Source organism: Vibrio sp. 1-Bac 57 (assembly GCF_037546855.1).
Lineage (GTDB): Bacteria > Pseudomonadota > Gammaproteobacteria > Enterobacterales > Psychromonadaceae > Psychromonas.
The window spans coordinates 1-115,343 of sequence record NZ_JALAAC010000007.1 but is presented as its reverse complement, the minus strand read 5'-3'; the positions used below and the strand labels follow the sequence as shown (position 1 = coordinate 115,343).

Annotated in this window: 99 protein-coding genes and 1 pseudogene (1 of these 100 running past the window's edge); 45 read left to right on the top strand and 55 right to left on the bottom strand. The window is 37.5% G+C overall.

The features are described 5' to 3' along the window. The 3 genes in view from trpB to MT391_RS06635 are tightly spaced (at most 39 nt apart) and all read left to right on the top strand, a layout consistent with a single transcriptional unit that may run on beyond the window. A protein-coding gene (gene trpB / locus MT391_RS06645) for a tryptophan synthase subunit beta (RefSeq protein WP_499441350.1) crosses the window boundary here: on the top strand, nt 1-747 show its 3' portion. The gene continues 441 nt to the left of window position 1, outside the view; only the last 747 of its 1,188 coding nucleotides appear in the window; its start codon lies off the left edge, out of view; its stop codon occupies nt 745-747. Beyond that, nucleotides 747-1,571 carry a tryptophan synthase subunit alpha gene (gene trpA, locus MT391_RS06640; protein WP_499441351.1) on the top strand — a complete coding sequence of 275 codons (825 nt, stop codon included), beginning with the start codon at nt 747-749 and terminating at the stop codon, nt 1,569-1,571. The genes trpB and trpA overlap by 1 nt, the downstream gene beginning before the upstream one ends. Nucleotides 1,572-1,610: 39 nt before the next feature. Next, on the top strand, nt 1,611-2,180 hold the full coding sequence (locus MT391_RS06635) for a septation protein A (protein WP_166372761.1): 570 nt from the start codon (nt 1,611-1,613) through the stop codon (nt 2,178-2,180). A 107-nt stretch (nt 2,181-2,287) separates the two neighbouring features. Here MT391_RS06635 and MT391_RS06630 read toward each other — a convergent pair whose 3' ends face one another. The 5 genes from MT391_RS06630 to djlA form a co-directional block, all read right to left on the bottom strand. Continuing rightward, entirely contained in the window at nt 2,288-2,956 is a 669-nt protein-coding gene (locus MT391_RS06630) for a hypothetical protein (RefSeq protein ID WP_499441352.1), read from the bottom strand. A 24-nt stretch (nt 2,957-2,980) separates the two neighbouring features. Then, the gene (locus tag MT391_RS06625; RefSeq protein WP_499497280.1) at nt 2,981-4,756 is read right to left on the bottom strand and encodes a substrate-binding domain-containing protein; all 1,776 of its coding nucleotides are present in this window, start codon (nt 4,754-4,756) and stop codon (nt 2,981-2,983) included. A gap of 283 nt (nt 4,757-5,039) precedes the next feature. Then, nucleotides 5,040-6,068, bottom strand: coding sequence for a 2,3,4,5-tetrahydropyridine-2,6-dicarboxylate N-succinyltransferase (gene dapD / locus MT391_RS06620; RefSeq protein ID WP_166372049.1), 1,029 nt, complete (start codon nt 6,066-6,068; stop codon nt 5,040-5,042). 308 nt (nt 6,069-6,376) lie between these two features. Further along, nucleotides 6,377-6,928 carry a DUF2937 family protein gene (locus MT391_RS06615; protein ID WP_499497279.1) on the bottom strand — a complete coding sequence of 184 codons (552 nt, stop codon included), beginning with the start codon at nt 6,926-6,928 and terminating at the stop codon, nt 6,377-6,379. A gap of 1 nt (nt 6,929) precedes the next feature. Then, nucleotides 6,930-7,745 carry a co-chaperone DjlA gene (djlA, locus tag MT391_RS06610; protein ID WP_166372047.1) on the bottom strand — a complete coding sequence of 272 codons (816 nt, stop codon included), beginning with the start codon at nt 7,743-7,745 and terminating at the stop codon, nt 6,930-6,932. Between the two features lie 222 nt (nt 7,746-7,967). Between djlA and lptD the strand changes: the two genes are divergently transcribed. The 5 genes from lptD to MT391_RS06585 are packed head-to-tail and all read left to right on the top strand — an operon-like array spanning nt 7,968 to nt 14,360. Next, on the top strand, nt 7,968-10,370 hold the full coding sequence (lptD, locus tag MT391_RS06605) for an LPS assembly protein LptD (RefSeq protein WP_499497278.1): 2,403 nt from the start codon (nt 7,968-7,970) through the stop codon (nt 10,368-10,370). A 10-nt stretch (nt 10,371-10,380) separates the two neighbouring features. Beyond that, nucleotides 10,381-11,697: a peptidylprolyl isomerase SurA gene (surA, locus tag MT391_RS06600; RefSeq protein ID WP_499497277.1), complete on the top strand. Its 1,317-nt coding sequence runs from the start codon at nt 10,381-10,383 to the stop codon at nt 11,695-11,697. After that, nucleotides 11,697-12,695 carry a 4-hydroxythreonine-4-phosphate dehydrogenase PdxA gene (gene pdxA, locus MT391_RS06595; protein WP_499497276.1) on the top strand — a complete coding sequence of 333 codons (999 nt, stop codon included), beginning with the start codon at nt 11,697-11,699 and terminating at the stop codon, nt 12,693-12,695. The genes surA and pdxA overlap by 1 nt, the downstream gene beginning before the upstream one ends. Further along, nucleotides 12,688-13,512 carry a 16S rRNA (adenine(1518)-N(6)/adenine(1519)-N(6))-dimethyltransferase RsmA gene (rsmA, locus tag MT391_RS06590; RefSeq protein WP_499441360.1) on the top strand — a complete coding sequence of 275 codons (825 nt, stop codon included), beginning with the start codon at nt 12,688-12,690 and terminating at the stop codon, nt 13,510-13,512. Before pdxA ends, rsmA begins: the two co-directional genes overlap by 8 nt. Before the next feature lie 35 nt (nt 13,513-13,547). After that, entirely contained in the window at nt 13,548-14,360 is an 813-nt protein-coding gene (locus MT391_RS06585) for a symmetrical bis(5'-nucleosyl)-tetraphosphatase (RefSeq protein WP_499497275.1), read from the top strand. Between the two features lie 7 nt (nt 14,361-14,367). Here the strand turns inward: MT391_RS06585 and folA are convergent, their stop codons facing one another. Then, a complete protein-coding gene (gene folA, locus MT391_RS06580; RefSeq protein ID WP_166372041.1) occupies nt 14,368-14,859 on the bottom strand; it encodes a type 3 dihydrofolate reductase in 492 nt (163 codons plus the stop codon). Between the two features lie 406 nt (nt 14,860-15,265). On the opposite strand from folA, the gene MT391_RS06575 reads away from it, so the two are divergent. After that, on the top strand, nt 15,266-16,255 hold the full coding sequence (locus MT391_RS06575) for a DUF2333 family protein (RefSeq protein ID WP_166372040.1): 990 nt from the start codon (nt 15,266-15,268) through the stop codon (nt 16,253-16,255). Nucleotides 16,256-16,416: 161 nt separating this feature from the next. Here the strand turns inward: MT391_RS06575 and MT391_RS06570 are convergent, their stop codons facing one another. The 4 genes from MT391_RS06570 to MT391_RS06555 all read right to left on the bottom strand — a co-directional run bounded on the left by MT391_RS06570 (nt 16,417) and on the right by MT391_RS06555 (nt 19,153). Further along, nucleotides 16,417-16,752, bottom strand: coding sequence for a PBPRA1643 family SWIM/SEC-C metal-binding motif protein (locus MT391_RS06570; RefSeq protein WP_166372039.1), 336 nt, complete (start codon nt 16,750-16,752; stop codon nt 16,417-16,419). 179 nt (nt 16,753-16,931) lie between these two features. Next, nucleotides 16,932-17,405, bottom strand: coding sequence for a threonine/serine exporter family protein (locus MT391_RS06565; RefSeq protein ID WP_166372059.1), 474 nt, complete (start codon nt 17,403-17,405; stop codon nt 16,932-16,934). A gap of 2 nt (nt 17,406-17,407) precedes the next feature. Beyond that, the gene (locus MT391_RS06560) at nt 17,408-18,184 is read right to left on the bottom strand and encodes a threonine/serine exporter family protein (protein WP_205963058.1); all 777 of its coding nucleotides are present in this window, start codon (nt 18,182-18,184) and stop codon (nt 17,408-17,410) included. 12 nt (nt 18,185-18,196) lie between these two features. Then, nucleotides 18,197-19,153 (bottom strand): methylenetetrahydrofolate reductase, encoded by a 957-nt coding sequence (locus MT391_RS06555; protein ID WP_499497274.1) that lies wholly within the window; start codon nt 19,151-19,153, stop codon nt 18,197-18,199. A 253-nt stretch (nt 19,154-19,406) separates the two neighbouring features. Between MT391_RS06555 and rsmE the strand changes: the two genes are divergently transcribed. The 10 genes from rsmE to MT391_RS06505 all read left to right on the top strand — a co-directional run bounded on the left by rsmE (nt 19,407) and on the right by MT391_RS06505 (nt 27,703). After that, nucleotides 19,407-20,135 (top strand): 16S rRNA (uracil(1498)-N(3))-methyltransferase, encoded by a 729-nt coding sequence (gene rsmE, locus MT391_RS06550; RefSeq protein ID WP_499497273.1) that lies wholly within the window; start codon nt 19,407-19,409, stop codon nt 20,133-20,135. 36 nt (nt 20,136-20,171) lie between these two features. Beyond that, nucleotides 20,172-21,125, top strand: coding sequence for a glutathione synthase (gene gshB, locus MT391_RS06545; RefSeq protein ID WP_166372036.1), 954 nt, complete (start codon nt 20,172-20,174; stop codon nt 21,123-21,125). A gap of 256 nt (nt 21,126-21,381) precedes the next feature. Beyond that, complete coding sequence (locus MT391_RS06540; RefSeq protein WP_277344381.1) at nt 21,382-22,056, top strand: YqgE/AlgH family protein; 675 nt, start codon at nt 21,382-21,384, stop codon at nt 22,054-22,056. Beyond that, the gene (ruvX, locus tag MT391_RS06535; RefSeq protein ID WP_499497272.1) at nt 22,056-22,532 is read left to right on the top strand and encodes a Holliday junction resolvase RuvX; all 477 of its coding nucleotides are present in this window, start codon (nt 22,056-22,058) and stop codon (nt 22,530-22,532) included. The genes MT391_RS06540 and ruvX overlap by 1 nt, the downstream gene beginning before the upstream one ends. Nucleotides 22,533-22,836: 304 nt before the next feature. Then, on the top strand, nt 22,837-23,343 hold the full coding sequence (locus MT391_RS06530; protein ID WP_166372034.1) for a DUF3087 domain-containing protein: 507 nt from the start codon (nt 22,837-22,839) through the stop codon (nt 23,341-23,343). Then, a complete protein-coding gene (locus tag MT391_RS06525; RefSeq protein ID WP_166372033.1) occupies nt 23,343-23,972 on the top strand; it encodes a LysE family translocator in 630 nt (209 codons plus the stop codon). The genes MT391_RS06530 and MT391_RS06525 overlap by 1 nt, the downstream gene beginning before the upstream one ends. 428 nt (nt 23,973-24,400) lie before the next feature. After that, entirely contained in the window at nt 24,401-25,429 is a 1,029-nt protein-coding gene (locus tag MT391_RS06520) for a hypothetical protein (protein WP_499497271.1), read from the top strand. A gap of 271 nt (nt 25,430-25,700) precedes the next feature. Beyond that, the gene (locus MT391_RS06515) at nt 25,701-26,579 is read left to right on the top strand and encodes a DMT family transporter (protein ID WP_166372031.1); all 879 of its coding nucleotides are present in this window, start codon (nt 25,701-25,703) and stop codon (nt 26,577-26,579) included. Between the two features lie 54 nt (nt 26,580-26,633). Further along, nucleotides 26,634-26,957: a N(4)-acetylcytidine aminohydrolase gene (gene yqfB / locus MT391_RS06510; RefSeq protein ID WP_499441367.1), complete on the top strand. Its 324-nt coding sequence runs from the start codon at nt 26,634-26,636 to the stop codon at nt 26,955-26,957. A 98-nt stretch (nt 26,958-27,055) separates the two neighbouring features. Beyond that, nucleotides 27,056-27,703, top strand: coding sequence for a peroxiredoxin-like family protein (locus tag MT391_RS06505; RefSeq protein WP_499497270.1), 648 nt, complete (start codon nt 27,056-27,058; stop codon nt 27,701-27,703). Nucleotides 27,704-27,938: 235 nt separating this feature from the next. On the opposite strand, the gene MT391_RS06500 is transcribed toward MT391_RS06505, so the two are convergent. From MT391_RS06500 to ung, 4 genes are all read right to left on the bottom strand, one after another. Beyond that, nucleotides 27,939-29,012: a Preprotein translocase subunit SecY gene (locus tag MT391_RS06500; RefSeq protein ID WP_499497269.1), complete on the bottom strand. Its 1,074-nt coding sequence runs from the start codon at nt 29,010-29,012 to the stop codon at nt 27,939-27,941. A gap of 469 nt (nt 29,013-29,481) precedes the next feature. Next, entirely contained in the window at nt 29,482-30,156 is a 675-nt protein-coding gene (locus tag MT391_RS06495) for a 2OG-Fe(II) oxygenase (RefSeq protein WP_205963057.1), read from the bottom strand. Between the two features lie 408 nt (nt 30,157-30,564). After that, nucleotides 30,565-31,104 carry a hemerythrin domain-containing protein gene (locus MT391_RS06490; protein ID WP_499497268.1) on the bottom strand — a complete coding sequence of 180 codons (540 nt, stop codon included), beginning with the start codon at nt 31,102-31,104 and terminating at the stop codon, nt 30,565-30,567. Between the two features lie 137 nt (nt 31,105-31,241). Beyond that, a complete protein-coding gene (ung, locus tag MT391_RS06485; RefSeq protein ID WP_166372027.1) occupies nt 31,242-31,901 on the bottom strand; it encodes a uracil-DNA glycosylase in 660 nt (219 codons plus the stop codon). A gap of 374 nt (nt 31,902-32,275) precedes the next feature. Between ung and grcA the strand changes: the two genes are divergently transcribed. Next, nucleotides 32,276-32,656, top strand: coding sequence for an autonomous glycyl radical cofactor GrcA (gene grcA, locus MT391_RS06480; RefSeq protein ID WP_166372026.1), 381 nt, complete (start codon nt 32,276-32,278; stop codon nt 32,654-32,656). Between the two features lie 270 nt (nt 32,657-32,926). On the opposite strand, the gene MT391_RS06475 is transcribed toward grcA, so the two are convergent. Beyond that, complete coding sequence (locus MT391_RS06475) at nt 32,927-33,838, bottom strand: ZIP family metal transporter (RefSeq protein ID WP_166372025.1); 912 nt, start codon at nt 33,836-33,838, stop codon at nt 32,927-32,929. A gap of 454 nt (nt 33,839-34,292) precedes the next feature. Here MT391_RS06475 and MT391_RS06470 point away from each other — a divergent pair, with 454 nt between their 5' ends. Continuing rightward, a complete protein-coding gene (locus tag MT391_RS06470; RefSeq protein WP_499497267.1) occupies nt 34,293-36,026 on the top strand; it encodes a hypothetical protein in 1,734 nt (577 codons plus the stop codon). A 270-nt stretch (nt 36,027-36,296) separates the two neighbouring features. Here MT391_RS06470 and leuE read toward each other — a convergent pair whose 3' ends face one another. Continuing rightward, complete coding sequence (leuE, locus tag MT391_RS06465; protein WP_299661172.1) at nt 36,297-36,968, bottom strand: leucine efflux protein LeuE; 672 nt, start codon at nt 36,966-36,968, stop codon at nt 36,297-36,299. Between the two features lie 432 nt (nt 36,969-37,400). On the opposite strand from leuE, the gene MT391_RS06460 reads away from it, so the two are divergent. After that, nucleotides 37,401-38,693: an alpha/beta fold hydrolase gene (locus MT391_RS06460; RefSeq protein WP_499497266.1), complete on the top strand. Its 1,293-nt coding sequence runs from the start codon at nt 37,401-37,403 to the stop codon at nt 38,691-38,693. Between the two features lie 355 nt (nt 38,694-39,048). On the opposite strand, the gene MT391_RS06455 is transcribed toward MT391_RS06460, so the two are convergent. The 9 genes from MT391_RS06455 to gltB form a co-directional block, all read right to left on the bottom strand. Further along, nucleotides 39,049-42,027: a DUF748 domain-containing protein gene (locus tag MT391_RS06455; RefSeq protein WP_499497265.1), complete on the bottom strand. Its 2,979-nt coding sequence runs from the start codon at nt 42,025-42,027 to the stop codon at nt 39,049-39,051. A gap of 1,070 nt (nt 42,028-43,097) precedes the next feature. Next, on the bottom strand, nt 43,098-43,985 hold the full coding sequence (locus tag MT391_RS06450) for a DMT family transporter (protein WP_499497264.1): 888 nt from the start codon (nt 43,983-43,985) through the stop codon (nt 43,098-43,100). Nucleotides 43,986-44,447: 462 nt separating this feature from the next. Continuing rightward, nucleotides 44,448-44,666, bottom strand: coding sequence for a hypothetical protein (locus MT391_RS06445; RefSeq protein WP_499497263.1), 219 nt, complete (start codon nt 44,664-44,666; stop codon nt 44,448-44,450). A gap of 15 nt (nt 44,667-44,681) precedes the next feature. After that, on the bottom strand, nt 44,682-44,957 hold the full coding sequence (locus tag MT391_RS06440) for an excalibur calcium-binding domain-containing protein (RefSeq protein ID WP_499497314.1): 276 nt from the start codon (nt 44,955-44,957) through the stop codon (nt 44,682-44,684). Between the two features lie 137 nt (nt 44,958-45,094). Then, a complete protein-coding gene (locus MT391_RS06435) occupies nt 45,095-45,415 on the bottom strand; it encodes a tetratricopeptide repeat protein (RefSeq protein WP_499497262.1) in 321 nt (106 codons plus the stop codon). Between the two features lie 586 nt (nt 45,416-46,001). Further along, nucleotides 46,002-49,889, bottom strand: coding sequence for an ATP-dependent RNA helicase HrpA (gene hrpA / locus MT391_RS06430; RefSeq protein ID WP_499497261.1), 3,888 nt, complete (start codon nt 49,887-49,889; stop codon nt 46,002-46,004). Between the two features lie 333 nt (nt 49,890-50,222). Continuing rightward, nucleotides 50,223-51,809 carry a Na+/H+ antiporter NhaC family protein gene (locus MT391_RS06425; protein WP_499497260.1) on the bottom strand — a complete coding sequence of 529 codons (1,587 nt, stop codon included), beginning with the start codon at nt 51,807-51,809 and terminating at the stop codon, nt 50,223-50,225. Nucleotides 51,810-52,040: 231 nt separating this feature from the next. Beyond that, nucleotides 52,041-53,510 carry a glutamate synthase subunit beta gene (locus tag MT391_RS06420; RefSeq protein WP_166372013.1) on the bottom strand — a complete coding sequence of 490 codons (1,470 nt, stop codon included), beginning with the start codon at nt 53,508-53,510 and terminating at the stop codon, nt 52,041-52,043. After that, nucleotides 53,510-58,030 carry a glutamate synthase large subunit gene (gltB, locus tag MT391_RS06415; protein WP_499497259.1) on the bottom strand — a complete coding sequence of 1,507 codons (4,521 nt, stop codon included), beginning with the start codon at nt 58,028-58,030 and terminating at the stop codon, nt 53,510-53,512. Before gltB ends, MT391_RS06420 begins: the two co-directional genes overlap by 1 nt. 686 nt (nt 58,031-58,716) lie before the next feature. On the opposite strand from gltB, the gene MT391_RS06410 reads away from it, so the two are divergent. Together MT391_RS06410 and MT391_RS06405 are read left to right on the top strand one after the other, a co-directional pair. Beyond that, nucleotides 58,717-59,898, top strand: a complete 1,182-nt coding sequence (locus MT391_RS06410) for an MFS transporter (RefSeq protein ID WP_499497258.1) — start codon at nt 58,717-58,719, stop codon at nt 59,896-59,898. Nucleotides 59,899-59,901: 3 nt separating this feature from the next. Then, on the top strand, nt 59,902-60,201 hold the full coding sequence (locus tag MT391_RS06405) for an MGMT family protein (RefSeq protein ID WP_499497257.1): 300 nt from the start codon (nt 59,902-59,904) through the stop codon (nt 60,199-60,201). A gap of 558 nt (nt 60,202-60,759) precedes the next feature. On the opposite strand, the gene aroC is transcribed toward MT391_RS06405, so the two are convergent. Both aroC and prmB read right to left on the bottom strand, forming a co-directional pair. After that, complete coding sequence (aroC, locus tag MT391_RS06400; RefSeq protein WP_499497256.1) at nt 60,760-61,848, bottom strand: chorismate synthase; 1,089 nt, start codon at nt 61,846-61,848, stop codon at nt 60,760-60,762. A 221-nt stretch (nt 61,849-62,069) separates the two neighbouring features. After that, the gene (prmB, locus tag MT391_RS06395) at nt 62,070-62,981 is read right to left on the bottom strand and encodes a 50S ribosomal protein L3 N(5)-glutamine methyltransferase (protein WP_299661376.1); all 912 of its coding nucleotides are present in this window, start codon (nt 62,979-62,981) and stop codon (nt 62,070-62,072) included. Between the two features lie 57 nt (nt 62,982-63,038). Between prmB and smrB the strand changes: the two genes are divergently transcribed. Further along, nucleotides 63,039-63,584, top strand: a complete 546-nt coding sequence (gene smrB, locus MT391_RS06390) for an endonuclease SmrB (RefSeq protein WP_166372008.1) — start codon at nt 63,039-63,041, stop codon at nt 63,582-63,584. 10 nt (nt 63,585-63,594) lie between these two features. Here smrB and MT391_RS06385 read toward each other — a convergent pair whose 3' ends face one another. Further along, a complete protein-coding gene (locus MT391_RS06385) occupies nt 63,595-64,500 on the bottom strand; it encodes a LysR family transcriptional regulator (protein ID WP_499497255.1) in 906 nt (301 codons plus the stop codon). 172 nt (nt 64,501-64,672) lie between these two features. Between MT391_RS06385 and MT391_RS06380 the strand changes: the two genes are divergently transcribed. Next, the gene (locus MT391_RS06380) at nt 64,673-65,098 is read left to right on the top strand and encodes a PACE efflux transporter (protein WP_499497254.1); all 426 of its coding nucleotides are present in this window, start codon (nt 64,673-64,675) and stop codon (nt 65,096-65,098) included. A gap of 235 nt (nt 65,099-65,333) precedes the next feature. Here the strand turns inward: MT391_RS06380 and MT391_RS06375 are convergent, their stop codons facing one another. Then, nucleotides 65,334-67,232 (bottom strand): putative bifunctional diguanylate cyclase/phosphodiesterase, encoded by a 1,899-nt coding sequence (locus MT391_RS06375; RefSeq protein WP_499497253.1) that lies wholly within the window; start codon nt 67,230-67,232, stop codon nt 65,334-65,336. A 706-nt stretch (nt 67,233-67,938) separates the two neighbouring features. On the opposite strand from MT391_RS06375, the gene MT391_RS06370 reads away from it, so the two are divergent. The 3 genes and pseudogenes from MT391_RS06370 (at nt 67,939) to MT391_RS06360 (ending at nt 70,534) form a co-directional block, all read left to right on the top strand. Further along, nucleotides 67,939-68,955, top strand: a complete 1,017-nt coding sequence (locus MT391_RS06370; RefSeq protein ID WP_499442800.1) for an ABC transporter substrate-binding protein — start codon at nt 67,939-67,941, stop codon at nt 68,953-68,955. 13 nt (nt 68,956-68,968) lie between these two features. Then, nucleotides 68,969-69,738: pseudogene (locus MT391_RS06365) on the top strand (ABC transporter ATP-binding protein). Further along, complete coding sequence (locus MT391_RS06360) at nt 69,728-70,534, top strand: ABC transporter permease (protein WP_499497252.1); 807 nt, start codon at nt 69,728-69,730, stop codon at nt 70,532-70,534. Before MT391_RS06365 ends, MT391_RS06360 begins: the two are co-directional and overlap by 11 nt. Nucleotides 70,535-70,785: 251 nt before the next feature. Here the strand turns inward: MT391_RS06360 and MT391_RS06355 are convergent, their stop codons facing one another. Next, the gene (locus MT391_RS06355; RefSeq protein WP_499497251.1) at nt 70,786-71,775 is read right to left on the bottom strand and encodes an LLM class flavin-dependent oxidoreductase; all 990 of its coding nucleotides are present in this window, start codon (nt 71,773-71,775) and stop codon (nt 70,786-70,788) included. 191 nt (nt 71,776-71,966) lie between these two features. After that, nucleotides 71,967-72,902 (bottom strand): EamA family transporter, encoded by a 936-nt coding sequence (locus tag MT391_RS06350; RefSeq protein ID WP_166372000.1) that lies wholly within the window; start codon nt 72,900-72,902, stop codon nt 71,967-71,969. Nucleotides 72,903-73,028: 126 nt separating this feature from the next. Between MT391_RS06350 and MT391_RS06345 the strand changes: the two genes are divergently transcribed. Further along, on the top strand, nt 73,029-73,490 hold the full coding sequence (locus MT391_RS06345; protein ID WP_499497250.1) for an Lrp/AsnC family transcriptional regulator: 462 nt from the start codon (nt 73,029-73,031) through the stop codon (nt 73,488-73,490). Nucleotides 73,491-73,666: 176 nt separating this feature from the next. Here the strand turns inward: MT391_RS06345 and MT391_RS06340 are convergent, their stop codons facing one another. The 5 genes from MT391_RS06340 to MT391_RS06320 form a co-directional block, all read right to left on the bottom strand. Continuing rightward, entirely contained in the window at nt 73,667-74,215 is a 549-nt protein-coding gene (locus MT391_RS06340; protein WP_499497249.1) for a hypothetical protein, read from the bottom strand. A gap of 273 nt (nt 74,216-74,488) precedes the next feature. Beyond that, nucleotides 74,489-75,517: a LacI family DNA-binding transcriptional regulator gene (locus tag MT391_RS06335; protein WP_166371998.1), complete on the bottom strand. Its 1,029-nt coding sequence runs from the start codon at nt 75,515-75,517 to the stop codon at nt 74,489-74,491. Nucleotides 75,518-75,526: 9 nt separating this feature from the next. Beyond that, a complete protein-coding gene (locus MT391_RS06330; protein ID WP_499497248.1) occupies nt 75,527-76,969 on the bottom strand; it encodes a glycoside hydrolase family 32 protein in 1,443 nt (480 codons plus the stop codon). Nucleotide 76,970: 1 nt separating this feature from the next. Continuing rightward, the gene (locus MT391_RS06325) at nt 76,971-77,909 is read right to left on the bottom strand and encodes a carbohydrate kinase family protein (protein WP_499497247.1); all 939 of its coding nucleotides are present in this window, start codon (nt 77,907-77,909) and stop codon (nt 76,971-76,973) included. A gap of 92 nt (nt 77,910-78,001) precedes the next feature. Next, nucleotides 78,002-79,351: a PTS transporter subunit EIIC gene (locus tag MT391_RS06320; protein WP_166371995.1), complete on the bottom strand. Its 1,350-nt coding sequence runs from the start codon at nt 79,349-79,351 to the stop codon at nt 78,002-78,004. A gap of 517 nt (nt 79,352-79,868) precedes the next feature. Here MT391_RS06320 and MT391_RS06315 point away from each other — a divergent pair. The 3 genes from MT391_RS06315 to MT391_RS06305 all read left to right on the top strand — a co-directional run bounded on the left by MT391_RS06315 (nt 79,869) and on the right by MT391_RS06305 (nt 82,594). Continuing rightward, nucleotides 79,869-80,912 (top strand): GMP reductase, encoded by a 1,044-nt coding sequence (locus tag MT391_RS06315; RefSeq protein ID WP_299661280.1) that lies wholly within the window; start codon nt 79,869-79,871, stop codon nt 80,910-80,912. Nucleotides 80,913-81,296: 384 nt separating this feature from the next. Continuing rightward, nucleotides 81,297-82,121, top strand: coding sequence for a DUF2914 domain-containing protein (locus tag MT391_RS06310; protein ID WP_499497246.1), 825 nt, complete (start codon nt 81,297-81,299; stop codon nt 82,119-82,121). 89 nt (nt 82,122-82,210) lie between these two features. Then, the gene (locus MT391_RS06305; RefSeq protein WP_499497245.1) at nt 82,211-82,594 is read left to right on the top strand and encodes a 3D domain-containing protein; all 384 of its coding nucleotides are present in this window, start codon (nt 82,211-82,213) and stop codon (nt 82,592-82,594) included. A gap of 1,663 nt (nt 82,595-84,257) precedes the next feature. On the opposite strand, the gene MT391_RS06300 is transcribed toward MT391_RS06305, so the two are convergent. The 6 genes from MT391_RS06300 to MT391_RS06275 form a co-directional block, all read right to left on the bottom strand. Next, complete coding sequence (locus MT391_RS06300; protein WP_499497244.1) at nt 84,258-85,133, bottom strand: hypothetical protein; 876 nt, start codon at nt 85,131-85,133, stop codon at nt 84,258-84,260. A 428-nt stretch (nt 85,134-85,561) separates the two neighbouring features. After that, a complete protein-coding gene (gene arsJ, locus MT391_RS06295) occupies nt 85,562-86,785 on the bottom strand; it encodes an organoarsenical effux MFS transporter ArsJ (protein ID WP_499497243.1) in 1,224 nt (407 codons plus the stop codon). A 45-nt stretch (nt 86,786-86,830) separates the two neighbouring features. Then, complete coding sequence (locus tag MT391_RS06290; RefSeq protein ID WP_499497242.1) at nt 86,831-87,832, bottom strand: ArsJ-associated glyceraldehyde-3-phosphate dehydrogenase; 1,002 nt, start codon at nt 87,830-87,832, stop codon at nt 86,831-86,833. 178 nt (nt 87,833-88,010) lie between these two features. Beyond that, entirely contained in the window at nt 88,011-88,349 is a 339-nt protein-coding gene (locus tag MT391_RS06285) for a metalloregulator ArsR/SmtB family transcription factor (protein WP_028867049.1), read from the bottom strand. Between the two features lie 223 nt (nt 88,350-88,572). After that, a complete protein-coding gene (locus MT391_RS06280; RefSeq protein ID WP_499497241.1) occupies nt 88,573-89,490 on the bottom strand; it encodes a hypothetical protein in 918 nt (305 codons plus the stop codon). Nucleotides 89,491-89,530: 40 nt separating this feature from the next. Then, complete coding sequence (locus tag MT391_RS06275; protein ID WP_499497240.1) at nt 89,531-89,986, bottom strand: VOC family protein; 456 nt, start codon at nt 89,984-89,986, stop codon at nt 89,531-89,533. Between the two features lie 138 nt (nt 89,987-90,124). On the opposite strand from MT391_RS06275, the gene MT391_RS06270 reads away from it, so the two are divergent. After that, nucleotides 90,125-90,730, top strand: coding sequence for a TetR family transcriptional regulator (locus MT391_RS06270; RefSeq protein ID WP_499497239.1), 606 nt, complete (start codon nt 90,125-90,127; stop codon nt 90,728-90,730). A gap of 154 nt (nt 90,731-90,884) precedes the next feature. On the opposite strand, the gene sixA is transcribed toward MT391_RS06270, so the two are convergent. Continuing rightward, nucleotides 90,885-91,361 carry a phosphohistidine phosphatase SixA gene (gene sixA / locus MT391_RS06265; protein ID WP_028867052.1) on the bottom strand — a complete coding sequence of 159 codons (477 nt, stop codon included), beginning with the start codon at nt 91,359-91,361 and terminating at the stop codon, nt 90,885-90,887. Nucleotides 91,362-91,466: 105 nt separating this feature from the next. After that, a complete protein-coding gene (locus MT391_RS06260; RefSeq protein WP_084296167.1) occupies nt 91,467-91,607 on the bottom strand; it encodes a TIGR02808 family protein in 141 nt (46 codons plus the stop codon). A 226-nt stretch (nt 91,608-91,833) separates the two neighbouring features. Here MT391_RS06260 and MT391_RS06255 point away from each other — a divergent pair, with 226 nt between their 5' ends. From MT391_RS06255 to MT391_RS06210, 10 genes are all read left to right on the top strand, one after another. After that, the gene (locus MT391_RS06255) at nt 91,834-92,793 is read left to right on the top strand and encodes an AAA family ATPase (RefSeq protein WP_166371983.1); all 960 of its coding nucleotides are present in this window, start codon (nt 91,834-91,836) and stop codon (nt 92,791-92,793) included. Beyond that, nucleotides 92,793-93,734, top strand: a complete 942-nt coding sequence (locus MT391_RS06250; RefSeq protein ID WP_028867054.1) for a DUF58 domain-containing protein — start codon at nt 92,793-92,795, stop codon at nt 93,732-93,734. The genes MT391_RS06255 and MT391_RS06250 overlap by 1 nt, the downstream gene beginning before the upstream one ends. Beyond that, nucleotides 93,718-94,233 carry a DUF4381 domain-containing protein gene (locus MT391_RS06245; protein ID WP_499497238.1) on the top strand — a complete coding sequence of 172 codons (516 nt, stop codon included), beginning with the start codon at nt 93,718-93,720 and terminating at the stop codon, nt 94,231-94,233. Before MT391_RS06250 ends, MT391_RS06245 begins: the two co-directional genes overlap by 17 nt. Next, nucleotides 94,226-95,209, top strand: coding sequence for a VWA domain-containing protein (locus MT391_RS06240; protein ID WP_499442310.1), 984 nt, complete (start codon nt 94,226-94,228; stop codon nt 95,207-95,209). The genes MT391_RS06245 and MT391_RS06240 overlap by 8 nt, the downstream gene beginning before the upstream one ends. Then, a complete protein-coding gene (locus tag MT391_RS06235) occupies nt 95,199-97,133 on the top strand; it encodes a vWA domain-containing protein (RefSeq protein WP_499497237.1) in 1,935 nt (644 codons plus the stop codon). Before MT391_RS06240 ends, MT391_RS06235 begins: the two co-directional genes overlap by 11 nt. Next, on the top strand, nt 97,133-98,890 hold the full coding sequence (locus MT391_RS06230) for a BatD family protein (protein WP_499497236.1): 1,758 nt from the start codon (nt 97,133-97,135) through the stop codon (nt 98,888-98,890). The genes MT391_RS06235 and MT391_RS06230 overlap by 1 nt, the downstream gene beginning before the upstream one ends. 329 nt (nt 98,891-99,219) lie before the next feature. Then, the gene (locus MT391_RS06225; RefSeq protein ID WP_028867058.1) at nt 99,220-100,233 is read left to right on the top strand and encodes an amino acid ABC transporter substrate-binding protein; all 1,014 of its coding nucleotides are present in this window, start codon (nt 99,220-99,222) and stop codon (nt 100,231-100,233) included. A 64-nt stretch (nt 100,234-100,297) separates the two neighbouring features. Then, the gene (locus MT391_RS06220) at nt 100,298-101,482 is read left to right on the top strand and encodes an amino acid ABC transporter permease (RefSeq protein ID WP_499442316.1); all 1,185 of its coding nucleotides are present in this window, start codon (nt 100,298-100,300) and stop codon (nt 101,480-101,482) included. A 1-nt stretch (nt 101,483) separates the two neighbouring features. Further along, nucleotides 101,484-102,563 carry an amino acid ABC transporter permease gene (locus MT391_RS06215; RefSeq protein ID WP_166371978.1) on the top strand — a complete coding sequence of 360 codons (1,080 nt, stop codon included), beginning with the start codon at nt 101,484-101,486 and terminating at the stop codon, nt 102,561-102,563. 29 nt (nt 102,564-102,592) lie between these two features. After that, the gene (locus MT391_RS06210; protein WP_182690702.1) at nt 102,593-103,321 is read left to right on the top strand and encodes an amino acid ABC transporter ATP-binding protein; all 729 of its coding nucleotides are present in this window, start codon (nt 102,593-102,595) and stop codon (nt 103,319-103,321) included. 160 nt (nt 103,322-103,481) lie between these two features. Here MT391_RS06210 and add read toward each other — a convergent pair whose 3' ends face one another. From add to MT391_RS06170, 8 genes are all read right to left on the bottom strand, one after another. Next, complete coding sequence (gene add / locus MT391_RS06205; protein WP_499442320.1) at nt 103,482-104,483, bottom strand: adenosine deaminase; 1,002 nt, start codon at nt 104,481-104,483, stop codon at nt 103,482-103,484. 626 nt (nt 104,484-105,109) lie between these two features. Continuing rightward, nucleotides 105,110-105,856, bottom strand: coding sequence for a nucleoside-specific channel-forming Tsx family protein (locus tag MT391_RS06200; RefSeq protein WP_499497235.1), 747 nt, complete (start codon nt 105,854-105,856; stop codon nt 105,110-105,112). A 211-nt stretch (nt 105,857-106,067) separates the two neighbouring features. Beyond that, on the bottom strand, nt 106,068-106,778 hold the full coding sequence (gene deoD, locus MT391_RS06195) for a purine-nucleoside phosphorylase (protein WP_028867064.1): 711 nt from the start codon (nt 106,776-106,778) through the stop codon (nt 106,068-106,070). Between the two features lie 16 nt (nt 106,779-106,794). Then, nucleotides 106,795-108,042: a phosphopentomutase gene (locus tag MT391_RS06190; protein WP_499497234.1), complete on the bottom strand. Its 1,248-nt coding sequence runs from the start codon at nt 108,040-108,042 to the stop codon at nt 106,795-106,797. Then, nucleotides 108,042-108,815 (bottom strand): deoxyribose-phosphate aldolase, encoded by a 774-nt coding sequence (gene deoC, locus MT391_RS06185; RefSeq protein ID WP_499497233.1) that lies wholly within the window; start codon nt 108,813-108,815, stop codon nt 108,042-108,044. The genes MT391_RS06190 and deoC overlap by 1 nt, the downstream gene beginning before the upstream one ends. A 122-nt stretch (nt 108,816-108,937) precedes the next feature. Continuing rightward, a complete protein-coding gene (locus MT391_RS06180; protein WP_499497232.1) occupies nt 108,938-110,194 on the bottom strand; it encodes a NupC/NupG family nucleoside CNT transporter in 1,257 nt (418 codons plus the stop codon). 157 nt (nt 110,195-110,351) lie between these two features. Then, on the bottom strand, nt 110,352-111,302 hold the full coding sequence (tal, locus tag MT391_RS06175; RefSeq protein WP_028867068.1) for a transaldolase: 951 nt from the start codon (nt 111,300-111,302) through the stop codon (nt 110,352-110,354). Between the two features lie 83 nt (nt 111,303-111,385). Further along, entirely contained in the window at nt 111,386-111,556 is a 171-nt protein-coding gene (locus tag MT391_RS06170; protein ID WP_166371972.1) for a XapX domain-containing protein, read from the bottom strand. 157 nt (nt 111,557-111,713) lie between these two features. Between MT391_RS06170 and MT391_RS06165 the strand changes: the two genes are divergently transcribed. After that, nucleotides 111,714-113,084 (top strand): hypothetical protein, encoded by a 1,371-nt coding sequence (locus MT391_RS06165; protein WP_499497231.1) that lies wholly within the window; start codon nt 111,714-111,716, stop codon nt 113,082-113,084. 154 nt (nt 113,085-113,238) lie between these two features. Here the strand turns inward: MT391_RS06165 and cdd are convergent, their stop codons facing one another. The 3 genes from cdd to MT391_RS06150 all read right to left on the bottom strand — a co-directional run. Further along, complete coding sequence (cdd, locus tag MT391_RS06160; RefSeq protein ID WP_028867070.1) at nt 113,239-113,646, bottom strand: cytidine deaminase; 408 nt, start codon at nt 113,644-113,646, stop codon at nt 113,239-113,241. A 381-nt stretch (nt 113,647-114,027) separates the two neighbouring features. Then, the gene (gene udp, locus MT391_RS06155; protein WP_166371970.1) at nt 114,028-114,786 is read right to left on the bottom strand and encodes a uridine phosphorylase; all 759 of its coding nucleotides are present in this window, start codon (nt 114,784-114,786) and stop codon (nt 114,028-114,030) included. Between the two features lie 145 nt (nt 114,787-114,931). Then, the coding region (locus MT391_RS06150; RefSeq protein ID WP_499497230.1) for a transketolase-like TK C-terminal-containing protein at nt 114,932-115,343 on the bottom strand (412 nt) is incomplete at its 5' end.

Genomic DNA, 115,343 nt, shown 5'->3' with positions numbered 1-115,343 from the left:
ATGCGTTTAATGGGGGCAGAAGTCATTCCAGTAACCTCAGGCTCGGCTACCTTAAAAGATGCCTGTAACGAAGCATTACGAGACTGGGCTGGTAGCTATGAAAATTCACATTATTTACTGGGTACAGCTGCTGGACCGCATCCATTCCCAACAATTGTACGTGAGTACCAAAAAATAATTGGCGAAGAAGCGAAACAACAATGTTTACGTAAAGAAGGTATTCTACCGAATAAAGTCATCGCTTGTGTGGGTGGAGGCTCTAATGCCATTGGTATTTTTGCTGACTTTATTGACGATCAGAACGTCGAATTAATTGGTGTTGAGCCAGGCGGACATGGTATCGAAACCGGTGAACATGGTTGTCCTATTGCCTGTGGTACTAAGGGCATATTCTTTGGTATGAAGTCGTTAATGATGCAGGATGATAATGGACAAATTGAAGAGTCTTACTCTATATCAGCCGGATTAGATTTCCCATCTGTAGGACCACAACATGCACATTTGGCCAAAACAGGCCGAGCACAGTATGTGAATGCAACCGATGATGAAGCACTAATGGCGTTTAAAGCATTAGCAGAACAGGAAGGTATCATCCCCGCATTAGAATCTGCTCACGCACTTGCACATGCATTAAAAATTATTGAACACGATGATAAAGAGCAAATCATTATTGTTAACTTGTCAGGCCGTGGTGATAAAGATATCTTTACCGTTGCCGATATTTTTGAAAAAAGAGGGATGATCTAATGACGCACGATTTAATGACGCAAAGATACGCACAATTATTTGATCGCCTAGCAGATGCAAATCAAGGTGCATTTGTTCCCTTCGTCACTGTCGGTGATCCAAACCGTGAGCAATCATTAAGTATTATTAATACACTAATAGAAGCTGGCGCAGATGCACTAGAATTAGGCATTCCATTTTCAGATCCCGTTGCTGATGGTATCGTCATTCAAGATGCTTCAATTCGAGCGTTAGAGGCAGGCACCACACCACAGGTTTGTTTTGAAATAATTAAAGAGATCCGCACTCAACATCCACAAATACCTATTGGTTTATTATTGTATGTGAACTTAGTTTATTGCAATGGCATAGAGAATTTCTATCAGCGCTGCAAAGAAGCCGGTGTAGATTCGATCTTAATTGCAGACGTGCCATTACATGAAAGTGCCCCATACCGTGCGGCAGCAGAGAAATTTGGTTTACAGCAAATATTTATTGCCCCACCTAATGGTGATAAAGCAACGTTACAACAAGTAGCAGAATATGGCCAAGGTTACACTTACCTATTAAGTCGTGCCGGTGTAACAGGTGCGGATGCAAAAGCAGGCATGCCCGTTGAACATATGCTTGAAACATTAGGCCAGTATAATGCACCACCATCATTATTAGGGTTTGGTATTTCACAACCTGAACAGGTCGCTAACGCGATTAAATCAGGAGCGGCAGGTGCAATTTCTGGCTCAGCGGTGGTGAAAATAATCCAACGTAACCTTGATGATCCCGCTACAATGAAAACAGAAATGTTTGAATTTATTAGTGCAATGAAGGCAGCAACCTTCAAATAACGGACTATCATTATTTAATTTTTTAAAGAAGAGAGTGTCATGAAACAATTTTTTGAGTTTATTCCTTTAATTATCTTTTTTGCCGTGTATAAAATGGTCGACATTTATGCCGCAACGGGATCATTAATTGTAACAACGGGCTTATTGTTAGCTTACAATTACTTTAAGCACGGCAAAGCTGAAAAAATGCATATCATCACTTTCTTAATGGTGTTGGTGTTTGGAACATTGACGCTAATTTTGCATGATGATGTATTCATTAAATGGAAAGTCACCGTGGTGTATGTGTTATTTACCATTGCATTATTAGCTAGCCAATTTATCTTTAAAAAACCAATTCTTAAACAGATGCTAGGTAAAGAAATTACTTTACCGGAAAAAGTATGGTCAACGTTAAACATCGCTTGGGCAGTCTTTTTCTTGGCCTTAGGGTTACTCAATATCTATGTTGCATTTAGCCTAGAGCAAGAAGTTTGGGTTAACTTTAAAGTATTTGGATTGTTAGGGGCGACTTTAGTCTTTACCTTATTAAGTGGTTTATATATTTATAAATACCTGCCTAATGAAGATAAAAAGAAAAAGGTCGACACTAAAAAAGAAGCCGAATAAAAACGCTTTAATGACTCGATAGTATTAACAATAAAGCCCGTTGTGTAGCACTACGCAACGGGCTTTTTATTGTTCTCAGAATCAATAAAATTAATATGACTGAATCGTCAGATAACCGCTTGCTCTGCAAATAACTGTTGTGCTTTTAATTGCCATAATGGCGACAACTCACAGTAAAATAATAAGTTCTCTTGATATTCAGAATACACAAGAAGCCTTGTATCAACTTCTTCACTAGAATTTTTCAAACTCTGTAAAGAGTAAAACAACCCCTTATAACCAACTTCAGTTTCAACATTCACCACCTTTATTAAATTTTGTAAAGACTGTAGATAAGTTAATTGTTGATAACCTTCATCATATTCGTCAGAAGTTAGTGAAAAAGACGTAACATCCCCTACTCCAGAAGATTGCTGTAGCTGCCGTTCAGGTAAAATTAAGGAATTTTTTGCGCGTATTACATATTGTTGAAAGATAGTTGCTTCTGCCATAGGTAATGCGCTAAAAAATAAAGCTAAACGCTCACTATTTAAAAAGTAAGCAATTTGAGTTTGCTCATCTGACAAATAGAAACGTGTTAATGGTAAACACTTATCTGCTAATAGATCCTCTATGGGCACATTTTGCTCCGCCATTAATTGTCGAGTTTTTGTAGAAGCAACTTTTAAAAGATAAACAGTGTCGTTAATATTTTTATTAATGATTACATTATCTTGATAACTTAAATCACTGAATAATGTCATCAAATATTGTGATTTTTTTAATAAAATACTCATCGCATACCTTTTATAAAAATTAACTTAAAAAACCCATACCTCGACACGCCTATTTTTACTACGACCGATGACCGTTTTTGTTGAAGCGATAGGCAATTGTGAACCAAACCCTTCCACCGCAGTAATATTTAAGCCTCGAGCTTGTAACTCTCCCTCTACTATCTGGGCACGCTTTAACGATAACTGATATTGCTTATTTTGCTCTTCAGAGGGATCGGAAAAACCCATCAAAACCAACCGAAGGCCAGCATGCTGTCGTATGTATTCAACGACCCTCAATAAATCCTCTTTACCTTTGCTATCTAATTGATTACTACCCTGTTGAAAGCGAAAATTCAGGGAAAGGCGCTGCGCTATCTCACCATAATCATTATAAATTTGTGGCGCTTGTTTATTAGGGTAAATACCTTGTAATTGAATATTTTGAGAAACGAGGCCTACCTGCTCAACAATTTTTTGCCCCGCTGCCGAAGTCACAAAATGTGTAAAACGTTTAATAAATTCACTGCTAGAAGCAGGAACATACAGATACAAACGTCTGCTTAAAGGATAATCCTCTGTACTCACCGTAAATTGTGTTGGATAAATAGGCGGGGAAGTTACAGATGCCGCTATCGAGATTGCCTTACTGTTATTAATATAGGGTAATCCTATAAAACCAATACCGGCCTTATCCTTTGCAATTAAGTCAGACAGCTTACTACTAGATTGATAACGACTCGCATTCGGCGATAAGATGCTATCTCTGTCACCAAAGACTAAATTTTTAAAACTATCCCAGGTACCTGAATTTATATCTCGCGCATAAACATTAATACTTAAGTCCTCGCCGCCTAACTGCTTCCAGTTATTAATTTCACCTGAAAAAATATTTGCTAACTGTAATAAGGTGAGAGAGTTAAGTGGATTGTTCTTATTTATAATGATAGCAACGCCATCTAGACTGATGATTACTTCGCTACCAGCTAAACCAAGGTTGCCATACTGCGCCTTTAATAAGGCCACTTCGCTGTCTTTAATTTTTCGCGATGAAATGGCCAAATCGGCCCCCCCATTTGCTAAGTCTGTAAATGCAGTTGATGACCCGTGAGCTTGCAGTTCAATCTCATAGGCTTTGTTGTTATGAGTATATTGTAATTGACGTTCCACCGCTGAATGCCCCTTTAGCCAACGCATTTCAGAGACCCCCATTGTTTTTAAATAGGCAGTTAATAAAGCAGGTGCAAGGTGCTCCCCTATGGTATTTGAGCCATGTAAACGCATAGTCAACATCGCATTATCAACGGGTAATTGAATAGTTTTCGCTAACTTAACAACAGGCGATGCTTCAGCTAATAAGCTATCTGAAATATTTGGGGAATAATGTTGAATTGAATTAGGCTCTGCCGAAACAGTTACTTGCAGTATATTTGTCTGTAATAAAACGATAAAGATAAATATGATACTCGCCAGCAGTAAAATAACGAAAGAAGATTTATTAAAAGTATGCTCTCTTATCGTATTAGCGTGTTTAATACGCTGGTTATTGAGTTTAACTGTTGTTTCTTGCTTACTTACATTCCCAGTTGCTGGCTCAATATACACAGCAGTTTGCTGCAATGATTTTACTTGTGCCGTAACTTGCTCATTACCTAGGCTCAGTAATTCATCAAAAACATTTAGCCTATACACAGAATCATGTACTAATTTATCAATCGGTAACTGAATATCAAAGACTCGACTCAAGGTTGCCTTGAGTTTGATCAGTTTATTTTTAAAGTCCACATTCAATGTGAATGACGTATTATTATTGATTGACATTTGCACTTCCCCTAGCGCTTTGCTTACCAAGCATGGTATAGCCCCAGCATGACAATCATGTGACGCTTTAAGGCACTAAAGCAGCAAACTCTATTTAACAGTGGTTGCAGTTTATAAAGAGGAATACAACGATATAAAAATAGATAGGTTTAAAAGTAGGTAGGCAAAAATAAAAAACTATAAAAATAGACGACCATAAAAAAGGCTACTAAATAGTAGCCTCAATGATTAAATGCACATTCAAATATTACCTAAAATAATACTTAGAATATTAGTTAGAGTATTAGTTAGAATGCAACATGCTGTTTAATTCTACTGCACTTTTATTAACTAGACATTCAATTTGACCTGTCGTTGAATTACGACGGAATAATAAGTCATCTTTATTTGCTAAATCACGTGCTTTAACAAATCCAGCGTCATTACCTTCGTTATCTAACATTTTAACTTTAGAACCCGCTGTAACGTATAAACCAGATTCAATAGTACAACGGTTACCCAGTGGGAAGCCTAAGCCTGCATTAGCACCTAATAAGCTATTTTCGCCAATAGCTACAACCATTTTACCACCGCCAGACAGAGTGCCCATAATAGAAGCGCCACCACCGATGTCACTTCCTTCACCAACCATAACACCCGCTGAAATACGACCTTCAACCATGCTAACACCCGCTGTACCAGCATTGAAGTTAATGAAACCTTCATGCATGACTGTTGTACCTTCACCAACGTGAGCACCTAAACGAACACGTGAAGTATCAGCAATACGCACGCCCGCCGGCACCACGTAATCAACCATTTTAGGGAATTTATCAACACAATCTACAATGATCGTTTTGCCTTTTAAGCGCGCTTTCATTTGACGTTCTTTAAGCTCAGGTAAGTCGATAGCACCTTTGTTTGTCCATGCGATATTGTGCAATAAACCAAAGATACCGTCTAACACTACGCCGTGCGGTTTAACTAAACGATGCGAGATAAGTTGCAGTTTCAAGTAACCTTCAGCGACACTCTGTGGTGCTTCGTCAGTGGCTAAAATAACTAACACTAATGTTTGTTTTGATTTAGCTGCAGCAACTGCAAAATCTGCATTATCAGCATCGTCTTCACCATTAAAAGCGGCAGCCAGTTGCTCAGCAACAGCTGGTTTAATTTCGATAACTTGATTGCCACCTTCATAACCAGCAATTGCACCAATAGTTGCAACTAGATCTTCGTTTGGATTTAAAATTGGGTTTGGAAAAAATGCTTCAATGATTTTTTGGTCACGGTTTTTAGTCGCAGTACCAAACGCAAGTGAAAATGTAGACATGTATTGAGCTCCGATTTAAGGTCTATTCGGTGAAACACCGTAATTGATTACTAAAATAATAAATAGGCAATAATAGAGAAGCACCACGACAGATGCAAAACTAAAATGTTATATGAGTGAATTAATTATTCTAGCGTCGCTTTATGTGGCTACTTTTTATAGAAACCTTTTGCAGACAGGAAGACAAAGAGAGAAGGAATCCTCGAGAATTGTTCGGTTAATAATTGATGACAGGTTGATTATTGATTATTCATGACTGATGATTAATAGAATAGATTTATTGCAGCTCCTACAATATGCTCTCTGGCTTATAAGCCAATTTTTCTCTTTGGTTTTTTCGGCTTTTGTTTAACATAAGAAAAAATACGACAACAACAATACTTGCTTAATCCTAGCAATATCTCAAGGCATAACATCATCAACACAGCTACCACGACTCCCACTAAAATAGCCTGTTGATTAAGTATAATATTAGCTTGATAGCCAAACCAAGCCTCTTTAACAATAGGCTGTTTTATTTGTTGGCTTAATGACCACAGTCGATACCATATAGGCTGGTCAAGAATATCTATTTGTTGCTGTAATTGTTGTACACGTAAATAATGTGATTCAATTAACAGGGCTTCATCTTTGAATACTCGCACATCACTACTTTTATGTTGTGCAATAAGTGCTTGCAAGTCACCTTGAAAATATTGATCCGCTAATGACTGAAACTTACCCAGTTGCATTTTTGCCTCAGCAAAATGGCCCTGCAAACGTAATTCGTATTGCTGTAAAAAATTCGGTAACTGTAAACCTAATAATAAGCTAATAGTAAATACTAGCTGTAAACTATAGCGTTTTATTACCGATAGCATGTTATTTAAAACCTCGGCTGCTTCGCAGTACTTCATAGGCTTTTTGAATATCTTGCGTTTTCTCTTTAGCTAATTCCATCATTTCTTCCGGCAGCCCCTTTGAAGCTAGTTTATCAGGATGGTTTTGACTCATTAACTTACGATAAGCTCGTTTCACTTCTTTATCCGTAGCGGTACTTTCAACCCCTAAGACTTGATAAGCATCATCTTCAACTTCCGCTTTATTGTATTGCTGACCACCCTGCTTACCTTGATGGAAGTGTTGCTGCCCCTGAATCATTTGAATCAAGCGGTCTAGTTCAAAACGAGAGAAGTTTAAATTTTCAGCAATGGTATACAGCAAGGCTTTTTCGTTATCATCAATCACACCATCTGAATAAGCAACTTGCACTTGAATGGCCAAAAACATTTGCAGTACATTCCGCTCGCCGTGCAATTTACGAACAAATTCTTGCAATGTTTCTACTAGTGCAAAGTCAGCACTTTTACCATTATTGAAGGCATGTTGAGCTTGCGATCTTGCATCACCGTGCAAATTCATTTGGTCCATATAGGCATTGGCGACTTGAATATCGGTTTGAGTGACTTGCCCCTTTGCTTTGGCAACGTGTCCCATCACCGAAAAAGCAGTCTCAAAAAATGCTTTTTGTTTATCCGCACTGTTGGTTCGTCCACCTAACATGCCATCACGCATATTAAAGTTACGCCCTACGGCCACATCAAAACGATGCCCTAACCAAACGCCTAACAGCAGGCCAAAGAAATGACCAAACATAAATCCAAAAAAACCACCTAATAACTTGCCCCATATGCGCATAATTAATCATTACCTTTAAAATTAAGAAAATATTGAATTTTTCTATTATTTTGACTAACTATGTGAAGATTTACCAATTATTTGTAATAAATAGCCAAAATACTCGTGTATTAGCCAATCAAAGATTGGAGACAGCAAAAGATTACTTTATTATAAGGGGTTATATTGTTGTTTCTGCTTAGCGTCTCCTTTTTCTTTCTAAGCCCTTGTAGTGAGTTATTAATGTTAAAACTAATCCCCTTATTATTTGTCTTATCTCCAGTTGCTAGTGCGGTTGCACAGGAAATTGAAAATAAAAACACTTCTGGAACGCAAAGTAATACAGATAGTAGTGTTAGCACCAAGAGCAATGCAACAACTAAGATTGCCAGCTTAGAAGAAAAATCAGCGCCACGTGACGTACAAGTATTCTTTAAGCAGTGTTATAGCCAAGTCCCTCCGGTAACAACTCGTAATAGCAATCTTGATAAAAACCAAATTCCAATCAGCATCAATGCCAATTCATTACGAGGTATTAATGGCGAAATCATTTATCAAGGTGATGTCAACGTGGTTCAAGGCGAAAAGAGTCTAGATGCAGACCGATTAATTTATAACCGCAATACTGAGCAAGCAAATGCAATAGGCAATGCGCGCTACGTCGATGGGCAAATCACCCTGTTAGCCGACCAAATCGATACTAACTTTAAAACTGATGAAGCCTCGTTATTACAAACCCAGTATCAATTCCATGGTCAGTCGGGTCGTGGTAATGCAGATCGTGTGTATGATAATGGCCAAGGTTTTTATGAGTTAAATTCGTCTAGTTACACAGCGTGTCCACCAGGGGATATTACTTGGAGTATCGACTCTTCGACCCTATACATTGATAAAGAAAATGATATGGGGACAGCTTATAATGCGGTATTAAGAATAAAAGATGTGCCTGTGTTTTACTTCCCTTATATCAGCTACCCTTTATCCGACACACGAAAGACCGGGCTTTTATTTCCAAAATATGAGTTTTCATCAGTTAATGGTTTTTCTTACAGCCAGCCTTTGTACCTGAATTTAACATCCAATCAAGACGCAACGATCACACCGACTTATATGGAAAACCGGGGTCTATTAGTTGCTACTGAATATCGTTATTTGTTTGATATTGGTTCAGGTCAAATTCAAACAGAATATCTTGGCGACGATAGAATACGTGAAGACGATGATGGCGATTTAATTGGAGAGCGCTATTTATTTCATTTTGAGCATCACGTGAATATTTCCCAAGATTGGGCGTTTACTGCAGATTACAACAAAGTCAGTGATGATTATTATTTCACCGATATTGATACCGAGTACGGTACCAGTACAGATAACCAATTATTACAAACTGCTAAATTAAGTTATACAAAAAGTAATTGGAATAGTGAACTGGAAGTACGCGATTTCCAAATATTAGGCGATGACGATACACCACACATTGTATTACCTAAATTAGCCATAAGTGCTTACCAGCCGCTCAACTGGAAAAGCCTACAATTTGATTGGTACTCAGAAGTCACGCGCTTTGAACACAGTGACAGTGATGTATATACCGGTACGCGTATTCATGCTGAACCGAAGTTATCTTTACCTCTTTATTACGACTCTATCTTTATCAATACTGAACTAAAGTACATGCTTAGCGTCTATCAACAGGACTTAGATAACGCAACAAAATACAGTTGGTATGATGAATTAGATGAATCTGTTGTGCGCTACCTTCCGTCATTTAAAATACATTCAGGTATCAACTTAGAACGCGACTTTTCAGTCTTTGGTAATAGTTACCGACAAACATTAGTGCCGCAAATGCAGTATTTATATGTGCCATACCAAAATCAATCAGATATTGGTTTATACGATACAACAACATTACAACAGGATTATTACGGCTTATTTCGAGATAATCGTTATTCTGGTTATGACCGTATTGCCGAAGCAAACCAGATCACTGTGGGTGTTTCAAGTAGCTTCTTAAATGAACAAGGTGAAGAAAAATTACGCTTTGCTATTGGGCAAAATTATTATTTATCGAAATCTCGTACCGTATTACCAACCGATGACGATGATGACAGCCAATCTGTCAGCCGTTCTTCAATTATTGCTGAGTTTGATGTTAACTTTGAAAATGATTATTTCCTTCATGCAGGGATAGAGTGGGACAGTGATGAAAACCTTCTTAAACGTGCTAATACTACGCTTGAGAAACGTTGGGCTTACAATACTTTTATGCAATTAAGCTACCGTTATTATAAAGAAGATGAAGATGCGGAGTGGGATGAAATTGTTAACCAAGTTGGCAGTAAAGTAAACTGGTCAATCAACACGCAATGGTCAGCCTATGCAAGTTATTATTATGATCTTGAATTTGAAAATAGTTATGAAAGTATCATAGGTATCAAGTATCAATCTTGTTGTTGGGCTCTTGGTTTAAGCTACGATAAACATATGCAATCTTATTATGGAACAGAATCTGATTTTAACGATGATATGGAAACAGAGAACAGCATCAACTTAACAATTGAATTAATGGGGTTAGGTGGTGTCGGTTATTCAGATAGTGAAGATGGTTTATTCGACTACGGTCGTCCATTTTATTTAAAGTAATGGGTAAAAAATGAAATTAACAAAACGATTTTTAAGTGTATTGGTCTTAGCAAGTACTTTACCTCAATTGGCAACGGCTGCGGAAGTACAACTAGATAAGATTGAAGCAGTAGTGAACAAAGAACTGATTTTAAGCAGTGATATGAGCAACCTTAAGCGTGACTTAATCACACGCTATCAAGATAGTGGTCAAACATTACCGGATCCAAAAAATATTGATAAGCAAATTCTTGATAAATTAATCAGTGATAAATTACAGTTACAAATTGCAGAACGTATAGGCTTGCGTATCAGTGATGCACAACTTGATCAAACCATTACCGAAATGGCGAAAAAGCAAAATAAAACATTAAACGAACTACGTGCCGATATAGAAGCATCGGGTACTAATTATAAGGCATTCGTTGCTAACATTCGTGACGAACTGACTATTAATGAAGTACGTCAAGTGCAGGTTCGTCGCCGTATCAACATTTCCGATCAAGAAATTCAACAAGTAGTCGACCGTATTAAAGAACAAGGTGAGCAAACCACTGAATTTCATTTTGCACACATTCTACTTAAGTTATCACCGGAAGCTTCTGAAGAAAAACGAATCGCAGTAACCGATGAAGCAAACTCGTTAGTAGAAAAAATAGAAAACGGTGCAGATATCAAACAATTAGCAATTGCTAATTCTGAAGGTCCAAAAGCCTTAGAAGGTGGTGATTGGGGGTGGCGTAAACTAGATTCAATTCCAAGTTTATTTGTAGATAACCTACAAGAGAGCAATAAAAAAGGCGATATCATTGGTCCTTTCAATACCAGAATGGGAGTACATATCATTCAAGTATTAGATAAAAAAGGCAATGATAACGTGATCACGGAAGAAGTGAATGCACGTCATATTCTGGTTAAGCCCACTATTATCTTGAGTGATGAAAAAGCCAAATTATTGTTATCAACTTTACGTCAGCAAATATTATCAGGTACAAAAACCTTTGATGAATTAGCCAAAGAGTATTCTCAAGATCCAGGCTCTGCCGTAAAAGGTGGTGAACTAGGTTGGGCTGATCCGAACATGTATGTACCTGAATTTCGTGATTTAGCACAATCACAAGCAATCGGTGAAATCAGTCAGCCTTTCCATACAATGCATGGCTGGCATATTCTTCAGGTGCTTGATAAGCGCGAATCTGATACGACAGAGAGTGCCACTAAACAAAAAGCTTATAGCATGTTATTTAGACAACGCTTTCCTGCTGAAGCTTACGCTTGGTTAAATGAAATACGCCAAGAAGCGTATATTAAAATTAATAATCCTGCTTATATTATTGAGGAAGAATAATGTTACCTCGTATTGTTGTCACTGCTGGTGAACCAAGCGGCGTCGGTCCTGATTTAGTTTTACAATTAGCAGAACAGACTTGGCCGGTTGAATTAGTTATTTGTGCTGACTTAACACTACTAAAAGAGCGTGCACAGCATTTAAATAAAAAAATCGATTTTATTGAATATGATGCTGCACAACCTCAAGCGACACCGACTTTAGGTCAATTAACCGTAGCCCACATTGCGACTGACGTCCCCGTACAGATGGGGCAACTCGATGCTCGCAATGGTGAATATGTTTTAGAAACCTTACGTTTTGCAAGCCAAGGTTGTTTAAGTGGTGAGTTTTCTGCGGTAGTGACAGCACCAGTACATAAAGGCATTATTAATGATGCCGGCGTTACTTTTAGCGGCCATACTGAATTTTTTGCTGAGCAAGCTAACGTGGATTTAGTGGTGATGATGCTTGCTACAACGGGTTTACGTGTTGCCTTAGCAACTACGCATTTACCACTTTCAGCTGTGCCCAGCACGATTACAGAACCTCTATTAGCAAATATTATTACCATTTTAAATGCTGAGTTAAAAGAAAAATACGGCATTAAACAGCCTACTATCTATGTCTGTGGATTAAACCCACACGCAGGAGAAGGAGGTCATATGGGCAGAGAAGAAATAGATACCATTGAACCTGCACTAGACAACCTTCGAGCACAAGGAATTCAGTTAGTAGGCCCACTGCCTGCTGATACTTTATTTCAAGATAAATACTTACAACATGCCGATGCGGTATTAGCTATGTATCACGACCAAGGCCTACCTGTTTTAAAATATAAAGGTTTTGGTCGCTCCGTTAATATCACATTAGGTTTACCATTTATACGTACATCGGTTGACCATGGCACCGCATTAGATTTAGCAGGAACAGGAAAAGCTGACTCAGGTAGTTTATTATGTGCAGTCAACGAGGCTATCACCATGGTCCAAAGTAACATCAACAAGGTTAATGAATAAAATGAATGATAAAACCCACCTAGGCCATACCGCTCGTAAACGATTTGGACAAAACTTCTTACACGACGATTACATCATCGACTCAATTGTAGCTGCAATCGCACCACAACCTGACGATAATATTGTAGAAATTGGCCCCGGTTTAGGCGCATTAACAGAGCCTGTGGCACGTAAAGTAAACTGCTTAAATGTAGTTGAATTAGACCGTGATTTAGCGGCACGTTTAGAGCAACATCCAACGTTACGTGATAAATTAAAAATAACCCAAGCAGATGCCATGCGTTTTGACTTTGGGCAATTAGTCCAAGGTGACAAACAATTACGTGTGTTTGGTAACTTACCATACAACATTTCAACGCCTTTAATGTTTCACTTATTTGAGTTTGCAGACAAAATTTCTGACATGCATTTCATGTTGCAAAAAGAAGTTGTCAATCGTTTATGTGCAGGTCCAGACTGTAAAGCTTACGGACGTTTAAGTGTAATGGCGCAATATTACTGTAATGTAATTCCAGTATTAGAAGTACCACCGACGGCTTTTAAACCCGCACCTAAAGTTGACTCAGCAGTAGTAAGGTTAGAGCCTTATGATACGCCGCCTTTTGTTGCCAAAAGCATGAAAGTATTAAACCAAGTTTGTTCAATGGCCTTTAACCAACGCCGTAAAACAGTACGTAATGGTTGGAGAGATTTATTAACTGCTGAAGAATTAACTGATCTTGGCATTAATATTGGCCACCGTGCAGAAAACATCTCTGTTGAAGAGTATGTGCGTGTTGCAAACTATGTTTATGATCGTTTACAAAAAGAAGATTAAACCTCAATAACATTTTTTAATAGGATCAAATAACAATGGCAACTTATATAGTAGGTGACATTCAAGGTTGTTATGACGAATTGATGCAGCTTCTATCTTTGGCCAATTTTGATCCAAAAAATGATGAATTATGGGTTGCTGGCGATTTAGTCGCTCGTGGCCCTAAGTCATTACAAACATTACGCTACCTTAAAAAGCTAAAGGCAAAAGTGATTCTAGGTAATCATGATTTGCACTTATTAGCGACGTCTTTAGGCATTCATAAAGCCAAGGAAAAAGACAAAATATCCCCTATTTTAGAAGCGGAAGACAGTCAACAACTTCTAACATGGTTACGTAAGCAACCTTTATTATTAGAACATCCTGAACATAAGTTTATTATGGTTCATGCGGGTATATTGCCTTCTTGGACAATCCCACAAGCAAAACAATTTGCCAAAGAAGTTGAACAACAATTGCATGGTGAAGATTACCAATCACTGCTTAAAAATATGTACGGTAACCATCCTACTAAATGGCAAGCGTCACTGTCAGGTATTGAGCGTATACGCTACATTATCAATGTGTTCACTCGTATGCGTTATTGCACATTAGATGGTGAGCTAGAGTTCTATAACAAACTATCACCAGCGGAAACAGATAGTAGTGTATTAAAACCTTGGTTCGAAATAACGCCAAGAGATCATAATCAGCCTATCTTATTTGGTCACTGGGCAGCATTATTAGGCCAAACAAATCAACAAAACTTATATGCATTAGATACGGGGTGTGTGTGGGGAAACAGTCTTACCATGATACGCTGGCAAGATAAGAAACTATTTTCATTATCCTGCCCTGCATACGGTTAATTAACGCTTAGTTTACTCGGTCTAAGGTTACAAACTCTAAATTGTGCGCATTCTTTTCATCTGCTAAATAATGTTCACTACTTACTTTTTCCCATTCACCTTGAGTTAGGTAATCAGGAAAGTGCGTATCACCTTTAGTTTCCAAATCAATAAATGTTAGATACAGGCGATTAGCGACCGGTAAAAAGTGTTCATATATAGTTGCTCCACCAATAATCATCACTTCTGCAACACCTTTAGCAGCTAATAATGCTTGTTCAACCGAAGTCACGCAGGTTACACCAGTAATCTCTAAACTATCATCACGAGAAACAACAATATTTAAACGCCCTGGTAATGCTCTACCTATTGAATCATAGGTTTTTCGTCCCATTATCACCGGTTTTCCTAGTGTTGTCTTTTTGAAATATTGTAAATCTGCTGGCAAATGCCATGGCATTTTGTTGTCTAAACCAATTACACGATGATTCGCCATGGCTACTATCATTGAAATTTTCATTTATTTTCCAAATTTTTACATATTGAGCATGAGTTTATCACTTACGTTTTAAAATTCATCTATTTAATTACTATCTTCTTCTGAAATGACCTTATTGATAGGTAATCAGGTGAATACCAATATATTTATAAATTTTTCCATTAATTTTTTAATCTTTTTGTCCGTTAACACTTAACCCTAGCGCCAACTATTTATAAGTATTCATTATTTGTATTCGAGCAATGACGACAATATTTTCTTTAAAATCTACACAACTAAACGCACCAATCAACATGAAAAATAACGAAATAGAATAATATTTATAACTTTATGATTTTACACTCCCATTAACGATAATTGAGGTGAAATAACAAATAGGGTTATGGTAAAGTTAATACCCATTCAACATGATATTAAGGAATAGATCATGGCTACTTTAACTAAAAAAAGCATCATTCCAATACTGCTGATCATTGTTTTCTTATTATGGATAATGTCTATTTGGTCTGGCTGGATGCCATCAACATTTGATGTAAAAGCAAAAACACAAGAAGCAGCAACTGCATCCAATAGTGAAATAGTACCTGGTTATGCAACCACAACAACGCTTATTGATGTAACTAGTTGGTTAGTAGATAAACGCGGTGGTTTCCTATCTAACGATGTCACTCCACCAGGATTTTTTATGGATAATATGCCTGCCTTTGAGTACGGTGTATTAGAGCAAGTTCGAGATTTAGCATTGGTGATGCGTTTAGACTTCAGTCGTTCACAATCACAATCGACGGGTGATAAAGATTTAGAAATAGCACAGAATAAAATGAATATTTCACATACTAACTGGGTTTTACCTAGCGCAGAAAGTGAATATAAAGATGCAATTAAGGCCTTCAAACGCTATCGTGCTCGCCTCTCTGCAACAGACCAAACAGAAGCGCAATTTTATACGCGTGCGGATAATCTAAGTGATTGGTTACGTGAGATTGAAAAACGATTAGGCTCCATTTCACAAAACTTAAGCGCTAGTGTCGGTAATGATATATTTGATACGAACCTAGCAGGTGATACTTCAGCAAAACAATCAACGGCCAGTGCTGACGAAATTGAGATCAAAACAAATTGGTTTAAGATTGATGATGTTTTTTATCAGAGCCGCGGTTCAACGTGGGCTATTCTGCATTTTTTAAAAGCAGTAGAAATTGACTTTCAAGATGTGCTCGAAAAGAAAAATGCACAGGTTAGTTTAAAACAAATTATTCGTGATTTGGAAGCAACTCAACAAGCGGTCTGGAGCCCAATGGTATTAAATGGTAATGGTTTCGGTTTCCTAGCAAACCACTCCTTGGTCATGGCAAACTATGTTTCTCGTGCAAATGCAGCACTGATTGATTTAAGACGTTTGTTAGAGCAAGGTTAAAATAAGTGATGACTGATTAAGGTTGCTCTTATTAAGATAACCAATACAAAAATATAAAATAGCAGCCACAAAAAAGCCCCGATAAATATTACTCTATCGGGGCTTTTTAATGTCTGCTTTACGCTTGTTCTATTAACTCTTTAATAAATTAATAGTACCAATTAACCACAGCACTTTTTATATTTTTTACCACTACCACAAACACAAGGTTCGTTACGAGCAGGCATTTTTTCAAAACGAGTAGTGACTGGTTTATTAATCAACACATCTAATTCGGTAGTATTCTCAGCTTGTTCAGCATCAACGGTAATAGCGATAACTAAGTTATGTTCTTCAGCTAGTGCTTGTACTTCTTCAGCACGGGCATCAGTATTAACAACAACCTGTAAAGGTAGCTCTTCTGTACCTATTTTTACTGCACGCTTTGTATTAAAACCATAACTTGAATGTTTTGGTTTTTTCTCTTTTTTACCTTTAAAGAAAAATTTATCTGACATATTGGACCTTTTTTATTCCACACACTTTGTTCTGCACACTTTATGTACTTAGTATTTTTCGCACAGTGTACAGTATTCCTTAGACCAATCTAGCGTAATATTCGCTGATCCACTTACCTATTTTTTGCGATTAAACTAATCCTTGCAATTATATGCTCACTGTTAGTATTAAATTATGATTAAATAATTGGACGACCGCGATAAATTAAAATAGATGGAATAGCTAAACCAAAACTTAATGCCGTTAAGATAAACAAAGTACGTAAACCATTTTCCATCACTACACGCATGATCTCTAAGCTATAACCACTGGTATTGATCTCCACTAAACCAATCATCGCAGTAAAAGCATAACTACCAGGAATCATTGGAATAACAGAAGCAACGGTAAAAACAGGACGAGGGATCAGGTGTTTACGCGACCAATACAAACCTAAAAATCCCATACTTGCAGATGCAACAAATGTTGCCCACTCAATCGGTAAACTAAAGTGCATTAATAAAAAGCGCAAACTATGTGCAAATGCACCACCTGCGGCACAATAAACTAACATTTTACGCGGCACATTAAACACCATGGCAAAACCCACTGCAGGTATCCAAGCAAACCAAGCATCGGTTAAAAATAAGATGAAAAGATCAAAAAATGCCATCATTATAGTGCCCACCCTGAAACGCCTGTTAATTCTATCGCAGCAACAATACCAATCGATACACTGACCGCTAATAATGTTGAAAACACCCAACGTGCAATACCCATATTCACGTAACCTTTAAGCATATCTGACACTGCATTAATCAAAGGAAAACCAGGAACCAGTAATAATACACTCGCTGCCATCGCAATTTTCGGGTTTTCACCTATTTCAAAAACTGAGGCTAAACAAGTAATGGTAGTCGCAACAAAAGCGGTTAAAGCAAAGTTAACAAAAGGGTTATGCTGACGATGGCCAAGTTCTTGACGTATTACCATTGCGCAACTGGATGCAATAAAAGTAGTCCAATAAACAGCGCGATCACCACCAAAGAAATGACTAAAACTGGCACATGAAAAACCAATCATTAATACCACTAACCAGCGATTGTATTTATAAGGTTTTAAACGGTGCAATCGTTTTTTGACTTCTTTTATATCAATTAGCTGTTTTTCTAACATCACACAAATACGCTGTACTTCACAAACCATTTGCATATTAATGCCACGGTCGCCGCAACGCCTTGTGGTTGTTACACAATGCCCCTCAACCAAGCTAGTGATCACAATTGCATCTGGAGTAATCGCTAATTCTATACTCTCTGCCCCAAGCGCAATGCCTAAACGCTGGGTCGTTTGTTCAATCAAACGGCTTTCTGCACCATGCTGATGTAAAATTTGCCCAGCGAATACTGCTATCCGTGTAATTTCTGTTTGTTGTTCCTTTGACAAGATCATTATTTCATCGACTTATAGTTGTGATTCAGCCAGTTTTAAATCCAACGTGGCTTTAAGAAGTTTAAATAATAATATAGCAGCATCTATCTCTTCTTTGCGATTGGTTAAACTTTCTATATTTAAACCTAATGGAATATTTAGTGGTAATACCGCTAATAAAATTTGCTCGAAGTTATTTCGACTAATTTGCAAAGACTCTTTGAGTGGATTTTCTGACTCAAGAATACGCAACGACGTCGCTTCCGGCACGGAAATCCCCAACCATTCGATAAATTCTAATGTTTTAGCACTGCCACAAGGAGAAAAAGTTAAAATTACCCGTTTAGGTTGTACACCCTGTTGTCGGCATTCACTCGCATAGCGAGTTAATAAATCAATGGTGGCCTGTGCATTATAAACAGCTTGTGTAATAAAATATTCACAGCCCTGATCTTGCTTAGCACGTAAACGGACATGCTCATCCCCTTTAGCAACATGGCGCTCTGCAATTGTCACTCCGCCTAGGTAAAACTCTTGAGGATGTGCCGCTAAGGTTTTGTAAGCATCAGAAAGCGATAGTTTGATTTCACCGTCCGATGATGGCGAGCCTACCAATACGATATCCCGCACTGAAAACTGATGCCAAGCATCAGACAACCAGCGTGAAAAGTCAGCTTCATCGCGTTGTGAAACACTTTTATAAGTGATCACCGGCTTACCGACTTTATCGTGTAATATTTTTGAATATAAGCGTGAATCATGCGTATATCTAAATGGAAAAGGACGCGGTTTATCAATACGAGAGGTTTCATCTTGAATGTCGTAAACGATAAAACCATCGTAATCAATTTCTTCTAATCGCCCTACTAGTTTATCGGCAATACCAGAAACAAGTTCAAGGTCAGTATCATGTTTGGGAGGGGTGGTACCAATGAAATAAACGCCACGCTTAGCGTCAGTAGTTATACTTTTTAACTTAGAACTGTACATATTAAATTCCTGAACCATCACACAAAAATAAAAGCAAAAATTATCCCATATGTTGCCCTAAATTGATATTAAGGAAGTAATAATTCAATATATCCTTTAGCAATAGTTTATACCCGTTACCCAGGAAGACTCTCAATGCTCACTGATTAACATAAGTTATGCTAACTAAGTGTAATAATTCAGTCTTTAGCAATAGTGATATTAAAAATTTTCGCGTTATACTAAGCTTTTATTTTCAATCAAAAGTAACCTTATGCGTAACCCTCGTTTTTATGAACCGCAATCATTGACCGAAAACACCTGTATCACATTATCAGACGACGCTACTCAGCATATTCGCGTGTTACGTTTAAATGTTGGCGATAGTATTACCTTATTTAATGGTCAAGGTGGTCAGTATTTAGCACAACTGCATGAAGTCCAAAAACGAACTTGCCAAGCGAATATTCTTTCATCCCAAGAAACTGACAATGAAAGCCCGCTTCATTTACATTTAGGGCAAGTTATTTCACGTGGTGACCGCATGGAATTTGTGATCCAAAAGGCAGTCGAATTGGGTGTAAATGAAATAACTCCCTTGATCAGTGAACGTTGTGGTGTAAAACTTAACGCAGAACGGATGGCAAAAAAGCAACAACAGTGGCAAAAAATAGCCATCGCAGCCTGCGAGCAATCGGGTAGAAATATTGTACCAACAATACATACAACACAAGCTTTAACACAATGGTGTGAATATGAGATTGATTGCTGTAAATTAACCTTGCATCCTCGCGCAAAATATTCAATTAATACATTACCCAACGATATCAAACATGTGCGTTTATTAATTGGTCCTGAAGGAGGCTTAAGCGATGATGAGATAAGCCTCACTGAAAACTTGGACTTTACTGAAACATTATTAGGCCCTCGCGTATTACGCACAGAAACAGCAGCATTAACTGCAATCACAGCATTGCAATGTCGCTTTGGCGATTTAGCATAGCTTTTATTACTTAATAGATTAACGACAGGAATAGATATGACCATAAAAATTGGCATCGTGATGGATCCCATCGCAGACATCAACATTAAAAAAGACTCAAGCTTTGCAATGTTATTAGAAGCTCAATCTCGTGGTTGGGAACTTTATTATTTAGAAATGAAAGATTTATATCTAGAAAATGGTCGTTGTTTTGCTACCAGCAAAAAATTAACGGTACAACGTGAAGCTGGCAATTTTTATCAATTAGAAGATGCAGTAGATCACCCTCTTTCAGACCTTGATGCTGTATTAATGCGTAAAGATCCACCTTTTGACACAGAATATATCTACGCTACTTATTTATTAGAGCGTGCTGAAGACGAAGGTTGTTTAATCGTTAATAAACCACAAAGCTTACGTGATGCAAATGAAAAACTATTCACCGCTTGGTTTAGTGAATTCACTCCGATCACCTTAGTGACAAGAAGTGCAGCAAAAATTCGTGCTTTCCATCAACAACATAAAGATGTAATTTTAAAGCCATTAGACGGTATGGGCGGCGCTTCTATTTTCCGTATTAAAGAAAATGATAGTAATGTTGGCGTGATCATTGAAACACTAACAGAGCATCAGCAACGTTACTGTATGGCACAAGCTTTTATTCCAGAAATTAAAGACGGTGATAAGCGTATTCTGATTGTTGATGGTGAGCCAATGCCTTATGCATTAGCACGTATTCCTGCAAAAGGTGAAACACGTGGTAATTTAGCGGCTGGCGGCACTGGTGTTGCTCAACCTCTTTCTGAGTCTGATTGGCATATTGCTAATACCATTGGTCCAAAGTTAAAAGAAAAAGGACTCATTTTTGTTGGCTTAGATGTTATCGGTGACAAAGTGACAGAAATCAATGTGACTAGCCCAACTTGTATTCAAGAAATTGATAATGCTTATGGGACGAATATCAGCGGCAAATTAATGGATGCAATTGAAAAACGTATCAAAGGCGCTTAAAAGATATTGTACTTAAGGCCAACAAAACGATCGCTATTCGATTGAATATATTACCCGCGATTACCGCGGGTAATATACATGTGACCAATCAAGAGAAGACTTAACATGATGATCTTTTGAGCGGTTTACTAGATTAATCCTGTATTGGTAGGTGTAAATACAAGTCTTAATACCTAAAGTCTATTCACTTCTTGGCTTGCTGATTTTTGCCTCTTAAATAGTGACCGGCATATATTCATTCCTGATGGAGAATCAAATGACAATAGATAAAACTAAAAACCCTTTTTCTGATTCTGACATGAGTGATGAACATTCAGTTCCCCTACCAACAGATCAAGAAAAACAGTTGGAAAATAATACTCAAACTGAAATCGTAAGTTCATTAAAGAATCATTTTTTAATCGCTATGCCTTCATTAACAGACCCATACTTTAAGCAATCTGTTGTTTATTTATGTGAGCACGATGATCAAGGTGCGATGGGCTTTATTATTAACTACCCGGTTAAGTTAACGTTACAAGAGTTATTAGAAAATGCAGAAAGCATTGAACATGAACCTAGCCCACCTTTGATTGACCCCGTCTTTTTAGGTGGTCCATTAGACATGGACAGAGGTTTTGTATTACACAGCCCGACATCTGACATATCACAAAGCACTATGCTTAATGAACAATTAATGATGTCTAACTCGAATAAGATCCTGTCTAGTTTAGGGACAGATAACGCACCTGAGCACTATATGGTAGCCTTGGGCTATTCAAGTTGGGACTCGGGACAATTAGAAGAAGAGATAAACCAGAATCAATGGTTAATCATTCATTGTGAAAATGACATTATTTTTAACACACCGGTCGAACAACGTTGGAATACTTCCTTACAACGTTTAGGCGTCGACCCATCACAATTAAGTAGCGACGTAGGCCACGCATAATGACATCAGTAAGCGATTCAGAACAAGAAAAGAACACCTCAGCAAACGAGCCTAAAGTGCCAAGTACTTTATTAGGTTTTGACTTTGGTACAAAAAGTATTGGTGTTGCAACAGGGCAAATGATCACTGCGACTGCACAACCACTAGCAGCCATTAAAGCAAATGATGGTATTCCTAATTGGGATACGGTTGCAGCTGTTATTAAAGACTGGGCACCGGATTTAGTCGTCGTAGGATTACCATTAAACATGGATGGAACCGAGCAACCTATTACACAAAGAGCAAAAAAATTTGGCAATCGCTTAAATGGGCGTTTTGGTGTAAAAATAGCTTTTCAAGACGAACGTTTAACAACGGCAAGCGCTAAAGAATTTATTTTTGAACGCGGCGGATTTAAAGCACTTGAAAAAGGAAAAGTAGATAGTGTATCTGCGGCCCTTATTTTAGAAAGCTGGATGGAAAGCTACTATCAATAAGTGCATAGCAATAAATGCATAGAAATAAATATCAATAAACACATAACAATAAATAAAACGCAATAAATACAGTGCGCTCAATGAATAACTGCTTATAAATTACTGTCTATAAATGACTATAAATGGCTATAAATTATTTACATTACATAACCTATGAGCGATTATTCACACTCTTAATAACCTATACCAGTAATCTATTGTTAGTAATCTATGTTGGTAATTAGTGTCAATCCCTCTCATCACATTCAGGATTAACATTTCATAACCATGTTTGCCCATTTTGTTAAAGGAATATATAACCAGAATGCAACTTATTGAAATAGATCCAGAGCGCTATCGTAAACGCTTAAACAAAGTCATTTTTGCCTGTATTGGTACGCTTACTGTTGGCAGTTTAGGTATTAGCCAATTACTTATTCGACTAATGCCTTCGCCCGACGGTAGTCATTTTTACTGGAATTTATTGGGTGTTATTGTTACTGCAGGGGCACTTTTATTTATATTAAATAAACTTAAAAGCCATGCCTATTTCCACGAAGTCACTTATGTTTGGCATTTAAAACAAGCTTTAAATAGAATTAATCGACGTATGAAAAAAATAGAATCTGCTGCGCAGCAAGGTGATCCCACTGCGATGCAAATTTTACACTTTAATTACGCAGGATCTCGCCAACTTTGGCAATTAGACAATAATACATTAACTATTAACCACTTAACTCACCTTGAAAATAAGCTTAATGAGCTTGCTGAAGCACATCAAGTCACTTTAGATGTGAGTCTTTATAATCCACAACAATTAACGGACTACTGATGCCTATTTTACACATTGAAGCGTTTTTAATTGCGATTACTATTTTAACGATGACACCAGGCCTAGATACTACCTTGGTGATTAGAAATACTAGTCGTGGCGGTGAAAAAGATGGTTTTGTTACTAGTCTGGGTATATGTACAGGATTATTTTTTCATGCATCTTTGTCTGCGGTAGGTATTTCACTAGTATTGTCACAATCACCGCAGTTGTTCCAAGCAGTAAAAATGATTGGTGCACTGTATATTTTATATTTAGGAGTTCAGGGACTAAGACACAGTTTCTTTGCTTCAACTAAAGGTCCTGCTAAGCTATCAGCACAGGGTAACTTTAAATTAACAAAAAGTTTTAGAGAAGGTTTACTCTCAAACGTTTTAAATCCTAAAACGGCTATCTTTTATCTGGCTTTTTTACCACAGTTCATCAATCCTGAATATTCTGCATTTATGCAATCATTACTAATGGCAGCTATTCACTTTGCGATTGCAATGTGTTGGCAAGCATTCATCAGCCGCATGATTGTTACCGCGCAAAAACGATTTGATGGTGGTAAAACACAAGTAATAATGGAACGTTTAACCGGTGTCGTATTAATTGGATTAGCCGTTAAGTTATTATTAGAAAAGTAACTTCATTTAAAACGTAAAGGGTTTTCATTGTCAAAGTGATAACCCTTTATATATTTCCTTACTGCCTCCATAACAATCAACTCATCAAAAGTACCTGAAAGAACTCACCCTGATATTACTTTCTTTTATTGCCCTTGTTATTAACTCAGTATTACTGTTAATGTTTTATTGAATTTAAGATGGAGCTGTTAAAGCAGTATCACCGAACTTGGGTTTACTGAGTTTTATAACCAATTTAAATCTAGCAGCATTCAGTTTTATAGTAATTCATGGGAGTATGTGCCTTTAAAATCAAAGGTAGGATTCTGTATCCAAGAATGATCAAATAGGCATAAACTGATAACTCACTGCACAGTTTAATAACGAAATAGACGGCGAAATACGGTAGTAAAATATAACGGCTAAATATAGCAACAAGGGAGATTAGATTGAACTTAACAAAACAAGATCTTAAAAATGCTGTAAATGAAAATATAATTTCCTTTGAGCAATCAGAAAAGTTAATTGAATTTCTCAATAAACAACCCCACTCGGGGCCTAAATTCGATTTCACTCATGTGCTTTATTATGTAGGTGGCATGATCGCAATCGGTGCCATGACACTTTTTATGAATTTAGGCTGGCAGTCCTTCGGAGGCATAGGAATTACTGTAATCGCTTTATTATACACAGCGATAGGTCTTAAACTTACTCATCAGTTTAAAGCCAAAGGTTATGCAATACCCGCTGGAATATGTGCTACTTTTGTGATCGCATTAACTCCTTTAACTATCTATGGGCTACAACAATCATTAGGCTTTTGGCCTGACGACAGTGTCTATCGTGATTACCATCGTTATGTTCAATGGCACTGGCTTTACATGGAGCTAGGCACATTAGTTGTCGGTATTATTTTAGCTTGGAAATATAAATATCCGTTTTTAATGATGCCGATTGCAGTGACACTTTGGTACCTATCAATGGATATTACCGCAATGCTAACAGGCGGTGATTTTAACTGGGAATTAAGAAAACTAGTTTCAATGATCAGTGGATTAGTGATGATTGGTTTAGCTTTCTGGGTCGATATTCGCGCGAGAAATAAAGCAGACTATGCATTTTGGGTCTATTTATTTGGCGTGATTGCATTTTGGAGCGGAATGTCACTTCAGTATTCCGATAGTGAGTTATCTAAATTTATTTACCTTTGCATTAATTTATTGATGATTGTTATAGGCGTAACATTAGTTCGTCGTGTATTTGTTATCTTTGGTGCAATAGGGAGTAGTGGTTATTTAGCTCACCTAGCCTTTAGTATTTTTGAAGACAGTTGGTTATTTCCAATTATCTTAACGGCGTTAGGTTTATTAGTCATTTACCTTGGTATTCTTTGGCAAAAACATGAAACAATCCTCACTAAAAAAGTGAGAAGTAAACTGCCCACAGCATTGGCGGAGTTATTAGCATCAAAAACATAAACGGTAAGCGACAGAGGACTTTAATAGCTTATCTCTGCCTTGTACAAAATAAAGCTGCATAAAATGTAACATTCGAAACAGTTCAATACGATTATTGCCAATTAACTAAATGATTTAATTGGCAACAATTCTTCCATTACAGAATTTACATTAGTAAATTAAAAAAATAAAACCGTGTTTTTATTACTGAATTATTGCAAAAAATAGTTTACTCTAATGTGCTTCCTTATCCACACTCAAACACAGTCAACCTTAAAAATAAGGGTACATTTTGCAACAAAAATTTGCATTCAGAGCAGAACTGATTTTAATACTAGTGACTATTTTAGCAGGCCTTGGTTGGATTTTTTCTAAAGAAGCCTTAGCGGGAATGACACCTCTATTTTTTGTTTCCATGCGTTTTTTAATTGGCGGCATTGTATTGTTCTTAATTGGCCCCCGCTATTTTCGAAACCTGAAATGGAATGATGTTAAACCCATTATGTTAATTGGTGGCGTTATGGGCTTGGCGATGATGTGCTGGGTATTAGGGTTAGATCAAGCTTCTAATCTTGGTGTTGGCGCATTCATTACCTGTCTTGGTGTTGTTTTTGTTCCTATTATTGGACGCTTTATGTTTGGTGATAGGCCCGCCACTAGCATTTGGGTTGCGCTACCCGTTGCCGTAACAGGCTTGATTTTTTTAGCACTAAGTAATGGTATGAGCTTTGAAATTGCACACTTATATTTCTTAGGTACAGCTATCGGTGTCGCATTCCAGCTTAATCTACTGTCTCGTTTTTTAATGCGTATGCATGCTTTAGTGATCACCAGTATTCAATTAACCAGTGCAGGTGTTTTATTACTGATCATGTCATTATTCACTGAAGCAATGCCACAAGGCATTACCTTTAGTATTACCCTTTGGTTTTTAGCCAGTACTTTAATCGCAACCAGTTTACGTTACCTACTTCAAATGTATGCAATGAGCTTAACACCCGTTAGTCATGCAGCAGTGATCATGAATTTAGAGCCGGTATGGGCTGCTATTTTTGCTGTTTTGTGGTTTGGAGAAGTGATGACATTAGGGCAAATTTTTGGGTGTTTCCTCATTTTTATGGCAATGCTCATTAGCCGTTGGTCGCAGATAAGAAAACTGTTTAAAGGTTAACTTAAAATAATCAATTTATGCCCTTCAAAGACATCGCAAAACTGGATATAAATAATGACAATCCCGATAACTAATAAAATTACGTTTTTTGAGTTTTTAACGCCATCTGTCGCATCGGGTGAAAAAACCATTACCATTCGCGATAAATCTGAGAGTCACTATGTCGTAGGTTCTGAGGTAGAAGTCTTTACCTTAGAAACAGATCAAAAGGTATGTAATATAAAGATTGAATCAGTGACACCATTAAAGTTTGAGGATATTAATGAATTTCATGCTCAACAAGAAGCAATGAAATTACAACCACTTAAAGATTTAATACAAAAAATTTATCCGAATACTAACGAGTTATTCATGATAACTTACAGCCTGTTACCTTAAGACTTGGAACAATAACGCCTATATAACCTTAATGTAATTATAACCTCAATGTAATTGGGAATACCAAGGCCGCCATATCAACCACTCAGGAATAAAATATGACAACGTTAAAACAACAAACCGAAGCAAAAGTAGAAGCTGGACGTAAAGGTAATCCTGATTTTATGGCCGGTGTTGATCAGGTTATTGCCCAAGCAAAATCTTTTCAGCAAGGTAAAGATGCACTCGATGTGGGTAAAAATGCGCCTAATTTTGAACTTCCTGATGCACAGGGTAAATCTATTTCACTAGCGGATTTACTAATAAAAGGCCCTGTTGTGATCACTTTTTATCGAGGCAGTTGGTGCCCTTACTGCAATCTACAACTAAAAGCATTGCAGGCTCAATTAGCAGACATTCAAGCATTAGGCGCAACCTTAGTCGCAATTAGTCCACAGATACCCGATGGTTCATTAACTGCCGATGAAATAAACAATATGGGATTTACAGTATTATCAGATCAAGATGCAAAAGTGGCTGCTGAATATGGCGTAGCATGGCAAGTACCAGAGTTTTTGTTGGATCATATGCGTAATGACCGTCAACTAGACTTAGAAGCCATTAATAATGGTAATGCTAATATCATTCCAATTCCCGCAACCTTTATCCTTAACAGTGACGGTGAAGTGACATGGCGTTTTGTTGACCTTGATTACCGTATTCGTTCTGAACCTTCGGATATTATTGAAGCACTGCAGAAGTTATAGGTTATAGATTAAATAACAAAGCAAAAAACCTTTATCCTAAAATAGATTAAATAGGGTAAAGGTCCTCTAGTATCGTTAAAATCAAATGAATGACAGCAGTTATTAGCAATCATTATGTGATGACTTTATGTTTATTAGCTAGCCTCACTGCGTTGACAAGCATAAGTAAATCCTACTAACCCTGAACCTATTAACCCTTAACCTAGTAACGTTTATTTAAAAATAACGCTACCGATTAAGCAGCCTGTTCAAGCATCGATGGTAATTTTTCAGATACGCTTTGTTTATTACTATTTTGCCCACCCTCACCTTGCCAAACAAAATGGCGATTCGGTTTTTGCCTAATTAATCCCTTTGCTAATAAAGCAGTAAACACTTGATCCGTATCTTCAGCATTCAATGTTAGTTTGTCGGATAATGCCTTTTTAGAACAACGCACACTACCGCTACTTAATAATGGAATGGCTTGTTGTAATAGTTCTTCACTGCGAGACAAGGTGCTCGTTTTATGGTTTGTAGTATTATCAAGTAAGTCGGGGTCAGATAACGAGTGCTTATCTTGTTCAACTTGCTGCAATTTTAAGGTACGGGTAAAACGCAGCTCTTCGCCAATTAATCCCACAAAAAAAGCGGCAAATAAATCTAATAATACCGATAGAAATATGACCAGTGATAATTGTGCAGTCTTAGTCTCAATATTTAATGCCGTTGCCACACTACCGATTAACCCTAATACTGAACCTTGGCTTGCAACAGGTTGTTTATCGCGTTCAATCGCAAGTGCTAACTGTTGTTGACGTAATTCAGTATTCTCTTTTTGAATACGCGCAACACCAGTGACGATACGATTTAACTCAATGTATTTTTCTGCTGCAACATTATTAAGCGCAATCTGTTTATCAATGGCCGCAATTTGAAAATCAAATGTCGCCTTTTTATTGTTTTGTACATCTAAGTGGCTCTGCGCAGTATTAGTTGCACTATTGATCCCACCGATACTACCGCCAATGGAGATAATGGCTAAAATGCTATAGAAAATAAAAGCGGAAAAAGCAGCGCTAATATTGTGCCTTGCTAAACGCTCCCCAAACTCGTACCAAGCAAAGAATTTGCCCAATTCAAATATAACAGCTAACGAACCAAACAAAACTTGCATCCACAGTCCATCATCAATCGATAAGAATAATAACAATGAAAAAATAATAGAAGCTAATATAGATGCGCCGGTAAAACTATAAACAACGGTCATAGCAAAAGGGCCTTTGGCATGGCGAATGCGTTTTTTAGGTAGTGTCGTGAGACTAGTCATGAATTATCTACTTATAATTGTTGATCATTGCTCAAGTCGTGAAAGCGGACAGCTAACAAAGCGGATCAAATAAAGACGGAAATTGGCGGCGAATTGTAGAGGGGCTTTTAGCGAAAAGCCAGTAATGACGGGTTAGCAATGAAAATAAAAGTAAAATATTAATAATTTGTTTGTTTTTCACACAAGGCTAAAAAGACAAAACGCCACTCTAAGTAATAACTTGATGATCTTGTAAGGCATTATCGAATGTTACAATGCGCCCTGATTTTACAAACAGGGATTTTTGAGTAAACGACCCATGTGGCAAGTCGCGAGGTAACCCTGTTAGTTGTAGTTATAAAATGGCAATAAAGGTTCGATTTACCCCATTAGACCTTGAACTGTATACTTAGTACCTGCCCAGTTCATGGCGTGATGATTTTTGTATTTTAAATCACCACGAGTATATCGTTTACATTAACAGGACTAATTAACGTGGTGGATCAACGCGGTCTGTCACTGATGTATTAACCCTGAACCATCCAGCAATAGAATAACGGTCACGATTCGCCGCTAACACCTCATGAGGAAACTCTTCACTTAAAAAAGCCACCACAGTCCCCATTAATGGCACAACTTTAATGCCTTCTTTATCATGGTCACTTTTGTATAACACCAATTCACCACCATCAGTCGCTAACCAATGGCTATTAAAATAGACCACTAGTGACAAAATGCGATTTGATTCACCTTTAAAAGCATCATAGTGGCGTTTGTAATAATCGCCAGGACTGTAATGGGCGAAATGGCTTTCAAATGAAAATAATCCTAAAAATAATCGTCTATTTAAATAACGTTGAAAACTAGCTGTCCACTCCAGCCATTCTTTACCAGCTTCGCTTTCACCCGTTATCCAACTGATAGCATCGGTTCTAACAAACTCATTTTTTAAATATTCTTTCCCCCTACCAATACCAGCATTTTTAAACTTATCAGCCTCCATGTCCTGTTGATGCATAAATAGCGTTTCAGTTAACTGTTCAGGCAAAGCTGTTGGTCTAATACTGTAACCTTGTTGATGGATATCTTTTGCGATCAATGCAAATAGAGATTCATCAATTATTTTATTTCCGCCTATTTCTCTGATCTTTTTTGCTGCTAGCAAAGTGGTGGCCTTAACATAAGTATGAATAGATAATAAGTTAACTAAAAAGTAGCGAGTGCATAATTGACAGAGCGTTTATCACCATGAACTGGGGGTGATGAAATGCCTTATCAACAAAGCTATTAGGCAATTGTTGACTGTCTTTTTACTACTTTTAACGGGAGCGCATAATGCCACTTTTACATCAGAAGAAAAGCTTTATTATGCGAATCTAAGATTGAAGTTTGAGAAGTCTAAAATTGAGATGAAAAACTGTTATCTAAACACTTATCATTTAAATCTAAGCCAACATTTAATATGTCTTTTTAACCATTAGCTTAATGGTAGTAGTGGTACAGGTAGCGGCTTAAAAGAATTAGTCTTAAAAGAGTTATACCACTAAGTTAAGTTCGGTTAAATTAAGTTGAATTAGGTTAAGTTAATACGTGCCGCTAAAGATTTAAACTCATGGCTAATGTTAGCCCCAAATAGTGGGTCAGCATATTCGTTATGTTTCCATTCCAAACTGAGGTGGATCCAATCATCGGCAGTTAAACTTTTTTTGATAGCAGGCAAAATATCTTGCTCTTCATAATTCAAATGCGACTTTTGATTACTGACGAATTGAGCCAATTTTTCAGTGAAGAGTTCTTTAGGAATAATTGCATCCAACAAAATGATATCTAACATATCATCTAACTCACGAGTCATGACTTTTAAATGTTGATGATCATCGGCCAAACGATTAGCAACTTGGTCTTTTACTACTCGATATTTTAAATAATAAGCATAAATAAGATCTTCCATCGGATGATGGTATTTATCCGCATAGTTTTTCAGATAACTGATAATTGATTTAATAAGTCGATAATCAATTTCTTTGTCTTCTTTTAATAAATTGACTTTAGCCTCTAGAACCTGCAATAACTGCATCATATTGCGGTGATCTTGTTGAATTTTTGCAATCATTTGTTAAGCCTCGAATGTAATAGAACAATATATGGATGGTATTTAATCACTCATAACAAGGTCAAATTATAATCAAAGTGACAATTTAAATACCTGTAGTAAATCAAGAAACCAATTAATAATCTAGATTCGTATAATCAGTCAGCTTTCCAATTTATTGGTGTCTTATTTTGCACAATCAATAAATTATTCGTTTTAGAAAAATGCTGGCAACCAAAAAATCCACGATAAGCAGATAATGGAGAAGGATGCACAGCAGTTAAAATATGATGCTTGTTTGAATCTATCAAAGTCGATTTTTTTATTGCATAACTACCCCACAATAAAAATACGACCCCTTCATTATTATCATTAATATGTTGGATTACATTATTCGTAAATTGCTCCCAACCTCGTTTGGCATGACTGCCTGCATTACTTTTTTCAACGGTTAACACCGCATTAATTAATAACACACCTTGTTTCGCCCACTCACTCAAATCACCATTTTCAGGTAAGTTATCCCAACATAAATCATCAGCAAGTTCTTTATAAATATTACGTAAAGAAGGCGGTAACTTAACACCTTTTGGTACTGAAAAACTTAGGCCATGGGCCTGCCCTTCTCCGTGATAAGGATCTTGACCTAAAATAACCACTTTAGTATTTTTTAGCTCAGTTAACGAAAAAGCTTTAAAGCGATCTTCTTCACTAGGATAAATACTTTTGCCCGCTGTAATCTCTTGATCAATAAATTGCTGCAAATTCTTATAATATGTTTTTTGCTGCTCTTTTTTTATAAACTCTTGCCAGCACATGGCACACTCTCCTTTAAGAACCTCAATACAGAATAACACATAAGCATTTGTTAAATATTAACTTTTAAGTTACATTTAATTAACACTTACGATTGAAAAGAAACATCAATATTATTCCATTTAAGATCTCATTAAAAACAGCAAGTTATAAAATCACCTTGATATCGCTCAATTTAAATACAATTAAACCATACAAAAAACAAGTGAATATTGATTTACATCAATCAAATCCCGCCATATAATCTGACGTAGATTCATTAAAACGTTATATTAAATATAGTTTATTTACAGTATCGTAATTTTATTACGATATAAAATGACTATTAATCGTTTTAATTAACATTAATTATTTCAACCAATATTAAGGAAATATCATGGCTTTAGGTATCCAGATTACTAAATCAGATAACGCAGCATTATTAAACTCTTTCTGGTTATTAGATCAAAAAAACGCTCAAGCACGTTGTTTATGTGTAAAAGACAATGCATACGCTGAAGATCAAGTGATTTCATTAGCTGAGTTGGGTGATATTGAATATAAAGAAGTACCTGTTCAAGCACCTGCTGCACAGGAAGGCGGACAGCACTTAAATGTAAATGTGCTACGTCGTGAAACATTAGAAGATGCAGTTAAACACCCTGAAAAATACCCGCAATTAACTATTCGAGTATCAGGATATGCAGTACGTTTTAACTCATTAACACCAGAACAACAACAAGATGTATTAACGCGTACTTTTACTGAAAGTTTATAATCATAGCGTTATTTTTGTTTAAAATAAAAGCGTTCTTAATGCCATTAAGAACGCTTTTTAGCACAACTATTCAATCAGTATTCATTACCTTCCCTACTCAGTGCTCTTATTACCTGCCAGCTAGCCCAAATAGCTAAGTAGATAGCTACTTATACAACCCCACTTGGGTCACCAATTATCTCGTTTCCTATAAAGCGTAAAGTTGTCATAAGCGTAAAACGAAATATGACGCGTAAATAGTTATAAACTGTCAATAAGCGCCATTGGTATTTACCCTAGAGTAGTATCCAATAACATCATCAGAGCAAAGCCAATCATTAAACCAATGGTGGCCACCGTCTTATTACCATTACTATGTGTTTCGGGGATCACTTCATGAGACACCACAAATAACATCGCCGCACCGGCTAAACCTAAACCGATCGGATAAGCAATCAGATAACCACCAGCCAAACTGACTCCCAATAATGCACCAAGTGGCTCAAGTAGCCCAGTTGCAGCAGCAATTAATACAGAGAACCCTGCTTTAAACCCCGTTGCACGAAGAGTTACTGCCACCGCTAAACCTTCTGGAATATCTTGCAATGCGATAGCTGTCGTTAATGGGATGCCAACCGATAAATCACCTTGTGCATAACCAACGCCAATCGCCATACCTTCAGGAAAATTATGTAATGCAATCGCAAATACAAAAAGCCACGCACTACTATAAGCTTCGTGCCCTGCACCACATGGGCCAGAATCCAAATGTTCATGAGGTACAAATTCATCTAACCCCATCATCAAAGCCACACCCATGATCATACCAAACAGCACAATCATCCCACCCAAGAAAGCACTGCCAGAAATATCAATGGCAGCTTCAATACCCGGTAATAGTAATGAAAAAGCAGCAGCAGCTAACATCATGCCTGCAGCAAAACCTAACATTGTGTCTGATAACTTTCTTGGGATCTCTTTAATAAACAAAGCAGGTAATGTACCTATCGCAGTCGCTAAAAAACCAGCGGTTCCACCTATTAAGGCATACTTAATAAATACTTGTTGATCCGAATAGACTGAATTCAATATCATCAAAGCAATGAATACAATAGAGGCAATAAGAATTAAGATTAAATAAGGATGGTTTTTACAATGTTTTTTAAATCCAAAAAACCAACTTGAAGGTGCAGTGACATCCATATTCGTTCCCCATATGATGTTAGTTTTTGCAGTTTAAGATAATTGATTAAATCAAAACAAATAGTAGCACACCTCAATATTTATCTTTGCTGAATCACAGCTAGAAAATTGAACTCTACCTCCTATATTGCCAAAAATTTATATTTTAAAGTGAAAATATATCATTTCCTTTGTATCACTTAATATAAAGCTCTTAGCAATAATTACATCCACCAATTTTACATGTTCTTTGCTAATTTTTTTTAAAGTAAAAATATTTGACACATTAAAGTCAAAAAAACAACATTTACACTTTAATATTTTTCTCTTCTAAATAAATCACTTATAATTAAAATCATGACCTAAATCTGACTTTTAATATATTATATACATTAAATTTATAATAGAATGCCAAATCAAAAAATAGTACTTTCATTGAATTACAACAATAAATTAAAAAAGGAATTTAAAATCCATGAAGTTTAAATACTCAAAAGTCGCTATGTTGTTGGCGCTATCTAGCGCTTTAGTTGCCTGTAATGATACATCCAATAATCAAGAAATAGTGCAGCAGAAAGAGGGAAAATCATCGGTAACTGGTAATTTAAAAGATTATTATACCAATGCTGCTATCGCTCAAAAATCGGTACAGCTTTCTATTAACGGAGTGGTCGTTGATAGCACAATGAGTAATGATGATGGTTCATTCGAGCTACAATTTTTAGATACCTTAATCTTTGATAATGCCATCCTGTATTCAGATGCAGTGGGTTATACGGAAGTATCAAAAAGAGTGGCTAGCACTGAAATTGATTTAGAGAACAATCTATATTTACCCCCAATTCATGCTCAAGTAGTGTTTTCAGCTTCTGAAAATAGTGAACTTCAAGTGGATGGTAATACTTTAGTCTCGATAGACGCTGACAGCTTTGTTAATGCTAATGGTGAGACTGTCACTGGCAATATTACATCCGAACTATTTATCATTGACCCAACCAATGATATCGACTTAATGCCAGGTGAAATGGTAACTGCCAGTGCAACAGATCCTTCAGCAGAAGTTCCAATTGAATCATTTGGGGCAATTACTGCAACCTTTACTGATGATTCAGGTGAAGCAGTAAAATTAGCAGATGGAAAAACAGCAGAAGTACGCATTCCAGCTTCAGGCTCCCCGCTTCCGGAAACAATGCCTTTGTATTATTACGATAATATTAATGGGATCTGGGTAGAGGAAGGTGTAGCGACATTAACGGACTTGGATTCTGGTTATTATTACGTTGGTACAGTTTCTCACTTTACAACTTGGAATGCCGATAGAGTATACGAAACGATTATGATTGGAGGTTGTGTTGTTGACACGGAAGGTGAAGCTATAAGTAATGCCCGTATTAGCACTGAAGGACAAGATTATAATGGTCGTTCATCTGCTTATTCAGATGCCGATGGTTACTTTTCAATTGCAGCAAAAATGGATAGCCAAGTATTTGTATCTGCAAATACAGGCCAACAAAGTAGAACACTGACCATTGATACAGAGGATCAAAATACCACTATCGATGAGTGTTTAATACTAGATAACGCGACCTCTAAAATAGAGCTGAAATGGGGTCTAAACCCTGATGATCTTGATAGTCATTTCTTCGGTCCAAGCGATGAAAATAATCGTTTTCATATTGCTTATTACAATCAAACAGTAGTAGTGAATGGATCAAATATTTACCTCGATGTAGATGATACCGATAGTTACGGACCTGAGATAATTACCGTACCTCAATACAGCTTACCTGGGATATATAAATATGCTATTTATAACTTCTCAAACGAAACAGCCATTAAGCCATCAGAAACACGAGTAGAACTAATTCTTGATGAGCAAAGAACCCTTTTTGTTCCACCTACAGGCGAAGCTAAACGTTGGTGGCATGTTTTCGAAGTTGAAGTATTTGAAGATGGCACAAAAACAGTTACAACAGTTAATGAATGGTCAAACGCTGCGCCTGAAGAAACGGATGGTGAAGAAGAGTTTGAATCTAATGATGGTAATAGTTTACAGCAAGCATCAACTGCTCAACTATCGTCCGTTTCTATGCAATCAACAAGATCATTAATAAATAGCAATGACAGTAAAGAAATAACAACCAGTAACATTGTAGAGCAATCAAATACTGCATCTTCTTTGTTAATTAATAAGTATTACGCCAAGTAATTTAAATAACTTAAGTCGCTATAACTTAAATTCAAGTAATGATACTAAGGGCTTGTTATTACGCCTATTAATACAATAATAAAAGTCTGTTAATATAACTCAACATTCATTAACAGACTTATTTAAGGATTTATATAAAGGGGAAACCACCATAAATAACTTATTCACGAACGAACAACATTCAAGTTAGCTAACATATTAAAAAATTCAAAATCCACAGCCACACAATGATCTATTCCGAATCAATAAGCTCAAATTAACTTTCTGTGACTAACTTGCACTCGCTAATGCTAGCTTAATTGCAAAGCCTACAAAACCAACGCCTACACCACCAGCAGAAATTGAACTTACTTTTTGACGTTTTCTAAAACCCTCTGCCAGTTTCTGTCCTGCATAAACTAATATCACTAAATATGTGAGGCTCAATGCTTGCAGAGTCAGGGCTAATATCAAAAATGGCACCGCAGGTTGTGGGTAACTAGGGTCAACAAACTGTGCAAAGAATGAAAGGAAAAACAAAATAGCTTTAGGGTTTAACAGGCTCACTAATAAAGACTTTTTAAACGCTTTCGCCCCCGTAGTCCGGTTCTCAGTAATTGAGCTTTGTAAATCAGTGGTATCGACTTTGCGCCACGTTGTAATGGCATCTTTAATTAAGTGATAGCCGATATAGATAAGGTAAGCTGCTCCAGCGTATTTAATGATCATAAACAAGGCAGGATAAGTTACCAGAATAGACACAGCACCAAGCGCAGTCGCTAGCATCAATATCGAGTCGCCGACCAAAATACCCAATAAAGCAGCCCAACCTAGGCGCGCTCCTTGTCGAGCAGAAAGCGCAAGAACATAAAGTGAATTAGGACCAGGCAATAACACAATAAATAACGTACCCACAAAATAGGTCGTATAACTCAATACACCTAGGTTTTCTAAATTTAACATTTATCTTCCATCTCCTAATGCCAATGACGGCTAATCATTTAATATCCATTTGGTCTGTAAAGTATAATAAAAAAGTAAAGCAAACAACCTTACTTAAGGTAACTTTCTCATGTTATTTCAAGATGCTTTTTAAAGTTTAAGCTAGGCCACGTAAACTAACGATTTAAGCGAAGAGCGGATAGTAAGTGAGGACACCAAATAATATTGTTCACTGCTCATTCAGCATCGACCATCGCTAAATTTTATACCTATCTTTACCACTACAATCATCAGGTTTAAATTAACTTTAAAAGTAAATAATGACTATTTGCGACTTTTTTATCTTGAAGTATCATGGTTAACCATAGATTGATGACGGGTGCTAATAAAAACATTAATAGCAAAAGCTATTGTTAGGCTCCGCGAGTAAAAACTCATAAAAAGGATAGTACTTTGCAAACAAGTTTTATTGATGGAACAACCTTATATCGTCAACACCACTTTCAATTACCGCTCGATCATAGCCATTCTGATGGACAGAAAATTGCTGTTTTTGCGCGAGAGTTGGTAGATGTAAAAAAAGACAAACAAGATTTACCCTGGTTAGTTTTCTTTCAAGGCGGTCCCGGTTTCCAATCACCTCGTACAAGTGGTGAATCGGGTTGGTTAAAACGATTATTGCAAGAGTATCGAGTGTTGTTATTAGACCAACGAGGAACAGGTAACAGCTCGATGATCAATCAAGCGTCTTTGGCTCACTTATCGGCAACTGAACAGGCAGAGTATTTAACACACTTTAGAGCCGACAGTATTGTGCGTGATGCCGAAGCGATTCGCATTAAGTTTAATATCAAACAATGGGCAACGTTAGGGCAAAGCTTTGGTGGATTTTGTATATTAACCTACCTATCATTATTCCCAGAAAGCCTACTACGTTGCTATGTTACAGGTGGCATTCCTTCGCTTACACGACAAACCGATGATGTTTATCATGCAACTTATCAACGTACGACAGATAAAAATAAGGCCTTTTTTGCGCAGTTCCCAGCGGCACAACAAATGTGTTGTGATATTGCTCAATATTTACTGAATAACGAAGTTACCTTACCCAACGGACAACGCTTCACAGTAGAGCAATTTCAGTTAATAGGTATTAATTTGGGCCGAGGAAATGCCGCTTTACCGCTCTACTATCTTTTAGAAAGTGCATTTATACACTGCAATGGGCACAAACAACTTAGTTACAGCTTCTTAAATCAGATGCAACAAGAGCAAGGTTACCTTACCAACCCAATCTATGCCATTTTGCATGAATCCATTTATTGCCAAGAAAGTGCATCAAATTGGTCAGCGCATCGTGTGCGTGAACAATATTCACAGTTTAATTACCAATCTGGTAAAGCATTCATGTTCACCGGAGAGATGGTCTATCCATGGATGTTTGAGCAATTAGAAACATTAAAAGCACTTCGCCCAGCGGCCAATCTTTTAGCAGAAAAACAAAATTGGGGTAAGTTATACGACACTGACATATTAAGTAAAAACAAAGTCCCGTTAGCATGTGCCGCATACGCAGATGATATGTTTGTAGAGCTTGATTATACGCGAGAAACCTTAGCGAGTATTCCGATGTCAAAAGCTTGGATCACCAATGAATATGAACATAATGGTATTGGCGTTGACGGTGAGAAAATTCTCAGCCGTTTAATTAAAATAGCAAATGCATTGGATAATTTATCGAAATAGCTTTGCGTGCTATTCATTCTTACTTTCTATTATCAGAAAGGAAAGTAGGAAAAAGGCAGACCCAATTGTTTTTAATCTATAAAGCAACACCGATGTTCAATGGACTTTTCTCTATAATTATCTTCAATACATAGATAAGAACAGCGAATACGATATGAAATACAATAATAATCAGGCGATTAGATAGGATACTTAAGACTGACGAGGCGGTATCAGAGCAACGCCCTCTTCGCATGTAAAAAACACTAAAAATTCTCTTCGAAGAGTTATATTGGATAAATGAAAAGAGCGACTAAGATCCCGCTCTTTTCATTTTTAATTAGTGCACTGCGTGATTAAAAGTAGCTTGAACAAATTATTTTGCGCTCAAAGTAAACTCTGTGATAATTTTGTCTTTGTCTGCTATGCCATCCAAAGAAGGATTTAAAACAAACACTTGTGAGTTAGGTAATTTATTTACTTTAATCAGTTCTTGTTTAATTACGCTGACGCGCTTTTTAGCTAATGTTAACATATCTAAACTTTCTAATGGTTGAGTCTCTAATAACGCATCGGTTAAAGCCTGTTGGTAACGAGCTTTATACTCATCTTCTTTTTGTTCAGTCTCCACATTTAACTTAATTTGAGCTTCAAGCTGATCAAGTTTTTGCCTTGATTCACGACTAGCATATAACGCTTCCATTGCATCAACAAGCTCGTTAGAGTCATTAATATTAACATCGGATTCAATGAAATATTGATCCAGATTGTAAGTTTTCAATGCTTTTTCTTCTGCTTTTTGGTCGACATTAACCCGTACCTCTAATACTAACTCAGGACGTTTATTTAATACTTCAGCTAATACTTTCAATGCCTCTTTTTGTTCTAAATTAAGTTCACTGCTGCCTAAAGAAAATGCAATTTTATTCAAGCTATCAGTGTTGCTACCAGCAAGACTAGCAATAGCAGAGAAAGGAGAAGTAATCGCTTTTGTTAGTAAGTTACCTAATGTTTTTAATAATATTGCTGTGATTTTAAATTCAGGATCATCTAAATTGCCAGTGACCGGTAAATCAATATCAATCACTCCATCTTTATTTTTAAATAAGGCTAATGCTAATTTAATGGGTAAATCTAACGCTTCATCACTTTTAACAGTATCTCCTAAGTTAAACTGATCTAAAATAATACGATTTTTCGCTTCTAATTTATTATCTTTTATTTTGTAATCAAGCTGAACATTTAACTTACCTTTATCAATTATATAACCGATATGGCGGCCTGAATAAGGCGTAAATGCCGTTAAATCTATCTTATCAAACTTAACGTTTAAGTCTGTATACAGGTCATTAGATAAAGGGTTTAATTTACCCTTGACCAACATCGTTGCATAGTCGTCAATCGTGCCTTTAATTTCAACATTGGCTATTTTTGTATCATCTGAAGACAAGTTGCTTATTTGACCATTCATATGTTCAATGGCGGTGCCAAACTGAGGTTGTAAAGAGAGATCTGCAAAATAAGCACTACCTTCACTTAAACTAACTTCACCAATGCTTAATGGTAATGGCGCATCATTAGAGGAAGTAGTTTTAGGTGCTTCGTCCTTCTTATTGGTTGCTTTTTCAACACTTAATTTTGATAGATTAACACTGCGGTCTTTAGCAATTACAACTCTAAAGTAGGGTTCAATTAAAGCAATTTTTCCAATATCAATAGCGAGAGGATTAAGGTCAACTTTTATGGGGTTAATTGATAATTCATTCCACCCGAGAAGGCGTTTATTTAACACTTTGTCCAGGCTATTAAATGCTTTGATATTAATGTTACCAGTGAATTCGCCCTGAATTTGTCCATCGGCAGCTTCATTCAACTGAAAGTCTGCATCTGTAAACAAGCGTCCTTTTTCAAGTTTAATTTGAACAGACTCTGCGACGTAAGGCTGTACTGCGGTTAAATCTATTCCTGCAAGCGTTAAATGTGAGTTTAATTTTAAAGGGGCAATGACTAAGTCGCCCACCACTGTATTCTTTTGTGATGAATCAACAAAATAATTTATTGAAAAAGGTAATGTTGATGTTAAATCTTGGTTTAATTTATTTAATTCAATATTAATCTGTTTAACCGCAATAGCGGCCGGTTTTTTTGGTTGTTTATCTAGCCAATTAACTTGACTATTTTGCACTATAACCTGCTCAACAGACCACATAAATGGAGGTGTCGCTTGTGATGATGCATCATCTTTTACAGTAATGTCTTTAGCATCGTCAGTTTGTATTGTGTTAGTGTCGATTTCAGGTGTTTTGGCTTTAGCTAATGGTGCTAGCATTGCTAATTCGCCCTGTTGATCTCGTAATATATCAAGTAACAAAGTATCAATAACGACTTGCTTAATGATTAATTTTTTTTCCTGTAGGTCAAAATGACTTGGACCAATATGGATTTTTTTAATTGCAAGTAACCCGTCAGGTGTATTTTCTGAAGTTAGCTTAATGCTATCAATATCAATTAGCGAATTTTCAATTTTTAAAGCGAGTTCGTCTTTTAATAGACTCACTTCATAGTCACCCTTCACTGAAGCAATGGCATTAATTAATTCATAAGGAACTGCATCTTGGAGATACGGCCAAAGTTCATGCACTTTAATGCCAGACAAATCTAAAGAACCAGATGAATGGATAGGGTTTACCGAAATTAAACCATTCCAATTTATTGTCTGTCCAGTGCCTAATGCTATATCAAGTTTATATTGACCATCTTCATTCAATTTTGTTGAGAAATTTTCTAAGTCAAAGGAGATTGGTGTCACTTGATGTACAACCGAATTACTTGGCTGAAAATTAGTGAGTTTTAAAGTACCATTTTGTAAGCTGATTTTATCAATTAATAAAGGAATAATAGATGATTCTTCTTCCTCATCTTCAATTTCGTTTTTTTCAGGAGCAACGGCATGCTTTGCAAGGGCTTTACTAAGGTTATTTTCACCTTCTTTGTTGATAGTTATATCAATACGAGGATCAATTAATTCAATGCATTGAAAAGTAACGGCTAACTCAAATATTGAACGTAAAGTGAAGTCTGTATAAAAACGAGAAAAACCAATGACTTCTTTGTTGTTTTGGTCAATGATACTCAATTGTTCAATGTTTAAAGATAAGCTATAAGGATTTAATTCGATTTTTCCAATTTCAGTTTTCCAACCTAAATTCGTTTGAACTTGTTCCTTTATCGTCTGTTGAATTAAAACAGGCGCTAATAAAAACCCTGCAGCACTATATATTGCAGCAAAAAGTAATACCCAAAATAGAAAATGGCGATAACAATGACGGCTGAATAAATTTTTGAAATGTTGCACAGGAAATCCTTTCATTTATGGTAGAAAAACTCGCTATTAAAGTATACGGAATAGGCAAGGTATTGCACATAAGCAAATTATAAATAATGAATAAGAATACGATATTTTTAATCTGCATAATTGTAAACAACAAACAAAACGTGATCCCTCCTCAAAAAAGCTAAATGCATGACACCCGGTTTTAGGACAGAGTTCAGATCGAAAGTTCCAAATCGGACAGGCAAATACTTTTACAGGTAAAATATTGTTAATTGATAACGAAGATATAGTGAAAAGATCGGCCATTAAAGTTTCTGCGCAAAGCAAAAGCCACCGTATAACTCACGTCGAATCAATTATAATGGCTCCTTCGGGGGCATTTTGCACACAATCAAAGACCCCATAGTTTTTTATCCACATAAATAAGCGCAACCAGCACAACGTGGAATACAGTGATAATAAGGTGCATCTGATAACGACATTTGAGGTGGCGAGACTGAGTCATAACAACGCCCCTAGACATGTAAAACTACATCATTAAAAGATAGAGCTGAAAATATTACTTATCACACGTCAAAGTTTATGGCTGTCTTGCTCTTTATTTTGGTTCGCCTTTACTTATCAAGGTTATGTTGATATTTCCGGTTTTGTATTTAGCCCTATCGGCGGCTTTACTTTATCTCTGCCAGCAGAGAGCCTGATACTTACAAGAGTGCAAAGAGACTGGCACCGAGTCACTTTCTTCATCTAAACCATCAATTTCTTTCTTAACACAACAGTTCATGCAGCAAACGTCCAATTTGCAATTCATGATTTGGGAAAGCTCAATAGAGGAGAAGTCGTAGCCTCATTTAGAATCGATTGAATCATTAACTAATTGATATTAATGACTTCAACGTATGGGTGCCCACAAGTTTTCACACCTTTTTATAACTTTTTTGTCCATAACTTTTATAATTTTTTGCGGGCTTTCGATTTTTGACAAAGACCGCAATAGCTATTATGTGCATATTTAAGTCACTTGATGGAAAATGTGTAAATGGAATACCACTGATTAACACGACATTCCCGAAAACCCACAAACACCTAATTTAATCAACAACTCGCTTCCGCGTTAGCGCTATTCCTAAAATTATTAATAACATCGCCGCTAGGCTGTGCCATTCAATGGCTTCGCCCAAAAGAAGCGCGCCAGTAAAATACGCCACAATAGGAATCACGTAATTAATATACGATAGAAACGTAGGGCCTGCCGTGCCGATAACAGCAAATAAAAGAATGGTAGCAAATGCAGTCGGCCCGACACCTAACCACAACATGGATAACGAGGCTTTTAAAGAGTAACTTTGTTGCCACGGTAAATCTTGCCACAGCCACAATGGCACTATCACAATACTGGAAATAATCATCACGCCTGCTGCTGTTACAACAGGATTATAGGAAGGCAATCGCCTCACCAAAATTGCATTTATCGCATAGCTAAAAGTGGCTAGTAAAATCAATAAACCGCTCAGTAAATTACTGTGAGCTCCCACTAACGACGGCCAAAGTACAATCACCACGCCAGTAATACCTAAGATAAAACCGAATATTTTAAAGCGATTGATGCTTTCTCCTGATACAAAATAATGTGCCAAAATCATTGTCGCCAACGGCATAAATGCCATCAACAATCCGGCAATGCCCGAGCTAATATCTTTCTGACCCGTTGAGATAAGAAAAAATGGCAACAAGTTCCCCATAATACCCAGCAACAAAAATATCGCCCAAGCCAACGGCTCTACAGGCAAACGCCAACCCTTGGCATTCATAAACAGAGTTAGAATAATCGCAGCAATCAACACTCTAAGAGAAACGATACCCACAGGACTAAAGCTTTGCAGTGAAACAGCGGTAAACATAAATGATGTGCCCCACAGCAAAATGAGTAACAGCAGAGAAAGCCAGTCTTTAACAGTAGGTGTGTAGTTATGAGGCATGTGTTTTATCCAATTAGCATGTTTAATAGGTAAATATTACTAGAGAATGATAACTAGAGAGTTTACCCGACAACCTCCCGCTTTATTGATAAATTTAATATAGAATAACTGAATACCCAGTATATTAAAATTGTAAAGGGTTGATTTTATTGTGATCAACTAATGGGTGTTCACAACTTCCATCAAGGAAATCGTAGCCACATTGAATATCGTTTGAATGATTAACTAATTGATATTATTGACTTCAATGTATAGGAGTCCACTACTTTCAGTGTTCCAGACGGGCCAATCCTTGCCCTAAAAATACTAAAGTGTGCATTCCCACAGAGGACAGTGGGAACGAGAAACAACTACCTTTTAGCATGTAAAAATACATCGTTAAAAAGGTAGAATTAAAAGCATCAGCCGTTAAAGTTATGAAAGCCCAAGATCTCAAATCCGATTACCGATTACCGATTAGATTTATGCTGCACCAATCAGCATTAAACCTATACCCATTAGTTGAATTACAAAAGGCTTTTTAGCTACTTCCCAATGCATGACCGTAAACACAAGTACAACCGGGTTTATTAATATACAAGCAATTCCCCAAAAGATACTTTCTTTAAAAGATTCAATTAAAAATAGTATTCCGCCAATTAAAAAGATTAAAATACCTATTATACCAACAATGTCAGACATTCGTAAAAACTCCATTTAAAAACGCGAATCATTTTCACAAGGTCGCCCATCATGATCCCCATCCATTTTCGTGTTTGGACAGTTATTTATAAAGAACACCGCTTCTGCTAGTGAGTTCATTTGACTACAATATTGACGACCGTCACATGAGTAGTTCGACTCATAAAACGACAATGACTCGCTAACTTTTTCGGTTGATACACTCAGTAGTTTAAGATCCTCATTGGTAATGACTGGCACACTATATTTATAGTATATTTGCCAACCAGCCACACCAATAAGCACAAACATTATTACTTTCTTCATTTATGCAATTCTTACATTAATTAATTCTAAACGCCTTACTAGCTGCGTGTAAGTTGGCATTATTTTTACTGCTTTTTCTTTAAGAAAAACAATGAAAATCATTATGCCAGTTGAGCCACTTATTATAAATGTTGCTTTAAACGCTCAGAAGCTAAATAACCATATTGCGATGATTTATGCTCAATACTAAGGTATTTATACAAACTTTTTGCTTTATTATATTCACCCATTTTTTCATATGTTTGAGCCTTTAAATACGTTAACTCAGCTTTTAACTCTGGATTCACTTGCCTCGCCTGTTCCGCTTGGCTTATATACATAAGAGTGTCTTCGTAATCTCTATCTTCAAAGTTTGAGTACGCCAGTTTTACAGACCCCGTTTGAACTTGTGATGAGCAACCAATAATAGAAGCAGTTAATGCAATTAATAATATTTTTTTCATATTTATACCTTTACATGATTGAGGTTTATAAAGCGTATTAGACAGAATTTATCCGTCGTATTCCCTGTGTATGGACAGAATAATTTAATTCATTTAAATTTGACACTACAACACCTAAAAAAACAATTAATCAATATTTTAAATATAAGTAAACACAAAACAGGACAGCCAGAAACATCTACAAAAAAACATATTATTAATCAATAATGAGTACATTACAATAAATCTATTGATTAATGATATTTACATTGTTTTAAGCCCTTAATATTCTTCACATTTAATGCGTTAGGCTGAATTTTATACATGTTTAATATTAGCGAGTGCTAATGACATATGATAGAAATCTTGATAGTGATAATTTAATGAATTGATCGTCGTAATTGGTTTTTACTGGCTACCCAACACTTACCGATATGTTTAGCGAATGATGCTATTGTAGGGAGGCAGTCCGAAACGGATCACTAAAAGAAAAAAACTATTAATAAACATAAACTTACTGAATGGTCGAAGACGAGCATTAACTTACTCATATTAAAGATAAGGGAAAGCAGAATGAATACTGCTCCCCAAAGCCAAGTAAAAAAAGCTACCCTTTTAGCTCCGTTAATTTCAAACGAACTCGTTTAGCCGACACTGGATAAGGCGTTCCTAGCTGCTGTGCAAACAATGAAACGCGTAACTCTTCCATCATCCAATACACTTCTGCCAAATCAGTATTTTCAGTTTCATCACTTAATAAGTTCTTACAAAGTGCACGATAACGCTCTTCGAGGTCGTGTAACTCAATGGTATTTAATCTGTCTTGGTTTGGATTCACCGGTAACTTCTCTAAACGCTTTTGTAACGCTAATAAATAACGCTTAATGTCGTTAAGTTTTCCCTCACCCACTTGGCAAACAAACCCAGGGAAAATCAAACGCTCTAGCTGCGACTTAATGTCCCCTTTAGCCACCAACATACTTAAATCCGCTTTGCCTTTTAATTGCTTATTGACGGCATGAGCAAGGGTTAATACTTGTTCCACTTGCTGTGTAATTTGCAACGTTTTATCTGCCAATTCAGCGCGCACTTTTTCTTTTTGTCGCTCAAATTCAGGTGCTTCTTGCGGATGTGTCTGCCCCACAAGAATTGCATCAACGGCGCAGCTAATGCAGTCATCAATTAAGTCTTTCACTTGCCCAAAAGGGTTAAAGTACAGCCCAAGCTTGGCCTTATTAGGTAAACTTTGTTGCAGGTATTTAATCGGTGACGGTACGTTTAACAAAATTAATCGACGTAATCCTGCTTGATTAAAACGTTGTGCTTTGGCTTCGCTGTCAAATAACTCAATCGCCACACTTTTGCTTTTATCTACCAAGGCAGGATAAGCCTTCACTTCATATCCGCCATGGTCTTTTTTAAACGATGTTGGTAACTTACCAAAATCCCATTCTAATAAATCTGATTTTTCAATACCTTGCTTTGAAACCTTTGATAAGGTTTGTTTCACTTTACCTTTTAGGTCGTGCTGCAATAATTTTAAATCGGTGCCGACAGCAACACTTTTTTGCTTATCGTCAATGACCTTAAATTTGATCCGTAAATGTGTCGGTAATGCATCAAGATCCCATGAATCTTCAGGAATTCGAACACCAGTCATGCGTAGTAATTGTTTTTCAAAAGCCTCTAATAACGGCCCCTGTAAAGGTACTAAATTAGCCATTGCAGCTTCTGCATAGTTTGGAGCTGGGACAAAATTACGACGAATAGGTTTAGGCAATGTTTTAATTAGCGCGACTAATAACTCTTCACGTAGCGCTGGTATTTGCCACTCAAAACCTTGGTCTGATATTTGGTTTAATAATGCCAACGGTATATTCACCGTTACACCATCTTGGCTAGTACCTGGTTCAAAGGCATATTCAAGCTGTAAACGAAAATCACCTTGCTGCCAGTGATCTGGATAAGCATTGGCGGTGACTTTGTCGGCATCATGCGCCATGACTTGATCACGTTGATAGTTTAATAATTGTGGCTGTTGTTTTTTTTCTTTATTCCACCAGCTATCAAACTGTTTTGCACTACATACATTTTGCGGTACAAGTTCATCGTAAAACAAAAACAACGTTTCATCATCGACCAAAATATCGCGGCGACGTGATTTATGCTCTAACTCTTCAATGTCATTTAATAACGCTTGGTTATCTTTAAAGAATTGATGACGTGTTTCAAACTCCCCTTCCACTAAGGCATGACGAATAAATAACTCACGACATAATATTGGGTCAATATGGGTGTAAATAACTTTACGCTTACTGACAATAGGAATCCCGTATAGGGTTTGTGTTTCGAACGCTCCAACCACGCCTGACTTTTTCTGCCAATGCGGTTCAGCGTAACTACGTTTAATAAGATGTTGTGCTTGGTGTTCTACCCACTCTGGCTTGATACGTGCCGCGACTCGTGCAAATAGTTTTGATGTTTCAACGAGTTCCGCAAACATGCCCCACTTTGGCTGTTTTTTAAATAAACCTGAGCCTGGGAACATATAAAATTTACTATTCCGCGCACCTAAATATTCGGCGTCTTTATCTTTTAAACCGATATGTGATAAAAGGCCTGCTAATAAAGCTTGATGGATCGCATCAAAGTTAGACGGCGTGCTGCTCACCTTAATGTCTAGCTCATCGGTCACTTGTTTGATTTGTGTATAAATATCCTGCCATTCACGCACGCGCATATAAGCTAAAAAGTCTTTTTGGCACATTTTACGGAAATGGCTACTAGACAATTCTTGGCGCTGTTCGTTGATGTAATTCCATAAATTAACATAGGTGATAAAGTCAGAATCTTTATCTTGAAAGCGACGATGTTTTTCATCGGATGCTTGTTGCTTATCCATTGGACGTTCGCGCGGATCTTGAATACTTAAGGCCGCACTGATCACCATCACTTCATGTACACAATCAAAGTCTTTAGCCGCTAAAATCATACGCGCTAAACGTGGGTCTACGGGTAATTTCGCTAGTTGACGACCCAAAGGTGTTAATTTTTTGCGTGGATCTTTGGCTTTTAGGTCAACCGCGCCTAGTTCTTCTAATAGGCTCAAACCATCTTTGATATTTCTATCTTCCGGAGGCTCTACAAATGGGAATTTATTAAGCTCACCTAAGCCAAGCGATAACATCTGCAAAATAACTGACGATAAGTTAGTACGCAGTATTTCTGGGTCAGTAAATTCAGGACGACCATGAAAGTCATCTTCACTGAATAAACGAATACAAACACCTTCGCTAACACGGCCACAACGACCTTTACGCTGATTTGCACTGGCTTGCGATATTGCCTCAATCGGTAGACGTTGCACTTTAGTACGGTAGCTATAACGGCTGATACGCACGGTACCTGTATCAATGACGTATTTAATACCCGGTATGGTTAAGGATGTTTCTGCTACGTTGGTGGCTAGCACGATACGTTGACCACGATGCCCTTGGAATATCTTATTTTGTTCTGCCACACTTAAACGCGCAAACAAAGGCAGTACTTCGGTATCGCGTAGTTTTCGTTTTGTTAATGCTTCTGCAGTATCGCGAATTTCACGTTCACCATTCATGAAAATAAGAATGTCGCCACGGCCTAAACGTTGTAGCTCATCAACTGCTTGAAAAATACCTTCGATTTGGTCGCCTGCTGCGTATTCATCCAATGGACGATATAAGGTTTCAACAGGAAATGTACGGCCAGACACTTCGATAATAGGCGCAGCTTTACCACGTTTATCACAAAAGTGTTGTGCAAAACGTTCTGGGTCAATGGTCGCGGAAGTGATAATTACTTTTAAATCTGGGCGACGGGGTAATAGACGTTTTAAGTAACCCATTAAAAAGTCGATATTTAAACTACGCTCGTGCGCTTCATCGATAATGATGGTGTCATATTGACTTAAGAAACGGTCGTTTTGTATTTCAGCTAATAAAATACCGTCAGTCATTAGTTTGATATAAGACTTGTCACTGACCTTATCGGTAAATCGAACTCGATAACCTACTGTTTCACCAAGCTCAGAATCTAACTCTTCAGCAATACGATTGGCCACGGTTCTAGCGGCTAAACGTCTCGGTTGAGTATGACCAATAAGGCCCGATACACCTCGCCCTAGCTCTAAACAGATTTTAGGTATTTGCGTTGTTTTACCAGAGCCTGTTTCACCAGCAATAATGACCACTTGGTTATTGGCAATGGCTTTGGCTATTTCGTCTTTTTTCTGGCTAACGGGCAGGTCAGGATAAGTCACTTCTGGCAGGTTATCTAAACGTTGCTTACGTTTATCCATCGAGACCTGTATATCAATGGCAATTTTAGTTAGGTTTTGTTCTACTTTTTCAGGCGATTTTAAGTTAGCAAGATCATCAATCCTACGTTTTAAACGGAATTGGTCTTTGTATAACACGTCATTTAAATGGTCTTTTAAAGCAGTAGCAGAAATGGTCAAAACAGTTACCTAGCAGAAACAAAAAACAGATCCTAGCAAGGCTACTCGAAAAAGGATAGTCACGGAGGCTTGTTTATTATTGGGTAAGCTAAATTGCGCCTCAGTTACCAATAAGAATGCAGAATCTGTAAGCCTTAAAGTCAAATAAGGTGAGCAGGTGAGACATTAAAGGCATGTTTTTGAAGTTACGGAATTGAAGGTATGTTATTGATAAGAAGGTATTAAAGCATGTTATTGAAGGTATGGCATGAGTCATCACATTAAGCGTAAATCTACAGGCACAAAAAAAGCAGGCAAGCCTGCTTTTTAGTTTTATTCAAAGTTTAGTTTTTATCACTGAGTAATAGGCGAAGAAATTGACGAACGAAGTGAATATGTTTTCATCACCACAATCACGGTCACAAAGGCAGCTGCTGAGGCAACTAAAGCACCTATAGTTGAACCAGTAAAGCCAATCACAACAAAACCAACAATAGACACTAATGCCATTGCAAGCGCGTAGGGTAATTGTGTTGCAACGTGGTCAATATGCTCACAACGCGCCCCCGTTGACGATAAAATAGTGGTGTCTGAAATCGGAGAACAGTGGTCGCCAAATACAGAGCCCGCTAATACCGCACTTAACATCGGTAACATCATGGTTAAATCCGTTGCACCGGCCATATCGCCCGCAATCGGTAACATGATCCCAAAGGTACCCCAAGAAGTTCCTGTTGAGAACGCCATTGCACCAGAAAGGACAAATAAGATAACCGGTAACCAATGTAATCCAATATTACCTTGTACTAAACTTGATAGATAAGTACCGGTATTCATATCACCGATCACAGTACCAATAGACCAAGCAAAAAATAGAATAATAATGGCACCGAACATCGATTTTGCGCCAACCCAAAGAGCAAATTTAATATTTGCAAAGCTTTGCTTTTGTCTTACTACGGTCAATAAAGAAAGTACTAAGCCGATTGAGCCACCGTAAACTAAAGAAGCACCGACATCGGTATTCTCAAAGGCACCTAATACAGAGAAAGCTTGACCCGCTTCAGCTAATGCAGCATTACCGGTATAAAGCATAAAAAATAACGTTCCGATAATTAAGCCAATGATTGGGTAAACTAAATCGCCAACCTTACCTTGTTCATGCTCTTCAATACCCATTTCATCTTGTAAATCGATATAGTCTTGCTCACCCTTAGTGATCTCTTTTTCTGCCATTGCTTCATGTTTTTTCATTGGCCCAATATCAAGTTTGAAAATAATCACAGCAAAGACCATTAACAAAGTAAATATTGCGTAGAAATTCATAGGAATTAATGCAACATAAGCCCCTAACGGCGAATACTCTGTCATACCATGGCTAACCAAAATACCACTGATAATGGTCATGATATAGGCGCCCCAGCTTGAAACAGGCATCAGAATACACATTGGTGCAGCGGTTGAATCAAGTATGTAAGCTAATTTTTCGCGTGACACATTAAAACGGTCAGTAACAGGGCGAGAGATAGAACCAACGGCCAAACTATTAAAGTAATCATCTATAAATATGAACACGCCCAAAAATGCCGCCAATAGCGACGCACCACGTTTATCTTTAATATGGTCAAGTGCCCAATCAGCAAAGGCACGCGTGCCACCAGAAAGCGTCAATACCGCCGTCATCATTCCCAGCAATAACAGGAAAGCGACAATACTCATATTCCAAGTATTTAATCCGCCATCTTCAACTACCACACCTTTAACCGTGTTAAAAATGTAAGTTCCCGCTGCTACCACTGAAAAATCAACCAGTAATAAAGCACCTAAAATAATACCTAAACCTAACGACAATAAAACTCGGCGAGTAAGAATAGCTAACCCCAGTGCAACCACTGCAGGTAAAATCGACAGCGTAGAAGCTGAAAAATCGATTAAAGACATTAATCTTTCCTTTGTTCTACATTTGAAAATAAACTGCACGATACAGCAGACTTTCAAATGTTTTTAGTATGACCGGTACAAAATACCGAATTTAAGGGAAACGGATTTTATACTACTTTTAAAACAAAAAAACCCCCTGCTCTAAAAAGAGAGGGGGTTTATTAACACTAAATTGCATGTTAAGTAATGTTGTTAGTAGATTGCCTAACAAACAACCAATAATGGTTTGTTTTAGTTAGCCATCATTAATGAATCATTGATACATTCAAGATTAGAGTTACCCATCAAGTATGCATCAATAGCACGTGAAGCTTCACGGCCTTCATTAATACAACGTACGATCAGAGACTGACCAGTACGCATATCACCTGCGGCAAATACGCCTGCTTGAGTCGTTTGGTAATCGTTAGTTTTAACGTTACCGCGCTCATCTAAGCCAATTGATAACTGCGCTAAAACACCCGTTGGTTCTGGGTGTAAGAACCCCATTGCCAAGAAAGCTTTAGTACAAGGAATTGAACGTACAGAACCTTCAATTTCTTTAAAGTTAGGACGTTGACCCGGTGCTGCTTCTTCCCATTCGATATCTGCAACCACTAACTCTTTAACGTTACCGTTTTCATCACCGATGAATTCTTTAGTTAGGATTGACCAATGACGATCTACACCTTCTTCGTGTGAAGTTGTTGTTTTCAAGATCATTGGGTAAGAAGGCCATGGCATATTCACTGTACGTTTTTCAGGTGGAATCGGCATGATTTCCACTTGTGTAACCGATGCGGCTTTATGACGGTTAGAAGTACCAACACAGTCAGAACCTGTATCACCACCACCGATAACCACTACATGGTCATCTGCTGCATGAATTTCTTCAGTCTTAAGATCCATACCGTTTGCACGGCGGTTATTTTGACCAAGGAATTCCATTGCAAAATGAACACCTTTTAAGTCACGACCAGGGATTGGTAGGTCACGAGGAACCGTTGAACCACCTGTTAATAACACAACGTCAAATTGCTTACGCAAATCTTTTGCATCAAAATCAACACCAATGTGTGCATTCACAACCATTTTAATACCAGCTGCTTCCATTACCGCAATCTTACGATCGATAATGTCCATACCTAGTTTAAAGTCTGGAATACCAAAGCGTAATAAACCGCCTATTTTTTCATCGCGTTCATAAACCGTCACAGTGTGACCTGCTGAGTTTAATTGTTCTGCTGCTGCAAGACCTGCAGGGCCAGAACCGATGATAGCAATTGTTTTGCCGCTACGAGATCTTGGTATTTTTGGTTGAACATAACCATTCTCGTATGCTTTTTCTACAATTGTTTTTTCAATATTACAAATCGTAATAGGATCTTGGTTAATACCTAAAACACATGAAGTTTCGCATGGAGCAGGACAAACACGCCCAGTAAATTCAGGAAAGTTATTCGTTGAGCTCAGGATTTCCCAAGCCTCTAACCAACTCTCGCGGTAAACCGCATCATTGAATTCAGGAATGATGTTACCAATTGGACAACCGTTATGACAAAACGGTACGCCACAGTCCATACAACGAGAGGCTTGGTCATTAATCTTTTTACCAAACACGTCGTTTTGTACAAACTCTTTATTATCTTTTAGACGCTCTTCAACCGATAATTTCGGTGGAAGTTCACGACCTAATTCTAAAAATCCAGTAGGCTTACCCATTATGCTGCTTCTCCTTTGACTCGAGCTGCTAATGCCGCTTTATAATCACGAGGCATCACTTTAACAACTTTTGCTAAGCTTGCTTCAACATCCGCTAAGAACTTCGCCGCCATATTAGACTCCGTAAGCTCTAAATGTTTCGTGACTTTTGCAATTAACAGATCTTTATCTGCTTGATCTAGAGGATCGAGGTCAACCAGTTCCATATTACAATTAGCTGTAAACTTATCATCTTGGTCCCAAATATAAGCAACACCGCCACTCATACCCGCCGCAAAGTTACGACCCGTAGACCCTAAGTTGATCATTATACCGCCGGTCATGTATTCACAACCGTGATCACCGATACCTTCAACAACCACTTCTGCACCCGAATTACGTACACAGAAACGTTCACCAGCCATACCATTAATGTATGATTGACCAGATGTTGCGCCATAAAAACATACGTTACCAACGATAATATTATCTTTAGCAACTAATGTTGATGAGCGGTATGGATAAACCACGATTTGACCACCAGATAAACCTTTACCCCAGTAATCATTTGCATCACCTTCAACCGTAAACTCAACACCTTTTGCAAGGAAACAACCAAATGATTGTCCAGCAGAGCCTTTGAATTTAACTTGCATCGATTTAGGCAAACCTCGGTCGTCATAGACTTTTGAAATTTCATTAGAAAGCATGGCGCCACAAGAACGGTCGACATTAGTGATAGGGAATTCACCCGATACTGCCTCGCCTTTCTCTAACGCTGGTGCTGCTAACTCAATTAGTTTTCTATCTAATACTGCTTCAAGGTTATGATTTTGAGTTGTTTGGTTAAACATCCCATCTTCTTCTTTACCCTGTTGCTTGAATAGAATAGTACTTAAATCTAAGTTTTTATATTTCCAGTGCGTCACATCTTCGCGTACTTTCAAGTTTTGTGTTTGGCCAACCATTTCAGTGATTGATTTGTAGCCTAACATCGCCATGTTTTCACGCATGCCTTGAACCATATAACCAAAGAAAGTAACAACATCATCTACACGGCCGTCGAAACGTTCACGTAATGTTTTGTTTTGTGTTGCGATACCAACAGGACAAGTATTTAAATGACACTTACGCATCATAATACAACCTTCAACCACTAAAGCAGCCGTTGCAACGCCCCATTCTTCAGAACCTAGTAAAGCAGCAATTGTTAAGTCACGAGGTGTTTTCATCTGGCCATCAGCTTGTAACACAACACGGTTACGTAAACCGTTTTTCATTAGCGTTTGATGTGCTTCAGATAAACCTAGTTCCCATGGTAAACCAGCATGACGAATAGATGATAATGGTGATGCACCTGTACCGCCGTCAAAACCAGCGATTAAGATTACGTCAGCTTTTGCTTTAGCTACACCTGATGCAATCGTACCAACACCGGCTTCTGATACTAATTTAACGTTAACACGACCTTCGCGGTTAGCATTTTTCAAATCGTAGATAAGCTGCGCTAAATCTTCGATTGAGTAAATATCATGATGCGGTGGTGGTGAAATTAGACCTACGCCAGGAGTAGAGTGACGAGTACGACCAATCCAGTCATCAACTTTGTGACCTGGTAATTGACCACCCTCACCTGGTTTAGCGCCCTGTGCCATTTTAATTTGGATTTCAGCAGCGTTTGTTAGGTAGTACGACGTAACACCAAAGCGACCTGATGCTACCTGCTTGATAGCAGAACGTTCCCAATCACCATTTTCTTTTGGTTTGAAACGGATTGGATCTTCACCACCTTCACCAGAGTTTGACTTTGCGCCAATTCGGTTCATTGCAATCGCAAGTGTTGAGTGAGCTTCATGTGAGATAGAGCCAAAGCTCATCGCACCCGTTGCAAAACGTTTTAGAATTGATTCCGCTGGCTCGACTTCGTCAATTGAGATTGGACCTGTTTCTTTAGGTACAAATACAAATTGGCTACGTAACGTTGCTGCATCATCCCCCTGTTTATCAACGGCTTCTGCGTATTGTTTGAACTGCTCATAATTTTTGTTACGAGTCGATTCTTGCAATAATGAAATCGTTGTTGGGTTAAATAAATGTTTCTCACCACGTTGTTTCCACTGGTATACACCGCCTACATCTAAACGTTGCACAGGTACTGCACGTAATGGGTAAGCAAAACGATGACGCACTAAAATCTCATGTGCAATATCATCAATTGATAAACCTTGAATACGCGTTACAGTGCCTTTGAAGTAATCATCAACCACTGCTTTGCTAATGCCCAATGCTTCAAATATTTGTGCACCTTGATAAGACTGAATCGTTGATATACCCATTTTCGAGAAAATCTTCAACAGACCTGCGTCAATCGCATATTTGTAAGATTTAAAGATTTCATCAACAGATTTATCAGCTGGTAAACGTTTCTTATTTTGTAGATCAACAATCATTTCTTCAATTAAGTAAGCATTAACGGCAGAAGCACCGTAACCAATTACTGTTGCAAAATGATGTGTTTCACGTACGTCACCTGTTTCCACTACGATGTCACACATAGCACGTAGACCACGTTTGATTAAGTAGTGATGAACCGCACCTGTTACTAACATAGCAGGAATTGGCGCATGGTCAGACGTTGCATTACGGTCAGAAAGAATGATGATTGAGTAACCATCGTGAATCGCATCTTCTGCGTAACGACAAATACGTGCTAGCGCTTTTTTCAACTTACCTGGCTCACCAGAAGCGGCAAAGAAAGTTTCTAATGTCTTAGCTTGTAAGTGCTTGTCATCCAGTGCATTAATTTTTTGTAATTCAGCATTACTTAATACAGGCGATTCCAGCTCAACTTTATGACAATGTTCTGGCGTTTCTGCCAGTAAATTTTTGTCTTTACCTAAATAAGTATTTAACGACATAACCATACGCTCACGAATCGGATCGATTGGTGGGTTAGTTACTTGTGCAAATAATTGTTTAAAGTAATGAGATAAATGTTGAGATTGATGTGACAGTACCGCTAACGGCCAATCCACACCCATTGCACCTAATGGCTCTTTACCATCAAGTAACATCGGTAGAATAATGTCATTAACTTCTTCAGAAGTTACACCAAACGATTGTAAACGTTTTAACAATTTACCCGCATCTGGTTGGATATTACGCTCTAATGCTGCAGGCTGATCTTCTAATTTAACTAAGTTATTTTGTAACCAAGTTTCATAAGGTTTTCTTGCTGCAATGCCATCTTTCACTTCATCATCAGAAATGATACGGCCTTGTTCAAGGTCAGCAACAAAAATACGACCAGGTTGTAAACGACCGCGTAATTTAATGTTTTCTGGGTCAATTTCAACAACACCTGATTCAGATGCCATCACTAGAAAGTCATCTTTTGTCACTGTATAACGAGATGGACGTAAGCCATTACGGTCAAGTGTTGCGCCTACTTGTACACCATCGGTGAAACAAACAGAAGCAGGGCCATCCCAAGGTTCCATTAGATTTGCATGGTATTGGTAGAAAGCACGACGCTTAGGATCCATCGTTTTATTTTCTTGCCAAGCTTCAGGGATCATCATCATCAATGCATGAGGAAGACTACGGCCAGACAGCACTAATAATTCTAATGCCATATCAAAGCTTGCAGAGTCAGACATACCATCAGTACAGATTGGCATTAACATGTCTAATTCAGAACGAGTGAAGAACTCAGCTTCAAGCAAAGCTTCACGCGCTTTCATCCAGTTGATATTACCGCGAACCGTATTAATCTCGCCATTGTGAGCAATGTAACGGAACGGTTGGGCTAAACGCCAACGTGGGAATGTGTTTGTTGAGAAACGAGAATGAACCAATGCAAGTGCAGTCACCATACTTGGATTTTGTAAATCTAAGAAATATTGTGGCACTTGTTCAGTGGTTAATTGACCTTTATATACAATCGTTTTGTAAGAGAAAGTGTTAATGTAAAAGTTATCTTTAATGCCATTAACAGACTCTAAACAAATGCGTGTTGCATAATTACGTAGAATAAATAATTTACGTTCTAATACAGCAGGTTCCATATCAGGACCGCCAGTCACGAACATATGTTCAAACTGTGGTTCGCTGCTTAATGGATCAGCACCTATCATTGAGTTATCGGTAGGTAATACACGGTAACCAATCACTTCAAGAGAAAGACGTTCAGCAGTTCTTGCTAAAATTTCGCGACAATGATCACGATGATTTTCATCTTTAGGGAATAGAATGGTTCCTACGCCGTACTGATCAAATTTAGGAAGGGTAATGCCTTCTTTTAATGCTTCTGTTACTAAAAACTCATGTGGTTTTTGTAAAAGAATACCCGCGCCATCACCACTACATGGATCGCAACCTTGACCACCACGGTGTTCCATACGCGCTAGCATATCTAAAGCTTGTGTCACAATCTTGTGAGACTTGCTGTTTTTTAGATGTGCGACGAAACCGATACCACAAGCATCATGTTCCAGTTCAGGCACATAAAGGCCTTGAGCGTTTTGCTCTATATTAGTCATAAACATGTCCTTCAAGATAAAACAGTAATGTTACTTAACTGTAAGATCTAATGTTTTCGAAGTGCTACACACGACTTGTAATTGAGTTACCAAAAACAAGCAATTAATTTTTTTACTTTTTTTGTAAAGGAAACTACTTTCTTATGAAAAGTGCACTTAACAAAAACTCCCTTGACCAAGAAATAACGCGCATAAGCTCAGTACAAGCACAGGGCTTATACATTATTTCTTGAAATCACCCTACTGTTAAAGGTGTAATTTTGTCTGTATTCTATCTTTTAAGCGGCATAAAATCCAATTTTCTTATTCACTTCCCCCGCACTCTCGTGTTAAAGCAATGTTAACCGCATCAGAACCCTTGTTATCACCCTGTTAAAGCCTATGATCCACTAAGAATAAAGCGAGATGGGAGATGACGTCTAAAGATAATGATAAAGATAACTACTAACAAAGGTAGACTCAAACGCTATAAGACACTTATTTTATGAATTTATATTTACGAATAATGCATATAAATTCACAAAAAAATCAACTTAACACCGTTTGATAAAGTAAAGATATCACCATAAGATGCTTAACGGCTAGATTTTATTGTCATTAACTAAATTACAGCGCAACTAAAGACAAGATTCGCTTTAGACAGTAAAAAGCGTAAAATGTTTTTTTATCCTAAATCACGGCTACCCATGAAATCGCATCCTTTTTTACAAAAACCTGAAAGTTTATTACTTGTAATGGCTTTTATCATGCCATTAGTATTTTCCGTATGGATGGTATTGTTGAATAACTTTGTGGTTGAAAAAGCAGACTTTACGGGTGTTGAAATAGGAATTTTACAAAGTTTACGTGAAATCCCCGGCTTTTTAGCTTTTACTGTCATTTACGTTCTCTTATTTATTAAAGAGCAACGCTTAGCTATCCTCTCTTTGGGCATAACGTCGGTAGGTGTTGCCATTACAGGCTACTTCCCACAGGTAATGGGCTTATATTTAACGACTATGTTAATGTCGATCGGGTTTCATTATTTCGAAACAGTTAATCAATCGCTCACCCTGCAATGGATCAATAAATCAGAAGCAGCGCATTTCATGGGCCGAATACTTTCTGTTAAAGCCATCGCGTCATTACTCGCTTATGCCAGTGTTTGGGTTTTGATGGACTACTTCAAAGTAAGTTATGAAGTCACTTATTTATTATTTGGTGGATTAGGCTTAATATTAACGCTCCTTTTAGCTTCAGCTTTTAAACAATTCCCGCCACTTACCGAACAAAGCAAAAAGTTCATAATAAAAAAACGCTATTGGTTGTATTACGCACTGACTTTTTTCAGTGGCGCTCGTCGACAGATTTTTGTGGTATTTGCTGGTTTCCTAATGGTAGAAAAATTTCACTACAGCGTCGCTGAGATCAGTGCATTATTCTTAATTAATTATGTTTTTAATTGGTTGTTTGCCGCTAAAATTGGCAAACTCATTGCTTATTTCGGAGAGCGTTCCGTACTTATTTTCGAATATTTAGGGCTAATTATTTTATTTATTGCCTACGGTTTAGTTGAAAATAGTACTATTGCCGCTTCATTATACGTTATCGACCACCTCTTTTTTGCTTTAGCAATTGCCATTAAAACCTACTTTCAAAAAATAGCAAACCCAGAAGATATAGCAGCTACGGCCGGTATTAGCTTTTCAATTAATCATATTGCAGCGGTGGTGATCCCGGTATTATTAGGTTTAGTTTGGATAGTCAACCCTTCTTGGGTGTTTTACTGTGGAGCTGGTTTTGCACTTTGTTCTTTAGGTCTTTCTTTTCTGATTCCTAACAACCCCTCGAAGGGCAATGAATTTACATATCAAACAAGAGAAGCCTGAAAGATGGAAGAGTTTGCACAGAACATCTATACCATTTTGTCTTATTTAGGCGAAGGTAAGTTAATAACCTATGGGCAACTAGCGAAACAAGCCGGCTTTCCTCTTCATTCCCGCCATGTTGGCAAGGTACTAGCGAGGCTACCTAAAGATTCCCGCTTACCCTGGTTCAGGGTGGTGAATTCGCAGGGTAAAATATCTTTAATAGGCGAGGCATTTATCAGGCAAAAGGCTTTATTGGAAAAAGAAGGTATAGAAATAACTGACCAAGGTAAAATTGTAAAATTTAAACAGTACTTGGATTAAATATCAGTTAAAGCTAATTAACTACGAGGTTACGAATTTAAGGTGAAAAACTTCAAGCAAAAGCGAATTAACCACGAAGACACGAAGTTAAAAGAAGTAAACCTTAAAACAATACAAAAGTTGCTACTTAATTTCTCAGTTTATTTTTTCTTCGTGCTCTTCGTGCAGCGTAGCGGCTTCGTGGTTGCTTAGGTCTTAAATAAAAAGCCATTTAACCACGAAGGCACGAAGTGAAAAGAAGTAAACCTTAAAAAATACAAGAATAAATACCTTTAAATATTTTCTGCTTGTTCTTTTCTTCGTGCTCTCTGCGCCGCGGCTTCGTGGTTAGTTGGTTTTAAAATCAAAAGCGATTTAATCACGGAAGCGGAAGCACGATGTTAAAAGAAGGAAATCTTAAAAGAAGAAAAACATAACTAATTTTTTCTTCCCCTTTTATTCTCCAAGTGGATAACACAGTAAATAGGTATAAAAAAATCCGAGGCTGTTAGGCATCGGATTTTTATTTTCTGACTTATTGCTTAAGAGTGCCTTAAGCGAATTAAACGACCATTAACACTATCTTAAGTGCGGGGTATTAGTGGTCACGTGCAAGTTTTGTGCACGGTGACGTAATACGTGGTCAAGTAACGTGATCGCCATTTGCGCTTCTGCGATAGGCACTGCACGAATACCAACACAAGGGTCATGACGCCCTTTTGTAATCATTTCTGTTGCTTCACCGTCAGTTGTGATGGTGCGACCAGGAATAGTTAAACTTGATGTTGGTTTTAAAGCAATAGACGCAATGATATCTTGCCCTGTTGAAATACCACCTAATACACCACCAGCATGGTTTGATAAGAAACCTTCAGGTGTCATCTCATCGCGATGTTCGGTACCTTTTTGGTTCGCCACAGCAAAACCGTCACCAATCTCAACACCTTTAACTGCGTTAATACTCATTAACGAGTGAGCTAATTCAGCATCTAAACGATCAAATACAGGTTCGCCTAATCCAACCGGCACTCCAGAAGCGACCACAGTGACTTTAGCGCCAACAGAATTACCTTCTTTAATCAACGCTTTCATATAATCTTCAAGCGCTGTAATTTTGCTGGAATCAGGGAAGAAGAATGGATTATTTTCTACTTCATTCCAGTCAATCGTATCCGGTGTAATATCCCCTAATTGGCTTAAATAACCACGGATTTCAACACCAAACTGCTCTTTTAGATACTTTTTAGCAATCGCACCTGCAGCAACACGCATTGCAGTTTCACGTGCAGAAGAACGGCCACCGCCACGGTAATCACGGTGTCCATATTTCTGATGGTAAGTATAATCTGCATGGCCAGGGCGAAATAAATCTTTAATTGCAGAATAATCTTTAGAACGCTGATCGGTATTTTCAATAATCAATCCAATGCTGCATCCCGTCGTTTTACCTTCAAATACACCCGATAAGATCTTTACTTGATCGCCTTCTTGGCGCATCGTGGTATAACGAGATTGTCCCGGACGACGACGGTCTAAATCATGCTGTAAGTCTGCTTCAGTGATTGCTAAATTAGGTGGAATACCGTCAATAATACAACCTAATGCTGCACCATGGCTTTCACCAAAAGTTGTCACCTTAAAAACTTGACCAATACTGCTTCCTGCCATTTTTAATTTCCCACTTCATAATGTTTGATATTGAAAAGGCACCTTACTCGCCTTTCCAGTTAACTTATTTACAAATTTCAATGCCACTTTTTAATGCTATTTTTCAGTTCTATTTTAAAAGCACTTAAGACCATTTAGTCTAATTTAAGTGTTTCATTGCAGCTTAAATATCGGCTTATAATTATGCTTAACTATGCTTATTTTATGCTTTTATAGCTTAATTATATTTTAATATTATCAAGCTGTGCTTTAGTTAAAACAAATACGCCATGTCCACCAATAGAGAATTCAATCCATTGGAATGGGATATCAGGATAAGCAGCTTGTAAATGTACCTGTGAATTACCTACTTCTACAAACATAACGCCATCTTCATTTAACATTGAAGAGGCTTGACGAAGCATATCACGTACCAAATCTAAGCCATCATTACCGCAAGCTAATCCTAATTCAGGCTCATGCTTATATTCTTCCGGTAAGTTTGCCATATCTTCAGCATCTACATAAGGCGGGTTTGACACAATTAAGTCATATTTCTCGTTTTCAACACCGCTGAACAAATCAGACTGGATTGGGAAAACTTGCTGCGATACACCATGATTTTGAATGTTAATGTCTGCAACTTCTAAGGCGTCTTCAGATAAATCAACGGCATCCACTTCCGCATCAGGAAAGGCATAAGCACAAGCAATCGCAATACAACCGCTACCAGTACATAAATCGAGAATACGTTTTGGAGACTCTTTTACCCAAGGGGCAAACTTAGCTTCAATTAATTCAGCAATAGGTGAACGAGGCACTAAGGTGCGTTCATCAACGTAAAACTCTAATCCTGCAAACCAAGCACTATTAGTTAAATAAGGGACTGGAATACGTTGTTCAATACGCATCACAACCAAATCAACTAACATTTGGCGCTCACGTTTGGTTAGTCGCGATTGCAGAATCATAACATTGCTTTGCAGCTCGATATTCAACGATGGAAAAATTAATTGTACTGCTTCGTCCCAGGCATTATCAGTGCCATGACCAAAAAATAAGCCCGCACGATTAAACTCAGTCACAGCCCAACGTACAACATCTTGAATGGTTACTAACTCTTCAACCGCTTCATCACTAAAAATCGTATCCAATTTATTCTCCACTTGAGGTAAACTTCGCACATTCAACTACCTAGTTTTGGAAAAACCATGACCGATAAAAATAATGATAATGATTTTTCGCTGTTTAGCGCAGAATTTGCTGGTATAAAAAAATTGCAACAGGATACCATAAAATTGCCACCGAAAAACATCAAGAATAAAGCGGTCATTAAAGAAAAACGTGAACAAAATTTTGAGCAGAGCCACTTCTCGGATGCCTTTGAGCCTCATTTACCTGAAGATGGGCCTGTTCGCTACAGCCGAACTGATGCACAAAAATATTTAGTGAAACAATTACGCCGAGGCGATTTCACGCCAGAAATTATTCTTGATTTACATGGTTTGACACAACACCAAGCAAAGAATGAACTGGCTGCGCTGATTAGCTGTTGTAAAAAAGAAGGATTATATTGCTGTAGTGTGATTCACGGAGTGGGTAAACATATATTAAAAAAACAAGTGCCGTTATGGTTAGCACAACATCCCGATATCCTAGCGTTTCACCAAGCACCACTGGAATTTGGTGGCCAAGGTGCTCTATCGGTGTTAGTAGAGTTAGCCGATTGGCAAATGAAAGAAGAAAAAAAGCGTTAACATCCAAGGATTATGATTTAAGAGTCCAATGTTTATTAAGCAAACTATGATCTTTTAATGTTTTAACCACTTTTTCTAATACTGGTCCCGATGCATGACGACGAGAAACTAAACAACCGACAACAGTCAGCCAACCATCAAACTCGTGTGATACAGGTAATGAAATAACACTCCCATTGTTGATTTGTTGATGCGCTAATAACTCAGGTACAACAGCCCAACCTATATTATTTTTAACAAGCTCAATCAAGGCCATATGACTGTTTGCATACCAAGCCGTGGGGCTTATTTTATAACTAAACCATAACTCCTTTTTGTGCGCACTACGATGTACACATTGCCGATGAGCTTGCAAATCGGACTCAGTCACTGAGGATAAAGCGGAAAGTGGATGTTGCGGCGATGCAATGGTTAAAAAGCGAGCATGCCCCAAAGTAAAAAAATCCATACCGGTTTTTAATTCACCATCAACATAGATAATACCAATATGAGCTTGTCCCACTCTCACTAACTCTTCCACATCAAAAGTAGAGGTAATGATGATCTCTACATCTGTAATAGGAAACTGATCTGCCAATGGCGAGAGTATAGTCATCAATTCGTCATTAACCACACTTTCATCAATCGCAATGACCAATTCATGTTCAGCTCCCTTCGCTAATGATTCAACCTTCTGATCAAAAAACTGCTGCTGATGCAATATCGACTTTGCAATTGGCAGTAATGCTTTCCCCTGCGAGGTTAAGCTCGGTATGTTTTTTTCCCGGCTAAACAACTCTTGGTTGATCGCTATCTCAAGGTTAGAAATAGCTTGGCTTACGCCCGATTGAGCACGTTTCAACTGGCGAGCTGCTGCCGAGAAAGAGCCTTCTTCACAAATTGTCACAAAGATTTTTAATTGTTCCAGACTATACATGATGCTTACTCGAGAAAATAATAATTCAGACTATCACCATTCGTGATGGCTGTTAATTTTATCCTGTGATAAAGATCACTATAATCGCATTTTCTATCCGTACTTCCTATCTGTATTCACTACCTGTATAGGAACCTTTTATCAAAAAATTAAAGAGAGAGAAAGTAACAAAATGAAACCGATTGAACGTATCTTTCATGCTGTATTATTTGAAGTATTAGCAGTCACCTTAGCAATTGTTGTACTGATCACATTTACAACCCATGATGCAGGAGCACTATCAGGAACAATGATAGCTGTAGCAACTATCGCGATGGCATGGAATTTCATCTATAACTGGGGTTTTGACCAAATTGTCACAGGCGATAAAACAAAACGTACGTTAATTTTACGTATTGCTCACACTGTTTTATTTCAAATAGGTTTATTAATTGTAACTATTCCTGTGATCGCATTATTGTTGGAAATCGGTTTATGGCAGGCACTTATTATGGATATTAGCGTCACTATTTGCATAACAATTTATGCCTTTATTTATAACTTAACCTATGACCATGCAAGAGCATTTATTGTTCGCAAGCCTTTGGCAGTTAGTTAAGTCATTAATTTTAGCAGTAGTAAAATGCACCATGTATTTTGTAGATTACAAAATACATGGTGCAAGATTAGTGGTCATTAATTGTTTTATTGCTTTCTGTTAATGAGCGTCAGTTAATGTGAGTCTTTTATCATTTGATTCTTTAAGCCTTTTTATTTCACTCCATGATTTTTAATAAATAACCTAAGTAGATTCAAGTTATTTGTTAACTGGTATTAATTGCTATTAAGAATTATCAAGCGTTTTTAATATCATTATATATTTTAAATATATCGATTTGTTCAGCTAAAACAGGACGTTGGAAAAAATACCCTTGAGCAAAGTCACACTTCTGCTGTTGTAACATAGCCAAACTATGTTGGGTCTCCACTCCTTCTGCAATAATTTTCATATCGAATTGTTTGCCCATACTAATAATAGTGGATGCAATCGTATCGTAATCACTGACAAAGCTTTTATCGATTTTTAATACATCAAAGGGGAGCTGTCTTAAATAACTTAAACAAGAGTACCCTGTTCCAAAATCATCCATTAATAGCCTAACACCCATTTCTGAAAGTTCATTTAATGTTTTTAAGAACACATCATTATCAGAAACTGTCATGCTTTCTGTAATTTCAAGGTCTAAACAATGTGGGGGAATATCAAACTCAGCAAGTATACTTTGTACTAATTTAGGAAAATTCGGATTGAATAATTGATAAGGAGATACATTCACAGCAATATTTAATTTGCTAGCACCACTATCTCGCCATAGTTTATTTTGTCGACAGGCATTTCTTAATACCCATTCACCTATCTCTATAATCTGACCAGAATACTCAGCAATAGGAATAAATACCTCAGGTGAAACAAACGTATCTGGGTCCAATTGCCAACGTAATAAAGCCTCTGTACCTTGCGTTGTATAATTATTTAAATTAACTACAGGTTGATAAGCAATATGCAGTTGATCTTTATCTATTGCAGAGCGTAATTGAGACTCATAGGATAAACGTCGAGCATGGTCTTTACTAAAAAGATCCTGATAAAATAGATATTGATTTTTGCCCTCTTTTTTAGCTTTATACATGGCTGTATCAGCATATTTAACAAGACTTTCAGCATCATCGGCATTATTTGGATAAACCGAGATACCAATACTAGCAGTGACATGAACCTCGCTATCTTCTAATGCGATAGGCTCAGCAATAACCTTAATAATATTAGCGGCAATATGTTCAACTTCATGAGTATCAGTTGAAAAGTTAACGATAGCAACAAACTCATCTCCCCCAAACCTAAATACAGCATCATTATCACTCATCGCTTTAAATAACCGTTTGGCTATAATATTCAGTAATTTATCACCTTGTGCATGACCACGAGTATCATTCACATCTTTAAAGCGGTCTAGGTCAATAAAAAACACGGCAAATTTTTTATCGCTGCACATTAAAATATTGTGATTTATTTTTTTGTCTAACGCATTTCGATTAGGTAATTCAGTGAGCGAATCTTTATGGGCAAGCAATCTATTTTTTTTCTCACTAATCATTAATGCACTTTTTGTTTTTTCCATTTTTTCTACAACTTTTAAAATTGCTTTAGCAATAGTAAGCGCCATTAGAAAAAAGACTACGGATAATACAACTGTCACCATCGTTGAGGTTGTAACAATAAAATCAGCTAATTTATTAACCGGTACAATAAACTCAATAGAGTTGATTCTGAATTTTTTATAACCCTCATTAAGGTCAGATTTCATGGTAGCTGGGGTGATCGAACCTTGTTCAAATAATCTAATACTTTCTAATAAGTCATCTGCTATTTTAATATCATATTTACAAATGCTAATGATACTTTCCGTTTTAATAATTCTCATAAAAAATCGGTCAATCTTGCTGGGTAATTCAACGCAAGCTTCAGGTTGATCTTGAATTTGTTGTACCACTGCTTTAAGCGTAGCAGTGTCAGGAATGGCATTAGGATAACGAGAAATCAACTCACTGAGTTCGATAACATGATTAAAATGTTGACTATTAAGTTGGTGGAATCTTGCAGCATCAGCAATTTTGAAGGCACTAGTCACAACAATAATAGAAAATAATGAGATAAGTAACATTAAGATGGTGAGTTGTTTATTGATCGTCATTAAAAGTCCATTTTTTAATTAATCTGAATATATCAGTGTAAAACAAATTTCTTTATATAGACTTTATGATGGTTATTTAAGCCTAGTTCAGTGCAAATTTAAGATAAACATCCTTGATTAAAAAACATCAAAGCTCTTTATAAATACCATCCATTTTGTATTGTAAAGTTTGAACAAAACCATCAAAGTATATTGACAATAAAAGTATAGAGCAGTTAATAAAAAGCACGTCCAAGTATCAGTAATCAATCATTTTATTAATCTAAAATAACTAATATGGAGTTTCATCTAAAACTTGTTCCTATACATTTATGTACGCATATTAAATGAAAAACACAAACATAAATGTTAAATAATTGATATTAAGTTAACTGACGCATAGCTTAGGTCACAAAGCCTATAATATAAAGTTTATTCTACACCTCTCATGTTTTTCGAGAAGATGCTCTAATTACAATTAAGTATTTTGAGTATTAACTGCTTTTTATTTCATGCGAAAGTCAGATGCATTATCTAAACCCATAAAGATGAAAATTTAGTATATAAGTTTGATCCACTATCAAATAACGCAAGCAAGCGTGCTTAATGTGTTGTAAGTTAATATAAAATAAATTATTTTTTGATATTAGTCATTCTCACATAAATCTAGGTTATCTATTTAAGTTATCTACTTTTTAGATAATCCACTCCATCAATAAGGGTTACCATGATAGGAAAAATAAATAAAAGCTCACTTCTCTTAGGTCTACTTACGTTCATTTTAAGTATAAATGCAGCCAATGCGGCAGAAAAGATTCGTGTTGGCGCATTACGCTGGACATCTCACGCAGCGAGCTTTGTGGCATATGAACGTGGATATTTTAAAGAAGCGGGATTAGATGTTGAATTTAAATTTTTTAAAGCGGCACAGCCCATGGCAATCGCTATTGCTTCTGGAGATGTTGATTTTGGTATCACGGCCGTTTCCGGTGGTTTAATTAACCTTGCTGGAAAAGGTGCGATAAAAGTGATCGGTGGCGTGTTAAATGAAGAAGACGGTGTTGATGGTCAAATGATCCTTGCGTCTAAAAAAGCCTATGACGCAGGACTCAAAACACCTGCAGATTTAAAGGGGCACTCCTTTGGTATCACTCAAACTGGCTCATCTTTTCATTATATGGCGCATAAAATAGCACAAAAAGAAGGTTTTTTAGACTCCGATATCAGCTTTAAACCGTTACAAAAAATTGGATCAATTATTGGTGCATTAAAAACTCAACAAATTGATGCTTGGGCAGTGGTACCTCATATCGCTAAAGAGCTGATTAAAAATAAGAATATTACGTTGATTGGCAAAATCTCTGATTATATACCCAACTACCAGGTGACCACTGTTTTCACTTCGTCCAACACCGCTAAAAACAAACCTGAACAGGTGAAAGCTTTTCTTACTGCATTTTCAAAAGGTGGAGCTGATTTTAATGCTGCATTAGTTGATAAAACGGCAGGTGAGGAAGCTGCTACTGAAATGGTGACATTAATTCACAAATACGTTTATAGCGATAAACCTTATGATAAAGCCGCACCTTCTATCATCAATGGCGCAATGCGACTTAACCAAGGTGCAAAATTAAATATCGCCAGTATTGAAGATCAATTAAATTGGTTTAAAACCGAAGGTTTGGTTAAAAGTAATATAACAATGGATATGTTAGTTGATCCTAGTTATGTAGACAGCTACTAAATTTGAGTATTTTATGAACTTACATATCAACAATATTTCTCATCGTTACTCAAATGTTAATGTGCTAGAAAATATAAACCTTGAAATTAATCAACACCAGATTGTCTGTTTAATAGGTCCTTCTGGCTGTGGAAAGTCAACATTGCTTAGACTCATTGGAGGCTTGGAAAGCCTTCTAGTGGTCAAGTCACACAAATTGGAAATCCACCAGAAAACTCTATTAACCCACTTACCTATATATTTCAAGACTTTGCGCTGCTGCCTTGGCGCAGTGTCTATGACAATATTTCATTGGTGCTTGAAGATTATGGCATCGCCAAAAAAGAAATTAAATCAATCATCGATGATGTACTCGAAAGAACAAAACTCAGTGAATTCGCCAATGCTATGCCCAAACAACTCAGTGGAGGTATGAAACAAAGGGTTGCCATTGCCAGAGCGTTGAGCGTTCGCCCAGCAGTTTTATTGATGGATGAACCACTTTCGGCACTGGATAGCCAAACCAGCGAATTACTAATGGATGATTTAGTTTCTCTCTGGGATAGGGAAAAGTTTACCGCATGCTATGTAACACACAATTTAACTGAGGCAGTACGCTTAGGTCATAAAATTGTGGTACTCAGCCGAAGACCCGGCACCATTAGCGAAGTAGTCACTATCGATATTCCCCTAAATGAAAGGAAAAACCACAGCGAAGCACTGGATATTAAGCAAAAATATTTATGGAACCTGATGCGCGAAGAAGCTTTACTTGCCGACAAGGAGCTGATCAATGTCAACTAACAAACAGCAAGTGAGCAAAGAAGTCCCCTTTAGAGGAGGTGGTTTTACACATAAACCAATAATTTTTGTTGGCCCACTTGTCTTTATCTGCCTGATCGCTTTACTTGAATGGGGAACGAGTACGGGATGGATTTCAGACTTAACATTGCCTCGCCCATCAGGTGTAGCGCAAACCCTTGTTGACCTTTACAACTCAGGCCTGTTATTTAAGCATCTACTACCTTCATTAACACGTTTACTAATGGGTTCAATAATGGGTATAACTGCCGGTATTGCTGTCGGGCTATTAATTGGGCTGTTTAATCTAGTGAGAGCGGGTGCATTACCTGTTGTTGCCGCCCTTTTCCCTGTGCCTAAAATCGCCCTTTTACCTTTATTTGTGATTTGGTTTGGCATTGATGAAGGCTCAAAATATGCTTTGATCGCTTTAGGATCTTTCACACCGACCGTAGTGGCGACCTATGCAGCTATTGATAATGTGGATAGAGGTTATATTCGCATGGGGCAAAGCTTTGGACTGTCATGGGTTTCAATAGTACGTAAAATTGTATTACCCGGTGCGCTTCCAGGCATTCTGTCAGGACTTAGAATTTCCCTTGCAATATCAATTATTCTTTTAGTTGCTGCAGAAATGCTAGGGGCAAGTTATGGAATAGGCGCTTATGTGCTTGAAGCAGGATCACTTTATGATTTAGAGCGTCTTTTTGCAGGTGTATTTATATTGTCTGTGCTTGGCGTAATTATAAATTGGTTTGTTGGTGTATTAGAGCATCGACTTTTAAGTTGGAGAACTTAGAAAGCAGTGCTTATAAAGATTTCTATCAAAAGTATCTTCCGGTCACACCCGAAGGGACATTTATGACAGCGCTTTAAGACTGTCGGAAAGCAAAGCAGTAGCTATTTTTCTCAGCTAGCTACTGCTTCTTAATTAACGATTGCAGTTTTGTAGCTACCTAAATATTTGTACCTAGTATCTGCATCTAAAAGATCGAAACTTACACCTAGCAACTATCAATCTAGCACCGAGCACCTAAAATCTAACAATAATCATTGTTTGATTGACATTAATATGTCCAATGCTTGATGACGTTTTTCGCTATCATAAAGATCATTTGTAAATATAAATTCATCAACATTTAATTGCTGTGCGATTATTTCCAGTTTGTGCTTGATACTCGTAGGGCCTCCTATCACGCTAAGACTTAAAAAGTTATCTACTTGTGCTTTTTCCTGTGCGTTCCATAAATTATCCATGCTAGTAACCGGTGCTTTTAACCATAAACCTTGACCACGCATTAATGCCAATACGCGTTGCTTTGAAGTGGTGGATAAATATTCAGCTTCTTCATCGGTTGCGGCGGCAACGAGTGGTAGTGCAAGCATAAAGTAAGGTGTTTTAAGTGTTTCAGAGGGTTTAAATTCACGTCGATATAACGCCACAGCATCATGCAAGAATCGAGGAGCAAAATGGCCGGCAAACACATAAGGTAACCCTTTTTGTGCAGCTAATTGCGCACTAAATAAGCTAGAGCCTAACAACCACAGCGGCACATTTGTATTTTCACCGGGGATGGCACGAATAGAATGCTTTCCATCATAGGGACCTAATAGTTGTTGTAACTCACTCACTTCAGCAGGAAAGTTATCTGCACGGCGTAAATCACTGTTTAATGCTTGGCTAGTTACTGGATCACTGCCCGGAGCTCTGCCTAAACCCAAATCAATTCGCCCTGGATATAAACTTTCTAGAGTACCAAATTGCTCTGCGACTACTAAGGTGGAATGATTAGGTAACATAATACCACCTGAACCTACACGGATTTTTTGGGTATTACCCGCAATATGACCAATTAAAATCGACGTTGCAGCACAAACAATACCAGGCATATTATGATGTTCAGCAAGCCAAAAACGATGGAAGCCAAGTTGATCGGCGTGTTGCGCATACTGAGTACTTTTTTGTAGTGTTTCAGAGACACTTGCATCTTCCCGCATGGGCGCAAGTTCTAATAATGAAAAAGGGATATTAGCTAACAATGTTCCACCTCGTAATGAAAATAAACTTATCACGGCAAAAATATAACAATCATAATCAAGCTGTAAGCAGTATTTCAAGTTATAGCAAATATTCCCACTTTTCAATGACAAAGACTCTCAGCTAAAAAATAGCAAGGGCAAGGAGCAGATTAAAATGAACATTATTAACCTACCCTCATTTATCAATAATCTCACTTCAAGCTTTCAGCCACTGGTTTGACTTTTACTGCACCATTGCCGTTTATTTTTACTGCTACATTATTGGTTGTATTAACCGAAGGTGATAACACAGAAGCGATGGAGGCAAACACAATAATGCTAATACCAATACTTTGTGTAATAACAAGTTGCTCATTTAAAATAAAGAACCCAGCCAATGCACCTAAAACAGGTTCTCCACTTGTGAGTACACCATAGGTTTTAGTCGGTAAATGTCGTAATGCTTGCATCTCCAAAACTAAAGGGATCAAACTCGATAATAATGCAACGCAGATCAACAACCCCACTATTTCGATGCTCATATCACTTAAAGAAAATGAGTTTGCTGCTACCGGTAATAGCGCCATCGATGCAACGATTAACCCTAACGCAGGGGCTCTAAAACCGTGAGCGGCACCTGCTTTTTTACCAATAATAATATAACTCCCCCAAAAAAAACCAGCAATTGCTGCATACACTAAGCCCCGACTATCTAAGACTACATCACTTGAAGCACTAGGGATCAGTAGATAAATACCTATCGCTGCGAGTACCGCCCACATAAAATCACTTTTCTTTTGAGAAAAAAGAATTGCAACCAATAACGGACCAATTAATTGAACAGCTAATCCAACGCCAATGGGGATAGTTTTAATGGCCAAATAAAAAAATAAGTTCATGCCAGCAATGGAAATACCATAAAGAAACACTGAACCTCTATTTTGACGCGTTATTTTGACCTCCCACACACGACAAACAAAAAACAACATGATCGCCGCCATAGTTAAGCGCATAAAAGTAACGCTTTCAGGTTTGACAGAAGAAAATATAGACTTCGCCAATGAGGCCCCAACTGTGATTGATAACATCGCGACTATTATCGCTACAACAGCGAATAGAGTTTGATTTTTATTGATTAAGGAACGCATAGGCTTCTCACTTTGATGAAGAAATATCTGTGATAAAATTTATCAATAATGAGTGATTAATATTGTTTATTTAGCGGGCAATATGATAAAAATTATCATCATTCATTTAAAAAAGGCCTTGTAATTATGGACAACATAGATCTTAAGATTCTTCAACAACTACAAATAGATGCCAAGGCATCGATGGCTGAGATTGCAGCACAAATTGGCCTCTCTGAACCTGCTTGTTATCGTCGAGTAAGAGAGTTACGCAAAAGTGGTGTTATTGAAAAAGAGATGGCGATCATCAAACCTAAAAATATGGGCTGGCCGTTAAGTATGATGTTATTGGTTGAATTGGAAAGAGACCATAGCACTATCGTCAATGCATTTTTAAGCAGAATAAATAAACAACCAGAAATCATCGACTCATGGTTTGTAACAGGCGATTATGACTTAGTTTTACAGGTGATCGCAGCCGACATGGAAGCCTTCGATCAATTCACACAACAAGTGCTACATAAGGATAATAGCGTCAAAAACTTTAAAACTTTAGTTGTGATGCGTCACTCCAAAGCGCATGGCGCTATTCCACCAGCTCAATTCTAGATAATGAAAGCGTATTCATATTTAAATTCATAAAACTATATTGCACGTTAGACGGCATCACTAGTTTTGTGAAGTTTAAAGCGGTTTAATGAAGTAATAACCGGTTATCCCAAGATAAATCAACACAGAAACTATTAAAAAGAACGGTGTTGACTTGTTTTGCTTTCCCAAGGAGGTCACTTAATCATTTGTTGATGCATTGCTTTAACCAAAGCAACTAGAGCATCTTTTGATAACTTATCAGCCTTGTGAACGGTATCCGCTAGGCTTTTTTTGTCAGCTACAATTGGCATGAAATCAATGGTTGGCTTAAGTACTTTTTTAATTAATTTTTTAGCTGTTTCAGGATCATTATTAGCAATAATTTCCAACACTTCCGCTTTCATTACAGCATTTTTATCCAGCAGTAACTTAGCCACGTGAGTAAAACCTACGACTTCACATTGCGCTAATGTGCCAAATTTAGGCAGCATACGCCAAGAAATCAACGTATTAGGTGTTACTTCTTCAATATCTGTTGAATACTCATCGATAACATTTGACCAAACCCAATCTAGAAAAGCTTCATCACTACACAGTATTTCTCTCGCTTTGTTACAAGCTTTACCAATTTTATATTTAGCTTCTTGTTTCTGTTCTGCCGTGGGTGAATCAAAATCAATATAATGTGTTGTATTTAAATATTGTAGAATAATTTCTTGCTGTTCTTGTAACGCTGAGCTCATGAGTATGCCTATTTTAAACACTTTTTTATGTGTCGTTTTTATGTGTATGTTTTACGTATATTGACGAATTCAGCGCAGTGTATCGGCCACTCGCTAGAAAACCAATACTAAATTGTAACATTCGATAAAGACTAGCCATTATCATCATGTTACGCCTTGTTTTGTCATCTTAGTGAGCGAATGAATAATACATTTTGATAGCTAACGGGTATATAACACGACAAAACTAATTGCTGATCTAGGCGGACAACAAATTGTAATCACTTCGAATAATCAATTACTGTTTAATTTGACACTATTTCTGATCTCTAACTTATATTGAACGAATTCAATATGATTTTTTAAGAAATCTTTTTCGTCACTCTGTATCAATCGATATAACAAGTTTGCAGCTGCTCTTCCGGCTGAATTAGAGTCATAAAAAAGAGAGGTTATCTTTGGGTTGTAGTGTTGGGCAAACACTCCACCACCTACCCCACATACGCTAACATCTCCAGGTATAGAAAGGCCTTGATCCAAAATATAGTTTATTGCGCCAATTGCCATCTTATCGTTTGCAGCAAATATTGCATCAGGAGCAGAACCAAATTGTTCGAATATACGCTGACAAGCATCATAGCCACTTATAACAGAAAATGCCCCGATGCTGAGTAGCCGTTCATCTTTCTTTATGCCATGTTTTTCAAGTGCATTCAAATACCCTTGTTTACGCTCAACTCCTACTGAGACATCTTCCTCGCTAACCCCTATATAACCAATATTATGATGATGATTATCGAGTAAATAATTGGTTAACTCTTGAGCCGCTGCTATTTCATTAAATACAACACATGGCGTTCCATCTAACGATTTTTGTCCCATAATAACAATAGGAATATGAAGTCGTTTAATACGAGACTGGTGTTCAGGGGTGAGTGTTGTTGCAATTAAAATAATCCCATCAACTTGCTTCTCTTTAAACAGGTCAAGATATTCAAATTCTTTATCTACAGAGTGGTTTGTGTTGCCGAGAATAACGCTATAACCTTGCTTTGAAAAATAATCATCAATACCTGCAACATTTTCACCCGATGAAGTGGCATTAATTTTTGGCAAAATAACACCAATTGTAAGACTTTTTTTGCTATGAAGTGCTTTAGCAAATGCGTTTGGCCTATACCCTGTTTCATCGAGTATGACTTGGATACGATCACGTACTTCTTTTTTTACATAACCAGAAGAGTTGATCACTCTTGATACGCTGGAAGATGATGTTTGCGCTAGATTAGCAATATCTTTTAGATTCAAAATACTTTTCGTCAACCTGTTACCTCATGATAAGTCATATTTATCAAATCTTGTTATTGTACAAGATCCATGGGAGTAAATACTAATATTACGAGCTTCACTTAATGGAAACACACGGCTAGTAAAAACTTCTTCTCCATTATTAACAAATATTTCAATAGATGATTTATCTAGAAACATATGCAGCTTTAAACTTTGCTTTGATAGCAATGTACAACTGCGTACACCTGATTGATTTGGTGTTGAATTTCGGTCTAAACTTAATTTGCTATTGTTAGGGTTGAATGTAAGATCAATATGATAATGGTCATAAGCATTAAAATGAACACCACATTTCCCCTGAATGTCATTTAATTCGATTTCAATTTCACAGCAAGGTGTGTGTATTTGAGTAAATGATTGTGAATTGCTAACTAGAATGTCTTGATAACTCAATTGGTTTTTACGTAACTGTTTTAATTCTTCAACTGGGTACTGATATAAACGACCATTTTTAATTTTAAGCTCACGAATCAGTGTTAGTGCATGTAGCCAGTTATACGCTAATGTGGGTTGCTCATCTTCTTCAGGTATTCCCATCCACGCACTCATTAAGCGCCGTCCCTTTGAGTCAGTAGTAGTTTGCGGAGCATAAAACTCAAAACCGCGATCAAGTTCTATAAATTCATTATGCTTAAACTCATGAGCTTGTACATTATATGAGCCTATAAAATATCCTGATTGATATTTATTGTGGTACTTATCTCCCTCCTTCTCTATCCCTTGAGGTGAGCATATCAAAATGTAGTTATTATCAAGTTCAAAGAAATCTGGGCATTCCCACATATAACCAAAATAACCCAATTCATTAAGCCCACTACCTGCTAATGGCCCCATTAACTCCCAATCATTTAACTTGGTGGCACGATATAATAATATCTGCCCTTTTTTATCGATCGTTTGTGCGCCAATCACACAATACCAAACCCCATTATCATGCCAAATTTTAGGGTCACGAAAATGTGCAGTATAACCTGCAGGAGGACTATCGATCACAGGCCCCTTTTTTATAAACCTGTCATTTAAGCTATTCGCTTCTGCGATACATTGAGTTGACAGCCTTGTTCCATCTTTATTTTTTACATTTCCAGTATAAAATAACATCAACTTTTCATTATCAACAAACGCACTACCAGAATAACAACCATTTTTATCATAATCCTGATCAGGTGCCATTGCTGTAGGCAACAAACGCCAATTAACTAAATCATCACTGATACAATGTGCCCAAAACTTACTTCCATGTGCGCATTCAAATGGATTCCATTGATAAAATAAATGATATATACCTTTATGCTCTATAAAACCATTAGGGTCGTTGAGCAAACCAACGGCTGGGCTTATATGGTATTTAAGACGAAATGGATCTTCAATATTACACAGAGCAGCACTCGCAGCGTTATCTGCCTTTAATAGCAAATCAACCATACTATTTTACTTCCTTTAGTTGGTCTAATGTTGGGATGGCAGATATTGCCCCCATTTGAGTACAAGTTAATGCACCTACTTTGTTTGCAAACGTCACCATTTGACATAACTCAGAATGATCAAAACTCACTTTTCTATGTTTTGCTAGTTGATATAATATTGCGCCAATAAAAGCGTCTCCTGCACCCGTAGAGTCAATAGATTTGATAGGAATACTGGGTACTATTTTATGTAGGTTATTATAAGAAACTAATGTTCCCTTTTTTCCAAGTGTCACCAGAATAAAAGGGCAACCAAGCCCATGTAAATATTCAAGCCCAACAGAGCTATCATTGTTTCCCCCTAAAATAGCTAACTCTTCTTCACTGACTTTTAACAAATGTGTCCACTTTAAACAGGGTAAAACGGCTGTTTTGAACGCATCTTCGTTCAACCAAAGTGCTGAACGGTAATTAGGATCAAATGAAACAAACTCACCTTTTGAAGAACACTCTTCCATAACACTAATATAAGTATCTCTTGTAACACTAGGCAAAAGAGCGGTTGCTGAGCCAAAATGATAAATTTCTGACTGATTAGTTTTTATCAAGACATCAGTCCGAGTAAGCTCTCCATCCGCACCTCGATTAAACACAAAGTCTCGCTCTCCGTCATCTGTTAACGAAACAAAGGCTAATGTAGTTGGATGTTCAGCATCAAATAAAACCCCCTTAGTTCCGACGTTAGCATCAGTTAACACCTGCTTTAGAAAAACACCAAAAGGATCATTTCCCACTTTTCCGATGAACTCTGCTTTACCTCCTAACTTACTGACGGTTGCCGCAACATTAGCAGGTGCACCACCGGCTTTTTTGATAAAATTTACGCCGTCCTGCAACTGCTTATTTGTATCTGTACAAATAAAATCGATCAGCAACTCACCAATACAAACCACTTTCATGTTAGATCCTTTATAAATATATTAACTATTTATTGGTTGATAAAAATATCTATGGATAGAAAAATGGCTCACTAAATAGTGAGCCATCCCCCCTATCTATTCGTATTTGGTCTTACTAATATTTTAGTGAAAATCATTGCACTTCCCATTCCGATAACAATCATTGCTAAATACATTCCTAGCCCATGACCTAGATACGCAGGTATTGCGGGTAAAAAAGTAACGCCCATTACGGCTGGAGCAATATGTGTAATAGCGGCAAATGTACCTGCAATTGCGCCACCGATAATGCCAGAGATAAATACTTTGGAGTTTGTTAATGTGACACCAAAAAGTAGCGGCTCGGTGATCCCAAAGAAACAAGGTATTATCGAAGAGTATTTAAGCGCTTTTTCTTTTTTATCTTTAATGGTCATGGTGTAAGCGATAGCTGCACCAGCTTGCCCAGCCATCGAAGCGGTAATGAAAGCATTGAGCGGATTCACTCCTTTAATGGAAGAAAGGAAGTCAAGTTCGACAACCATTAATGAATGATGCAGACCTGTCACTGTCAATACTTGTTGAATACCACCAAAAATAGCGCCGCCTAAGCCAAATGGTAAGTTAATAATCGCATCAGCTGAAATCATTACCCCATGTTCTACAACATTAAATACAGGGCCAATAACTAACAACCCAGCAAACACGGCAATAATAATGGTTAAAAATGGTGTGAATACAAGGGCAACTACAGATGGCATCCAGGATTTAATCCAACGTTCTACATACGACCCAAAAATACCGACGATAAGGGCAGGAATAATTGTCCCTTGAAAACCTTGCACTTTAAATATACCAAATGTAAGCGCTTCGGCATTCCCACTCGCTACGTCCCATGCATTTGGCAACATCGGGGCTATCAACATTAAACCAAGCACAATACCAATAACCGGTGTACCACCAAATCGATTAAACGCAGACCACACAACAAGAGCAGGTAGAAATATAAAAACGGTATCAGTGATCATTTGTGACATAACAAGCAAGTCACTTGAAAATGTCATACCTAATTGCTGAGCAAATCCACGTAAGCCCATAAATAGGCCAGTAGCTACTAAAACGGGTATCAATGGTACAAACACATCTGCTAAAGCACGCAGTGATTTTTGAAAGACATTTAAGTCATCGTAAGCTGCACTTTTTGCATTATCGTCAGTCTCTCCGACCATATTTTTCAAAATACTATAAATTTCATTGACCAACCCCGTACCGATAACAATTTGATGTTGGCCAAATTGAAAAAAGTAACCCGCTACTTTTTCTACTTTTTTAATTGCTTTGGGATCCACCAAGTTGTTGTCATCAACCACAATTCGTAATCTAGTTGAACAGTGTTCCATAGCCCTTATATTTTCTTTGCCGCCCAATGATTTTAGCAACGATCCTGCGATGTCATTATTCATTTGTAACCTCACGTAAACAAAAAATGTGAAAACCTTTTCACACAACATGGTAAGCTTTTCACATCTGTATTTTAAGATCAATAACGAGCTAACTTCATTTTAAATAATATGAACTTCATCACCTTTATCATGCTTAATGTTTTTACTTACTGACGTTGAGTATTAAGCAGTACTATTAATAAAAATTCGATTTAGAGAAGGACATTACATATAAAAGAGGTGGAAACCAAAGTAGTAAAGTAGGAAAAATTTAATCCTAGATGACGCTATGTTAGTTCATAAAAGTTATTATTTTGCAGTAAATAATAGGTTACTTCCTTCAAATTAATGAATTAACAAGTTGTTTAATAGCATGTTATAAGTTGCCATAATTAATTTACACCGTACAATACTGAAAACCGGGGCCTTTGATAAATATCAGATGCCCCGGTTTTTTTTGCCCATTTTTTAGTGTTTTTATTTTTAGCCGACAAAACATAGGCATTATTATTAATGCCTGATCTCAAAAGGAATAACCATGCGTATTGAACAAGATTTAAAGTTAGGCTTTAAAGATGTACTTTTTCGTCCTAAACGATCCACGCTTAAAAGTCGCTCTCAAGTAGACCTAACTCGCTCTTATACTTTTAAACATAGTGGACGTGAATGGTCAGGCGTGCCCATTATTGCCGCTAATATGGACTCAGTTGCAACCTTTGAGATGGCTGAAACGCTGGCTTCCCATAATGTAATGACGGCTATTCACAAACATTATAGTGTTGAAGAATGGGCTACTTTTATTAATAAAACTGATGCCAATGTATTAAAAAATATGATGGTGTCTTCAGGGACTTCTGAGGCTGACTTTCAAAAAACCAAACAGATTATGGCATTAACAGATGATCTCATTTTTATCTGTGTTGATATTGCAAATGGCTATTCTGAACACCTCGTTGACTACGTTGAGCGTGTTAGAGCAGAGTTCCCAGACAAAGTAATCAGTGCAGGTAACGTAGTCACCGGTGACATGGTTGAAGAACTTATTTTAGCAGGCGCTGATATTGTGAAAGTAGGTATTGGACCTGGCTCAGTATGCACCACCCGTGTAAAAACAGGCGTTGGATATCCTCAACTTTCTGCCATTATTGAGTGTGCTGATTCTGCTCATGGTTTAGGTGGCATGATCATCGGTGACGGTGGCTGTAGCTGCCCCGGTGATGTCTCAAAAGCCTTTGGTGGTGGCGCTGATTTTGTAATGTTAGGTGGAATGCTAGCAGGTCATCAAGAAAGCGGCGGTGAAATCATCGAACAGAATGGTAAGCAATTTATGAAGTTTTATGGCATGTCTTCACAAAGCGCAATGAAAAAACATTCTGGTGGTGTCGCTAAATACCGTGCAGCCGAAGGAAAAACAGTACTGCTTCCCTATAAAGGCAGCGTCAATGCAACCATTGAAGATATCATGGGTGGTGTTCGTTCAACCTGTACTTATGTCGGCGCCTCTAAGCTTAAAGAACTCACTAAACGCACTACGTTTATTCGCGTGCAAGAACAAGAAAATAACGTTTACGGTAAAGAATAACGTCCTATTTGAGCCAAGTCATTATGGGCTATGGAGTTCAAAGAAGGGTATCCTTAGTGATACCCTTCTTCACCTCAAAAGTAATAAACAATAAATGTAGCTAAAGCACTTAAAAAACGGCAAATATACAATTATGGATATTTAAAAAAATACCCACCTATGGCAACGTTTGATAACAACTTTTGATGGCAGTGCTTGAACGCAATATTTGATGGCAACATTAGATGGTTCTGCACAATGGGCGATGCAGGCATTAGCATAAATCAGAAAAATAAAAGCAAAATTAAAAGCTAATCATACTTAAACAACCCGAAATAATAGCTGAATTTAAAGCGCATTTTAAATACAACCATCTATTTCTCAAACGTCAGTGAGAATAACAATATGAAGGAATCGGAAAAATTTACCATCCGTGTTAACTTTAATCGAAGACAGAGCAACATATCGCAGGACGAAGACACTCATGGTTATCATTGGGGAAGGGTTTTAGGGGTTTTGTTGCTTGTTATCATTGCAATTTGGTTATTTATTTTTGCGAGTGGATATTATTCAGAACAAAAAAATATCACTGATAAAAAAACGGCAATATCGGTAGTGAGTACCGCAGCGTTAACACCAACAAACAAAACTCCTAGCGCGGTAGAAAAAGATGAAGCGTCACCCTCCTCCATTACAATATCAGACAAAGCTGAAAGCGAAAAAGCTAAAATAACAGCACAAGCAGATGAATTGTTAAATGACGAAATGACGGAATCTACCAGCAATAGTTATCAAGATAAAAGTGAAAGCTTAACGCAAACTGAGCCAGTAGCGGCCCCCTCGACTAATTCGACCATAGAAAATACAGACAATACTGCTTTATTCTCTCAATCTGGCGTTGAAATACTGTCGAACAATGTCGCGCGTTTTGTCATTTCCTCATCAGTTATAAAAAATGAGCCTATTGGTAAGATCGATAATATTATTTTCAAAAATAATATCGCAACCGTGTATGCATTTTCTGAAGTAAATGATTTAAAAGATACCACACTCTATTATATTTGGAGTTTGGATGGTCAACAGATTGCAAAGGTTAAATTAGCGATTAACGGCGATCGTTGGAGAAGCCACTCAAGTAAATTTATTCAACCAACAATGCGCGGACAATGGAAAGTAGAACTACAAAATGGGCAGGATGAAATACTCGCCGTCAATAGATTTACTTATTAGGTTTACTTATTAGCTTTGCTTACTACGCTTACTTATTAGATCTGCTTACTAGGTTTACTTACTTTGATTTACACAATGGACAACATTTTATGAAGCCGTGCTTTTACCTTATAACTGCAATGAGCATCATCTCTCTCATGAGTTGTGCTGAAGCAGAACAATCTTTAACGGTAACGGCAAGTGCCTATACCTCAACTGTGGGTGAAACTGATTCAACACCAAACTTAGCGGCATGGGGTGATACCTTGAAACCAGGAATGAAATCAATCGCAGTATCAAGAGACTTAATAAAATTGGGATTAACGCACCAACAAGAAATAAGAATCGAAGGATTTGATGGCACCTACACTGTACTGGATAAAATGAATAAACGTTGGACCAATAAAATTGACATCTACATGGGAGAGGATGTCGAAAAAGCAAACCAATGGGGAAAGCAAGAAGTAGTGATATATTGGATTGATCAGGATTAGCAATTTAACTATTCAGCGATAAGATAGCTTGATTCGGAATACTTAATAAAGGAATTGATGTCCACAACTAGGACAATGAAGGTTCAAAGTATGCCTTAATCGCATTAGTCTCTTTCACTCCGACCGTGGTGCGACCTATACAGCTATTGATAATGTGGATAGAGGTTATATTCACATGGGGCAAAGCTTTGGACTGTTATGGAATAGGCGCCCATGTATCTAAAGCACGATAACTCAATGATTTATAAATATTTTTTCATGCACGTTTATTTTATCTGTTCTTGACGTGATTATAAATTGGTTTGTTGGTGTGCTAGAACGCAGGCTTTTAAGTTGGAGGACTTAAAAAAACATGCTTCACTTATGTCTAAGCCGGTAGATTCAACTCATCATTGCATTACTTTATTATGTAGTGAAATAGAGTGACCTATGGGGATCACATTTACCGTTCGTCTTTGCTCATCCTATCACTTGGGTATTTATTAACTTTGATTTCGCCATGTCGGCGACTTTACTTTCTCTCTGCCAGCAGAGAAAGTAAGCAAAGAGACTGGCCCCGATAGTTTTTTTTAATCTGACTCAATGATTACCTTCTTAACGCGCCGTTCATACTCCACATCCCTGTATCGAGCTGAACTAGCAACGGCATCCATGCCTAAACTTGCTAAAGGCACTCATTGAGCCAGAAAAACATAACGGAGGAATGGACGTAGCCACAATGAGCATCGACTTTACTCATTAATTAGTTGGAATTCTTAGTTTCCATATATGGACATCCCGTACTTACGTACTATGTTCAACAGGACGTCAGGTATAGCTCAAATCAGCACATGGATGTGCTGATTTGAGTAGTGCGTTAAAAAGACGTTGAATAATACAAGATCAAAAAGATGGCTTGGGTGCCTTTTTCTTTCATTACTTTATTTTGGGCAAGTAAAAGAAAGTAACACGCCGTTAGGGCGAAATACAAAGCTGGAAATATCTATTCTAAATGATGAGCGTAGCCGACCCACACTTATCAAAAACTAAGTTTAGAGATTTAACTATCTAATTTTAATCTAATCCCAGTTATTTACTCCTTTGAACTACAGAACAACTTTAACTGCATACGCTTCACTTTATTAAGCACATGGGGTTGAAATTTATGACTGATATAAATCCCAATTGCAGATAAAATTAATGCTGGTAGTTGGCTATAAATAAACATATAGCTACTTTGTAGAGGGTGTAAAATCGAATCTAATATAAAAAATACCAATATATTACCAATGACATAAAGGCTTAATACATACTTCAATTTAAAGAACAGCGCGACGATCGTAAAAAACAAAGTAATCATTGAAGCCATTATGATTAAAGATACCACGTCAGCCAAACCTCCTTGAGAAAACAGCACATAACGCAACATGCCCACAAATATTAATACTAAAAATCAACTTGAGTTGATTAATGTTTCAACCATCCATTGACGGTGATGTTCACATAATTGGCCTGAATATTGGTCAAAGTTTGTGGGTGTCCACAACTACTGTTAATACGAACCAATTCAACTATTCAGCGGATAAATAGGTTAATTAAAATATTGCGCTAAATTAGAAGCTGTACACGACTAGATATTTGTGCACTTGTAGCCCAACATACAACCTCGTTTGACAAATAGTAATTACTCTATTATTGCTAACAACATATCAGACATATAAACTTCCATGGCTGACGCCAATCTACTAATATTATATTTGCTTTCATCCACTCCCCCTTCATGTACTAATTTACTTCTGGCGTCATAACATTCCTTAATAAAAATATCTGAATCTACCCCGTTGTATTGTTTTTCAGATAAGTATTCAATAGCCATTTTTTTTAAACTTAAAGATATAGAATCTTTTTTTAACCATTTTAATGATCCTGCTATAGAATCTTGTTCAGATTCACTAAGCTCTGTACTTCTCACCACAGAAATAAGCTCTTTAACTACTGCTTTAACTTTTTCATTCTTACTATCAATGACGAGAATAGCTTCAGCTGCAAGTACTAAAGTTAAAAATTTAGAACGCGAACTCGTTTCAAAAAATGAAGCTGTAACTAATTCCATTGCTAAAAGAACTTTATTACTAATTTTTTTACCGCTGCTAAATAAAGAGCAAATTTCATTAGAAAAAAGAGAGCAGTCTTTAGCATTTCTAATGCTATTAATTCTGGGTGAAAAAACATAAGAGATAGGGTGCTCTTCTGAGTAAACACTAAGCCCATGTACGTCTGGCTCTAGTCTAATTCCACTTTCTCTAAATTGGGCCTCTCTAATGCTATCCCCTAAAAAGCAGCTTGCTTTGTTTTTTCCCAAATCAATACCTATACGACATTTAACCGCAAAACATAATAATGAATTTTTCATTGTTGTGCCGGCTAATAAAGCATCGTTTTCACTATAAAAACCTCCAGAAAGGATAAAAAATCGAGTGGACTCTGAAATAGTTTTGGCATCAATAGCGACTAAGACTGCATTTTCACCGCTAGGTAATTTAAACCTATACTTTTTCACATCCCCTGTAATATTCCCCTTACTAGAAATATTAAAACGAATTCTAAATTGATAAGTAACGGTAATGGTATTCTCCCAACTTTAAAATGACACTTAACACTTAGTTAATCGGAGTACAAGTTGATATCGTTTATGCACTTTTGCCTTTATGCAAAACGATACCAGTCATTTGCCCTTTCATTCTTGTCGTATTGTTAAGTTTTTATACCAATATTCAATGGCTTTCTCTACAGCACCATCTTTAAATACTTTTCCGCTAATATTTCTATATTATTCTCAACATATTTTTTTACGTGAACAACAATCTCAAATACGTAATTTAAAACCTAAAAATATGTTTAATATTAAAATAAAATGTGAAAAAACGTTATCCGTAGCCCTTATTCCGTTCCAAAGAGTTAATTTATCCTTTACTTAAATTTCCTTAACTACACTTTACTCGACTCCGGCAGCTTTAATGAAATCAAGCTGGTGATCAGCAAAAATGCAAAGGCTATCCATAAACAGGCGGCAAAACCGTAGGCTTGGTAAACCCACCCAGATAATACGGTTCCTACTAAGCGCCCCATGGCATTTGCCATATAGTAAAAACCTACATCTAATGACACGCCATCTTGTTTTGCATAGCTGATGATTAAGTAGGAATGTAAAGATGAGTTAATGGCGAAGATTGCACCAAAGATTAATAAACCCACGATTATCAGTGTCTGCACTTGCCATTCAAGTTGAATACCTGCTGCTAATGCACCTGTCACAACTGCTAATAATGCACACCATAACATGGCATGTTTACCGCCTGGCGCTGAGCCTTCTTTAGCAAAGAACGCAGTGATCTTAGGCGCAAATCCTTGCACGATGCCGTAGGCAATCACCCAAGCAGCCAAGAAACCACCAACTATTGAATGTGACCAACCAAAGATACTCGCTAAGTAGATAGGCAGAGCCACTACAAACCAGACATCACGTGAAGCAAACAAGAATAATCGCGCCGCTGACAATATGTTCACGGGGCCTGATTTGGAGAACATCTGGCTAAATTTTGGTTTAGTTTTTGCCTTGCCTAAGTCCCCTTCTAGGAACAATAAACTCATTATAAATACTACGCTTAAAACGCCTGCCATGATCAACAAAGCAACTTGGAATCCCACCAGCGTTAACAGTAAACCACCGATGAAAAAACCCGCGCCTTTTAATGCATTTTTGGAACCAGTTAATACAGCAACCCAATGATAAAGTTTACCTTGTTGGTTGTTAGGAATGAGGGTTTTGATGGAACTTTTGGCACTCATTTTATTCAGATCTTTGGCAATACCCGACAAGGCCTGTGCCATCATCACCCAAGGAATAGTTAACCATTCACTGGGGACGGTTAGTAGCAATAAAGCAAACACTTGCATACCTAAACCAATATTCATGGTGCGGTTTAAACCTACCCTTGCACCTAACCAACCGCCAACAAGGTTAGTCACCACACCAAAGATTTCATAAAATAAAAACAATAAAGCGATATTTAATGGGCTGTAACCCAGTTGATAAAAATACAACACCACTAACATACGCAGTGCGCCGTCAGTGACAGTAAAGTTCCAATAGTTAAACGTTACTAAAAGGTACTGTCTTAAGGATTTATCAAGCTTTAAAAACCACTTCATTGCTACTATTCCTAATGCTACCTGCGATTAAGTCGTTTAAGTCGATTAAGCTAAAGCGACTTTTTTCATTAACTCAGCGGTACGCGTTGCATAACCCATTTCGTTATCGTACCAAGCGTAGATTTTTAACATACGCTGACCAATTAACATGGTAGATAATCCATCAACAATGGTTGAGCGTTGGTCACCTCGGTAATCGATTGACACTAACGGGCGCATTTCAAACCCTAAGATACCAGCTAGTTCACCGTCAGCCGCTTCTGCTAATAACTGATTGACTTCTTCCACCGTAGTATCGCGCGCCACTTCAAAAACGATATCGGTTAATGAGGCATTAGCGAGCGGTACACGCACTGCATGACCATTAATTTTGTCTTTTAATTCTGGAAATATTTCTACAATCGCTTTCGCTGATCCGGTTGTGGTTGGAATCAAACTCATGCCACAGGCGCGGGCTCGACGTAGATCTTTATGCGGTGCATCAAGAATGGTTTGAGTGTTAGTTAAATCATGGATAGTCGTAAATGCGGCGTTGCTGATACCAATTTTTTCATGAATAACTTTAACAATCGGCGCCAAGCAGTTAGTAGTACATGACGCAGCGGTAACAATTTTATGTAACTGCGGATCAAAAACATGGTCATTCACACCCACAACAATGTTTGCGATGTCAGGATGCTTAACCGGTGCAGATACCACCACACGTTTCACACCTTGTTGAATATATTTATCTAATAATGCTTTATCTCGATTCACGCCCGTTGCCTCAATCACGACATCACAAGCAGACCAATCCACAGCATCGATTTCACCCTGTTGTGTCACCGCAATCGATTTACCCGCAACTTGCATGGTATTTTTGGTACAAGCCACCTCATGCTTCCAGCGCCCTTGTACTGAATCGAACTCTAATAGATGCGCTAATGTTGCGGCATCACCTGCGACATCATTGATTAGTACAAATTCTACTTCAGGCCAATCAAATGCTGCACGCATTGCTAAACGACCGATACGTCCGAATCCATTTATACCTACTTTAATTGTCATTATATTTCTCACTTTTATAAATTAAGCTTTTATTAGTATTCTTGAATTCAAATAATAAGCTTTCGTTAGCATTAATTGTTTTAGACCAAGCCTGAGTTCGGTGTTTTTCAAGACAGTTAACACAGGCGTTACCGATTAAGTTTTTAATTATTTTTTAGTAACTAATTTGTTTTAGTAACTAACTTGTTTTAGCTATTTGTTTCGCAAGTTGAAATTTTTCAATATCTTGTTGATATTCTGCTTTCAAGCAATTGGATGCGGTTAATCCACTAATGACTTTACGCATCCATCCTGGCAACTCTGAATTCACTTTGTAATACACCCACTGCCCTTCACGTTGATCAAGTAACACACCTGACTGTCGTAAAATAGCAAGATGCCTTGAAATTTTGGGCTGGCTTTGTTCCAGCGCGATACATAATTCACCGACACTCACGCGATCTTCACGCGCAATTAAAATCAAACAACGTAAACGTGTTTCATCTGATAACATTTTGAAAAATTGGTTAGGCAACATAACTACGTCCACATATACGAATATCCATATATACTAAATTAATTGAATAATATTTCAACGAAAAAATTAAGAAAATAATAAACGTGAAATATTTTTTAATATCATAAAGATACGTTTTAGATGAGATGAAGCTGTTTTTCAGATCGAATGGTATGCAGGTTCTATGACAGAAATATGAATGAATTAATATTTTAACCAAATAGGAGGTAATAAAACATCACGATTAAATAACTCGATACGCCAAGCTATCGGTTAATTTTTCTATTTTAATTGGAGTAAAACAAAGTGTGCGTGCTGTTTTTTGTTGCGTATTCACTTGAATACTTTGTAGGCTTTGCTCTGACCACAAAATTTCACTTGATACCGTTATTTGATAGGCATGACCTTGTTGCCAATCGCAAAATAATAAACTCGCAATAGGATTTTCTAACAAATTACCTAAGGTATTAAAAAAACCATTACCAACGTAATCAGGCACTAATAACTGTCCTTTTTCATTAATGGTAATGAAACCAGCCACACCACCACGATGAGAAATATCAACACCTCGATTATTTAATGCTTGTCCATCATCAAAGCGGCTGGCAATAAAAAAGGTATCTGCATTAATTATCAATTCTCGAATGTTTTGCGTTAGCGATACGGTCGAACTAGTTGATTGAGTATCATAATGTGGATTCGTTACCAGTATTTTAGGTTGAATATATTTAGGACAATTGCCGTAGCTTTGTAATACCTTAACTTGAATATTTTTTTGGTTGATATCGGTAATTATCACGTTGAGTCGATTGCGCCTTTTACTGATAAACTCAATCCCCAACAACCCAATCCTATCACCCACATTAAGATGATTATTATTAAAATCATTAAGCGAATATTGTGTATTGATCTGCAAGGTTGTTTCACTGGATGAAGTTATAAAGCCGGGTTCACCAAATAATAGACTGGCGCGAGTTTCCGACTTTGAATCACTATAACCGATATATATCATCGATAGAGATTGAAAAAAATAACGATGTTGTTGTGGCATAAATTCTCGAATAAATTTAGGGCCAATTTCTGCCATTTTTTGCGCTGTACCCGCACGTTTTTGTACCGATAATTCACCTTGATGCCAGCTATTGACCACTAGTTTATTCATTTGATTAGCTCACTTATAATTAGATTTTTTTGTTAACTTACTATTCACTAATAAGTTCGAGTCTAATGCCACCTGGGATCAAACACATCATGTGTTGAAAAGGTGAAGCACCTAAGGCTTCTGGTGCAAATTCAATCTCAACATTATCGAGTTTAGTCAGGTTTTGATAAACGGCTTGTAACTGATCGATAGTGCTAACTTTCAAGGCAAAATGATGTAGGCCTACATTTTTTGTACGGTCAAACTCCACTCTATTATCAACATCTTTAATCTGCCATAGCGTCAACATCACCGTACCATCAGAGATAAAAATAGCTGGGTAGTCAGGTTTTTCACCGACCTGTTTAAAATTTAATTGCTCAATGAAAAAACTGGCCACCTCTTTAATATTGGTAACGCTCAGACCAAGATGGTGAATACCTAAAGTAGTAATAGCCGTTACATCGCTGTTTGTAGTTGTGTTTGATGCTGGATTTGATGATGAAGTAGTGCACATAATGAAGCCCTTTTAGTTTTATAAATTAGAGTGAACAAATCTGTTCACTCACTATAGGTGAACAGAACTGTTTACGTCAAGTTTAAATTGGTTATACTTACTAAAAATAAAATGGTGGTCTAAAGGACAAGCGATAATATGCAACCAAGAAAACAACATTTGATCGAAACTGCGCTGACTCTGTTTAATCAATATGGCTACCATGCAACGGGTATTGATTTGATTTTAGCGGAATCAGGGGTTTCCAAAGCAACCCTATACAAACATTTTCGCAGTAAAGAGGCGTTAATTTTAGCTGCGCTGCAACTTCGTCATGAACAAGTGATTACAAGACTTCAAGCGACCATTGATAACAATACTAAAACACAGTTAAAGCATGACTTAACGGACCAAAAAACCATGAATAACGCATCAACTAATGCGGCAACGAATAAAGCAGATAGTGAAAAACTATTGGCTATTTTTGATGATTTAAATGATTGGTTTAACAGTGAAACGTTCTTTGGCTGTAATTTTATTAATGTCAGTGCGGAATATGCCGATCCTAATCATCCAATCAATCTTTTTGCGGCAAAACATAAACAAGCGATTGTAGATGTCATCGGTGCACAATTAGCAGAACAAGAAAGTCACAAAGCGGATCAAATAGGTTTATTAATTGAAGGGGCTATTGTGATGGCTCACACGCGGGGTATCAAACAATCAGCCTTGCTCGCAAAAGAGATGGCTAGACAATTGATTTAATGCTTTAAGATTTCGGATTTCGGATTTCGGATTTCGGATTTCGGGCATTTTAAACCGGGCAAATCTATTGATTGGAATAATAATAACTTACCATCTCAGCAACACACTTTTAGGGCTGAGACAGTTGTTATTCATTACTCTTGTTTGAGCAATCTTAATCGCTTATTTGAGGAACCGTTGTCAAACTTAATAACTCGGCAAAACCATCTTCATCACTCAAAGAAAGGTGTCCAACCGCTGACGTTGAAAAAGCAGGTACGCCAGCCGCAGGTGCAAGTTCCCCTACAATGTAACCCACTAAAGGTAGGTGAGAAATAATCATCACTGACTTCACCCCTTGCGCTTGCATTGCTAATAACTCATCCACTGTTTTACGGGCGCTGCCGCTAGGGGTCAAACAAGGCAATACTTGAATGTTAGTAACACCTTCAAAAAATGGGCTTACAGACTCCCAAGTTTGCTGCGCTCTAACATAGGGACTGACTAATACGGCATCTAGTGACACATCCTGTTCCACTAAATATTTAGCCATTAATTCAGACTCTAAACGACCGATATCGGTCAAATTACGCTCAGCATCTGAATAAGCCATCATCTCTGCCTGTCCGTGGCGCATTATATATATCTGCATAAACTTATTTCTCCTGAGCAAAAAAAAGCCCCATTACATTAAATGGAGCTTAAGCATTATAAACAATTGATAGCTATCTTTATAGGTAGCATTAACATGCTTTGATTAATCTTCGACAGGTGTATCACCTGAGATTTTTAAAATAGCAACAGCACCTATAAATACAGCAACAAAACCAGCCACAAAAATAGTTGGCATAGCCATATAACCTAGTACATGCCAAATGATTGATTCTAATTGACTCATAGCGGTTCCCTTAAATAATTAATGAATAAAGTAATACAATCAATATAGCCTAAATAAAACAATAAAAGTCTTTTTTCAGCAAAGCTTTTGATCTATTACAATATTTTTAAGTACTTTAAAGAAATAATTGTAACTTATTGTTTATAAGGATTGAACTTTTGGGTCTTGAACTTGCCCTTTATAGGCAGTATATTTTCCTCAAAATAAATTAATGAAGATACTCACAATGGCAAAACAACAATTAAATCAATTACGTCACTATTTAAATCAAATGATATTAGGGCAAAGCGAGTTAGTTGATAGCTTATTAATTGCCTTATTAGCCGATGGACATATTTTAGTTGAAAGCCCACCTGGTTTAGCAAAAACACGTGCTATCAATGCATTATCTGATGGTATTGAAGGTGACTTCCACCGTATTCAATTTACCCCCGACTTATTACCTTCTGATGTCACAGGTACTGATATTTTTCGTCAGGAAACGGGTCAATTTATTTTTGAAAAGGGTCCGATTTTTCATAACCTGATCTTAGCTGATGAAATTAATCGAGCACCGGCTAAAGTACAATCTGCATTACTTGAAGCAATGGCAGAACGGCAGGTAACCGTTGGTAAAACAACCTATCCGTTACCGGAGCTATTTTTAGTGATGGCAACACAGAATCCGCTTGAGCAGGAAGGCACTTATCCCTTACCTGAAGCACAATTAGATCGTTTTATTATGCATATTCAACTGGATTATCCAGATGCACAAACTGAACGCGCGATTCTACAGTTGAACCAAAAAGAGATTTTGAAAGAGAAAGTAGCGGAAGTTACTCCCCTATTAAATGAACAAATTTTTGCCATGCGTGAAGAGGTCATGAAAGTGAGTATTGCTCCACACCTAGAGCAATATCTGATTGATTTAATTATTGCAACGCGCCAGCCAGCTCGTTTTGGTGAGCAGTTAGCACAATGGATAAGCTATGGTGCGAGCCCGCGTGCAACACTGGCTTTAATGCGTACCGCCAAAGCACGCGCTTGGTTAAATGACCGTGACTATGTAATGCCAGAAGATATCATTAGTAACTTGTACCCAGTGTTACGCCATCGTCTTATTTTAAGTTATGAAGCTGAAGCGCAAGGTGTCAGTGCCAATCAAGTTATTCAAGAAATCATTAATCAGGTGGCTATTGCAGGATAATGGATAATAACGTGCCCGCTATTTTTACTAATACGCCTTATACCACAGGGGTGGATGTGCAATTAACTGAATTGCTCAGTTATAAACAGCACGGTAAACTTTCGCTTAATGCCAAACGCTTACCGGCAACACGCCAACTCTCTGGTAATTATTTAGCGAATATTAAAGGCCGTGGTATGGAGTTTGCTGAAGTACGTCATTACCAACCTGGTGATGATGTACGTGCCATTGATTGGGCGGTAACCGCAAGAACAGGCAAAGCACACACTAAATTATTTCAAGAAGAAAAAGAACGCCCAGTTTTTTTATTAGTTGATGTTTCCGATAGTATGATTTTTGGCAGTCAATTAGTGTTCAAATCTGTACAAGCCTGCCATTTAGCCGCCCTATTAAGTTGGCAAGCCAAACAGCGAAATGACCGTTTGGGTGGGATTGTATTTAATCAACAACAGGTTGCAGAGCTAAAACCAACATCACGTAATAAAGGCTTAATGGCCTTTTTACATCAAAGCCAAACGTTATGTAAAAAAATAGCGTTTAAAACAGCGCAGCAACAATCACTTTTTTTACAGCTAAAACGACTATCTCATTTAGTACAAACCGGTAGCCAAGTTCATTTAATCAGTGACTTTTCTCAATTAGATTCAGCCTGTTATAAACTTATTAATTTAATGCGGCGGCATAATCAAGTCACCGTCTGGCAAATTAGTGACCCTCTTGAATCGCACTTACCCAAACAAGCGTTACAAGCGGGTTTAAAAATTAATTCAATCAAAGGCAGTGGTTTTTTACGTAATCAACGACAACAACAATCTTACCAAGAAGCTGCTAGTCAACGTCAGCAATTAATGGAAAATAATTTACTTAAGTATGGTATTGCACATTACCATATCAGTGCAGCAGTGCCATTATTGGAGCAATTTAATGCCTACGCCCAATAACCCATTTGAACAAATAATATTGCCTGTCGATGTGCCGTCTGCTTGGCCTCCAGCACCTATTTATTGGTTAATTTTGGTTGCGGTCATTGCCGTTAGCTGGTTAACGTTTTTTTTAGTTAAACGCTATATCAAAAAGAAAAGAATAGTGAAACAAGCCTTGGCATCATTGCAGCAATTACAAAAAGATAAAGCCAGCTTTGCACAATTAAACCAATTATTAAAAGGCTTATGTTTACATTATTACCCTCGTGAACAAGTCGCATCGATTACTGGACAAGCATGGTTTAACTTTTTACAAGCACACCATACGCAACAAGGTGTTACTCTGTTCAATAATCAGGATGAGTTTTGCCGTCGTTTATATCAAGATAACTCCTCTTGTACTGAAAAGGATTTTCTCTCTGCCAAAAAATGGATACAAGCATTTCCAACACAGTTTAAAGCACGTCAAACGTTAGCTTTAAAAAATAAGAAGTTAGCAGGTAAAAAAGATGTTTGAATTTGTATACTGGTGGGTTTTTCTATTATTACCACTGCCTTTATTAGTCCGTTATTTTCTAAGCCCTAAAAAACAATCTTACACACAGGTATGGATCCCGCTTGCTGATGGTTTACAGCAACAAAAAACGACTAAAAGAAATCCTCTGATCAGTTTTATTATTCCTTGGTTGTTATGGTTTTTATTACTTGCCACCATCGCTAAACCTATTTGGTACGATCAACCTATCCGCATTCAACAACAAAGCCGCGATATGATTTTATCTTTGGATTTATCAGGCAGTATGGATGAAGTGGATATGCCATTAAATGGTAAAACGGTAAATCGTTTAACCTTAGTAAAATCAATCGTTAAAGACTTTGTTAAAGCACGACAAGGTGATCGTTTAGGGCTTATTTTGTTTGCCGACCATGCTTATTTACAGACTCCGTTAACCTTTGATGTGGAGACTGTTTCCACCATGGTAGATGAAACACAAATCGGCCTAGTAGGGAACCGTACCGCGATCGGAGAGTCGATCGCAATGGCCATTAAACGCTTTGTAGAAAATAAAAATGAACAACGTGTTTTAATATTACTGACCGATGGCGCAAATACAGCGGGTAAAATTAAACCGATTGCCGCAGCGCAACAAGCCGCTAAAAATAATATTAAAATATATACCATTGGTATTGGTGCCGATGAAATGATTAAGCGAGGTTTCTTTGGCAACCAACGTGTTAACCCTTCTGCGGACTTAGATGAAAAAACATTAACTAAGATTGCAACATTAACTAATGGGCAATACTTTAGAGCCAGAAACCAGGAAGACTTACAAAAAATTTACGATACGATTAACCAATTACAACCCGTAGATAGTGAGTTTTTAGAGTTTAGACCAGAGAAAAACTTGTTTTTTTGGCCTTTATCGTTGGCAATATTGATTTTATCAATGGTAATTATTTCATTAAAACTAAGAGGTGAAGATGAACTTTAATGACACCTTAGCCAGCACTTTTGGCCCATTAAGCTTTATTCGTCCTTATTGGCTAATTGGGTTAATCATTATCGCCGTCTATAGTTTATGGCGTTATCAGCGTAGTCAACATAAACAAACCGGTATTATTACCAATCATTTAAGTGAACATTTGGTTACCTTGCCTGAAACCAGCAAAAATAATCGCCTAGTTATCACTATATTATCTGCCATTGCCTGTATTGCATTATCAGGGCCGAGCCTGCGTAGTGTTGAATTACCTGTTTATGAAATACAAAAAGCACAAGTCATTGCACTCGATTTATCTTATTCGATGTATGCAACGGATATTAAACCTAACCGATTAAGCCGCGCTAAATACAAAGCAATCGAGCTATTAAAACAATGGTCGGAAGGTGAAAAAGGCCTGATTGCCTATGCCGGTGATGCCTTTACTATCACCCCTCTCACCATAGATAGTAATGCCATTATTAATCATATTCCGCACCTTTCTCCGGAGTTAATGCCAGTGAAAGGTTCTCGACCTGACCTAGCGCTACAAAAAGCGATTTCATTACTCGAAAATGCTGGGTATCAACAGGGACAAATTGTCTTTATTAGTGACGGGTTTGATCAACAAAGTTTGAATAAAATGAAAGATCTCATTACAGGTACAAAATGGATGGTATCAGTATTAGCAATGGCTACACCTGCGGGAGCTGCAATCACGTTACCTGATGGCAGCTTATTAAAAGATGATGCGGGTAATATCGTTATACCAAAACTAGAAGCAGATAAGCTTTATCCGATCGCTAATATGAGTGATGGTTTGTATTTAACTTTCGATGCTAAGGGACAAGAAATTCCTTTACTAGCGAATCATTATGACACCAATAAAGCAGTAAAAGAGAACCAGAAAAATGCTAAAAACATGGCTAGTAAACAATTGATTGATGATGGCTATTGGTTAAGTTTATTACTTTTACCCCTATTTTTATTGTTATTTAGGAAAGGTACTTTTTATGTTGCATTAATAGCGCTCACTTTGCCACTAACAACACCGAAAGTAGAAGCGTCAATATGGAAAAATAGTGAGCAGAATGCCTATCAGGCTTTGCAAGATGGCGACTATACACAAGCCAGTGACAACTTTCACAACCCAGATTGGAAAGCCGCCGCACTATTCAAAGATAAACAATACAAACAAGCTGAAGCGATTTATTCAGAACAAACAACAGCAAATCCCAAAAATGCAACGACGCTTTATAATCTCGGTAATGCACAAGCGATGCAAAAAAAGTATCAACAAGCATTAGAAAGTTATCAGCAGGCATTAGCACTTCAGCCAGACTTTGCTCAAGCTAAAGCCAATAAAGAGGCAGTTGAGAAATTACTAGAGCAGCAAGAGCAAAAACAGCAACAGGATCAGCAGAACCAACAAGACCAGCAAGGTCAAAGCCAACAAGATCAACAACAATCATCTGAGCAACAGAACCAACAAGACCAGCAAGGTCAAAGCCAGCAAGATGAACAACAATCATCTGAGCAGCAGAACCAACAAGACCAGCAAGGTCAAAGCCAGCAAGATGAACAACAATCATCTGAGCAGCAGAACCAACAAGACCAGCAAAGTCAAAGTCAAAGCCAGCAAGATGAACAACGATCATCTGAGCAACAGGAGCAGCAAGAGCGACTGGCTCAGCAACAAGCGGAAATGAATGCAGCGGCACAGTCACAGCAGGATCAAGCCGCAGACCAGAAAGCCAATGCATTATCATCAACAAAGGAAGAAGACGTTAATAAAGAGTATGAAGAATTACCGACTTGGTTAAAGAATATGCCCGATGATCCTTCTTTATTGTTACGCAATAAAATGCAGCTTGAATATAGAAAGAGAGCCGCTAATAAACCTGTTTTACAAAAAAATAACGGAGAAATCTGGTAATGCCGTTTTTACATAAATGTTTAAGTGTGATCCTACTTTTAATTGCGATCAGCTCCTCTGCTTCAGCCGCGACACAAGCAACGGCATCGGTTAGTAATAATCAGGTTTTTCAGGGGGATACTTTTATTTTAACTATAGAAGTTAATGACACGGGGTCAGAGTATCAACTCGATACCAGTGCATTGACTGATGACTTTAAAGTAAGTGGCCCGTCTCGAAGTCAAAGCACTTCAATCATTAATGGTGATATTAATCGAAAAATCACATGGGTATTACGCTTACAGGCCAATAAAGTAGGTAATTTTACCATTCCTGCTCTAGCAATCGGTGATCTTTTAACCGACCCAATAACAATACAAGTTAAAGAAGCTGGTGAAGAGCAACAATCTACATCGGGCGACACTATCTTTATTGAAAACAGCGTCGATAAAACACAAGTTTATTTAGATCAACCTATTATTTTAGAAAGCAAAATTTATGTCTCTGAAAATATCGTCGATGGTGATGTACAAGCGCCAACATTAGCAGCTGCAAATATAGAGCGTATCAGTAATGATAACCAGCAAACACAAGTGATACTTAATGGACTTCGCTATAAGGTATTCACTTATCAATATCAGATAACGCCAACACAAGCCGGTGATGTGAGGATAACTTCCCCACTCTTGGTGGGCTCGATTCGTAAAAATGTCAATGTCAGCGATTGGCAAAATAGGATCATCTCACAACCTATTAATATACGAGGTAATAGCATTGCCATCACTGTAAAACCGATGCCGGCTAATTATCAAGGCGATTGGTTGATCAGTGAAGATGTACATTTAGTTGAAAATAACGACTTACAAGCCGCTTCTTATACCGTTGGTGACCCAATCACACGCAGCATTAGTTTACGTGTTGCATCAATTAGCGTCGACAAAATGCCTGAAATTAAACTTAACTATGACAGCTCCTTACGTTACTACCCTGATCAAGATGATTTAAAACAAGGAACGTTAAATGGTGTCTTATATAGTCAACGAACTATTACCCATGCGATTATTGCTGATAAAAGTGGTGAGCTAGTTTTACCTGAAATAAGAATTCCTTGGTGGAATAGTAAAACTGAACAACAAGAGTTTGCAACACTACCAGCGCAAACATTAACTATCAAAGCGGCATTACCAAACACCAATAATAGTAATCAGGGTAATGCCAGTAACGTTGTAAATAATGATGCAAGCACTCAGGGTGCCCTCTCGGCAGCTTCACAATTGGCCAACAACGATGCACAAAACAAGCTCAATGAATATGTGGCTGAAAATGAACAATTAACAAAACGTTTATTGTTCTGGCAAATCAGTGCACTAATACTTTTAATTCTAGTTATTTCACTTTGTATCTATTTATACTTTGTAAAAACTAATAAACAATTAAAAGCAGTGGTTACCCCAAGTAATAACAATAAAACAGCAACACCCTACCAACAATTATTACAAGCTTGTGAGCAATCAACGCCGCAACAGGTTTATACCTATTTATTACGCTATTTTCAGTCACAACATGCTGATATTACGCAATTACAACAAATTACGGTATTTAGCGCATTGCCCGATGATCAAAAACAACAACTTCAAGATAACTTACAACAACTTGAACTAGCTTGTTCAGGGAAAACGCACCAATGGGATACAAAACAACTAATAAAGTTAATAAAAATGCACCACAAAATAGCAAAAACACCTAGCAGCGATTCAATTAATACCATCAACCCTTAAATCAGGTCAAAAAAACGAGCAAACCATTCTTTTTTAATTTGCTCGTAAATGCCGCTTAAAACTCATTTTTCGTTAAAAAACAAACCGAAACATGACCTAAATCAAATAAATAGATAGACAAACCCTAATGAGGTAGGAGCCTCGCATATGATGCAACTGTTCAATATACGGGATGGCGTTTTAATTACTCCGTTTTGTATTATTAATGAGCATTCATCATAAAATGGCATGTAAGTTGCTGTAATTACTTTATATGAATATCGTTTTTAATGCGTCCCCATATATTCATAGTTGATTTGACTATAATTTTAAGCCACAAGGAAAATACAATGAAAGTGACAAAATTAGCATTATTGGTTGGTCTTACTGCAGCAATCCCTTCTCTATCTCACGCTGACACATTACAAGATGTAATGGAAAAAGATGTTTTAAACTGTGGTGTATCAACAGGTATCCCAGGCTTCTCAGCAGCAGATTCTAAAGGTGTATGGAAAGGTATCGATGTTGACATGTGTCGCTCTGTTGCTAGTGCAGTATTAGGTGATGCAAGTAAAGTTAAATATATCCCACTGACAGCAAAAGAGCGTTTTACAGCACTACAAAGTGGTGAAATTGATCTGTTAGCACGTTCATCTACTTGGACAGCGACTCGTGATACATCACTAGGTTTAAACTTTGCTGGTGTTAACTATTATGATGGTCAAGGTTTCTTAATCAGTAAAAAACTAGGTGTAACATCGGCTAAAGAGCTAGATGGTGCAACGTTCTGTATTCAAGCAGGTACTACTTCTGAACTTAATCTAACTGATTACTTTAAGTCTAATGGCATGGAATACAAAGCCGTAACTTATGATACATCAGGTCAAACTATTGATGGTTTCAAAAAAGGTCGTTGTGATGCAGTAACATCAGATGCATCTCAGTTATACGGTTTGAAATTAAAAATGGATGATCCAAACACAGTAATGGTATTGCCTGAAATCATTTCTAAAGAACCATTAGGTCCTGTAGTTCGTCAAGGTGATGATAATTGGTTCAACGTAGTACGTTGGAGCTTATTTGCAGCACTTGAAGCTGAAGAACTAGGCGTTACTTCTAGTAATGCAGAAGCAATGATGAAATCAGAAAACCCAAGTATCAAACGTTTATTAGGTACTACAGGTAACGCTGGTGAAAACCTAGGTCTTAAATCTGACTGGGCTTACCAAATTGTTAAACAAGTAGGTAACTACAGCGAAATGTTTGATAAAAATGTAGGTAAAGATTCTCCGCTAAATATTGACCGTGGTTTAAACAAACTATGGAACCAAGGCGGTCTAATGTACGCAATGCCAATTCGTTAATTTTAAACAGTCTCTTAGGGGGAGTTTACCTCCCCCTTTTCCCTAGCTGATTAAAAGGCACATTATGAACAACAAACAACTCCCAATAGACGGTAAAGGTTTCTTAAACAACCCCCAACACCGTGCAGTTTTCTTCCAAATTATTGCCTTAATCGCCGTCATTTTATGTGCATTTTATTTTGCTAATAATATGTTCGAGAATATTGAAAAGCGTGGCATAACAACTGGATTCTCTTTCTTAGATAACACCGCTGGTTTCGGGATCAGCCAAACTCTTACCAATTACGATGATGGTACATCGACTTACTTTGATGTATTTATTGTCGGTTTATTAAATACTTTATTAGTCTCTATTTTAGGCATTATTTTCGCTTCTATTCTGGGGTTATTAGTTGGTATTGGACGTTTATCAAACAATTTTTTGATTTCTAAACTATCACTTATCTATATAGAAACATTCCGTAATATTCCTATTCTATTACAAATTCTATTTTGGTATAACGTTGTACTAGCGGCATTACCTAGCCCACGTCAAAGTATGAATTACTTAGACAGTGTGTTCTTAAATAATCGTGGTTTATTAATACCAGAACCTATTTTTGAAAGTGGTAGTAGCGCGATTTTAATCTCGTTTATCATTGCTGTCGCAGCGGTTTTCTATCTGACTCGATGGTCAAGAAAACGCCACGATAAAACAGGTGAAGAATTCCCACTTATTAAAGTCTCTCTTGCTATTTTGATCCTAGCGCCAACATTAGTTTACTTTATTGTAGGCCAGCCTATTTCAGCTGTTTATCCTGAATTAAAAGGATTTAACTTTAGAGGTGGCCTAGCCATTATTCCTGAGTTATTAGCGCTTTTATTTGCACTAAGCATCTACACAGCAACTTATATCGCAGAAGCAGTTCGTGCCGGCATTGAAGCTGTGCCTAAAGGACAAAAAGAAGCGGCTAAAGCATTGGGTTTAAAAGATCATGTTATTTTATCAAAGGTTGTTTTACCACAGGCATTACGCGTGATCATTCCACCTGTGATTAATCAATTTTTAAACTTAACTAAAAACTCATCCTTAGCAACCGCGATTGGTTATCCTGAACTCGTCACATTATTCTCTGGAACAACATTAAACCAAGTCGGTCAAGCAATTGAAATAATACTCATGACTATGGCTGTTTACCTCACTATCAGTATTGTTATCTCACTGTTATTGAACTGGGTTAACGCCAAAATGGCTATAAAAGGACGTTAAAATGGCAACTTATACAATGAAAGAAGCCAAGCCTGCCCCTTCGGGAAGTAAAGGCATTATTTTTTGGTTAAAAACAAATCTATTCTCGGACGTAAGAAATAGCTTATTAAGTTTGGTTGGTCTGTATCTTATTTACCTCACCATTCCGTCGCTATTAAATTGGATGATATTTGATGCGACTTGGAGCGGAACACAGGATGAAGTGGTTAATTCAGGCGCACGATGGATATTTATCATAGAGAAGTTCGATCAGTTTATTTATGGTTTTTATCCTGAACATTTACATTGGCGCCCTAACCTAGTTGCAGTGCTATGTGTTGCATTCCTAATGGCATTAAAAGTATTAAAAAATAACAAAACTAAAATTGTGATAATGCTTCTATTCCCTTTTGTTTGTTTCATTTTAATTAGTGGTGGCTGGTTTGGTCTAGAAACCGTTGAAACAGAAAAATGGGGCGGTTTAATGCTAACCATTTTAGTTGCAGCCGTTGGTATTATCGCTTCGTTCCCTATAGGTATTGTATTAGCCCTAGGTCGTCAATCTGATATGCCAATTCTAAGAACCTTATGTATTGGTTTTATTGAATTTGTACGTGGTGTGCCGCTAATTACTATTCTATTCATGGCTTCAGTAGTATTACCATTATTTTTTCATGATGGAATTGAGTTTGATAAATTACTGCGCGCTTTAATAGGGATCACGTTATTCCAAGCAGCTTATATTGCAGAAGTGGTACGTGGTGGTTTACAGGCAATACCAAAAGGTCAATATGAAGCAAGTGAAGCACTAGGTCTTAGCTACTGGCAGGGAATGATTTTAATCATTCTTCCGCAGGCTTTAAAAATATCTATTCCTAATCTAGTGGGTTCGTTTATCTCGTTATTTAAAGATACTACCCTTGTTTTAATCATCGGTTTGTTCGACATTCTTGCCATGGTAACACTGACTAACAGTGATACTAATTGGCTAGGCTACGAAGTAGAAGGCTATGTTTTTGTAACCCTTATTTACTGGGTATGCTGTTTTACTATGTCACAATATTCAAAATCGATTGAACGCAAATTTAACACCGAGCATTAAAAGGAAACGTCATGTCAGACCAAGAATTTATGATAACAATGAAGGACGTCAACAAGTGGTATGGTGATTTCCATGTACTAAAAGATGTAAATCTAAATATTAAAAAAGGCGAGAAAGTCGTTATCTGTGGCCCATCGGGCTCAGGTAAATCAACCACTATCCGTTGTTTGAATCACCTTGAGAAATTTCAACAAGGCCAAATTCATATTAATGGAACAGAGCTGATTGATGATGTGAAGATCGTACGTCACATTCGCGCACAAGTGGGCATGGTGTTCCAACACTTTAATTTATTTCCACACCTTTCAGTGTTAGAGAACTTATTGATTGCGCCAACTTGGGTACACAAAAAGCCTCGTAAAGAAGCCATCGAAACAGCGATGTATTACCTTGAGCGTGTGAAAATTGCGGATCAAGCACATAAGTACCCTAACCAGCTATCAGGTGGACAACAACAACGTGTAGCGATTGCACGTTGTCTATGTATTAATCCTGAAATCATGTTATTTGATGAACCAACGTCAGCACTGGATCCCGAAATGGTATCGGAAGTATTAGACGTAATGGTGGAGTTAGCTGACGAAGGTATCACAATGATTTGTGTAACCCATGAAATGGGCTTTGCGAAGAAAGTAGCAGATCGCGTCATCTTTATGGATGCTGGACAAGTAATTGAAGAGAATGAACCGCATCAGTTCTTTGATAACCCACAATCTGACCGACTTAAGCTATTCTTAGATCAAATACTTTCACACTAATCTACTTAGGGCTGTTGATGTTTCTGGTTTAAACAAAACAATCAACAGTCCTCATAAACCTTAGTATTTTACAGAACCAAAAAAGGGCTAATTACTTAGCCCTTTTTTATATTTTTTATATTCTAACTTCAACTAAAAAGAATGAAAGTATCTCAATAAATTAGCGTTTTTCAGCAATGTCACGTAAAGCTTGTTTCTCTTGTGCTGATAAAAATGACATTTCTAAACCATTAATTTGCGCTTGTTTAATTTGTGCTAATGACAGCCCTGCTTGTATTGCAGCTACTTCGTATTCATAAGGTAATTCGATACCTTCAACTGCAGGATCATCAGTGTTTAATGACGCCATTACACCGTGATTTAAAAAAGTTTTAATAGGATGATTAGTAATATCGGCAATAGTACTGGTTTGTAAGTTAGAAGTAATACAAGACTCGATACCAATCTTATTCGCTGCAAGATAATCCATTAACTTCATATCTTCGATAGCTTTAACGCCATGCCCAATACGTTCCGCACCTAACTCTTTAATCGCCTGCCACATGCTTTCTGCACCAGCAGCTTCTCCAGCATGCACAGTGACGCGTAAACCTGCATCCCTCACCTGCTTAAAGTGATTAACAAACAGGTCACCTGGTTTACCTAATTCATCACCAGCAAGGTCTACTGCAACCAACTTATCTTTCTGGCTAAGTAAGCCGTCTAGTTCTATTTGACATGCTTCAGTACCATATGAACGGCTCATAATACCAATTAAATTGGTTTTTACATTGAAGTCTCGACTACCTGCAGCAACACCAGCAACGACAGCTTCAACCACACCTTGTACCGGTAAATTGTGTTTTAACGCCATGTAATAAGGTGAAAAACGCAATTCAGTGTAATCAATCTGCGCATTTTTAGCATCTTCGACATTTTCATAGGCCACTTGATAACAAGCTTCTAAATCGCCCAGCACTGCCACGCCCCAATCTAGTTTTGATAAGAAAGCAACTAAGTTAGGCTCAGCTTCAATGACTTGCACAAAGGGACGCAATGTATCAATTGTTGTTGCAGGTAAAGCAAGATTAAATTTTTGGCCTAATTCTAAAATGGTTTCAATACGAATGTTGCCATCTAAATGGCGATGTATATCAGTAAGCGGTAAGTTTTTAGTGATCATATTCATTCCTCTGTATTTGAAACCATGATAAAAAATTAAACCACCTTAAAATGCAATTTCCGAGGTTACAAATTAAAGTGGTTTAGTAAATGTAGTATAAAGAATGTGGTTATTTTTTGTCATCATAAAATCCGACTAAATGTCACTTTTTAAACTAAACTTAAACCCTATTAACATAATGTGTTGGCAGGATGTAATTAGCACAGGCAGAACATATTTCGAATAATAACGCACTATTGTAATTTTTATGCCCGTTGTCGTTAAAAGCGAGTATAAATTTCTATTTACCCCTTGGCTCTTCATTTTTATGCACTTATTATTTGAACCTAAGCTTAACAACAAATAACCGCACTTTTGATTATTTTGGCTAATAACAATTTCAGCCTTAAATTTATGTCCTCTGCTTGATATTCGTTCAATTAGTTAATGAAACAGGCATCAAGAAGTGAATAATTAAATGATTTGAGTGTGAATAGCTAAATGATTTGAAAATAGGTTTAAGTCTATTTACAAATAATTCAGAGGTTAATATCGGGGTTTTGTGAAATGAATTGCAGGATAAAAGACTATCCTGCAATTATTTAGATTGGCTACATGTTATTTAGATGCAGTCAAAAAAGCGATGCTTAGAACTTGTAAGTAGCAGCAAAGTAATGACCGAATCCAGTTGATTTAAAGCCGCTAGAATCTTCGATTCCATAAACGTCTTTAAACGCTTTAAGGCCATATCCCAATGCAAAGTTATCTGAGTGCCAGTAAATACCATTAAACATTACACCACCATTGCTTGATGAAGAATATTCACTTTTCAAATCAACTTGGTAATCAATATAACCTTGGTAAGAAAAGAACGAACCATTTTCAAAGAAGTAAAAAGGTTTAAACCAGTTAGTAGAAACTTGGTAACCATTCCAATCTTTCTTGTTTAAGTCATATAGACCGTAAACATTGAAGCCAACTTTACCTAACCAAGGCACCATTATATCAGAACCAAGACCCCAAAAAGAGTTGTTCACTGTAGTATCTTCGTTACCACCACTCCAGTTAAACAAGGTTGCAAAGTATAATTCTTTAACAGGACCAAACGATAAATCTGTACCTGTTAAACCATCAAGTGAAATACGAGGTGCAAATTTAATAAAGATTTTATCCTGCCCATCTTTATCTGAAGAGTCACTATTAGTTAAGTTGAATACATCAGCATAACCATAGTAATCTAAGATTCCAGAACGGCCACCAAACTCAAGCTCAAGATAATCATGGTCTGATTCACCTGGAAGTTCATTAACGGCATACATTAAATTACCTTGCATCCAGTTATAATCATTTTTATGCGTATCGCCATCGGTATAATCAGCTGCAAACGTTGGCATTGCTGCTGCTAAGCTAAGAGCAAGTATTGTTTTTTCATTGTAAAGTTCCTTTTATTAAGTAAAGCAAACCCTAGACATGATAATTCATGTCCAAAATTAGGCCATTTTTGATGACTATCATCCATAACGTCACATTGGATGATGGTTAAAACTCCTGCCGCTTAGGGTGGGCCATAAGCATTAAATAGCAGGAATTTTTAGATGCACATATTTATTCTGCAACCACAGAATCAAGTGCTATTAACAACATTTCATTAAAGCTTGTTTGACGATCATCTGAAGACAGTTTTTCACCAGTACGGATATGATCCGATACGGTTAAAATACATAGTGCTTTTGCACCGTATTCAGCTGCCACGCCATATAGACCAGCCGCTTCCATTTCTACGCCTAAAATATTGTATTTTTCTAACGTATCGAACACTTCAGGCTCAGGTGTATAGAAAGTATCAGCAGAGAAAATGTTACCCACTTGCGCTTTAATACCGTGCGCTTTTGCTGAGTTCACAGCTTTTTCTAGTAGGCTGTAATCTGCAATAGCAGCAAAATCATGATTAGCAAAACGGATACGGTTTGCTTTTGAATCTGTTGATGCACCCATACCAATGATCACATCACGGACTTTAATGTCTTTGCTTACTGCGCCACAACTACCTACTCGGATAATGCTTTTAACGCCATAATCCTTGATCAATTCAGTAGCATAAATTGAACATGATGGGATACCCATACCGCTGCCCATAACTGAAATGCGTTTACCTTTGTAAGTACCAGTAAAACCAAGCATATTACGAACATCCGTCACTTGCACAACGTCTTCTAAAAAAGTTTCTGCAATGTATTTAGCTCGTAAAGGGTCGCCTGGCATTAATACTGTTTCTGCAAATGCGCCGTCGACTGCGTTAATATGTGGTGTTGCCATGTTAATTCTCCAATAATTATTTAAAAATACTTTTACCGTATTCAAGATCTGGTAATTGATGATATTCCGCGATTGTTTGCCCGATATCAGCAAAGGTGTCACGCAAACCGACTGGGCCTGCAGGTACATTTTTACCATAGAAAATGACCGGAATATGTTCACGAGTGTGGTCAGAACCAGGCCAAGTTGGGTCACAACCATGGTCTGCTGATAGCACTAATAGGTCGTCGTCATTCATCAACTCAAGCATTTCTGGTAAACGAGTATCAAAATACTCAAGCGCTGCGGCATAACCTGCCACATCACGACGATGACCAAAATCCGCATCAAAATTCACAAAATTTGTAAATATAATGGTTTCTTTATCTGCATCTTTTAGCGATTGTAAAGTGGTATCAAATAATGCTTCTAGACCCGTAGCTTTAATCGCTTGGGTAATACCTTGGGTTGCAAAGATATCCGAAATCTTACCAATACTGACCACTTCTCCACCGGCATTTTTCATGCGATCTAACAAGGTTTCAGAAGGTGGTAATACCGAGTAATCATGACGATTACCAGTACGCGCAAAATTGCCCGGTGCGGTGCCTAAAAATGGACGCGCAATAACTCGGCCAATGTTGTAAGGCTCTAATAGCTCACGTGCAATTTCACATAGCTCATACAAACGCTCAACACCGTAGGTTTCTTCATGGCAGGCAATCTGAAAAACACTATCACTTGATGTATAGAAAATCGGCTTACCGGTTTTCATGTGCTCTTCGCCTAACTCATCTAAAATCACCGTACCTGATGAATGGCAATTTCCTAGGTAACCAGAAATGCCTGAACGTTCAACAATTGCATCTAATAGTTCTTTCGGGAAACTATTTTTCTTGTCTTTAAAGTATCCCCATTCGTACAAAACAGGTGCGCCAGTAATTTCCCAGTGGCCACTTGGTGTATCTTTACCCGTAGAGATTTCCTGTGCGTAACCATACGCAGAGACAGGAACAACAGTTTCGTCGAGCTCTAGTGGGAACTCACCTGAACTATCTCGGCAAGCATGTGCTAGGCCTAATTTAGTTAGGTTAGGTACCACTAACGGCCCCTTACGATTTATATCTGCTTGACCTGTTGCACAAAGTTTGGCGATACTGCCAAATGTATTTGCACCCACATCATTAAAAGTAGTGCCATCGGCTAAGCTACCTTCAAATTGGTCTGCATCGTGGCTTGCGCCTATACCTAAAGAATCAAGTAATAGAATAATGGTGCGTTTCATTAGTAACCTCCAGTTTCAGCGGGTTTAGTCGCTAAATTTAATTCCGCTAATAAGCTTCCTAAAAGGCTTGAAGCCCCAAAACGGAAATGCTCTGTGTTCACCCAATCGTCACCCATAATATCTCGGGCTAATTGCATGTAATCATTTGCAGTTTGTGCATCTTTCACACCACCTGCGGCTTTAAAGCCAATATCCTTGCCTGACTTTTTAATTGCTTCAATCATTATTTTTGTTGCTTCTAATGTTGCGTTGACTGGTACTTTACCCGTTGATGTTTTAATAAAGTCAGCGCCTGCATTAATACAAATTGAACTTGCTTGCTCAATTAACTCGGCAGTTTTTAACTCACCGCTTTCAATAATCACTTTTAAAGTGACTTGCTCGCCGCAGATTTCTCGGCAGGCTTTAACCATTTTTTCTCCAACCGTAGCGTTGCCCGCTATTAATGCTCGGTATGGAAATACTAAATCCACTTCATCAGCGCCATAGGCGACAGCGGCTTTAGTTTCAGCGACAGCAATGTCGATATCGTCATTACCGTGTGGGAAATTTGTGACTGTTGCGATTTTAATATCGTCAGTGTTTTGTGCTTGTAATGTTTTACGTGCAATCGGAATAAAGCGAGGGTAAATACAAACAGCAGCAGTGTTACCTGCAGCACTCTGTGCTTGTTTGCATAGCGTAATCACTTTTTGATCCGTGTCGTCATCATTCAGTGTGGTTAAATCCATCAAATGAATTGCTTGTCGCGATGCTTGTTGTAAATCACTCATTAAAAAATCCTTTGATTTCATTTTATGGGTCATTAAGTTGTATCGTGTTTATTGATACTACCTAAAGGTTAAATAACTGAGGGCTCATTAAGAGCACCTCAGTGCTTATTTAAATATGTAGGTTATGCAACGCTTAGTGCGAAGAAAATACCTACTAGAGTTGCACTCATTAAGTTAGATAATGTACCAGCCATTACCGCTTTTAAGCCTAAACGTGCGATATCAGGGCGACGTGAAGGTGCTAATACACCCAGACCACCTAATAAAATAGCCATTGACGATAAGTTAGCAAAACCACATAACGCAACAGTAATAATTACTTGTGTATGTTCGCTTAATGCTTCTTTAACATTTATAAAGTCGATGTAAGCAACAAACTCATTAACTACTAATTTCTGACCTAGTAAGCTACCTGCAACAACAGCTTCAGACCATGGCACACCAATTAAGAAAGCGATTGGAGCAAATAAGTAACCTAGAATTTGTTCAAGTGTTAATGCCTCAAAACCAACAACATCACCAAACGCACCTAACATAGTATTAATTAATGCAATTAATGCGATGAAAGCGATTAACATTGCACCAACATTTAGCGCAAGTTTAAGACCAGATGATGCACCTGAAGCCGCAGCATCAATAACGTTAACAGGTTTGTCTTCATCTTCAACTAATGCGAGTTCTTCGGCAGTAAGCTCTTTGGCTAGTTCTGTTTCTGGCTCTAAAATTTTAGCCATTAACAGTCCACCAGGAGCGGCCATGAATGATGCAGCGATTAAGTACTCAAGGCTAACACCTAAAGATGCATAACCTACCAATACAGAACCAGCAACCGACGCTAAACCACCACACATTACGGCAAACAATTCAGAACGAGTCATATGTTTAATGTAAGGTTTAACCACTAATGGTGCTTCAGTTTGCCCAACAAAAACGTTCGCAGCAGCTGACATTGACTCAGTACGGCTTGTACCTAGTAATTTTTGTAGCGCGCCACCAAAGATTTTGATAATGAATTGCATTACACCTAGGTAATACAAAACCGCCATGAATGAAGCAAAGAAGATAATGATAGGAAGTACTCTAAAGGCAAAGACAAAACCGCCACCGCCAAATACTTCAAACATCTTACCTGATACAAGACCACCAAATAGGAAGCTTACCCCTGCATTAGCACTATCGATAACACCTTGAACTGCGCCAGAGATACCCTGTAGGAATGTTGCACCCCACGGAGTAAAAATAACGAAAGCTGGAATGATTGCTTGTATTGCAAAAGCCCCACCCACAGTTCGAATATTAATTGATTTTTTATTCTTAGAAAAAAGAAAAGCAATTAAAAGAAGGGATATAACTCCCACTAGACCCATAATTATGTGCATATATTTACTCCATTCATTTATGTCAATTAGACTGAAGAATAACTCTACAGTCATCTCCCTCTGATATCCTGGCCAACCCAGGCATGTATAATCCGAAAAATTCGAATTTGTGCGGTTTGTTACCTATTGATAACAAACCTAATTTGTTACACCTCGATTATAGTTTATCCATAATCATGGTTTCTAATTTATTCTGGTCAATCGCAAAGTTGCGAATACCTTCGGCTAATTTCTCAACCGCCATAGGATCTTGATGATGAGCCCATAAAAACTCAGATTCTGTTAATGCACTTGGTGCTGCTTTAACTTCCGTAGTTGCGATTAATTTTGTTTCAACTTCACCATCAGCATCACGTAATTCTTGTAATAATTGCGGGCTAATCGTTAAACGGTCACAACCTGCTAGCTCTAGTATTTCACCGACATTTCTAAAACTTGCACCCATTACCACTGTGTTATAACCATGTTCTTTGTAATAGTTATAAATAGACGTTACAGAGATCACACCAGGGTCTTCACTAGGTTCAAAATCAACACCTTGCTTTGCTTTGTACCAATCCATAATACGGCCAACAAAAGGTGAAATTAAAAACACCTCGGCTTCAGCGCAAGCCTGTGCTTGAGCGAATGAAAAAAGCAGCGTGAGGTTACAGTTTATCCCTTCTTTTTCAAGTATTTTAGCTGCTTGAATACCATTCCAAGTTGCCGCTAGCTTGATTAAAATACGATCATTGCTTATTCCTGCATCATTATACATTTTCACCAACTGACGAGCCTTTGCTAAACTTGCTTCAGTATCGTAAGAAAGACGCGCATCCACTTCGGTAGAAATTCGACCAGGAATTGTTTTTAAAATCTCTTTACCAATATTGACCGCTAACATGTCACAGGCAACTTCTACTTGTTGTTGTTTGTTATCACCCTGTTTTTTCGCATATTCAATCGCATCTGCAATTAATGGTGCATAGGCTTCAATAGTCGCAGCTTTTAATATCAGAGATGGGTTCGTTGTAGCATCTTCAGGTTGGTACTGTTTGATTGCTTCAATATCACCTGTATCTGCAACAACTGTTGTCACTTGGCGTAATTGCTCTAATTTATTTTGCATGTTTATTCCTTTCACTTGATTCTTTATTTGCAACTGAAACCTAGTTGAAAGCGTCTCACTTTTTATTTATATTAAGTATTTATTTACGACAATAATGGGATGATAAATTGTTGATAAACTATGCCACCAAGATAAACACCAAAAATTCCGATAATGCCTGAAAGTACTGGTGGAGCTGGTAGCGGCAGTTTCAAAAAGGCAAATATTAACCCTACAACAACCCCCGCAAATAAAGCTAATAGTATTTCTTGCATCTCTGTTCCTCGTCATTCTTCAATGAGTAAATAGTAGGCATTCAAAGCACTTTAAAATGAGATCTTGATCTATAGATTTGATATTGACTGAAAAGCATTAACTAGCGTTAACAAAATATGTGGTTTATGCTAATGGTAGATTTAAGGGACCAATATTATGTTTAATATAAGAGAAGATTTTAATTGTTGTAAAACAGTTAGTTGCAGAAATTTCGGCATAAATAAAAGCGATGACTATATTTATAAAAGTAAACGCTTAGGGTACCTTGCAGTGGAATGTAAGGCCTGTGGTAGCCACCCACCCTGGGTAAATAACCAAATAATTCAAAATATTTTAAAAGAAAAGCTTGCATTCCATTTTGCGAGAAAAATTAGCCACTGTACGCATTGTTATCAATATTTCTTTTTTAACGAAAAAAATGAAGCTCAGTTGCACGGTTTCACTGCAGCGGGTACACAACGTTTGAAGTGTAAAAATTGCCAACGAGTGTATAGCGTAGGTAAACATAAAAATATTGATGCAATCAAACAGGTACTACAAACAATAATAGATAAAGTCGATACAAGTGCTGCGATCAAACAAACCGGTTTATCGGCACGTCTTTATTACTTTTACCTCGAAAAACTATCATTATTATTGACCAACTATAGCCGTTTAAAAGAGCAAGGAGTAGTACAGCGCGACTACATAGCACTGCAGACTGAAGGCAAGGTTGTACATTTAGACCACAAGCGAGGTTTTTATGCATTGTTCACTGCGGAGGCAGATAGTGGCTATATTTTGTTACAAACCAGTAATATCACACAACAAAAGCTAACCAAACAAGATACTTACCACAGCACTGAAAATACTGTCATTAAAGATGGGTATTCTAGTAATGTTGAAAATGAAATTAATCAACGTTACCAGCAAACGATGCAGCGTAAACATTTCGAAAAATTATTGGTTGGAGAATTAAAGCCGATCAACCGCTGTAGTTTAATCAACCCAGCAAGGCTCTCATACGTGCATTTTTCGATGCTACGCGCCTTTATATACAAAACAGAGCATTACAGACATTATATCGAGTTAGAAAGTAGTATTCGTGCCGCGGCATTAATGTCAGCCTATCCAGAGATTAAAACTGAAAAAGCGGAAATCTATTATTATTTACCTTTTGCTAACAGCAAAGAAACATTAATTAATAAAAAAGCAGGATGGTGGGGAGATCGTTGGTCAAGTTTTGAATCAGGTGCATATAGCGCGATCACTAAAAATTTGCAAAGTAGCCCCCCTTTTGACTTAAAGGATACGGAATATTTGAATCGTTATTTTGCTTATTTAAAAGGAAGTTTGAATAAGGGGTTAAATAGTATTAATACCCTTGCAAACTTTTCAGAGATTCATCGCGTATTATTTAATTTTTGTGAAACTAATAAAGGAAAAAGTCCTGCGATGCAGTTTGCTTTAGCGGATAAACCCTATACGGCACAGGAACTACTAGAAGAAGCGATTGTGCTTAACGAAAATTTACCGCAAAAAGACTAAAAGGTGAAGAGATAACAAAAGAAATAAAGGCCAAGACATTGGCCTTTATTTCCTAAAGTGAACGTAACAATTATTGTTTATTACTGTACAGATTAAAGAGTTTAATAGCGTGCGATTAAAACTTAATACCGTGCAGGTTAAAGTCTAATAATGATTAAAGCTCTTCACCTAAGAAAGCAAAAGGTAATAATGCTGCAATCGTATTTTGTGTGTATTCACCTTCTGATTCATAGCTATAGACTAAACAATCGTTCATTGACTGCTCAGCAATCACCTGTCGACATGCGCCACATGGATGCGCCGTAACCAACAGTTTTTCCGCATTACGAGCGGCAATATGCACTTCTTGAATGTCGCCTTTATTAATACCTTCAGCAACGGCTGTAAAAATGGCATTACGTTCAGCACAGATAGTCGTTGGATAAGCAGCAGATTCAACATTAACCCCCTTGAATTCGCGTCCATCTTTGCACACCACAATAGAAGCAACATTGAATCCTGAGTATGGCGCAGAGCTATTATCTAATAGCGTTTTTAATTCATTAAAATAGTTTTTTTTCATATGAAATTTCTCTCTTTTTCTACATTGGTGATGTATTTAATACAATTTTACAGCAGACAATAAGTTAACTCGATATTAGCAGTCATTAATCTTACAACAGCACCCATGGCATAAACATAACGCTAAGGACTATCGACCTTTCAAATTCTAGAGTCAGATAATAAATGCAATCAATGACGTATAAAACTTTCTTAGGTGATTGGGTCTGATTTCATTCAGCTTAAGCACATCAAGCAAATGAACCACCTAAAGCAAAGCTACTGGTGGTAAAAAATTACACAGCCTACATGAACAGGCAGAAGATATAAGCGACTCTTTGTTGTACTTAAAGAGTCACTTTAAACGATAGACTGAGTACAAAGATCACAGCCTACAGCATCGTTATTTTAATAATTTTTTCGCAGCAGCAACGACAATAGTAATCGCATGCGATTCCGTTTTTTTCATGGTTGCTTCGTCTGGGATCTCTTGTTGTGTACGGTTAACTATCACGCCTGCAACACAAGCAGCAGCCCAACCTTGAGAAGCACACATAGTAAATAAGGTAGATGACTCCATCTCGTAATTTAATACACCAAGGTCCTGCCACTCTTGCATTGAACCTTTAAACTGGCGAGTAACACGACCAGACACTGTATCGTAACGCTCTTGACCTGGGTAAAAAGTATCACTTGAAGCAGTGATACCCACATGTGGTTCAATATCAAGATCACGACATGCAGCGACCATTGCCGTTGTAGCATGAAAATCTGCAACCGCAGGGAATTCCATAGGAGCAAAATGTAAACTTGCACCATCCAGACGTACAGAAGCTTGAGTCACAATCACATCGCCTACATTTACATGTGGTTGAATCGCTCCTGTGGTACCGATACGTAAGAAAGTACGAACACCTAACTGTGCCAGCTCTTCCACAGCAATTGAAGTCGAAGGACCACCAATACCTGTTGAACAAACCACAACAGCTTTACCGTCGATGTATGCTAAGTAACTAGTGTATTCACGGTGGCTTGCTAAAAATGTTGCATTTTCCATTAATTCCGCAATACGAGCAACGCGCTCAGGGTCACCAGGGACAATCGCTAAGGTTGCACCATCTAACATCGCTTTTGTTAAACCTAAATGAAATACTTCAGACATAATTTTTTTCCTTTTTTAAAAGGCAGTCACACTGCCTTTATTTGTTATAAGATTTTTATTATAAAAACTTAATATAAGAACTTGCTAGTCGTGTTTGATATAAAACTTCAATGTAACCACTTAATTTATAAGCTAAACACTGTATTTATAAGTTAATTGCTGTATTGACGACATTATCTACAGTGAAACCAAACATTTCAAATAATTGATCAGCAGGCGCTGACTCACCAAAAGTAGTCATGCCAATCACCGCACCGTTTAAGCCAACGTATTTGTACCAGTAATCAGCAATACCTGCTTCAATTGCTACACGTTTAGTTACCGCTGCTGGTAATACAGATTCTTTGTATTCTGCAGATTGTAATTCAAACTGCTCAGTACAAGGAATTGATACAACACGTACCGCTTTACCTTGAGCTGTTAATTCTGCAGCACCTTGCATTGCTAACTCAACCTCAGAACCCGTTGCAATTAATATGATTTCAGCAGGTGTTTCAGAGTCAAGCAACACATAACCACCTTTTGCCACATCAGCTAATTGCTGTGCATCACGTGCT

Bases quoted from the DNA above. Each gene is read 5' to 3' on its own strand.
- trpA (WP_499441351.1), top strand. From the start codon at position 747: ATGACGCACGATTTAATGACGCAAAGATACGCACAATTATTTGATCGC.
- MT391_RS06635 (WP_166372761.1), top strand. From the start codon at position 1,611: ATGAAACAATTTTTTGAGTTTATTCCTTTAATTATCTTTTTTGCCGTG.
- MT391_RS06630 (WP_499441352.1), bottom strand. From the start codon at position 2,956: ATGAGTATTTTATTAAAAAAATCACAATATTTGATGACATTATTCAGT.
- MT391_RS06625 (WP_499497280.1), bottom strand. From the start codon at position 4,756: ATGTCAATCAATAATAATACGTCATTCACATTGAATGTGGACTTTAAA.
- dapD (WP_166372049.1), bottom strand. From the start codon at position 6,068: ATGTCTACATTTTCACTTGCGTTTGGTACTGCGACTAAAAACCGTGAC.
- MT391_RS06615 (WP_499497279.1), bottom strand. From the start codon at position 6,928: ATGCTATCGGTAATAAAACGCTATAGTTTACAGCTAGTATTTACTATT.
- djlA (WP_166372047.1), bottom strand. From the start codon at position 7,745: ATGCGCATATGGGGCAAGTTATTAGGTGGTTTTTTTGGATTTATGTTT.
- lptD (WP_499497278.1), top strand. From the start codon at position 7,968: ATGTTAAAACTAATCCCCTTATTATTTGTCTTATCTCCAGTTGCTAGT.
- surA (WP_499497277.1), top strand. From the start codon at position 10,381: ATGAAATTAACAAAACGATTTTTAAGTGTATTGGTCTTAGCAAGTACT.
- pdxA (WP_499497276.1), top strand. From the start codon at position 11,697: ATGTTACCTCGTATTGTTGTCACTGCTGGTGAACCAAGCGGCGTCGGT.
- rsmA (WP_499441360.1), top strand. From the start codon at position 12,688: ATGAATAAAATGAATGATAAAACCCACCTAGGCCATACCGCTCGTAAA.
- MT391_RS06585 (WP_499497275.1), top strand. From the start codon at position 13,548: ATGGCAACTTATATAGTAGGTGACATTCAAGGTTGTTATGACGAATTG.
- folA (WP_166372041.1), bottom strand. From the start codon at position 14,859: ATGAAAATTTCAATGATAGTAGCCATGGCGAATCATCGTGTAATTGGT.
- MT391_RS06575 (WP_166372040.1), top strand. From the start codon at position 15,266: ATGGCTACTTTAACTAAAAAAAGCATCATTCCAATACTGCTGATCATT.
- MT391_RS06570 (WP_166372039.1), bottom strand. From the start codon at position 16,752: ATGTCAGATAAATTTTTCTTTAAAGGTAAAAAAGAGAAAAAACCAAAA.
- MT391_RS06565 (WP_166372059.1), bottom strand. From the start codon at position 17,405: ATGGCATTTTTTGATCTTTTCATCTTATTTTTAACCGATGCTTGGTTT.
- MT391_RS06560 (WP_205963058.1), bottom strand. From the start codon at position 18,184: ATGATCTTGTCAAAGGAACAACAAACAGAAATTACACGGATAGCAGTA.
- MT391_RS06555 (WP_499497274.1), bottom strand. From the start codon at position 19,153: ATGTACAGTTCTAAGTTAAAAAGTATAACTACTGACGCTAAGCGTGGC.
- rsmE (WP_499497273.1), top strand. From the start codon at position 19,407: ATGCGTAACCCTCGTTTTTATGAACCGCAATCATTGACCGAAAACACC.
- gshB (WP_166372036.1), top strand. From the start codon at position 20,172: ATGACCATAAAAATTGGCATCGTGATGGATCCCATCGCAGACATCAAC.
- MT391_RS06540 (WP_277344381.1), top strand. From the start codon at position 21,382: ATGACAATAGATAAAACTAAAAACCCTTTTTCTGATTCTGACATGAGT.
- ruvX (WP_499497272.1), top strand. From the start codon at position 22,056: ATGACATCAGTAAGCGATTCAGAACAAGAAAAGAACACCTCAGCAAAC.
- MT391_RS06530 (WP_166372034.1), top strand. From the start codon at position 22,837: ATGCAACTTATTGAAATAGATCCAGAGCGCTATCGTAAACGCTTAAAC.
- MT391_RS06525 (WP_166372033.1), top strand. From the start codon at position 23,343: ATGCCTATTTTACACATTGAAGCGTTTTTAATTGCGATTACTATTTTA.
- yqfB (WP_499441367.1), top strand. From the start codon at position 26,634: ATGACAATCCCGATAACTAATAAAATTACGTTTTTTGAGTTTTTAACG.
- MT391_RS06505 (WP_499497270.1), top strand. From the start codon at position 27,056: ATGACAACGTTAAAACAACAAACCGAAGCAAAAGTAGAAGCTGGACGT.
- MT391_RS06500 (WP_499497269.1), bottom strand. From the start codon at position 29,012: ATGACTAGTCTCACGACACTACCTAAAAAACGCATTCGCCATGCCAAA.
- MT391_RS06490 (WP_499497268.1), bottom strand. From the start codon at position 31,104: ATGATTGCAAAAATTCAACAAGATCACCGCAATATGATGCAGTTATTG.
- ung (WP_166372027.1), bottom strand. From the start codon at position 31,901: ATGTGCTGGCAAGAGTTTATAAAAAAAGAGCAGCAAAAAACATATTAT.
- grcA (WP_166372026.1), top strand. From the start codon at position 32,276: ATGGCTTTAGGTATCCAGATTACTAAATCAGATAACGCAGCATTATTA.
- MT391_RS06475 (WP_166372025.1), bottom strand. From the start codon at position 33,838: ATGGATGTCACTGCACCTTCAAGTTGGTTTTTTGGATTTAAAAAACAT.
- MT391_RS06470 (WP_499497267.1), top strand. From the start codon at position 34,293: ATGAAGTTTAAATACTCAAAAGTCGCTATGTTGTTGGCGCTATCTAGC.
- leuE (WP_299661172.1), bottom strand. From the start codon at position 36,968: ATGTTAAATTTAGAAAACCTAGGTGTATTGAGTTATACGACCTATTTT.
- MT391_RS06450 (WP_499497264.1), bottom strand. From the start codon at position 43,985: ATGCCTCATAACTACACACCTACTGTTAAAGACTGGCTTTCTCTGCTG.
- MT391_RS06445 (WP_499497263.1), bottom strand. From the start codon at position 44,666: ATGTCTGACATTGTTGGTATAATAGGTATTTTAATCTTTTTAATTGGC.
- MT391_RS06440 (WP_499497314.1), bottom strand. From the start codon at position 44,957: ATGTTTGTGCTTATTGGTGTGGCTGGTTGGCAAATATACTATAAATAT.
- MT391_RS06435 (WP_499497262.1), bottom strand. From the start codon at position 45,415: ATGAAAAAAATATTATTAATTGCATTAACTGCTTCTATTATTGGTTGC.
- MT391_RS06425 (WP_499497260.1), bottom strand. From the start codon at position 51,809: ATGTCTTTAATCGATTTTTCAGCTTCTACGCTGTCGATTTTACCTGCA.
- MT391_RS06420 (WP_166372013.1), bottom strand. From the start codon at position 53,510: ATGGGTAAGCCTACTGGATTTTTAGAATTAGGTCGTGAACTTCCACCG.
- gltB (WP_499497259.1), bottom strand. From the start codon at position 58,030: ATGACTAATATAGAGCAAAACGCTCAAGGCCTTTATGTGCCTGAACTG.
- MT391_RS06410 (WP_499497258.1), top strand. From the start codon at position 58,717: ATGAAATCGCATCCTTTTTTACAAAAACCTGAAAGTTTATTACTTGTA.
- MT391_RS06405 (WP_499497257.1), top strand. From the start codon at position 59,902: ATGGAAGAGTTTGCACAGAACATCTATACCATTTTGTCTTATTTAGGC.
- aroC (WP_499497256.1), bottom strand. From the start codon at position 61,848: ATGGCAGGAAGCAGTATTGGTCAAGTTTTTAAGGTGACAACTTTTGGT.
- smrB (WP_166372008.1), top strand. From the start codon at position 63,039: ATGACCGATAAAAATAATGATAATGATTTTTCGCTGTTTAGCGCAGAA.
- MT391_RS06385 (WP_499497255.1), bottom strand. From the start codon at position 64,500: ATGTATAGTCTGGAACAATTAAAAATCTTTGTGACAATTTGTGAAGAA.
- MT391_RS06380 (WP_499497254.1), top strand. From the start codon at position 64,673: ATGAAACCGATTGAACGTATCTTTCATGCTGTATTATTTGAAGTATTA.
- MT391_RS06375 (WP_499497253.1), bottom strand. From the start codon at position 67,232: ATGACGATCAATAAACAACTCACCATCTTAATGTTACTTATCTCATTA.
- MT391_RS06370 (WP_499442800.1), top strand. From the start codon at position 67,939: ATGATAGGAAAAATAAATAAAAGCTCACTTCTCTTAGGTCTACTTACG.
- MT391_RS06360 (WP_499497252.1), top strand. From the start codon at position 69,728: ATGTCAACTAACAAACAGCAAGTGAGCAAAGAAGTCCCCTTTAGAGGA.
- MT391_RS06350 (WP_166372000.1), bottom strand. From the start codon at position 72,902: ATGCGTTCCTTAATCAATAAAAATCAAACTCTATTCGCTGTTGTAGCG.
- MT391_RS06345 (WP_499497250.1), top strand. From the start codon at position 73,029: ATGGACAACATAGATCTTAAGATTCTTCAACAACTACAAATAGATGCC.
- MT391_RS06340 (WP_499497249.1), bottom strand. From the start codon at position 74,215: ATGAGCTCAGCGTTACAAGAACAGCAAGAAATTATTCTACAATATTTA.
- MT391_RS06330 (WP_499497248.1), bottom strand. From the start codon at position 76,969: ATGGTTGATTTGCTATTAAAGGCAGATAACGCTGCGAGTGCTGCTCTG.
- MT391_RS06325 (WP_499497247.1), bottom strand. From the start codon at position 77,909: ATGAAAGTGGTTTGTATTGGTGAGTTGCTGATCGATTTTATTTGTACA.
- MT391_RS06320 (WP_166371995.1), bottom strand. From the start codon at position 79,351: ATGAATAATGACATCGCAGGATCGTTGCTAAAATCATTGGGCGGCAAA.
- MT391_RS06315 (WP_299661280.1), top strand. From the start codon at position 79,869: ATGCGTATTGAACAAGATTTAAAGTTAGGCTTTAAAGATGTACTTTTT.
- MT391_RS06310 (WP_499497246.1), top strand. From the start codon at position 81,297: ATGAAGGAATCGGAAAAATTTACCATCCGTGTTAACTTTAATCGAAGA.
- MT391_RS06305 (WP_499497245.1), top strand. From the start codon at position 82,211: ATGAAGCCGTGCTTTTACCTTATAACTGCAATGAGCATCATCTCTCTC.
- arsJ (WP_499497243.1), bottom strand. From the start codon at position 86,785: ATGAAGTGGTTTTTAAAGCTTGATAAATCCTTAAGACAGTACCTTTTA.
- MT391_RS06290 (WP_499497242.1), bottom strand. From the start codon at position 87,832: ATGACAATTAAAGTAGGTATAAATGGATTCGGACGTATCGGTCGTTTA.
- MT391_RS06285 (WP_028867049.1), bottom strand. From the start codon at position 88,349: ATGTTGCCTAACCAATTTTTCAAAATGTTATCAGATGAAACACGTTTA.
- MT391_RS06280 (WP_499497241.1), bottom strand. From the start codon at position 89,490: ATGAATAAACTAGTGGTCAATAGCTGGCATCAAGGTGAATTATCGGTA.
- MT391_RS06275 (WP_499497240.1), bottom strand. From the start codon at position 89,986: ATGTGCACTACTTCATCATCAAATCCAGCATCAAACACAACTACAAAC.
- MT391_RS06270 (WP_499497239.1), top strand. From the start codon at position 90,125: ATGCAACCAAGAAAACAACATTTGATCGAAACTGCGCTGACTCTGTTT.
- sixA (WP_028867052.1), bottom strand. From the start codon at position 91,361: ATGCAGATATATATAATGCGCCACGGACAGGCAGAGATGATGGCTTAT.
- MT391_RS06260 (WP_084296167.1), bottom strand. From the start codon at position 91,607: ATGAGTCAATTAGAATCAATCATTTGGCATGTACTAGGTTATATGGCT.
- MT391_RS06255 (WP_166371983.1), top strand. From the start codon at position 91,834: ATGGCAAAACAACAATTAAATCAATTACGTCACTATTTAAATCAAATG.
- MT391_RS06250 (WP_028867054.1), top strand. From the start codon at position 92,793: ATGGATAATAACGTGCCCGCTATTTTTACTAATACGCCTTATACCACA.
- MT391_RS06245 (WP_499497238.1), top strand. From the start codon at position 93,718: ATGCCTACGCCCAATAACCCATTTGAACAAATAATATTGCCTGTCGAT.
- MT391_RS06240 (WP_499442310.1), top strand. From the start codon at position 94,226: ATGTTTGAATTTGTATACTGGTGGGTTTTTCTATTATTACCACTGCCT.
- MT391_RS06235 (WP_499497237.1), top strand. From the start codon at position 95,199: ATGAACTTTAATGACACCTTAGCCAGCACTTTTGGCCCATTAAGCTTT.
- MT391_RS06230 (WP_499497236.1), top strand. From the start codon at position 97,133: ATGCCGTTTTTACATAAATGTTTAAGTGTGATCCTACTTTTAATTGCG.
- MT391_RS06225 (WP_028867058.1), top strand. From the start codon at position 99,220: ATGAAAGTGACAAAATTAGCATTATTGGTTGGTCTTACTGCAGCAATC.
- MT391_RS06220 (WP_499442316.1), top strand. From the start codon at position 100,298: ATGAACAACAAACAACTCCCAATAGACGGTAAAGGTTTCTTAAACAAC.
- MT391_RS06215 (WP_166371978.1), top strand. From the start codon at position 101,484: ATGGCAACTTATACAATGAAAGAAGCCAAGCCTGCCCCTTCGGGAAGT.
- MT391_RS06210 (WP_182690702.1), top strand. From the start codon at position 102,593: ATGATAACAATGAAGGACGTCAACAAGTGGTATGGTGATTTCCATGTA.
- add (WP_499442320.1), bottom strand. From the start codon at position 104,483: ATGATCACTAAAAACTTACCGCTTACTGATATACATCGCCATTTAGAT.
- MT391_RS06200 (WP_499497235.1), bottom strand. From the start codon at position 105,856: ATGCCAACGTTTGCAGCTGATTATACCGATGGCGATACGCATAAAAAT.
- deoD (WP_028867064.1), bottom strand. From the start codon at position 106,778: ATGGCAACACCACATATTAACGCAGTCGACGGCGCATTTGCAGAAACA.
- MT391_RS06190 (WP_499497234.1), bottom strand. From the start codon at position 108,042: ATGAAACGCACCATTATTCTATTACTTGATTCTTTAGGTATAGGCGCA.
- deoC (WP_499497233.1), bottom strand. From the start codon at position 108,815: ATGAGTGATTTACAACAAGCATCGCGACAAGCAATTCATTTGATGGAT.
- MT391_RS06180 (WP_499497232.1), bottom strand. From the start codon at position 110,194: ATGCACATAATTATGGGTCTAGTGGGAGTTATATCCCTTCTTTTAATT.
- tal (WP_028867068.1), bottom strand. From the start codon at position 111,302: ATGCAAAATAAATTAGAGCAATTACGCCAAGTGACAACAGTTGTTGCA.
- MT391_RS06170 (WP_166371972.1), bottom strand. From the start codon at position 111,556: ATGCAAGAAATACTATTAGCTTTATTTGCGGGGGTTGTTGTAGGGTTA.
- MT391_RS06165 (WP_499497231.1), top strand. From the start codon at position 111,714: ATGTTTAATATAAGAGAAGATTTTAATTGTTGTAAAACAGTTAGTTGC.
- cdd (WP_028867070.1), bottom strand. From the start codon at position 113,646: ATGAAAAAAAACTATTTTAATGAATTAAAAACGCTATTAGATAATAGC.
- udp (WP_166371970.1), bottom strand. From the start codon at position 114,786: ATGTCTGAAGTATTTCATTTAGGTTTAACAAAAGCGATGTTAGATGGT.